Genomic DNA, 115,343 nt, shown 5'->3' on the forward strand with positions numbered 1-115,343 from the left:
GGCTCGCGCTCGTCACGATCGCGGGGACGCCGACGCGCGTGATCATGGGCTTCGTCGCGATGGTGCCCGCGGCGCTGGTGGCGGCCTATCTCTTCTACAGCACCGCGCGCGCGCGCATCGACGCCTTCCTCTTCCCCGGCGTGGAAGGCGAGGGCGCGGCGGACCATTTCCAGACCGACGCCGCGCATCGCACGCTCACCTCGGGCGGCTGGTTCGGCACCGGCCCGGGCGGCGGCACGGTCAAATACGGCCTGCCCGAGGCGCACACCGACTATATTTTCTCGGTGATCGGCGAGGAGTTCGGGCTGCTCGCCTGCATGGTGGTGGCGCTGGTCTTCCTCGCGCTCGTGGTGCGCGTGTTCGTCAAGCTGCTCGACGAGCAGGACCCGTTCAAATTGCTCGCCGCCTCGGGTCTGGCGGTGCAGTTCGGCGCGCAGGCGCTGATCTCGATGGCGGTCAATACGGGGCTGGCGCCCTCCAAAGGGATGACGCTGCCCTTCATCAGCTACGGCGGCTCGTCGATGGTGGCGCTGTCGCTCGGCATGGGGCTGCTGCTGGCGTTCACGCGGCGCAATCCGTTCCTGCTGCGCAGCCCCTATATCACCCGATGGAATGCCGAATGACGCCCGTGCAGGACTTCCGCCCGCGCCACTTCGTGCTCGCCGCGGGCGGCACCGGCGGCCACATGGTGCCCGCCGCCGCGCTCGCGACCGAGCTGACCAAGCGCGGCCACCGCGTCGCGCTGGTGAGCGACGCGCGCGGGGTGCGCTTTCCAGGGTTGTTCGAGGACGTGCAGACCCACGTCATCCCAGCTGGCCGCTTCGCCGGCGGACCACTCGGCTGGGCCAAGGCGGCGCGGCTGATGATGCAGGGCCGCGCCATGGCGGCCGAGCTGTACCGGACGTTCAAGCCCGCTGCGGTGATCGGCTTCGGCGGCTATCCCGCCTATCCCGCGCTGTCGGCGGCGTTCGCGGCGGGGATCCGCACCGCGGTGCACGAGCAGAACGCCGTGCTCGGCCGCGTCAACCGCTTGGTGGCGGGCAAGGTCGACGCGATCGCGACCAGCTACGCCGAGACCGAGCGGCTGCGCCCGCGCCACCGCGCCAAGGCGCATCACGTCGGCAATCCGGTGCGCGAGAGCGTGCTCGCGCTGCGCGCCAAGCCCTATCCTTTGCTCGACGAGGACAGCATCTTCCGCGTGCTCGTCACCGGCGGCAGCCAGGGCGCCTCGGTGCTGAGCCAGGTGGTGCCCGAGGGGCTGGCGATGCTGCCGGTCGCGTTCCGCCGCCGGCTCCAGGTGACTCATCAGGCGCGCATCGAGGACATCGACGCCGCGCGCGAGACCTACGCGCGGCTCGAGATCGCGGCCGATCTCGCCACCTATCTGCCCGACCTGCCCGAGCAGCTCGGCTGGGCGCATGTCGTGATCGCGCGCGCGGGCGCGTCGACCATCGCCGAGCTGACCGCGGCGGGCCGACCCGCCATCCTGGTGCCGCTGCCCAGTGCCACCGACGACCACCAGACCGCCAACGCGCGCGAGATCACCCGCGCCGGCGGCGCGCGCACGATCGCGCAGGCGGCGTTCACGCCCAGCGAGCTTGCCAAGCAGATGCAGAAACTCGGCCTCGATCCCGAGGCGCTCCAGAATGCCGCCGCGCGCGCGCGCGCCTGCGGTACCCCCGAGGCGGCGAGCGACCTTGCCGACCTGGTCGAGAGCCTCGACTCGCCCGCCTCGCGGCTGCCGGTCGGGCGCGTCCAGCAGCGGAAGGCGTTCGCGTGAGAGGGGTCGCCACCGACATCGGGACGATCCACTTCGTCGGCATCGGCGGGATCGGCATGTCCGGCATCGCCGAGGTGATGCACAATCTCGGCTACACGGTGCAGGGCTCGGACGTCGCCGAGGGCTATGTCGTCGAGGGCCTGCGCGCGCGCGGCATCACCGTGACGATCGGGCACGACGCCGCCAATGTCGCGGGCGCGGCGGTGGTGGTCACCTCCACCGCGGTGAAGCGCGGCAACCCCGAGGTGGAGGCGGCGCTCCAGAACCGCGTCCCCGTGGTGCGCCGTGCCGAGATGCTCGCCGAGCTGATGCGGCTGAAGTCGACCGTCGCGGTCGCGGGCACGCACGGCAAGACCACCACCACCTCGATGGTGGCGGCGCTGCTCGACGCCGGCGGGGTCGACCCGACCGTGATCAACGGCGGCATCATCAACAGCTACGGCTCGAACGCCCGGCTCGGTGCGAGCGACTGGATGGTCGTCGAGGCGGACGAGAGCGACGGCAGCTTCCTGCGGCTCGACGGCACGATCGCGGTGGTGACCAACATCGATCCCGAGCACCTCGACCATTACGGCAGCTTCGATCGCGCCAAGGACGCCTATGTCGAGTTCGTCGAGAACGTGCCCTTCTACGGCGCGGCGCTGTTGTGCCTCGACCATCCCGAGGTGCAGGCGCTGATCCCGCGCGTGCGCGACCGCCGCATCGTCACTTATGGTTTCGCGGCGTCGGCCGACGTGCGCGGGGTCAACGTCACGCCCTATCCCGGCGGCAACCGCTTCGAGGCGCAGGTGCGCGCGCGTGACGGCGCGGTGCGCTCGATCGAGGGGATCGACCTGCCGATGCCGGGGCGCCACAACGTCCAGAACGCGCTGGCGGCGATCGGCGTCGCGCTCGAGCTCGGCATCGATGACGCGACGATTCAGAAGGGCTTCGAGCGCTTCTCCGGCGTGAAGCGGCGCTTCACCAAGGTGGGCGAGGTCGCGCTCGACGGCGGCGCGGCGACGATCGTCGACGATTACGGCCACCATCCGGTCGAGATCCGCGCGGTGCTCGCCGCCGCGCGCGAGTCGGCGCAGGGTCGCGTGATCGCGGTGGTGCAGCCGCACCGTTACTCGCGGCTCGGCAACCTGATGGAGGAGTTCCGCGGCGCCTTCAACGACGCCGACCTCGTATACGTCACCCCGGTCTATGCCGCGGGCGAGGCGCCGGTGCCCGGCGTCGACTCGGCCGCGCTGGTGGCGGGGCTGCGCGACCGCGGCCATCGCCAGGCCGAGCTGGTCGAGGACGCCGCCGCGCTCGCCGCCGCGCTCGCGGGCGAGCTGCGCGCGGGCGACCAGGTGATCTGCCTCGGCGCGGGCGACATCACCAAATGGGCGGCGGGGCTCGCCGCCGCGATCACGGCACAGCGGCGGTGAACGTCGCGACGCTCCCTCCGGTGCGCGGGCGGCTCACCGCCGGGGCCGCGCTGGCGCCGCTGGTCTGGTTCAAGAGCGGCGGCGCGGCCGAGTGGCTGTTCGAGCCCGCCGACGCCGACGATCTCGCCGCCTTCCTCGCCGCGCTCGACGCGCGCGTGCCGGTGCTGCCGCTCGGGCTCGGCTCCAACCTGATCGTGCGCGACGGCGGCGTGCCGGGCGTGACGATCCGGCTGGGCAAGGCCTTCGCCAGGGTCGAGCCGATCGGCGACTCGCGGCTGCGCTGCGGCGGCGGGGCGAGCGGCATCCTGGTCTCGTCGACCGCGCGCGACGCCGGCGTCGCGGGGGTGGAGTTCCTGCGCTCGATTCCCGGTACGGTCGGCGGCTTCGTGCGGATGAACGGCGGCGCCTACGGCCGCGAGACCGCCGACGTGCTGGTCGAGGCCGAGGTAGTGCTGCGCGACGGCACGCGGCGGACGCTGTCGCGTAACGCGCTGGGCTACAGCTACCGCCACTCGGCGCTGCCCGACGGCGCGATGGTGGTGGGCGCGACCTTCCGCGGCGTGCCGGGCGAGCCCGCCGCGATCCAGGCCGAGATGGACCGCATCGCCGCCGCGCGCGAGGCGAGCCAGCCGCTGCGCTCGCGCACCGGCGGCTCCACCTTCAAGAATCCGCCGGGCGCCAAGGCATGGGAATTGGTCGACGCCGCGGGCTGCCGCGGGCTGCGCCGCGGCGACGCGCAGGTGAGCGAGAAGCACACCAACTTCCTGCTCAATCTCGGCGCCGCGAGCAGCGCCGAGATCGAGGCGCTGGGCGAGGACGTGCGCGCGCGGGTCAAGGCCGCGAGCGGCGTCGAACTGGAATGGGAGATACAGCGCGTGGGCGTTCAACTTGATCCTGTCCGGCATGGGGAGGAGTTTAGGCGTCTCCACGTGGCGGTCCTCATGGGCGGCTGGTCGGCCGAGCGCGAGGTGTCGCTCAACTCGGGCGCGGGCGTCGCCGAGGCGCTCGAGTCGCTCGGCCACCGCGTCACCCGCGTCGATCTCACCCCGAGCGTCGCCGCCGATCTCGCCGCGGCGGCGCCCGACCTCGTCTTCAACGCGCTCCACGGCACGCCGGGGGAGGACGGCAGCGTTCAGGGGCTGCTCGAGCTGATGGGGCTGCGCTATACCCACTCCGGGCTCGCCACCTCGGTGATCGCGATTGACAAGGTGCTGACCAAGCAGGTGCTCGTCCCCGCGGGCGTGCCGATGCCGGGCGGGCGCATCGTCCGCTCCGCGGACGTCTACGAGGCCGATCCGCTGCCGCGCCCCTATGTCCTCAAGCCGGTCAACGAGGGCTCCTCCGTGGGCGTCGCGATCGTCACCGCGGGCGGCAATTACGGCAGCCCGATCGGACGCGACACCGCTGGGCCTTGGCAGGAATTCGACGAGCTGCTCGCCGAGCCCTATGTCCGCGGGCGCGAGCTGACCACCGCGGTGCTCGACGGGGCCGACGGCGCGCGCGCGCTCGGCGTCACCGAGCTGCGGCCCAAGTCGGGCTGGTATGATTACAATGCCAAATACACCGACGGCATGACCGAGCATCTCTTCCCCGCGCCGGTACCCGACGAGATCGCCGAGGCGTGCCGCGACCTCGCGCTCCAGGCGCATCGCGTGCTCGGCTGCCGCGGCTGCAGCCGCTCCGACTTCCGCTGGGACGACGAGCGCGGCGTCGACGGACTGTTCCTGCTCGAGGTCAACACCCAGCCGGGGATGACCGCGCTGAGCCTCGTCCCCGAGCAGGCGCGCCACACCGGGATGAGCTACGCCGCGCTGGTGCAGGCGATCGTCGACGCCGCGATGCGCGCGCCGGCACCGAAGGCGGCGGCGCGCGCGAAGGACACGCCGCGGTGAGCCGCACCATCAAGCGCGGCGGACCCCCGCCGCGGCGCGCGGTCAACAACCGGCGGCGCGCGCCCAAGGCGTCGCTCGGCGACCGGCTGATTGCGCGCCTGCCGGTCAGCGAGGAGACGCTCCGCCGCGCGGTGACCTGGACCCTGCTCGGCGGCGTCGGCGCCGCGGCGCTGTCGCTCGCCACCGTGCTCGGCGTGCCGCAGGCGATCGGCGTCGGTATCGCCGAGGCGGCGGGGCGCGCCGGACTGGAGGTCGAGCAGGTCGACATCACCGGGCTCAAGCGGATGGACCGCGAGACCGTCTACGCGATCGCGCTGGAGGACCAGCCCAGCCGCGCGATGCTGCGGGTCGACCTGGAGCGCGTGCGCGAGCGGCTGCTCGCCTACGGCTGGATCGCCGACGCCTATGTCGCGCGTCGGCTGCCCGACCGGCTGCTGATCCACATCACCGAGCGCGAGCCCGCCGCGATCTGGCAGGACAACGGCCAGCTCACGCTGATCGACCCGACCGGCCAGCTGCTCGCCCCGGTTGATCCGGCGCATATGCCCGACCTGCCGCTGGTGATCGGGCCCGGGGCGGACCGGCAGGAGGCCGGCTATCAGGCGCTGCTCGCCGCCGCGCCCGCGCTCAAGCCGCGCATCCGCGCCGCCACCTGGATCGGCAACCGCCGCTGGGACCTCACCTTCGACACCGGCGAGACGCTGGCGCTGCCGCAGGACGGCGCGGCGCAGGCGCTGATCAAGTTCGCGCAGCTCGACGGCGCGCGATCGCTGCTCGGCAAGGGCTGGGTCCGCTTCGACCTGCGCGATCCGGCCAAGCTGGTCGCGCGCAAGCCGGGGCAGGATTTGCACCAGCGCCTGCAGGACGACGGCAGCGCCGACGCGGTGGCGGGCAACGCCACCGACGGCGGTACCGGCAACGAGACGACGGCGACGCGCGCGCGGGAAACGACGCGCGTCGGCGAGGCGTGACACAGGACATGAGGGGGACAGCATGGCCAAGGCAGCACCGGACGGGTTGATCACCGCGCTCGACATCGGCTCGTCCAAGGTGTCGGCGATGATCGCGCAGAAAGGCGACGGCGGCGAGCTGGTGGTGCTCGGCACCGGCCAGCGCGAGAGCCGCGGCGTCAAGCGCGGCTATATCGCCGACATGGACTCGACCGAGGTCGCGGTGCGCGAGGCGGTGGAGCAGGCCGAGCGGATCGCGGGCTTCAACATCGAGAACGTCTGGGCGGGTTTCTCCGCCGGCGGGCTGGTGAGCGACGAGGCCTTCATCGAGGCCGAACTGGGCGGCATGCGGATCGAGCAGGCCGATATCGACGCGTTGCTTCAGGAAGGGCGCCAGTCGATTGACCCCGCGGGCCGCATGGTGCTCCACGCCCAGCCCGCGCTCTACACGCTTGACGGCCTCACCGGGGTGAAGAAGCCGCTCGGGCTCCACGCCGACCGGCTCGGCGTCCACATCCACGTCATCGCCGCGGACGGCTCGCCCGTGCGCAACCTCGACCTGTGCGTGCGTTCGGCGCACCTCGAGGTGAAATCGATCATCGCCGCGCCCGTCGCCACCGGCCTGGCCTGCCTCAGCGCCGAGGAGCGCGACCTCGGCGTGGCGCTAGTCGAGATCGGCGCGGGGATCACCAACGTCTCGCTGTTCGCGGGCTCGATGTTGGTCGGGCTCAAGTCGATCCCCTACGGCAGCGCGGACATCACCGACGACATCGCCTCGGCATTCGGCACGACGCGGCTCCAGGCCGAGCGGATCAAATGCTTCCACGGCTCGGCCAACGCCTCGCCGCGCGACAACCATGAGATGGTGACGATCCGCGAGCGCACCGACGACGAGGGGTCGGAGGCGCTGCAGATCACCAAGGCGGCGCTGATCGCGGTGATCCGGCAGCGGCTCGAGCATCTCACCAGCGAGATCCAGGCGGCGCTCAAGGAGCTGAAGTTCGAGGGGCCGGTCGGGCGCCAGGTGGTGCTCACCGGCGGCGGGGCGGAGCTCAAGGGCATCGCCGATTACGCCCAGCAGGCGCTCGGCCGCTCGGTCCGCGTCGGCCGGCCCAAGGGGCTGACCGGACTGCCCGAGGCGCATTCGGGGCCGGGTTTCGCCACGCTGGCGGGGCTGGCCTTCTTCGCGGCGAGCGACCCGATCGACCTGCGCGGGCTCGTGCCGTCGCAGCAGATGGTCCACCGCCAGCGCGGCCTGCGCGGTTTCTGGAAGCTCGTGCAGGCGGCCAAGGCGAATTATTGACGCGGCTACAGGGCGTTTCGCGGTGTTTCCTCTTTCGCCCGGCGCCTCGTTGTTGCACATCGGTCAAAATTAACCGCGCGAGTGACGGCGGCGCGGAGCGGACGGAGTAAGCACGCGATGAGCATCGAATTCATCACCCCGGATCTCGACGATCTCACCCCGCGCATCACCGTCGTGGGGGTCGGCGGCGCCGGCGGCAACGCCATCGCCAACATGATGCGCGCCGACGTGCAGGGCGTGCAGTTCCTCGTCGCCAACACCGACGCGCAGGCTTTGAAACAGTCCGAGGCGGAGCAGAAGATCCAGCTCGGCGCCAAGATCACGCAGGGGCTCGGCGCGGGCAGCCGCCCCGAGATCGGCCGCGCCGCCGCGGAAGAGACGATCGACGAGCTGTCGCGCCTGCTCGAGGGCAGCCACATGTGCTTCATCGCCGCGGGCATGGGCGGCGGCACCGGTACCGGCGCCGCCCCGGTGATCGCCAAGGCCGCGCGCGACATGGGCATCCTGACCGTCGGCGTCGTCACCAAGCCCTTCAGCTTCGAGGGCAACCGCCGCGCCAAGTCGGCCGACGCGGGGATCGAGGAGCTGCAGAAGTTCGTCGACACGCTGATCGTGATCCCGAACCAGAACCTGTTCCTGGTCGCCAACGCCAACACCACGTTCAAACAGGCCTTCGAGATGGCCGACGAGGTGCTCCAGCAGGGCGTGCGCGGCATCACCGACCTGATGGTGATGCCCGGCCTCATCAACCTTGACTTCGCCGACGTCCGCTCGGTGATGCAGGAGATGGGCAAGGCGATGATGGGCACCGGCGAGGCCGAGGGTGACGATCGCGCGCTGATCGCGGCGCAGAAGGCGATCGCCAACCCGCTGCTCGACGGCGTCTCGATGCAGGGCGCCAAGGGCGTGATCGTCTCGATCACCGGCGGCGACGACATGCGCCTGCTCGAGGTCGACGAGGCCGCCAACCACATCCGCGAGCTGGTCGACCCCGACGCCAACATCATCTGGGGGTCGGCGTTCAACCCCGAGCTCGAGGGCAAGATCCGCGTCTCGGTGGTCGCGACGGGCATCGAGAACAGCGTCGGCACCGCCGCGCCGGCGAGCAGCACCCCGGCCGAGCCGGCGCGCACCTTCAGCTTCTCGGCGCCGCGCCGCAGCGACGCCGCGCCGAGCGCTGCGGCGCCGACCCCCGCACCGCAGCCTGCGCCGACTCCGACGCCCGCGCCGGTGCCGAGCGCCTATCAGCCGACCCCCGAGGTGCCGCCGCAGCAGCCGAGCGGCGCCGCCGCGGACGCGATGGCGCAGGGCGTGCCGCCGACCACGGGTCCGGTGGCCGAGCCGACGCCGGCCGCGCCCGCCGACGACGAGCTGCTGCTCGGTGCCGATTCGCTGGTGCCCGCGCCGCAGGCGCCGGCGGGCGACGCCGCGCGCCGCCGCTTTCTCGCGCCGGGCGGCGAGGGCGAGGAGGCGCCGCCGCAGCCGCGCGTCAAGCTGGGTGGCACGTTGTTCGAGCGGATGCAGAATGCGACGCGCAACGCCGGCGGCCGCAGCGACGAGGGCGAGGGCGGCGACCTGCCGCGCTTCCTGCACCGCCAGAACAACCAGTGAATCGGAGCGTCTACCTCGCGGAGGCGGGGTAGACGTGGCGCACTGGCGTGTGGACCAGCGGGTGCTGTCGCCGGCGCAGGAGGCGTTCGCCGGAGTAGGCGTCGACCCGAGTGAACCGTGCTCCTGCGGAAGCAGGAGCCCAGTGCCGCAGACATAACGCTCGTGACTCTGGGCTCCTGCGTTCGCAGGAGCACGGTTCGGCCGCGACGGATCAGTCTCTTAGGCCGGCGCGCGTCGCCGGCTCGACACAATTGGCGTCGGCGTTCCGCCGCGTCTTTCCGTGCGCCGGCGTCACGGCTGCCAGTTCGGCCGATAGCCGGGGTCGAGCCGACGATCGAGGAAATAGGCCGCGCTGATGAAGGCGAGGTGCGTCAGCGCCTGCGGGAAGTTCCCCAGCGCCACGCCGCGCCGGTCCTGCTCCTCGGCGAACAGGCCGAGATTGTTGCCATAAGCGATGCCCTTCTCGAGCATCAGCTGAGCCTCTTCCAGCCGCCCCGCCCGCGCGAGGCATTCGGCGTACCAGAAGGTGCAGGTGGTGAAGGCACCTTCGCCGCCCTCCAGCCCGTCGGCATTGCGGTAGCGATAGACCAGTCCGTCGTCGCGCAGCTCGCGCCCGATCGCGTCGAGCGTGCTCAGCCACACCGGGTCGGTCGAGGAGACGAAGCGCACCAGCGGCATCATCAGCAGCGCGGCGTCGAGCGCGGTGCCGCCGCGCTCCTGGACGAAATGGCCGTGGATCGGATGGCGGAAATGCGTCCACACGTCCTCGACGATCGCGTCACGCGCCTCCGACCAGGCGACCAGCGGGGCGGGCAGCGAGCGCTTCTTCGCCAGCCGGATCGCACGGTCGAGCGCGACCCAGCACATCACCCGCGAGTGGAGGAAGTGGCGCGGCGCCGATCGCATCTCCCAGATCCCGGCATCGGGCTCCTGCCAGTGCGCGATGACGAAATCGACGATACCGCGAACGTGCTGCCACCCCGCGTGGCTCATCGCGGCGCCGTATTTGTTCGATAGATAGGTGCTGTCGAGCAGCTCGCCGAAGATGTCGAGCTGGGTCTGCGCGTGCGCCGCATTGCCGATTCGTACCGGGCGGCTGCCGGCGTGGCCCTTGAGATGGTCCAGCTCCTGTTCGTCCGCCGCCTCGGAACCGTCGATCGCGTACATCACGCGGATCGGGTGGTCGCGGTCCGCCTGCATCACGCGCTCGCCCGCCCAGCGGCGGAAATGCTCGGCCTCGTCGACGAAGCCCAGCCGCATGAAGGCATAGACGGTGAAGGAGGCGTCGCGGATCCAGGTGGCGCGATAGTCCCAGTTGCGCCCCGCGCCGGTCGCCTCGGGCAAGGAGAAGGTCGCGGCCGCGGCGATCGACCCGTGGCGCGCCGAGGTCAGCAGCTTGAGCGCGAGCGCCGAGCGCATCATCTGCTCGCGCCACCGGCCCCTGTAGCTGGCATGGCCGAGCCAGCGCCGCCAGGCCGCGGCGGTGGCCGCGACGGCCGCTTGCACGGCGGCATCGTCGGGCGCGACGAGCGCGTCCTCGCCGAGCACGAACCAGGCGCTGTCGCCCGCGGCGAGCGTGAAGTCCGCGGTCGCGGCGGCGTCGCCCGCGCGCAGCGGCATCGAGGCGTGCAGCCGCAGCGCCAGGTCCGCGCCGACGAAACGGGCGCTGCGACCCTCGACGTCCACGCGCGGCCGCTCGCGCGCATAGTCGAAGCGCGGCGCGCAGCAGGCGTTGAACCCCACGGTGCCCTGAGTGACGGTGACGCGGCGGATCAGGCAGCGCGCGCCCAGCGTCGCCGCGGCGTCGGGATGCGGCATCAGGTCGACCACCTCGGCGCTGCCCTCCAGCGCCATCCAGCGCGTGATCAGCACGTTGGTGTCGGGGACGTAGAGCTGCATCCGCCGCGGATCGTCGAGCCGCGGCGAGAGCGTGAAGGCGCCGCCCGTGCCGGCGTCGAGCAGGTCGGCGAAGATCGTGGGGCTGTCGAGCGAGGGCCAGCAGAGATAGTCGATCGTGCCGTCGCGCGCGACCAGCGCGGCGGTCTCCATGTCACCGACGATGCCGCGGTCGCCGATCGTGCGCGCGGGCGCCTCAGCCATTGTCGCGGAACTCGGGGTAGAGCGTCATCCCGCCGTCGACGAACAAGGTCGTGCCGGTGACGTAATCGGCGTCGTCGGAGGCGAGCCACACCGCCGCGCGCGCGACGTCATCGGGCTCGCCGATGCGGCCGTAGGGGATCAGCCGGAGCAGTCGCTCCAGCGCCTCGGGCGTGTCCCAGGCATCCTCGTTGATCGGGGTGCGGATCGCGCCCGGCGCGATGGCGTTGACGCGGATCGCGTCGCCCGCCACCTCCTGCGCGAGCGAGCGCGTCAGCATACGCACGCCGCCCTTGGCCGCGGCATAATTGACATGGCCGGCCCAGGGGATGACTTCGTGGACCGAGCTCATCGCGATGATCGTGCCGGCGCTGCGCGCGGGGCGGCCCTCGCGCGGCTGCGCGCGGAAACGTCGCACCGCCTCCCGCGCGCAGAGGAAATGCCCGGTCAGATTGACCCCGATCACCGTGTTCCACTGGTCGAGCGTCAGATCGGCGATCGCGGCATCCTGCTGCACGCCCGAATTGGCGACGAGCACGTCGACGCGCCCGAAGGCGGCGACCGTCTCGTCGAACATCCGGCGCACCTCGTCCTCGCGCGAGACATCGGCCTCGACCGCGATCGCGCGGCCGCCCGCGGCTTCGATCCGCGCGACCAGCGCGTCGGCGGGCTCGCGCTGCGAGCGGTAATTGACCGCGACCGCGGCGCCGGCTCGTGCCAGCGCCTCGGCGACCGCGAGGCCGATCCCGGAGCTCGCCCCGGTGACGATCGCGGCATGGCCCGCGAGGCGGCGTTCTGCGTGGGGCATATGGCGCCGCTCAGTCGCGCGTGGGGGAGGAGGCGTTGACCGGCTCGGGCGTCGATACCGTTCGCAGCGTCTGCACCTGTGCGTCGGGGTCGATCCTTCGCGTCCGCTGCTTCACTTTGACCGGCTCGGCATGACCGCTGCGCAGTGCCGCGACGATTGCCTCGATCACCGCCAGGTCGGCCAAACCCTCCTCGCCGTCGGGTTCGGGGTCGCGGCCTTCCAGGATGCAGTCGGAGAAGTAGCGCAGCTCGCCGCCGAACTGGTCGGTGGCGGGGAAGGTCTCGTGCGAGTCGCGCCCGCCGATGCGGCGATACTGCGCGAGACCCTGGCCGAAGCCATAGGCGGGGTTCATCTCGATCGATCCCTTGGTGCCGACCAGGATCAGGCTGTCGACGGTATCGGCGGCGTAGCTGACGGTGAATTGCGCGAGCCGGTCGCCGGGCAGCCGCAGCGTCACCGCGACGGTGTCGTCGAGGTCGCCGAGCCCCGCCTCGGCGTGGCGCACCGCGGTCGCGGCGACGACCTCGACCGGCTCGGCGCCGAACAGATAGCGGATCGCGTTGATCGGATAAGGCCCCATGTCGAACAGCGGCCCGGCCTCGATGCCATGACGCGCGCGATGGTTGGCCGGGTCGAGCGGCTGGGTGAACAGCGAGGTGAAGGCGATCGGCGTGCCGATCTCGCCCGCGCGGATGCGGCGGATCGCATCGAGCGTCGCGGGCTCGAAGTGGAGGCGGTAGGCGGTCATCAGCCTGGCACCGCCGCGCCGCGCGGCGGCGGCGATCGCCTCGGCCTGCTCGGTCGAGACCTCGAGCGGCTTCTCGCACAGCACGTGGATCCCCGCTTCCAGCGCGGGCACGGCGAATTCGGCGTGGCGCCAGTTGGGCGTGGCGAGATAGATCGCGTCGATCGTGCCCGTGCCCAGCAGCGCGGCGAAGCTGTCATAGCCGTAAAGGTGCCGGACGCCGTATTTCTTGCCGAGCTGGGTGAGCTTGACGGGATCGCCCGAGACCAGGGCAGTGATCTCCGAATTGCCGGTATGCTTCACGCCGGGCATCAGCGCCTCCTGCGCGATGTCGCCGAGCCCGACGATGGCGTAGCGCACCTTCCTGCCGCCCAGCCCGAGTGCCGACGCGATGCTCATGCCTGTCTCCGCTGCCGTGACCGAGAAGGCGGCAACCGCGCGGGATGCGGCGAAGGTTCCGCTGGCGCCGGGCGAGTCATCAAACGCGACAATCGCGCAGTGACCCGGGCATGGACCTAATCCAGCGCCGCGGCCACCGCGGCGCGCAGCGCGGGCAGCGCCTCGGCCTCGAACCAGGGATGGCGCCGCATCCACAGCTGCGAGCGCCACGACGGGTGCGGCAGCGGGAAGACCGCGGGCAGGTACGCGCGATAATCCGCCACGCGCGGCGTCAGCGGCCCGGCGCCGAGCAGGTGCGCCTGCGCATAGCTGCCGACCAGCAGCGTCAGCCGGATCTGCGGCATCGCCGCCAGCAGCGACTCGCGCCACAGCGCGGCGCAGCGCCGCGGCGGCGGGCGATCGCCTCCGCTGGCGCGGCCGGGATAGCAGAAGGCCATCGGCAGCGTCGCCACCTGGCGCGCGTCGTAGAAGGTCGCGCGGCTCACTCCCATCCACGCGCGCAGCCGGTCGCCCGAGGCGTCGTCGAACGGCATACCGCTGGCGTGGACCTTGCTCCCCGGTGCCTGGCTCGCCACCAGCAGTCGCGCGCTCGCGGAGACCTGGATCACCGGGCGCGGGCCGAGCGGCAATTCCGCCGCGCAGGCGGTGCAGGCGCGGACGCGCGCGGCGAGATCCTCCAACGTCTCCACCCGACGCAGGTAGGGGCTCGCGCTGGTGTCGCAACCGGCCGCGCGGTGCGACCGGCCTCTTGGCCGCGACCGTGCGCGACGCCATGTTGTCGCGCGGAGGCAGCAGATGACCGACGATCGTCCCGCCGATAGCAAGCTCACCCGGACCAAGCGGCGCTGGGCGGAGGAGCGGCGCTTCATCGGCGCTACCCCGGCGACCGGCGCGCGCGAGCGGTTGCCGCCGGGCCAGCATGTCGTGACCGACTGGCCGGTGCTCGATCTCGGGCGCACGCCCGACGTGGCGACGGCACGCTGGCGGCTCGAGATCGGCGGGCTGGTCGAGCGGCCGGTCACGCTCGACTGGGCCGGCTTTACCGCGCTGGCGGAGACGCGATCACGCTCGGACATTCACTGTGTCACCAGTTGGTCACGCTACGACAATGACTGGACGGGGGTCAGCACGCGCGAACTGCTGGATCTGGCGGTGCCGCGTCCCGAGGCGCATGCGGTGATGCTCCATGGGCATGACGGCTATACCACCAACGTGCTGATCGAGGATTTCGCCGCGCCCGACGCGCTGGTGGCGCACGCCTGGCAGGGGCAACCGCTCAGCCGCGAGCATGGCGGGCCGGCGCGGTTGATCATCCCGCACCTGTATTTCTGGAAGAGCGCCAAGTGGATCGCGCGCATCGAGCTGCTCGGTGCCGACGCGCCCGGTTTCTGGGAGAGCAACGGCTACCATCTGCGCGGCGATCCGTGGAAGGCGGAGCGCTACGGGTGAGGGGACAGGCGGGCGGACCTCGTGTGGCGGGCAGAGTCTGATCCGCGCCGCAGGAGCCCCCCGTCGGATCACACCAGATGCATCACACGCTAGAGCAACGCCCCGGTGTCGGCGCAGAGGGTCAGCCGGTGGCCGCTGAAGGTCCGCACCGCGAGCGCGTCGCCATCGCGCTCGAGCGAGACGAAACAGTCGGGATGGTCGGACGGCGGCAGTTCCGCCTGCCAGACCAGCGCATCGCCCGCGTCGACGCAGACCAGGTTGCGGATCCGCGGTGCGGTCTCATGTCCCCAGAAGTATAGCAGCACCCGCCGGCCGTCCGCCACCGCCAGGCTCCGCTTGATGCGATGTCGTCCCGCCACCCTCTGCCTTCCCGCAATCCTGTGACAGATACGTCGCGGGCCGATCACGGATGCGTAAGTTGCCTCATATCAAAGAGTTTCTTGCCGGGCCGTGGCGGTGGGATCGGCCGTGACGCCGCGGCGGCTTTGCGGCATGATCGCGCCGCACCCGCGATCATGCCGCGCGACCAGCGCGGGGCGGGAGGCACGGGAGACGAGACATGATGCGCTACGCCATCCTTCCCGCTCTGCTCCTCGCCGCGCCGGTCGCGGCGCATCATGGCTGGAGCAGCTATGACGAGAGCAAGCCGCTCACCGTCAAGGGCCGCTTCTCCAAGGTGAATTGGAGCAACCCGCACGGCACCGCCGAGATGACCTGGAACAAGCAGCAGTGGACGATCGTGCTCGCCCCGACGCAGCGGATGGACGCGCGCGGCCTGACCCAGGCGATGATCGCGCCGGGCCAGCCGGTGACGCTGACCGGCTATGCGCGCCGCGACGGCACGCGCGAGATGCGGATCGAGCGCATCGCGGCGGGCGGGAAGACGATCGAGCTGCGTTGAGGTGGAGGCGTGGCTCGCCGGCGCGGCGGCTTGGCTCGACGCGGCGGGGGTGCGCGCCTGGGCCGGCGGTGACCGGTACGCCTGGGTCAACACGCTCCATCTGCTCGGGCTGGTGATGCTGGTGGGCGGGATCGGCGTGGTCGACCTCCGGCTGGCGGGCGCCTGGCCGCGACTGCCCGCGGCGGCCTTGTCGCGCGCGCTCACCCCGGTCGCGCTCGCCGGGCTGGCGCTGATGGCGGCGACGGGCGTGCTGTTGTTCGCGGCGGATGGCAGGACGCTGGCGGGGTCGGACATTTTTCGCGTCAAGCTGGTGCTGATCGGCGTCGCTCTCGCCAATGCGGCACTGTTCCGCCTGCTGTGGCGCGACCGCGACGATCCACCCGTCGCGGCGCGGCTGATGGCGGCGGGTTCGCTGCTGCTGTGGCTCGCGGTCGGCGCGTGCGGGCGAATGATCGCATATAGCTGAGCGCCGTCCGCGGCACGGGGCCGCAGGGCGGCTCAGTTCGCCATCTTGGTCGAGACCGTGTTGAAGGTGTTCGATAGCTGGCCGCCCAGCCCCTTCATCCCCCCGATGGCCGCCAGCGCGATCATCATCGCGATGAAGGCATATTCGATCGCCGTGGCGCCCTTGCTGTCTGTGAGGAGGCGACGGAGCATGACAGGGCCTATCGATGGGCTCGGCGGTCGAGCGGGTTGCGCCTGCATAGGACAAGAGCGTTAACGATCGTTTGCCAATGCGCCCGGGCCAGCGGCGGCGAAGGGGCGCGGTCGTGCACGCCGCGCCCCTTCCACGTCATGCGAGGCGAGGTTGCAGCGGCCGTCGGCGAAGCGCGCCGCCGACGATGCCGAACCCGGCGATCATCAGCGCCCATGTGGCGGGTTCCGGGACGGCCGGGGTCGAGATGGCGACATTGTCGATCGCGAACTCCGACCCGCCCCTGATGGTGAGCGAGGAGAGGTTCGCGAAGTCGGAGAAGGAGAGCGAGGAGAAACTCTCCGCCTGCTGCGCGCCCAGCGAGATCGTTCGCGTCACGATGCCCGCGGCTCCGGCGCCGATCAGCGTCACGTCCAGCGGTCGATCGGAGTCGAGCCAGGTCTGCGCGATGTCCAGCGCGGTGAAGGAGAACAATCCGCCATTCTCCAGATCGAAGGTGACGCTGCTGTCATTGAAGGCGTAGAGCGCGGTGGTGCCGTTGGACGTGCATCCGGGGCTGCACATGCCGAGATGCGCGGCGGGATCGTCGATCAGGTTGAAGCCGAAGATGCCCGAGTCATAGCTGACCCTGACGCCATCTTCGACGAAGCTCCGCGGGAAGCGATCGTGGGCGCCATGCTCGGCCTCGAAATCGATCACCGCGGCCTGTGCCGGAACGGCCAGCATGAAGAAGGCTGCTGCGAGTAAAGCACGCATCATTGTCGTCCTCCCTTTGGATCGAGGTGTAGGGCCTCTCCTCTTGCCCGCGTCGGCGATCTTCTGGTTCTCGTCCGCACCCGATCATGCGGGTACGCCGTGGCAGCGTGGCCCGGACAGCGACGAACAGGCGACGACAAGCTTTGCCAGCCGCTCTATTCTGTCAACGCGCAACGGATTACATCTGAAACTTCGGCGATCGTGCGGTGGTGTCGGGGCGGCGTCGCCTCTGGCCCGGCTCTCCCGCGCACCTTCGGTGGCACAGACAGGCGAGGGAGCGTCGGCCGGCGGACGGAACGACAGAGCCGCGACCACGATCGCCGGTGATGTGAGGCTGGCGCACCCGACAGGATTCGAACCTGTGGCCTCTGCCTTCGGAGGGCAGCGCTCTATCCAGCTGAGCTACGGGTGCCTGTCGGCTGCGACTAGCAGGGTGCGCGCCGCCGCGCTACCCGCTTTTCGCACGCCGGCGCGCGATCGTCACCGGCTGGAACGGCGCCAGCCCGCAGCTCGCACCGCGCATCCCGCCGGTCTGGTACAGCACGGTGATCAGGTCCTGCGCGCACAATTGCCCGATCGAGGTCGCGTAGGCGAAGCGACGCTCGAAGCCCAGCCCCGGGCAGGGCCGCGGCAGCGTCACGCGATAATAACGGTCGCCGCCGGTGTGGAAGTCGATCACCCGGTCGCTGCGCACCAGGCTCTCGCGCAGCGCCATGATCGGCACGCAACTGCGCGCCGCGCCGGCGGGCACCGCGTCGGGCACCGCAGGGCCATTGTCGCGCGCCACCGCCGCGCCCGACGCCAGGACCAGCATAAACGCCATCGTCGCGCGCATCGCCGCCTCCTCACGCCGCCGCGCGCGTCGCGGGCGCCGGGGTCTTGGGGCGGAACGCGCAGAGATCGTGCTCGATGCAGCGCCAGCATTCCGGCCGCCGCGCCTTGCAGACATAGCGCCCGTGCAGGATCAGCCAGTGGTGCGCATGGACCCGGAACGGCGCGGGGGTGATCGAATCGAGCTTCTTCTCCACCGCCAGCACGGTCTTGCCGCGCGCCAGCCCGGTGCGGTTGCCGACGCGGAAGATATGCGTGTCCACGGCGAAGGTCTCCTCGCCGAAGGCGACGTTGAGCACGACATTGGCGGTCTTGCGCCCCACCCCGGGCAGCGCCTCCAGCGCGGCGCGGTCGCGCGGCACCGCGCCGCCGTGGCGCGCGATCAGCGCCTCGCTCAGCGCGATCACGTTCTTGGCCTTGGTGTTGAACAGGCCGATCGTGCGGATGTGGCGCTTCAATCCTTCCTCGCCCAGCGCCACCATCGCGGCGGGCGTGTCGACCGCGGCGAACAGCGCGCGCGTGGCGCGGTTGACCCCGGCGTCGGTCGCCTGCGCCGACAGCACCACCGCGACGAGCAGGGTGTAGACGTTGACCGATTCCAGCTCGGTCTCGGGATGCGGGTTGGCCTCGGCGAGTCGCCGATAGAATTCGGCGGCCTCGCGCCGCGTCACAGCCCCAGCACCTCCGCCATGGCGTAGCGCCCCGGCGCGCGCGTGGCGAGCCACAGCGCGGCCTTGACCGCACCGCGCGCGAAGATCGTGCGATCCTCGCCGCGATGGCCGAGCTCGACGCGCTCGCCTTCGCCCGCGAAGACCACGACATGGTCCCCCACCACCGATCCGCCGCGCAGCGACGCGAAGCCGATCGTCCCCTCGGTGCGCGCGCCGACCAGCCCGGCGCGGCTGTCCACCCGCACCTCGGCGAGCCGCGTCGCGCGTCCCGCCGCCGCGGCCTCGCCCAGCAGCAGCGCGGTGCCCGAGGGCGCGTCGACCTTGTGGCGGTGGTGCATCTCGACGATCTCGATGTCCCATTCGGCGCCGAGCCGCGCCGCCGCCTCGCGCACCAGCGTCTGCAGCAAGGTGACGCCGAGCGAGGTGTTGCCGGTCTGGAGCACCGGGATCACGTCCGCGGCCTGTTCGATCAGCGCGTGATGCGTCGCGGCCAGCCCGGTGGTGCCGATCACGATCGGCGTGCGCGCCGCCACTGCCGCGGCGAGATGCGGCTCCAGCGCCGCGGGGGTGGAGAAATCAACCAGCACGTCGGCCGCCTGCGCCAGCGGCAGCGGATCGCCACCCGCGTCGACGCCGCCCGCGATCGCGCAGCCCTCCGCCTCGGCGATGGTGGCGATCGCGCGCCCCATCCGCCCGTTGCTGCCGTAGATGCCGATGGCGGTCATTGCATGTCACTCATGGGGCCGGGATGCCTGCCTTGGCACGCCGTGCGCGCGAACAACAGCGCCACGCGCGGCCGATCGTGCCGCCTGTCCCGGCGCGAGGCGAGGTTCCTTGCCTAGTCAGATACTTGCGTCTGCGAAGATTTCTCAGGCGCGGACGTAGAACAGATGCGTCCCGACCCGCGCCACCTTCACCAGCGAGTTGCGCCAATAGGGCACCATCCAGTCGGTATGATAATGGGTCGCGCCGCCGACCTCGGCGAAGACCTCGCCGGCGAGTGCGCGGCGCGCGGCGCGGCGCGCGCTGGCCCAGCCGCGATGCACCGGGCGGCGGAGGAACGAACCGTCGCAGGTGAAGGAGAATTGGCATCCGGTGTCGCGCGCCGACCCCTGATAGACCACGCCGCAGATCGTCTTGGGATAGCCGCGCGCGCGGACACGGTTGAGGATCACCTGGATCACCGCGCGCTGGCCGCGGCGATCGTCCCCCGCCTCGTACAGCGCGGCGGTGGCGAGGCACTCGATCGCCTGCGCGCGCTCGGCGTCGCCGCCGCGGAAGCGATAGCGCGCGGCGGCGCGGCGGCGCTCGCGGTGGAACGGCATCGCCTCGTTCGCGGCGCGCGCTGCCTCCGCGCTCAGCGGCAGTGCGACGGGGCGGGGCGCGCGCGGGCGCCAGGAGTCGAGCCAGCCCAGTCCCACCGCCGCCAGCGCGAAGGCGGCGACGATCAGCGGCCAGGCGAACAGCGCCGAGCGCCGGCGCGCGGCACGGCGCCGTGCCGGTCGGGCCCGCGCCCTGCTGGTCCTGCGCCGTTTTGCCACGTCCGCGCCTCTACCCGGCGGCGTGGTGCGGTGGAAGCATGCGCCGCATTTCGCCGCCGATGCGGGCCGGTCGGCGATTGCCCCGGTCGCCGCGCGCCCGCATGATGCCCCCGTCAGGATGAGGGGGTAGGATGAGATATTGGCTCGCGATCGCCGGCGTCGGGGCGCTGCCGGCGGCGGCGCAGACTCCGCCGGAGACGAACGTGCCGCCCGCCGCGTCGCCTGGCAGCGCGCAGGGGGAATTGGCGCTGACGATCTACAACGACGATCTCGCGCTGATCGAGGACGTGCGCCCGCTGACGCTCGCCGCCGGGCGCGTGCGGCAGACCTTTCCCGACGTCAGCGCGCGGATCCGGCCCGAGACGGTGTCGCTCGCGGTGCCCGACGCCACCGTGGTGGAGCAGAATTTCGACTATGATCTGCTCAGCCCGTCGAGCCTGATGGAGAAAGCGGTCGGCGAGACGATCACCCTGGTGCGTACCCATCCCGCCACCGGCGCGGAGACGCGCGAGCGCGCGCGCGTGCTGGCGGTCAATGGCGGGGTGGTGCTCGACATCGCCGGGCGTATCGAGGTGCTCCGCGACGACGGGCTGCCAGTGCGCGCGGTGTTCGACCGCGTCCCCGAATCGCTGCGCGCGCGCCCGACGCTGTCGGTCACGCTGGCGAGCACGCGCGCGGCGACCCGCCCGGCGCGGCTCTCCTATCTCAGCCGCGGGCTGGGGTGGGAGGCGGATTATGTCGCTGCGTTCGACGCCGACGCGGGCACGATCGACCTGCAGGGATGGGTGACCTTGCGCAACACCAGCGGCACCACCTTCCACGAGGCCAAGACCCTGCTGGTGGCGGGCAGCGTCGATGGCGCCGGCAATTCGTCGAACGACGACTTCCGCCCGCGCCCGCGACGCGTCACCCGCGTCAGCCCCGGCACGGAGCGCTCCTCGCGCGAGCAGATCGGCGATTTCTACGTCTATCCGCTCGCCGAGCGCACCACCATCGCCGACAAGCAGACCAAGCAGGTCAGCTTCCTCGACGCGCGCAAGGTCGCGGCGACCGCGGGCTATCGCTTCGAGAACGAATGGCTGGGCAATGCGACGGAGCCGCGCAGCGCGCAGAGCACGCTGCGCTTCGCCAATGCGGGCGCCGCCGGGCTGGGTGACGCGCTGCCCGCGGGGACGATGCGCGTCTATGCCCGCGATTCGCGCGGCCAGGCGCAGTTCATCGGCGAGAACCGGATCGATCACGTACCGCAGGGGTCGAAGATCGTGCTCGTCACGGGCGACGCGTTCGACGTCAAGGTGCAGCCGGTCATGCTGGCGCGAACGCGGCTGGGCGAGCGGCGCTGGCGCACCCAGATGCGCTACCGGCTGACCAACGCGCGTGCGCGCGCCGTGACGGTGGAGCTGGTCCAGTCGGGGCTCGACTGGAGCGACACGCGGGTGAGCGAGCAGAGCGCCGTCGGTGAGCGCCGCGACGCGGGCACGCTCGCCTGGCAGGTGCCCGTGCCCGCCAATGGGGAGGCGACCGTCACCGCCACCTTCGACACGCGCTACTGATGGCGATGCCACGGCTCGCGCGGTCGCTGGCGCTGTTGCCGCTCGCGGCGGTGGTGGCGACGGACGCGTCGGCGCAGGTCGTCTCGCCCGCGGCGGAGCAGGTGGCCGTGACGATCTATCGCGGGGCTAGCGGCGCCGCGCCGATCGACCCCGGCACGCCCGAGGGGTTCGCGCTCATCACCGAGCGGCGGCGGATCCGCGTGCCGCGCGGCACCGCGACGATCCGCTTCGAGGGGGTGGCGGAGGGGATCGTGCCCGTCAGCGCGGTCGTCGACGGGCTGCCGGGGGGCGTGATCGAGAAGAACCGCGACCTGCGGCTCCTCTCTCCGGCGGCGCTGGTGGACGGCTCGCTCGGTCGCGAGGTGACCCTGACCCGCACCGATCGCGCCACCGGGGCGACCCGCAGCGAGCGCGCCACCATCGTCGCGGGGCCGCGTCCCGGGGTGGTGCTGCGCACCGCGGCGGGGATCGAGACGCTGCGCTGCGCCGGCTTGCCCGAGACGCTGCGCTACGACGGCGTGCCCGGCGACCTGTCGGCGCGCCCGGTGCTGAGCGTCACGACCACCAGCCCGCGTGCGCGCACCGTGACGGTGCGGCTGTCCTATCTCGCCGCCGCCTTCGACTGGCGCGCCGATTATGTCGCGACGATCGCGCCCGATGGCGGATCGCTCGACCTGTTCGCCTGGCTGACGCTCGCCAACGGCAATGCCGAGCCCTTCGCCGACGCCGAGGTGAGCGCGGTCGCGGGAAGGCTCAACCGCGAACGGGTGCGAACGATCGCTCCCGCGGCGGGCGCGTTGCAGCTGCGCTGTTTTCCGCTCGGCACCACCAGCTCGGACCTGCCGTCGCACACCGCGCCGCGCGACGAGGACATCGTCGTCACCGGCTCGCGGCTGTTTCGCGGCGAGGCACTGGCGATGGCGGTACCGGCACCCCCGCCGCCACCGCCGCCACCACCGCCGCCGCCGCCCGAGGACGTCGGCGATCTGAAACTCTATCGCGTGCCGATGCGCACCGACGTGCGCGCGCGCGGGCAGAAGCAGGTGGCGTTGCTGGCGCGCGGCGGCGTCGCGTTCGAACGCGTTCACCGTCGCGGGGTGACGCCGGGCGAGACGGTGGAGCCGTCACCCACCGCGGTGCAGCTGGTCGCGGCCAATGCCGCGTCGAGCGGCCTGGGCATCGCGCTGCCCTCGGGCGGGGTCGCGGTCTATCAGGCGCAACCCGACGGGAGGCGGCGGTTGCTCGGCCTCGGCAGGCTGAGCGATCGCACGCTGGGCGAGACGATCCGGCTCGCGGCGGGGACGAGCGCGCTGGTCCAGGTGGCGCAACGCGCGGAGGCGCGCGGCGCGGCGGTGCTGAGCGCGACCAACGCGTCCGCGGTGCCGGTGCTGATCGAAGTGCCGATCGGTAGCGCGGGAGCGGGAGTCACCGCGCCGCTCGCGGCCGAGACGGCGGCGCTGATCACCGACGAGGGCGTCGCGACGTGGCGCGTGCGGCTCGCGCCGGGCGAGGCGGCGGCGCTCCATTACCGCTATGCGACCGACGATCGCCGGTCGCGCTGACGCGGGCGAGGTCGATCAGGCGCGAGCGCGGCGGGGCCGAGCCGCAGCGCTACCGAGACCTTCGTCCGATTTGATCGACATGGGTCGCGCGCCACGTCTTCTCGCGCGGCACCGATTGTTGGCCGCCGCAGTCGCGCGCCCACTCCGTCCGTTCGCCGGCCCGTCACGCGCGGGCCGGCGATGAGCGCGTCAGGCCTTGACGTGCTGCGAGATGTACTTGTTCATCTCGAACATCGTCACCTTGTCCCGGCCGAACACCTTCTTCAGCTTCTCGTCGGCGACGATCTCGCGCTTGTTCTCGGGGTTCTGCAGGTTGTTCGACTTGATATAGTCCCACACCTTGCTGATGACCTGGCTGCGCGGCAGCTTCTCGTTGCCGACGATCGCGCCGAGCTCGGCCGAGGGCTGGACGGGGGCGTGGATGCCGCCGGTCTTGGTCGTGGTAGCCATGTCTTTCCTTCCTGTTGCACGCCGGCCGACCGGGCCGGTCCTTCACTAGGTGACGCCGTAGAGGACGCGGCGGCGCTTGTGCGCCGACACGCGGCACTTGTCACGTGCCGGCGATGCGCGGGCGTAACGGTTTGCCGCGCACTGGATCGCTGTCGTCGCGGCGTCTAGGGGAATGGGATGAACGACGATGTGGGACGCGCGCCGGAAGACGGCGATCTGGTGGCGGCCGCGGGCAAGATCCCGGTTCCCGATGCGGTGGCGGAGGCGGTGCGCACGCTGTTGCGCTGGGCCGGCGACGATCCCGCCCGCGAGGGGCTGCGCGACACGCCGCAGCGCGTCGCGCGCGCCTGGAAGGAATATTGCGCCGGCTATGGCGAGGACCCCGGCGTGCATCTCGCCCGCGTCTTCGAGGAAGTCGGCGGCTATGACGAGATCGTGCTGCTCAGGGACATCCCGTTCCAGTCGCATTGCGAGCATCACATGGCGCCGATCATCGGCAAGGCGCACATCGCCTATCTGCCGCGCGACCATGTCGTCGGCATCTCGAAGCTGGCGCGCGTGCTCCATGGCTTCGCGCGGCGGCTGCAGGTGCAGGAGCGGCTCACCGCCGAGGTGGCGGATTGCATCTGGAACGGCCTCAAGCCGCAGGGGGTCGCGGTGGTGATCGAGGCGAGCCACGCCTGTATGACCGCGCGCGGCGTCCGCACCCCCGGGGTGAGCATGGTGACCAGCCGGATGATGGGCGTGTTCCGCGACGACGAGCGCAGCCGCAAGGAAGTGCTGGCGCTGATGGGCCTTAAATGACGCGGCGGCGCGTGCTGGTGACGGGCGGCGCGCGGCGGTTGGGCGCCGCGATCGCGCGCGCGGTCGCTGCCGCGGGCCATGTCCCCGTGATCCATTACGGCCGGTCGCGCGACGCGGCCGAGGCGCTCGCCGCCGAACTCGGCGGTGCGTCGGTGCAGGGCGACCTGGGCGATATTGCGGGGCTGCGCGCGCTGCTCGATCGCGCGGGCGAGGTCGACGGGCTCGTCAACAGCGCGTCGCAGTTCGACTATGACTCGCCCGCGGCGATCGACCCGACGCTGGCGGCGCGGCTCCACGCGGTGAATGCGGTGGCACCCGCGATCCTCACCGCCGCGCTGGCGGAGCGGGTGGGCTCGGGCGCCGTGGTGAACCTGCTGGACCAGAAGCTCGCCAACCCCAACCCGGATTTCTTCAGCTACACCCTCTCCAAGGCGGCCCTGGCGAGCGCGACCGAGCTGACGGCCCGCGCCTTCGCGCCGCGCCTGCGGGTCAATGCGGTGGCGCCCGGGCTGACCTTGCCCAGCGGCGACCAGAGCGAGGCCGAGTTCGACGCGGTGGCCCGCGACAATCTGCTGCGCCGCCCGGTCGGCGCCGAGAACGTCGCCGCCGCGGTGATGTACCTGCTCGAGGCCGAGAGCGTCACCGGGCAGACGCTGTACGTCGACGCCGGCCAGCGCTTCTGCGCGAGCCCGCGCGACGTGATGTTCGCCGGGCGGGAGCGGGGCGATGGCTGAGTTCACCACGCTGATCGAGGACCTGGCGGTGTCGATGCGGCTCGGCATCCACCCGCACGAGGCGGCGCCGCAGCGTGTGCTGCTGTCGGTGGCGCTGCTGGTCGATTATCCGGCGGCGCCCGCGGCCGACGCGATCGACGAGGTGCTCGATTATGACCGCGTGTACGGCGGCATCCGCGCGCTCGCCGAGGGCGAGGGCTTCGCGCTCCAGGAGACGCTGGTCGAGCGCGTCGCCGCGCTGTGCCTGGAGGACCCGCGCGTGCGCGAGGTGCGGGTGCGATCGATGAAGCCCGACGTCTATCCCGACGCGCGCGTCGGCTGCGCGATCACGCGGCGGCGGTGATCCGGATTCGCCCCGAAGCAACCGCTTCTTTACCTTAAACCGCTACCCGCCGCCGCGATCTTGCGGGAGCTGAGCGGGCGTGTCGATCTTCTACGATGCCAGTGGTCGGCGCGGCCGTCGCGTGCGCGCGACGCTGGCCGCCGCGACGCTGCTGCCGCTCGCCGCGCTGGCGCTGTTGGCGGCGCTGCTGCTCCACCCGCTCGACCGCGTCGCGCCGCGGCTGGTCGGCGATGCGCCGCGTCCCGAGGCGCTGACGCCGGTCGCGACGCATGCCGCCCCGGGCGGCTGGCTCCCGCGCGCGGCCGTCCCCGCGCGGGCGCACGATACGATGGGCTTCTACATGCCGTGGGATGCGCCCTCGCGTGCCGCGCTCGCGGCGCATGTCGACGCCCTCGACTGGCTCGTGCCCGGCATCGCGAGCGTCACGGGCGCGGACCATCGCCTGACGATCGAGGACGACGACACGCTGGCGCCGCTGCTCGCGCGCACCCCGCACCGGCCGCGGCTGCTGCCGATGGTGCAGAATGCGCGGGCCGATGGCCAGTGGGACGGCGCCGCCACCGCCGCGTTGCTCGCCGACCCGCGCGCGCGCCGCAGCTTCGCGAACCGGCTCGAGCGGCTGGTGGCCGAGCGGCAGGGGGCGGGGGTGATGCTCGACCTCGAGAGCCTGCCCGCCTCCGCGCACCGCGACTATCTCCGCTTCCTCGGCGAGATGCGCGCTCGCTTCGCACCGCGCGGCTGGGTGGTGATGCTCGCCGCCCCCGTCGCCGACCCCGACTGGGATCTGGCGGCCTATGCGCGCGCCGCCGATCGCGTCGTGCTGATGGCCTATGACGAGCATTGGATGGGCGGCGAGGCGGGGCCGATCGCGTCGCAGCCCTGGTTCGCCCGCGTCGTCGCGGACGCGGTCGCGCGCGTCGGCGCCGACAAGGCGACCGTGGCGATCGGCAGCTATGCCTATGACTGGACCGGACGGCGCACCGAGCCGCGCGCGGTGGCCGACGCCTGGGCGCTGGCGCGTCGCGCCGGCACGATGCCGGTCTTCGACGCGGCGAGCGGCAACAGCCATTTCTCCTACCGCCTCGGCGCCGAGCGCCACGACGTCTGGCTGCTCGACGCCGCCAGCGCCGCCAACCAGCTCGCCGCGATCCGTCGCACCGGCGCGGCGGGGGTGGCGCTGTGGCGGCTCGGCAGCGAGGACCCGGGGGTGTGGCCGCTGCTCGCGGGGCGGGGGCTGCCCGCGCGTGAGGCGCTGCCCGCGACCGACGCGGTGACGGTGGAGGGGCAGGGCGAGATCCTGCGCATCGCCGCGGCCGCGGCCAGCGGCGAACGCACTTATGCCATGCGCGACGGCTTGGTGCGCGACGAGCGCTGGCAGCGCCTGCCCGGGCCCGACGTGGTGGAGCGCGCCGGCGCGCGCCGCCGACTGGTCGCGCTCACCTTCGACGACGGCCCGGACCCGCGCTGGACCTCGCGATTGCTCGACGTGCTGCGGCGCGAGCGCGCGCCGGCGACCTTCTTCGTCACTGGTGCCAACGCGCTGGGGCAGGGGGCGCTGCTGCGCCGCATCGTCGCCGAGGGCAGCGAGTTGGGCAATCATTCCACCACCCACGCCGATCTCGGGCGCCGGTCGGAGGCGGACATCGCGCTGGAACTGCGCGCCACCGAGCGGCTGGTCGAGGCCTATACCGGGCGCGCGATGACATTGTTCCGGCCGCCCTTCCTCGGTGACGCCGATCCCGACCGCCGCGACGAGCTCCACGCCAGCCGCGCCGCCGCGCGCCTCGGCTATGTCACCGTCGGCCTCAACGTCGACCCGCTCGACTGGGAGCGGCCCGACGCCGCGACGATCGCGCGCCGCGTCATCGCCGGAGTGGAAGCAGGCACCGCGCAGAAGCCCGCGCAGATCGTGCTGCTCCACGATTCGGGGGGCGATCGCACCCAGACGCTCGCGGCATTGCCGGCGATCATCCGCGGGCTGCGCGCGCGCGGTTATGAGCTGGTCCCCGCCTCGGCGCTCGCGGGTCTGTCGCGCGACGCGGCGATGCCGCGGCTCGACGCGGCGGTGGGGGCGCAGGCGGCGGGGGCGCGGACGCTGTTCGACGCGGTCGCCTGGACGCGCGACACGCTCGGCTGGCTGTTCGCCGCAGCGATCGCGCTGGGGATCGCGCGCTCGCTGTCGCTCACCGCTCTGGCGCTATGGCGTCGCCGCGATGCCGCCCCCGCGGTGGCGCCGCATCTCGTCCCCGGCTTCGTGTCGGTCCTGATCCCGGCGTTCAACGAGGCGCGCGTGATCGAAACCTCGGTGCGCCGCATCCTCGCCAGCACCGGAGTGCGGATCGAGGTGATCGTGATCGACGACGGCTCGACCGACGGCACCTCCGACGTGGTGCGCGGGGCGTTCGCGATCGACCCGCGGGTGCGGCTGTTGACGCTGAGCAACGGCGGCAAGGCGCGCGCGCTCAACACCGCGCTGGCGCAGGCGCGCGGCGACGTGGTGATCGCGCTCGACGCCGACACCCAGTTCGAGGCGGACACGATCGCGAGGCTGACCCGCTGGTTCGGCGATCCGGCGATCGGCGCGGTCGCGGGCTGCGCGAAGGTGGGCAATCGCGTCAACCTCATCACGCGCTGGCAGGCGCTGGAATATGTCACCGCGCAGCAGCTCGAGCGCCGCGCGCTCGCCGCGCTGGGAGCGGTGACGGTGGTGCCCGGCGCGGTCGGTGCGTGGCGCCGCGTCGCGCTCGACCAGGTCGGCGGCTATCCCGAGGACACGCTGGCCGAGGATCAGGACCTCACCATCGCGGTGCAGCGCGCGGGCTGGCGCGTCGCCTGCGACAATGAGGCGGTCGCCTGGACCGAGGCGCCCGAGACGGTGCGCGCTCTGTTCAAGCAGCGCTTCCGCTGGGCCTATGGGACGTTGCAGTGCCTGTGGAAGCATCGCGCGCTGATCGGGCGCGGGCGGCCGCGCGGGCTCGCCTGGGTCGGCCTGCCGCAGGCGCTGCTGTTCCAGTTCGGCTTCACCTTGGTCGCGCCGCTGATCGACCTCGGGCTGATCGCTGGCGTCGGCGGGACGGCATGGCGCGTGTACGATCGCGGCTGGGATGCGGCGGGGGGCGATGCCGTGGCCGTGGCGGGGTTCTGGCTGGCGTTCACCGCGATCGATCTCGCCTGCGGCTGGATCGCCTTCCGGCTCGACCCGCGCGAGGCGCGCTTCCCCGCGCTGCGGCTGCTGTTCCAGCGCTTCGGGTACCGCCAGATCCTCTATGCGGTGGTGCTGCGCGCGGTCTATGCCGCGCTCACCGGGCCCAGGGTCGGCTGGGGCAAGCTGGAGCGAACCGGCAGCGTCGACGCGGGGCCGGGCGCGATCGTGCGCACGGGGGAGACGCCGCCGGCGCTGCCGAAGGCGGCCTGAGCGGCGCTCACATGATCGCGTGCGGCACGTAGCGGGCGAGGTCGCGCGTGATCGGGCCGTCGTCCTCGCGCATCGACAGCGCCACGGGCTCGTCGCCGACGATCCACGAGCCGACCACCGCGTGCTGGCCGTCGAACACGGGCAGCGGCTGATAGGCCTGGACGATATGGCCTTCCGCGCCATAGCCGCCTTCCAGCGGCGCGGCCGCGTCGCCGTCGCCGGCGCCGACCAGCTCGATGTCCCAGCCCTCGCGCGAGAACAGCGGCTTGCGCACGTGGCGCGGGCCGATCGCGGCGACGCCCGCGGCGTCGTCGGCGAAGGCGGCAGGGAGCAGGTTGGGGTGGCCGCGGTGGCGCTCCCACAGCAAGGGGAGGATGCCCTTGTTCGACAATAGCGCCTTCCACGCCGGTTCGAGGAACAAGGTCTTCGTCGTCGGCAGCTGCGCGGCATAGGGCTCGCGCAGCATGTCCTCCCACGGGTAGAGCTTGAACAAGGCGCCGATCAGCAGCGACTCCTCGTCGACGAAGGCGCCCTCGGCGTCGACCCCGATCCGGTCGATCGCGACGAACTGCGGGTCGAGCCCGGCCTGGCGCGCGACCTCCTCGAGGTAGCGCACCGTCTGCCGGTCCTCGATCGAGTCCGTCACGCTGCTGAAATGGACCAGGCTGCGCGGCGTGAACAGGGTCGCGAACCGTTCCAGCAGCGCGTCGTGCAGGCGATTATATTGGTCGGCGTCGGCCGGCAGCGTGCCGTCGGCGACGCGATCCTCCAGCCACTGCCATTGGAACAGCGCGGTCTCGTACAGGCTGGTCGGCGTGTCGGCGTTATATTCGAGCAGCTTGGCCGGGCCGCTGCCGTCATAGGCGAAGTCGAAGCGGCCGTAGAGCGACGGCGCCTTCGCGCGCCACGACGCTGCCACCATGTCGCGCATCTCGGCCGGGATGGCGAGCCGCTGCATCAGCGCGTCGCTCGCCACCACCTCCTCGACCAAAGCGAGGCAGAGCTGGTGCAACTCGCCCGAGGGCGCCTCGATCCGCTCCTCGATCTCGTCGAGCGAGAAACGGTAATAAGCACGCTCGTCCCAGTAACGCTGGCCGTCGAGATGGTGGAAGGTGAAGCCCATCGCGCGCGCGGTCTCCTCCCATCCGGGACGCTCGCCGCTGACGATCCGCTCCACCCGCCGCCGCCCGCTCAGTCGCGCGACGTGTCGCGGCTGCGGTCGTCGAGCCGCAGCGGTTCGCCGCTCTGCTTCGGCGCCGCGAGCCGCGCGAGGATGTCGTCCGCGCTGCTCGAGCCGGGCAGCAGCCCCGCGGCCTGGAGCTTGGCGTCGAGGTCGGCGCCGGTGCGCATGTCCTCCAGCTCGGCCGCGGCACGGAACTTCTCCTCGCGGACGGCCTGGCGCTCCTTGAGCCGCTTGAGGCTGTCCGCCGCCGAGCCGAGCTGCGACGAGGCGCCGCTGGTATTTGCGGCGATCGCCGCCTGCGCCTGCTGCACGCTCTCGTTGGCGCGCACCACGTCGACCTCGCGGCGGAGCGACTCGATCTTGCCGTCGCCCGACTTGATGATGCCGCGCATCCGGTCCTCTGCGGTGCGCATCTCCTCCACCTGCGGGCGCTTGCCGCCGAGCTCCTGCTCGATCGTCGCCAGCCGCTGCGCCACCTCGCGCGCCAGGTCCATGTCACCGCGCGCCATCGCCGCGCGCGCCGACGCCTCGTACTTCTCTTGCTGCGCGGCGAGCGCCTCGATGTCCTTCTCGATCAGGCGGCGCTTGGCGGTGAGCGTGGCGAGATCGTCGCGCGCCTTGGCCTGCGCCGCGCCGGCGTCGCGGATCTGCTGGTCCAGGATCGTCAGCGCGCGCGCGTCGACCACCGACTGCCCCGCCTCGTGCGCGGTGCCGCGTACCAGAGTGACGAACTGCTTCCACATCGACATGACGTATCGGTCCTTGAGGGAATGAGGGTCAGGCAGCGGCGAAGGCGTCGCGCAGGTCGGCCGCGGCGTCCAGCGCGTTCTGCGCCAGGACGCGCAGCTCGATCAGGATCTCGCGCTCGCTCGACTCGATCGAGAGCTCGCCGATCAGCTCGTAATATTCACGCCCGTCCAGCTCGGTGATGGCGAAGTTGGAGAGCGGCACCAGCTTCTGCGCCTTGAGCAGGAAGCGGTTGAACTTCTCCGCCTCGGGCTGCTCGTCGACCGGCCACAGCAGCGTGGAGACGACGATCTGCTCGCCCGCGCAGCTGACGAACACCGCGAGGTCGCCGTGCTCGTGCATCGTCACGCGCAGCACCGGCTCGGCCGACTCGATCCGCTCGACGCTCAGTTCCTCGCGGTGCGCGCCGAGCGCGTCCGCCAGCCGACCGATCGTCCATACCCGCGCCGTGTCGCTCACCGATCGCTGCTCCTGCCGTTCACGCCTGTTGACACCCCCCGCATTAGCCCGCACCCGGAGGCAAGGAAAGGCGCGACGGGTGACGGCATGATCTTCGGCAGCCTCTTCGGCGGCGGGCGCGACGAGGCGGCGCGACCCAGCGTGGCGGTGGTGCGCGACATTACGATCGGGCGGATGGTGCGGCTCGACCCACTGGCGTGGCGACGGCTGAGCGGCGGCGTGTTCACGCTCGACCGCGATACGCTCGAGATCACCGCGCAGGGGCTGATCAAGCTCGACGACGGCGGCTATGTGCACCGCTTCTACACCGACGACGAGCTGATGCTCCAGGCGGTGAGCCAGCAGGCGGACGGCAGCGATGCCGACGATTTCACGCTGTTCCGCCCGTGGTCGTCGACCTACGCGAGCGGCGGCTGGGACGACGCCGCCTTCCGCGAGCGCATGACCAGGCCCGAGTGGGTCGAGGGCGGGCTGCCGCCGTTCCGCCGCTACTGGTACGAGGGCGACGACCGCGTCCAGCCGCCGGTGCAATTGTGGGAGGCGCTCTATTACGAGCGCGCCGGCGCGCCGGTGAAGCACATCCGCCAGCAATGCATGCTCTACGCGCGCGACCTCGCACCCGAGGGGCAGGAGCTGCTGCTCGCGGTGGCGACCAGCCCAGAGGGCGGCGACACGACCCACGACCTGATGGTGGGGCTGCCGCTGTCGCCGGCGGAGTTCAGCGCGTGAGCGGCGTCGCTCTTTCCCTTTCCCATCCGGTCAGCCCCGCTACCCTTTCGTCATCCCCGCTCCTCTTCCGTCATCCCCGCGAAGGCGGGGATCCAGACGCGCTGACGTTCGCGCTGGAGCCGCATCGTCAGCGTCTATGGATCCCCGCCTTCGCGGGGATGACGTGGGTGGGAGAGTGCGGCGCTAGTCTCCGGCGTTTAAACAAGCCTTTCTCTCAACCATTCGCCCCGCCACTTAAACGGGAGACGCCATCGTGACGCTCGACCTTCCCGCCTATCTCGCCGGCGTGGGCCATTTCCTGCTCGCCTTCGGAATGGCCTGCGTACTGCTCGCGCTGTTCAAGGCGACCTACCAGAAATCCACCCCCTACGACGAGCGCGCGCTGGTGGCCGAAGGCAATGTCGCCGCCGCGCTCGCCTTCGGCGGCGCGATCGTCGGCTTCGCGCTGCCGCTCGCCTCGGCGCTGAGCGAGACCACCGACCCGGTCGAGTTCGTCGCCTGGGCGGTGCTCGCCGGCGCGATCCAGGTGCTCGCCAGCCTGGTGGTGCGCCGCGTGGTGGTCCGCGACATGGCGCGGCGGCTCGAGGAGGGTAATGTCGCCAGCGGCGTCTATGCCGCGGCGACGTCGATCTCGGTCGGGCTGCTCAACGCCGCCAGCATGACCTATTGAGGTCGCCATGACCGAGTCGACCGTTCCGCGCCGCCGCCTGCGCTCCGCCGCCGCGGGTCTTTCCGCCGCGAGCGCGCTGGCGATGCTCTCCGCCTGCGACCCGCAGCCCAGCGACGAGCAGGTCTCGCGCGAGCGCTACGGCGCGCCCACCGAGGTCGCCGCCTTCAACAATGTCGAGGAATGCAAGGCCAGCGGCGCCTTCGCGCAGGTGACGTGCGAGGAGGCCGCCCGCAACGCCGCCGCGGAAGACAGCAAGACCGCGCCGCGCTTCGCCGACCGCGACGTGTGCGAGGACCAGTTCGGCGCCGGTCAATGCCTCGTCCGCAACGAGGGCGGGCAGAGCTTCTTCGTGCCGCTGTTGACCGGATTCATGATCGGGCGGCTGCTCAACGGGCCGGGCTACCGCTACTCGGGCCTGTACCGCAGCGGCCGCGACGACCGCTATTACACGCCGGGCGGCGCGTGGCTGTACGGCGGCGGCTACGGTGGGCGGGGCTATGGCTATCAGGTCGGCTCGCGCGCGATCACCGCGCCGGTGACGACGCAGCGGATCCAGACGCGCAGCTCGGTGGTGTCGCGCGGCGGCTTCGGCGGGCGCGTCTCGGCGCGGTCGAGCGGCGGCTGGGGCGGGGGACGCTCGTTCGGGGGGTGACGCGGGCGGGGAGGTCGGCGCGGACGACCCACGCCGCTTCTTACTCCCCGCCGTCCCGTGACTCCCCGCCGTCCCGTTACTCCCCGTCATCCCGGACTTGTTCCGGGATCCACCCGTCCGCGAGCGCAGCGGCGTCGGCGTACGCGAAAGGCTGGATCCCGGAACAAGTCCGGGATGACGGACGAGGGGCGACACGGCGGCGTCCGACGACCGCTATCGGCGGCAAACGGGCTCACCTCCAAGGCCCCCCTTCATCCCCGCGCCTGCACCGCTTATGCCCCCGGCATGACCACCGTCACCGACATCGCGACGCGGACCTACAACCACAGCTTCCGGCTCGACCCGATCGTTCGCAGCCTGCTCGACACCGATTTCTACAAGCTGCTGATGCTGCAGATGATCCGCCGTCTTCACCCGGAGACGCGCGCGACCTTCGCGCTGATCAACCGCACCAAGACGGTGCGCCTCGCCGAGGTGATCGACGAGGCCGAGCTGCGCGCGCAGCTCGATCACGCGCGCACATTGCGCTTCGCCAAGAAGGAGCTGATCTGGCTGGCGGGCAACAGTTTCTACGGCGAGGCGCGGATGTTCGCGCCCGACTTCCTCGCCTGGCTCGCCGACTTCCGCCTGCCCGAGTACGCGCTGCGCCGCGTCGACGGCCAATATGAGCTGACCTTCGCGGGCAAATGGTGCGAGACGACGATGTGGGAGATCCCCGCGCTCGCCATCATCAACGAGCTGCGCTCGCGCGCCGCGACGCGCGACCACGACCGGTTCGCGCTCGACGTGCTCTACGCGCGGGCCAAGGCGAAATTGTGGGACAAGGTCGAGCGCCTGCGCCAGCTGCCCGATCTCGTCATCTCCGACTTCGGCACGCGCCGCCGCCACGGCTTCCTATGGCAGCGCTGGTGCGTCGAGGCGCTCAAGGAGGGGCTGGGCGAGCGCTTCATCGGCACCTCGAACGTGCTGCTGGCGATGGACGCCGACCTGGAGGCGATCGGCACCAACGCGCACGAGCTGCCGATGGTGGAGGCGGCGCTGTCGCGCGACGACGCGGATCTGGCGGGTGCGCCCTATCGCGTGCTCGAACAGTGGCGCCAGCATTACGGCGGCAACCTGCTGATCGCTTTGCCTGACGCTTATGGCACCGCGGCGTTTCTCCGCGCCGCGCCCGGCTGGGTGGCGGACTGGACCGGCTTCCGCCCCGACAGCGCGCCGCCGATCGAGGCGGGCGAGCAGATCATCCGCTGGTGGCAGCAGCACGGCCGCGACCCGCGTACCAAGCTGCTGATCTTCTCGGACGGGATGGACGTCGACTCGATCGAGCGCGTCTACCGCCACTTCCACGGCCGGGTGCGGATGAGCTTCGGCTGGGGCACCAACCTCACCAACGACTTCCGCGGCTGCGATCCGGACGGCGCGGGCGGACTCGAGCCGATCTCTTTGGTGTGCAAGGTGACCGAGGCGGACGGCCATCCCGCGGTGAAGCTCAGCGACAACCCCGCCAAGGCGACCGGCGCACCGGCCGAGATCGAGCGCTACCTGCGCGTGTTCGGCGCGGACGGACGCATCGCGCAGCCGGTGCAGGTGTGAGGCGCGGCGGAACCGGGCGCGCGCGCTCGCGTCCTATGCCTCTGACGAACAAGGGCGACGCATGACCAAGCTGTTTCACGTGAGCGACGTCCATTTCGGCGCGGAGGACCCGGAGGCGGTGGCGTGGTTCCGCGACCTCGTCGCCGCGGAGAAGCCCGACGCGGTGATCATGACCGGCGACCTGACGATGCGCGCCACGCCCAAGGAGTTCGAGGCCGGCGGCGCGTGGCTGCGCAGTCTCGGCGTGCCGGTGACGCTCGAGGTCGGCAACCACGACATACCCTATTATTGGGACCCGATCCGGCGGCTGTTCTCGCCTTACTCGCGCTACGCCGCGGTGGAGCGGATGATCGAGAAGCCGCTCGACGTGGCGGGGATCACCGTCGTCCCGCTCAAGACCACCGCGCGCGCGCAATGGCGCTGGAACTGGTCCAAGGGGCGGGTGAGCGGCGGCTCGCTGCGCCGCGCGCTGGCGCTGGTGCGGGAAGCGCCGCGCGGCAACCTCATCTTCGTGGCGGGGCATCACCCGCTGATCGAGGGCGGCACCAAGGGGACCGCGCGCACGCGCCGCGGCGACGTCGCGCTCGCCGCGCTCGCGGACGCCGGTGTCCATGCGGTGCTGTCGGGTCATGTCCATGACCCGTTCGACATTCCTTATGATCGCGGCGGCTGGACGGTGCGGATGATCGGCGCGGGCACGCTCTCCAAGCGCACGCGCGCGACTCCGCCCGCCTTCAACGAGATCCGCGTCACCGGCGACCGTTTCGAGACGATCGTGCGGACTCTCTCCGCCGAGCCGGAGCGGCCGATCAGCAGCACCGCCGCCTCGGGCGCGACCGGCTGAGCCGCGGGTAGGGGCCGCCCCACACGTCGCGCATGGCGTTCGCCGGTGCGAGCCCCTATCTCCGCCGCGTGCCAAAGAAACCGCCTCCCGGCCTGCCCACGCGCGAGCAGGTGCTCGACTTCATCGCCAGCTCGACGACGCCAGCGGGCAAGCGCGAGATCGCGCGCGCCTTCGGCCTCTCCGCGCAGCAGAAGATCGCGCTCAAGGCGTTGCTCAAGGACATGGCGGACGAGGGGCTGATCGACTCCGCGCCCGGCCGCGCCTTCCACAAGATGGGCGGGCTGCCCAAGGTGACCGTGCTGCGCGTCAGCGACGTCGACGAGGGCGGTAACGTCTGGGCGGTGCCCGAGAACTGGCAGTCCGACGCGCCCGTGCCGCGGATCCGCGTGCGCGAGCGCAAGCGCGGTGCGCTGGGCGTCGGCGAGCGGCTGCTCGCGCGGACGGAGGAGACCGGCCACGGCTGGACCGCGCACCCGATGAAGGTGCTCGCCCCCGCCGCCGAGCAATTGATCGGCGTGCTGCGGCGCGAGGGCGATAGGCTGTGGCTTCAGGGCGTCGAGAAGAAGGAGCGGCGCGAATATGCCGTGTCCGACGCGGGCGACGCCGCGGCGGGCGACCTGGTGCTGGCCGAGAAGGCCGGCCGCCCGCCGCGGATCACCGCGCGCGTGGTGCAGCGGCTGGGCGATCCCTTCGCGCCGCGCAGCTTCTCGCTGATCGCGATCCACCGGCTCGGCATCCCCGACGTGTTCGCGCAGGAGGCGCTCGACGAGGCGGCGCGGGTCGCGCGCCAGCCGCTTGGCGAGGGGCGCGAGGACCTCACCCATCTGCCGATCGTCGCGATCGACCCGGCCGACGCGCGCGACCACGACGACGCGGTCTGGGCCGCGCCCGACGACGATCCCGCCAACGCGGGCGGCTGGCAGGCGATCGTCGCGATCGCGGACGTGAGCTACTACGTCCGCCCGAAGAGCGCGCTCGACCGCGAGGCGCGTGCGCGCGGCAACTCGGTCTATTTCCCCGACCGCGTCGTGCCGATGCTGCCCGAGATCCTCTCCGCGGACGTGTGCTCGCTCAAGGCGGGCGAGGAGCGCGCCGCGCTGGCCTGCCACCTGCGCATCGGCAAGGACGGTGCGTTGAGGAGCTGGCGCTTCTCGCGCGCGCTGGTGCGGCTGGCGGCGAACATCGCGTACGAGGAGGCGCAGGCGGCGATCGACGCGCGGGCGGCACGCTGCAAATTCGTCACCCCGGCGAACGCCGGGGTCCATGGCGCCGCGAACGCATCGGCCGAGGCGCCTGCGGCGACATGGATGCCGGATCACGTCCGGCATGACGAAGGGGGAGGCGGGCAGGACGAGCCGGCGTCCTCCCCCTTCGCCTGGGACCCCGCCCTCGTCGACACCGCGCTCGCGCCGCTGTGGGACTGCTGGCGCGCGCTCGCCGCGGCGCGTGACCGGCGCGAGCCGCTCGAGCTCGACCTGCCCGAGCGCCGCGTCGTGCTCGACGAGAAGGGCCGGATCATGTCGGTGGCACCGCGCGAGCGGCTCGACGCGCACCGGCTGATCGAGGATTATATGATCGCCGCCAACGTCGCCGCCGCCAAGGCGCTGGAGGCGAAGAAGGCGCCGGTGATGTACCGCGTCCACGAGGCGCCCGCGCGCGAGAAACTGGTCGCGCTCAAGGACTATCTCGCCACCTTCGACGTTGCCTTCGCGCTCGGCCAGGTGATCCGCCCCGCCACGTTCAACCATATCATCGCACGCGTCGGCGACGCCGAGTTCCGCCCCGAGATCATGGAGCAGATCCTGCGCAGCCAGACCCAGGCCTATTACGCCCCGGCCAACCACGGACATTTCGGGCTGGCGCTGGGCAGCTACGCGCATTTCACCTCGCCGATCCGGCGCTACGCCGACCTGATGGTCCACCGCGCTCTGGTGAGCGCCTATGCGCTCGGTCCCGGCGGGCTGGCGGGCGACGAGGATTTCGAGCGCGCCGGCGAGACGATCAGCCAGCTCGAGCGCCGCGCGATGGAGGCCGAGCGCGAGACGATCGACCGCTATGTCGCGGCCTATCTGGCGGAGCGAGTCGGCGAGCTGGTCGAGGCGCGGATCACCGGCGTGACCAACTTCGGCTTCTTCGCCACGGTGGAGGGGGTCGGCGGCGACGGATTGATGCCGGTACGCGATCTGGGCGGCGAATATTTCCGCTATGATGAGGCGTCTCGCCGGCTGATCGGCGAGCATAGCGGCGAGGTATATGCGCAGGGGCAGCGGCTCGAGCTGCGGCTGGCGGAAGCGAATCCGGTGTCGGGCGCGCTGCGGTTCGAACTGCCCGAGGGCCGCTATGGCGGCGGTGGCGTGGCGCGCGCGCGGGAGAGCGAGCGCCGCCCGCCGCGCGTGCTCAAGCGGCGCGGCCGCCCCGCGAACATCCGTCACCAAGGGCGACGGTGATCCGCCTCGTCTTTCCGGGGGAAGAGGCTTCCCGCGGACAAAGGAGAACAGCAATGGCCGGCACCATCGCGGCGACGGTGATCATGAAGGCGCGCAAGAAGATCGCCTGGCATTTCGTCTCGGCGGGCGCGACCTCGGCGGAGACGGCGGTGTCGTACGAGCGCCCCGAGACGCGGCTCGGTGGAGAGGAGTTCGACCGGATGGTCGCCTTCGGCGCATTGGAGAAGACCGAGGACGGCCGCTACTGGCTCCATCGTCGCCGCTACGCCGACTATCGCAAGGAGTCGCTCGCGCGCGTGCTCGGCTATCTCGCGCTCGCGGGCTTCGCGGCGGCGGGCGCGCTCGCGCTGGGGTGAGGCGGCGGGTGGCTCAGGCCGCCGCGTCGAACTGCAGGCTCGCCAGCCGCGCGTAGAGGCCGCCGCGCGCGATCAGCGTGGCGTGCGTGCCCTCCTCGACGATGCGGCCGCCGTCCATCACCACGATCCGCGAAGCCGCGCGCACCGTCGCCAGCCGGTGCGCGATCACGATGGTGGTGCGCGTCGCCATCAGCCGCTCCAGCGCGTCCTGCACCAGCCGCTCGCTCTCGGCGTCGAGCGCGCTGGTCGCCTCGTCGAGCAGCAGGATCGGCGAGTCGCGCAGCAGCGCGCGCGCGATCGCGATCCGCTGGCGCTGCCCGCCCGACAGCCGCGCGCCGCCCTCGCCCAGGAAGGTGTCGAGCCCCTCCGGCAGCGCGCGCAGGAAGTCCGCGGCATTGGCCGCCTCGGCCGCGGCCCAGACCTGGTCGTCGCTCGCGTCCCAGCGACCGTAGCGCAGATTGTCGCGCGCACTGGTGGCGAAGATCACCGTCTCCTGTGGCACCATCGCGATGCGCGCGCGCACCTCCGCAGGGTCCGCGTCGCGCAGGTCAACCCCGTCGACCAGCACGCGCCCGGCGGCGGGCTCGTAGAAATGCTCGATCAGCTGGAACAAAGTCGACTTGCCCGCACCCGAGGGACCGACCACCGCCACCGTCTCGCCCGGCGCGACGCTCAGGCTGAAATCGTGCAGCGCGGCCATGTCCGGCCGCGTGGGGTAGCGGAACTCGACCGCCTCCAGCGCCACGCGCCCCTCCGCCGGCAGCGGCAGCGCGACCGGCTGCGCCGGCGCCGCGATGGCGGGGCGCTCGTCGAGCAGCTCGGCCAGCCGCCCCGCCGCGCCCGCGCCGCGCAGCAGGTCGCCGTAGACCTCGGTGAGCGCGCCGAACGCGCCCGCGACGATGCCGCCGGTCAGCACGAAAGCCGCGATCGCGCCGCCCGAGAGCCGCCCCGCCGCGACGTCGATCGCGCCCTCCCACAACACCAAAGTGATCGCGCCGAACACCAGCCCGATCACGATCGCGGTCATCGCCGCACGCAGCCCGATGCGGCGCTTGGCGGCGTCCATCGTCGCCTCCACCGCGCCGGCGAAGCGCGCGCTCTCGCGCCGCTCCTGGCCGAACGCCTGGACGATCTTCATCGCGCCCAGCACCTCGGTGACGATCGTGCCGACGTCGGCGACGCGGTCCTGCGAGGTGCGCGAATAGGCCCGAACCTTCCGCCCCAGCAGCGTGATCGGCAGGATCATCAGCGGGATGCCCAGCAGCAGCAGCGAGGCGAGCTTGGGCGAGATGGCGAAGAGGTAGATCAGCCCGCCCACCGCGGTGAAGCTGTTGCGCAGCGCCACCGAGATGGTCATGCCCACCACCGTCTCGATCTGGCCGGTGTCCGCGGTCAGCCGCGAGGCGATCTCGGACGGGCGGTTCTCCTCGTAGAAGGCGGGGCTGAGCGTCATCAGGTGGCGCACCACGCGCTCGCGGATGTCGGCGACGACGCGCTCGCCCAGCCACGCGACGAAATAGAAGCGCACCGCGGTGCCGAGCGCCAGCACCAGCACGATCATCAGCATATAATGGAACGACGACGCGACCGCCGCGGAAGAGCCGTCCCCGGCGGCGAAGCCGCGGTCGATCACGCGCTTGAAGCTGTACGGGATCGCGATCGTCGCCGCCGAGGTGATCGCCAGCGCGGTGAAGGCGGCCGCGATCTGCGCCGGATAGGCGCGCGCGTGCTGCCACACCATCGTGAGGTTACCGAGGCGCCGCGAGGATGCCGCGCGGGCGGGAGCGACGTCGGGAACGCTAGCCATGCCCGGCGCCTAGCAGTGCCCGGCAGGCGGCTCAACGTGTGGCGCGGCGGCCACCCCGGCGACACGATCGCCACCGCGGCGCGCTTCGTGCGTTACCTGTTGGTAGGTTTTGTATTACGACCGATCATTGCCCATATCACGGGCGGAAGGAAGCGGATGCTCTACGACGCGTATGAATGGCAGCGGTCGTGGCTCGCCTCGGCGAGCGCGATGGCGACGGTGGGGGCCAATTGGCTCAACAACCCGTCGAACCCGTTCGCCTATCTCGGCGGTGGGCCGGTGATGGCGAGCGCGCTCGAGGTGTTCGCGCACGCCTCCGCCTCGCGCGGCAAGCCCGCCTTCGCGCTCGACACGACGATCGTCGACGGGCGCGAGGTGGCGGTGACCGAGGAGATCGTGCTCCAGCGACCGTTCGGCCAGCTCAAGCGCTTCCGCCGCGAGGGCGTCGAGGGCGGCCCGCGGCTGCTGATCGCGGCGCCGATGTCGGGCCATTTCGCCACTTTGCTGCGCGGCACGGTGGAGCGGATGCTGCCCTTCGCCGACGTGTACATCACCGACTGGCGCGACGCGAAGCTGGTGCCGCTCACCGACGGGCAGTTCGATCTCGACGATTACATCGATTATCTGATCTCTTTCCTCGAGGCGATCGGCCCCGACGCCGGTGCGGGCGACGGCCCGCGTGGTGCGCACATGCTGGCGGTGTGCCAGCCCTCGGTGCCCTGCCTCGCCGCGACCGCGCTGATGAGCGCGGACGCCAACCCGTGCCGCCCGCGCACGCTGACGATGATGGGCGGCCCGATCGACACGCGCGAGGCGCCCACCGCGGTGAACACGCTCGCCACCGAGCGGCCCTTCGCCTGGTTCGAGCAGAACGTGATCGCCACCGTGCCGATGCTCTATCCCGGCGCGGGGCGGCGCGTGTACCCGGGCTTCCTCCAGCTCGGCGGTTTCATGACGATGAACCTCGGCAACCACATGATGAGCCATTACGAGCTGTTCAAACATCTGGTCACCGGCGACGGCGAGAGCGCCGACGCGACCAAGCGCTTCTACGACGAATATCGCTCGGTCTGCGACATGACCGCGGAATTCTACCTCCAGACGATCGACACCGTGTTCCAGACGCACGCGCTGCCGCGCGGCACGATGACGCACCGCGGCCGCCCGGTCGATCTCGGCGCGATCACCGACGTCGGGCTGCTCGCGATCGAGGGCGAGCGCGACGATATCTCGGGGCTGGGGCAGACCAAAGCGGCGCTGACCTGCGCCACGTCGCTGCCCGAGGAGCACAAGCGCTATTATATGGCCGAGGGCGTCGGCCATTACGGCATCTTCAACGGGTCGAAGTGGCGCGGGCGGATCGCGCCGGTGGTGGAGGAGTGGATCACCGCCCACGCCTGAGGCGGCGGATCGGCGACCGCCCGCCTCCTTACGCCACAGGGGAGAGGGCGGGCCGTCGCGACCCGCCCCTCTCGCGGTCAGAACTCCGCGCGCGCGCCGAACAGGATCGTGCGCCCGTAGTAATTCACCTCGCCGAAGCGCAGCTCCTTGTCGTTGTACGTGTTCTGCCGCGCGCCGGCGAGGTTGATCCCCTCCAGGCTGAGCGTCAGCTGCGGCGTCACCTTGATCGAGAAATTGCCGTCAAGCGAGCCGAACGGCGCGACATAGCTCGGCGCCTGCACCGTGCTGCCGGTGCCGTTGAGATAGCGGTCGCGCCACACGTAGGAGAGCCGCGTCGACACCGGCCCCATGTCGTAGAAGCCGACCAGGTTGAAGCTGTTCTTCGACAGGCCGATCAACTGGTCGCGGATCGCGCGGTCGCCCGCCTTATAGTCCGCCTGCACCGAGGTGTGCGTGTACGAGGCCTGCACGCCCAGCCCGTCTAGCGGCTTGGGCAGGAAGGTGAACACCTGGCTGTAGGCGAACTCGGCGCCATAGACCTTGGCGTCGCCGCCGTTGATCTGCGTGGACAGACGGACGTTGCCGCGGCCGGGGATCGTGATGTCGACGTTGTTCTGCGTGATGTAATCGTCCAGCGCCTTGTAGAAGACCGCGCCCGACAGCAGCCCCGAGGGCGCGAAATACCATTCGAGCGAGCCGTCGAACTGGGTCGCCAGGAAGGGTACCAGCTGCGGGTTGCCGCCGCTCGCGGTGGGCGCGTCGGTCGAGACGGTGATGCGCGGCGCGACGTCGGTGACGTTGGGGCGCGTCAGCACGCGGCTGGCGGCGAGGCGGCCGACCAGCTTGGTGGTGAGATCGGCGCGCAGGTTGAAGCTGGGCAGCCAGTTGTTGAACGTCTTCGGAAAGCTCGCCGGGGTCGCGACCGAGCCCGCGGTGAGCGTGCCGCTCGCCACCTGGTCGGTGTGGACGTAGCGCACGCCGACATTGCCGCTCACCGCCACCGCGCCGAGCGGGAACTGATAGTCGGCGCGGACATAGCCGCCCGCGATCCGCTCGGTGACGGTGAAGCTCGAGCGCCGGTCGGAGAGCGACAGCGGCGCGTTCGCCACCGATGGCGTGAAGAAGGCGTCGAGATAGGCGCTCGTCACCGGCACGAGGAAGCGGCGCGGCGTGTTGCCGGGGACGCCCTTGAGGAAGTCGTCGAACGGCAGCTGCTCATAGGCGCCGCTGCCGAGCACGCTCAGCGGCGTGCCGGCGGGCGGGTTGACCAGGAAGTCGCGGCGGAAATAGTCGCGGCGGCGCCGGTGATACTCGCCGCCGGCGGCCAGCTTGGAGACGAAGCCGTCGAGGTCGCGCGCGACGTCGGCGCGCGTGTAGAGATCCCAGTCCTTGCTGTCCTTGGGCGCGATGTTGAAGGTGTAGAGGCTGTATTTGGCCGGGTCGGTCACATCGACCGGCGTGGTGAGGCCGGGCAGCACCTTGTAGCCGCCGGTCGCGTCATAGCTGAGCGGCGCGATGACGATCGCGCGGCTGCGCACCGTGCCCTCGCGATAGTCGGGGTGATAGCTGTGCGCCGCCGACCAGTTGACGTCGGCCGAGAGATGCCAGCGATCGGGGTTCCAGCGCTGCTTGAGCCCCACCGTCAGCAGGTCGTGGCGGTTGAGGCTGTATTCGCGCGACGCCATGAAGCGGACGTTGTTGATCGTCGCCTTGGTGATCGTGTCGCCGTCGGTGACGACCGAGCCGGGGACGACCGACGACCCCGCAGGATTGTAGGTGCCCTTGCCATCGTCCGGATAGATGTCGAGGCCGAACTCGTCATAGGCGACGTCGAGCCGGGTCGCGACGACGTCGAGGATCGTCTCCAGGTCGCTCGTCGGGCGCCACTGCGCCGAGATCATCCCCGACACGCGCTCGCGATCCTCGGTCTCCACCGTCGGCCGCGTGCGTGTCGGCGAGTAGAGCCCCTTGGGCAGCCCTCCCGTCGCGGTGGTGGCATAGCGGTCGGCGATCCAGCCGAACCCCATGAAGCGGTCATTGCGCACCGACTTGGCCCAATATTGCGCCCCCGCGAGCAGGCCGAAGGTGCCGTCGTCGGTGGTCGCGCTGGTCAGCAGCGTCGCGTTGGGACGCACCTTGTCGGCCTGGGTCGTGTAGGTGCCGCGCAGGTTGAGCGTGGTCTTGTTGCCCACCTCGAGCGGGCGGAAGGTGGTGACATCGATATTGCCGCCCAGCGCGCCCTCGCTCATGTCGGCGGTGGGCGTCTTCACCACGTCGATGCGCGAGGTGAACTCGGCCGGCAGCATCTCGAAGCGGAACTGGCGGCCGTTGGCGCCGCCGTTCTCGATCAGGTCGTTGAGCGCGACGGTGCGCCCGTTCATCAGCGTATTCTGGAACTGCGGCCCGAGCCCGCGGACGCTGACGTACAGCCCCTCGCCGCGCGGGCGCGTGATCGCGACGCCGGGGATCAGCTGGAGCGCCTCGGCGACGTTCTGCGTCGGGAACTTGCCGATGTCGGTCGAGCTGATCGAGTCGACGCCATAGGCGGCGCGGCGCTTGGTCTCGACCGCGGCGTCGATGCTGCGCGCATAGGTGCCGTTGACGACGATGTCCTCGCCGGGCTGGTCGGCGGCGGAGTCGCTCGCCTGCGTGGCGGCAGCGGCTGGCGCAACGGTCTGTGCGCTCGCGGTCCCGGACAACGCGGCGATGGTGACGAGCGCGGCCGACGCCCGCAGCAGGCCGACATAGGATAGCATGATCGATTACCCCTAAAGCGGCATGAGTGCCGTCTCGGCGCGGGCCGCTAGGGGGGCTCGATGTAAACGCCGCGTCGTTTTCGCGACGTTTTCGTTACGGCGTCGCGATTTGGTCATGGAATCGCTGTTCCGGGTAGGTCCATCACCGGGGGCGGGCGGTAACGCGCCTCGTCGCGCGGTCCGTCGCTCTTCCAGCGCACCGGCCTCGTGCGCACGCGCAACTTCTGCGAGATTGCGAGAACGCCGTCATCCCGGCCTTGAGCCGGGATCCATCCCTCCGCGAGAGAAACATCCTCAGCTCTCGCGGCACCATGGATCCCGGCTCGAGGCCGGGATGACGAGGGTTTCGCAGAGCTTCCGCGCACGCCGGAGTGCGGCGAGCTTGGATCGACACCTTCAAGCAGAGGAAGACGGTCGTGCCGCCGTTCCGGCGCGAGCCTAACGCCGGTCGCGCCACCACACCCACAGAGCGATGGCCACCCCCAGCGCGAGGCCGGCGAGGAAGCCGATCGTCGGCTGGCCGGCGACCAGGCCGAGGATCGTGCCGCCGAGGATCAGCGCGGCGATCGGGAAACCGCCAGCGAGCGGGGAGCGGGAAGGAGGCATCGCGTCGCTCTGCCACGCCGGTGACGCCCGCGCCAGTCGCGACCGACCGTGCCGCAGGCGCGTCCCGGATCGGCGCTGTTAGGTTTTCCCCCCTTCTTCTCTCTCGATAGCGCCGCTAGACCGGCGCGATGAGGCCGGACGTGGGGCGGCGCGGCGCGCTGGTCTGCGCCGTGGTCGGCGTGATGACAGGAGCGGTGCCCGCGCGCGCGCAGCAGGCGCCCGCGGGGAGCGTCGCCGTGCCCGCCGATCCGACCGCCCCGCTCGACGAGGTCGATCCCACCGCACCGCTGGCGCCGCTGCCCGACATCGGGGTCGACTGGCCCGACCTGTCGGCCGCGCCGGCCGCGCCCGTCGCCGAGCGCGCGCAGATCGGTGCGACCACGCGCTACGCCTGGCGGATCGACGGGCTCGACGCCGCGGGCACCCCGCTGCTGCGCCAACGCTTCCAGGAGCTGTCGGTGCTCGCGGGCAATGACGGCAAGGAGGCCAATCCCGCGCAGCTCGACCGGCGCGCGCGTCAGGACGCCGAGCTGCTGCTCACCCTCCTCAAGGGCGAGGGATATTACGACGCCTCGGTGGCGACGCGGTTCGAGCGCGCCGAGAAGCGCCCGGTGGTGGTGCTCGTCGCCGCGCCGGGCAGCCTGTACCGCTTCGCCGGGGTGACACTCGCCGGGGTCGAGGCGGCGGGGACCAAGGCGCAGGCGCTGCGCGATGCCTTCGGCGTCCGTCCCGAAGATCCCGTTAACAGCGACGCGGTCGCCGCGGCGGAGGCGAACCTGCGCACCCGCGCGGGCGAGGAGGGCTTCGCCTTCGCGCGGATCGGCGACCCGCAGGTGGTGGTCGACCGCAGCGCGCAGACCGCGACGCTGGCGGTGGAGGTCGCGCCCGGCACCGCACGGCGCTTCGGCCGGATCACCGCCAACCCCGACAATCGCGTGTTCGACGCCGCGCACGTCGCCGACATCGCCCGGTTCAGGACCGGCGATTCCTACGAGGCGTCGCAGCTCGATGACCTGCGCCGCGCGCTGGTCCAGACCGGGCTGGTCTCCACCGCGGACGTGCGCGCGGTCCCGGGGGCGGACCCGTCGGTGGTCGATGTCGCGGTACGGCTCGAACCCGCGCCGCCGCGCACCGTCGCGGTCGAGCTGGGCTATGGCACGGGCGAGGGCGCGCGGTCGGAGATCAGCTGGACCCACCGCAACCTGCTGCCGCCCGAGGGGGCGGTGACGCTGCGCGGGGTCGCGGGCACGCGCGAGCAGCTCGGCCAGATCACCTATCGCCGCAACAACTTCCACGCACGCGACCGGGTGCTGACCGCGCAATTCTCGGCCGCGCACCTGCTGCGCGACGCGTTCGAGGCCAATACGCTGTCGCTGTCCGCCGCGCTCGAGCGCCAGACCAACATCTTCTTTCAGAAGACCTGGACCTGGTCGCTCGGCGCCGAGCTGGTCGCGTCGGACGAGCGCGACGTGATCCTTGCCACCGGCGAGCCGCGGCGGCGCACCTTCCTGATCGGCGCGCTGCCGACCAGCCTCGGCTATGACGGGTCGGACGATCTGCTCAACCCAACGCGCGGCTTCCGGCTGGCGGGGCGCGCCAGTCCCGAGCTGTCGCTCCAGGGGAGCGCGTTCGGCTATACGCGCGTCCAGCTCGACGCCAGCGCCTATCAGCCGGTGGCGCGCGGCACCGTCCTGGCAGGGCGGGTGCGCGCGGGCACGATCCTGGGCGCGCCGCGCGACCAGATCGCGCCGTCGCGGCGCTTCTACGCGGGCGGCGGCGCCTCGGTGCGCGGCTATGGCTTCCAGTCGATCGGCCCGCGCGATCCCAACAACGACCCGATCGGCGGCCGCAGCCTCGCCGAGTTCGCGGTCGAGGCGCGCATCAAGGCGTTCGGCAATTTCGGCGTGGTGCCCTTCTTCGACGGCGGCAACATCTACACCGGCGGGCTGCCCGACCTCACCGGCTTCCGCTACGGCGCCGGCATCGGCGTGCGCTATTACTCGAACTTCGGTCCGATCCGCGTCGACGTCGGCACCCCGATCAACCCGCAGCCGGGCGACAGCCGCCTCGCGGTCTATGTCTCGCTGGGGCAAGCGTTTTGAGGCGGGTGGCGCGGGTCGCGGGGCTCATCGTCGCGGCGCTGCTCGCGCTCGCGCTGCTGGTCGTGTTCGTGCTCGACACCGGGGTGGGACATCGCTTCGTCGCCGACCGGGTCAACGGCTTGCGCCCCGACAATGGCCTGCGCTTCCGTGTCGGGCGGATCGACGGCTCGCTGTACGGGCGCGCCGAGCTGATCGACGTGCGGCTCTACGACCCGCAGGGGCTGGTGCTGGCGGTGCCCCGCGCGCGGCTCGACTGGTCGCCGCTCGCCTGGTGGCACAACCGGCTCGACATCACCGCACTCGACATCCCCGTCGCCACCTTCGCCAAATTGCCGCAGCCGCGCGACACCGGGCGCAGCGGGCCGCTGCTGCCCAAGTTCGACATCGCGATCGGGCGCCTGTCGGTCGGGCGTCTGATCGTCGCGCCGCGCGTCACGGGGACGATCCGCTACGGCCGGATCGACGCGCGCGCGGACATCCGCGACGGTCACGCCCTGGTCGATCTCACCGCGCTGATCCAGGGGAGCGACTCGCTCGTCGTGCGGCTCGACTCGCGCCCCGACGCGGGTCGCTTCGATCTCGCCGCCCGCGCCCGCGGCAGCGCGCGCGGGGTGCTCGCGCGACTGACCGGGCTCAACCGCGCGGTCGCGCTCGATCTGGCGGGTGACGGCGACTGGCGCCGCTGGGACGGGCGCGCGGTGGCGCAGGTCGGCGCGACGCGCGTGATCGACCTCGCGCTCGCCAATCGTGCCGGCCAGTATCGGCTGATCGGCACGGTCGCGCCCAGCGCGGTGACCAAGGGCAAGCTCCAGTCGCTGACCGCGCCGCGCGTCGCGGTGGACGGCAGCGCCAGCTTCGCCCACCGCCGGCTCGACGGCGCCGTGTCGCTGCGCTCGCCCGCGCTGGCGGCGCACGCGGAGGGGATGGTCGACCTCGCGGCCAGCGCCTTCCGCAACGTTCGGGTGACCGCGCGGCTGCTCCGCCCCGCCGCCTTGTTCCGCAACATGACCGCGCGCGACATGCGGCTGCGCGCGATCCTCGACGGCAACTTCCGCACCGCCAGCTTCGACTATCGCCTCAGCGCGGAGCGCTTCGCGTTCGACGACACCGGGTTCGAACAGGCCCGAGCCGCCGGGCGCGGGCGCTGGTCGAACGCGCCCGTCGCGGTCCCGGTACGCTTCACCGCGGCACGCGTGACCGGGGTGGGGGACGTCGCGGGCGGGATCCTGCGCAACCTCGCGGTCGCCGGCGTGCTCAAGGTCACCGCAACCCAGGTGACCGGCGAGCGGCTGCGCCTGCGCTCGGACCAGCTCGCGGGCGAGATCGGGCTGCGGCTCGACCTGCGCACCGGGCGCTACGACGTCGCGCTGAGCGGCGGGCTCGGGCGCTATCTCATCCCGGGCATCGGCCTGGTGCAGGTCGATTCGCGCTTGCAGGCGGTGCCCGGCCCCAATGGCCGCGGGACGCGCGTGATCGGCCGCGGCACCGCGCGCGTGCTGCGGCTCGACAACGACTTCTTCCGGTCGCTCACCGGCGGGCTGCCGCGGATCGAGAGCGAGCTGGAGCGCACCCCCGACGGCATCCTCCATCTCACCCGCCTCGTGCTCACCGCGCCGACGCTGCGGCTGGCGGGCAACGGCTATCGGCGGCGCGACGGCACGTTCTTCTTCGAGGGCGCGGGGACGCAGGGCAGCTATGGCCCGGTGACGCTGCGGCTCGACGGGCGGATCGAGCGGCCGACGCTCGACCTCGTGTTCGCGCGCCCCAACGCGACGCTGGGGTTGGCGGCGGTGCGCGCGCATCTCGATCCCAGCGCGCAGGGCTTCGCCTTCACCGCGGCGGGCGAGTCGCGGCTGGGCGCGTTCGCGGGGGCGGGCCAGATCGTCCTGCCGCCCGGCGGGGGGCAGTCGCGCATCCTGGTCGATCGGCTCGACGTGAGCGGCACGCGCGCGACCGGCGCGCTCGACATCGTCGGCGGCGGCTTCCGCGGTCGCCTCGCGGTCAACGGCGGCGGGTGGAGCGGCGCGCTCGATCTGGCGCCGGTGGGGCAGGTGCAAAGTATCGCGGCGCAGCTCCAGGCGCGCAACGCGCGGATCGGCACCGTCGCGGCGGTGCGACAGGCGCAGCTCCAGTTCACGACCCTGCTCGATCCCGCCGGCACCAAGCTCGATGCCACCGCGCGTGGCGCGGGGCTGCGCCACGGCGCGCTGTCGGTGTCGCGCTTCGACGGCGGCGTGACACTGGCGGGCGAGCGCGGCGAGATCCGCGCCGCGATCGCGGGATCGCGCGGCGTCGGCTTCCGCGTCCAGACCGTCACCGCCATCGCGCCCGACGGCTATACGGTGCGCGCGAGCGGCAGCATCGGCCAGCGCCCGATCCGGCTCGACACGCCCGCGGTGCTGCGTCGCGAGGGCGATGGCTGGACGCTGGCGTCGACCAGGCTGAGCTTCGCCGGGGGCTCGGCCGAGGTGTCGGGGCACCTCGGCGACGACGATACGAGCGTCCGCGCCACGCTGGCCAACCTCCCCCTCGCGGTGCTCGACATCGGGTACAGCGGTCTCGGCCTGGGCGGCAGCGCGAGCGGCACGCTGCGGCTCGACGCGCGCGGGGGCGCGGCGCCGACCGGACGCGCCGACGTGACGGTACGCGGCCTGACGCGATCGGGGCTGGTGACCTCGTCGACCCCGGTCGACATGGGGCTGGCGGCGGTACTGACCGCGGATCACGCCGGCGCGCGCGTGGTGATGCAGTCGGGCGGGCGGATCGTCGGGCGGGCGCAGGCGCAGCTCCGGCCGCTCGGGACGGGCAGCCTGATGGAGCGGCTGTCGCGCGCCGGGCTGTTCGCGCAGCTGCGCTACAGCGGCCCGGCCGACACCTTGTGGCGACTGACCCGGATCGAGCTGTTCGACCTCACCGGCCCGGTCGCCTTCGCCGCCGACGTCACCGGCACCACCCAGGCGCCCCAGCTGCGCGGGGTGGTCCGTGCCGCGGGCGCGCGGATCCAGAGCGCCACCACCGGCACCTCGATCACCAACGTGGCCGCGAGCGGGCGGTTCGCGGGCACGCGGCTCCAGCTCGACCGCTTCACCGGCGATGCCGGGCGTGGCGGCAAGGTGGTGGGCAGCGGCTGGTTCGACCTGCGCCCGACCGGGGTCGCGCTCGACCTGCGCGTCGATGCCGATCACGCCGTGCTGATCGACCGCGACGATATCGGCGCCACCGTCACCGGCCCGATCACCTTCCGCTCCGACGGCGACGGCGGCGTGATCGGCGGCGACGTCCGGCTCGACAGCAGCCGTTACAAGTTCGGCCAGGCCGGCGCGGCGAGCGCGCTGCCGCAGGTGTCGGTGCGCGAGATCAACGTGCCCGGCGGCGACAATGCCGATGACGAGGCGCCGGCGCCGTGGCGGCTCGACGTCCACGCGCGCGCGCGCAACGGGCTGATGGTCACGGGGCTCGGCCTTTCGAGCGAGTGGACCGCGGACGTGCAGATCGCGGGCACGCCGACCAACCCCGCGCTGACCGGCCGCGCCGACCTGGTGCGCGGCGACTATGAGTTCGCCGGGCGCGAGTTCGAGCTGTCGCGCGGGATCATCCGCTTCGCCGGCGAGGTGCCCGCCAACCCCGCGCTCGACATCGAGGCGAGTGCTAACACCACCGGGCTCAACGCCTCGATCCGCGTCACCGGCGTCGCGCTCAAGCCCGAGATCAGCTTCACCAGCACCCCCGCGCTGCCGCAGGACGAGCTGCTGTCGCGGTTGCTGTTCGGCACCTCGATCACCAACCTGTCCGCGCCCGAGGCGCTCCAGCTCGCCGCCGCGGTGGCGGCGCTGCAGGACGGCGGGGGCGGGCTCAACCCGATCAACGCGGTGCGCCGCGCCGCCGGGCTCGACCGGCTGCGCATCCTGCCCGCCGACCCGCAGACGGGGCAGGGCACCTCGATCGCGGCGGGCAAGTACGTGACGCGCCGCGTCTATGCCGAGATCATCACCGATGGGGCGGGCTATTCGGCGACGCGCGTCGAATTTCAGGTCACCCGCTGGCTGTCGCTGCTCTCGTCGATCTCGACGCTCGGGCGACAAAGTGCCAACGTGCGCGTGTCGCGCGATTACTGACGTGGGTTGGGTTTAGCGCCCGGAACGGCGACAGCGTCGGACGGTTGAGCGCGGCGGCGAGTGTGAGCGTAGAGGGGGCATGGCATGAGGACGGGTTGGTGCGTGGCCGCGGTGGCCGCGCTCGCGCTGGGCGGCGGCGCGCGCGCGCAGACGCCGGCGGCGCTCAACGGATCCCCCCCGACCCCGCGCGCCGCGGCGGCGACCCCGCTGCCCGCGCTGGCCGACGACATGAAGTCGGTGCTCGATCAGCTCCCCCTGCTCGGCGCGCGCGCGATCGAGACCTTGACCCCGGTGGAGGCCCGGCTCGAGCCCGGGGCGACCGACGCTTATCATGCCGCGATTCGCAAAGCGGGCATGTCGGTCGCGCCCGACGCGACCGTGACGACGCAGGACCTCGCCTATGGCACCCACGCGATGCAATATGCGCGCGTCTACAAGCCCGGGGCCGCGGCGGGGACGGGGGCGCCGCTTCCCTTGGTGGTCTATTATCACGGCGGTGGCTGGGTGCTCGCCGACGTCAACGCCTATGACGCGACGCCGCGGCTGCTCGCCAAGCAGCTCAACGCGATCGTCGTGTCGGTGGAATATCGCCACGCGCCCGAGTTCCGCTTCCCGGCGCAGCACGACGATGCCGCCGCGGCCTATGGCTGGGCAGTGCAGAACGCCGCCGCCTGGGGGGCCGATCCCGCGCGCGTCGCGCTGGCGGGCGAGAGCGCGGGGGGCAATCTCGCCGTCGCCACCGCGATCTACGCGCGCGATCACGCGCTGCCGCGCCCGGTCCATGTCCTCGCCGTCTACCCGATCGCCAACCGCGACGCCGCGCTGGCGTCGCGGCGCGACTCGTTCACCGCGACGCCGCTGGGCAGCGCGGCGCTCGACTGGTTCGCGCATTTCTACCAGGCCAGCCCCGCCGACGCGGCCGACCCGCGGCTGGATCTCGTCCATGCCGACCTGCGCGGGCTGCCCCCGGTGACGGTCGTCAACGCCCAGATCGACCCGCTGCGCTCGGACGGCGAGACGCTGGCGCAGGCGATCCGCGCCGCGGGCGGCGCGGTGCAGCAGCGGACCTTCGCGGGAGTGACGCACGAGTTCTTCGCGATGGGCCGGCTGGTGCGCGGCGCCTATGACGCCGAGCTCTACGCGGTCGGGCGGCTCAAGTCGGCGTTCGGGCTGTGAGGGGGCGGGTGATGAGGACGCTGCTCGGCGCGGCCGTGCTGGTGGGCGCGACGCTGGCGTCGACCGCATCGGCCGAGGTGATGACTCCGGCGCGCTATCTGGAGGCGGCGGGGGCGGCCGACCTGTACGAGCGCGCCGCCAGCCAGATGGTGCTCGAATCGACCACCGACCCGAAGCTGCGCGCGTTCGCCACCGCGATCGTGGCGGACCACGCGCGCGGCAGCGCTGCGCTGCGCGCCGCGGCGGCGCGCGCCCGGGTGCGAGTCCCCCCGGCGGCGCTGACCCCGCTCCACACCGAATGGATCGCCGAACTGCGCGCGGAGACCGGCGCCGCCCGCGACGCCACCTATCTGGCGCAGCAGCGCGCCGCGCACGGTCGCGTGGTGGCGCTGCATCAGGCCTATGCCGCGGGTGGCACCGCCGCCGCGCTCAAGGCCGCGGCGGGGCGCCTCGCCGCCACGGTCGCGCGCCATGTCGAGATGCTCAAGACGATGTAAGCGCGCCACGCGCCGCGCCGATAATAAATCGTCACGAAACCACTGCCCGGCGATTGACGCTGCGCGCGCCGCAGCGCAGCATGTCGTCACATAGTCGCAACAATGGGGGCATTGTGGTGGTGAGCTACAAGCGTCGCATGCTGGTGCAGCTTCTCGCGTCGGCCGCGATCGCGTCTCCCGCGGTGGCACAGACCGGAACGCCGCCCGATCCCGTCGCCGCCGCGCCGTCCGGCACCGGCCAGACCGACGCGCCGCAGAACAGCAGCACGACCGACGGCGACATCATCGTCACCGCGCAGAAGCGCGACGAGAATATCCAGAACGTGCCGATCAGCATCCAGGCCATCGGCACGCGCCGGCTGGATCAGCTCAACGTCTCGAACTTCAACGAATATACCCAATTGCTGCCGTCGGTGGCGTTTCAGTCGACCCAGCCGGGCGTCACCACCGTCTACATGCGCGGCGTCGCTTCGGGCGGCGACGGCAACCATTCGGGGTCGCTGCCCTCGGTCGGCACCTATCTCGACGAGCAGCCCGTCACCACGATCGGCGGCACGCTCGACATCCACATCTACGACGTCGCCCGCATCGAGAGCCTCGCCGGGCCACAGGGCACGCTCTACGGCGCGTCGAGCGAGGCGGGCACGATCCGCATCATCACCAACAAGCCCGACACCGCGGCCTTCTACGGCCGTGTCGACGGCGAAGTGAACAGCGTCCATTCGGGCGGGATCGGCTATTCCACCGAAGGGATGCTCAACATCCCGATCAGCGAGCGGGCGGCGCTGCGCGTCGTCGGCTTCTACCAGCGCGACGCGGGCTTCATCGACAACGTGCCGGGCACGCGCAGCTTCCTGCCGCAGCCCGGCGGCATCACGGTCGACAACGACCAGTTCGTCGAGAAGGACTATAACGACACGGAGACCTATGGCGGGCGCGCCGCGCTGAAGATCGACCTGGATGACAATTGGACCGCGACGCCGACGCTGCTCTACCAGGAGCAGCGCAGCCACGGCAGCTACGCCTTCGATCCGAGAGTCGGCGACCTCCAGCTCCAGCATTTCTACCCGGAATATCGCAAGGACCGGTTCGCCCAGGCGGCGCTGACGATCGAGGGGCAGCTCGGCAATTGGGACGTCACCTACGCCGGCGCCTATCTCGACCGCCGCGCCGAGCAGTCGACCGACTACACCGATTATTCCGAGGCATATGACTCGCTCTATTCCTCGGTCGGCGGGCTGGCCGGCTATTTCTATTATCAGGACGCCGCCGGCAACACGATCGACCCGCGCCAGCGCGTGATCGGGCGTGACCATTTCAAGAAGACCAGTCAGGAGCTCCGCGTCGCCTCGCCCGCCGACCAGCCGTTCCGGATCGTCGCGGGCGGTTTCTACCAGCGGCAGAGCAACCTGATCTTCCAGGACTATCAGATTCCGAACCTGGGGCCGGACGTGTCGGTCAACGGCTATCCGGGAACCTTGTGGCTCACCCGCCAGCATCGCGTCGACAAGGATTATGCGGTGTTCGGCGAGGCGAGCTACGATCTCACCCCGACGCTGACGCTCACCGCGGGCGGGCGCGCCTTCATCTACGACAATTCGCTCGTCGGCTTCTTCGGCTTCGGGCGCAATCCCGGGATCGATCCCGACGACGGCCGGCCCTATTCGGCCACGCCGTTCAATGCCGCGGGCAGCTCGCAGACGGGCGTCGCGGGCTGTTATCTCGCCGGCGGGGGCACGCTGCGCGACGCCTATCGCAACGGCGGCGACACCACCGCCTTCCTGCCCAACGACGACGTCGGCGCTATCCCCTGCACCAACCTCGGCGTGGTCAAGGGCGGCAAGGTGGTGCCCAAGCGCGCCGACGGGCAGGGCGTCACCTATCGCTTCAACGCGACGTGGAAGCCGACCGACCTGCTGCTGCTCTACGCCACCTGGTCGAAGGGCTTCCGCCCCGGCGGGATCAACCGGCGCGGCGACGTCGGCGACTATGACGCGGACTTCCTCACCAATTACGAGCTGGGCTGGAAGACGACCTGGCTCGACGGCCGATTGCGCGTCAACGGCGCGGTGTATCAGCAGAATTGGGACCAGTTCCAATTCTCGTTCCTGGGCGAGAACAGCTTCACCGTGATCCAGAACGGTCCCGACGCGCGGATCCGCGGGATCGAGATGGACGCCAATCTCGGCGTCGGCCCGCTGTCGTTGACCGCTTCGGGCTCCTATACCGATGCCAAGACGCGCACCGACCTGTGCCGGTCGGTCACCTGTCTCAATACCGACGGCGAGGATGTCGTCACGCCGGCGGGAGAACGGCTGCCGATCACGCCGCGCTTCAAGCTGAGCGGCACCGTGCGCTACACGGTGCCGATCGGCGCGGCCAAGGCGTATCTGCAGGGGCTGGTCGCGCACCAGAGCTCGGCGGCGTCCGATATCCGGCAACGCGTGCTGGAAACGGGCACCGGTCGTCTCGCCAACCCGGCGGCGGAGATCGGACGCCTGCCCGCCTACACCACCGCCAACCTCGCGCTGGGCGCGGAATGGGGCAAGTACACGCTCGAACTGTTCGCGCGCAATCTGTGGGACGAGCGCGGCCAGATCGCGCGCTTCGTGCAATGCGGCTCCTGCTACCAGCGTCCCTATGCGGTGCCGATCACCCCCCGCACGATCGGGCTCAGGCTCGGCGCGAAATTCTGAGTCCGGCGCGACCGGGCGGGAGGATGGTGCCGCCTCCTCCCGCCCGGACGGGCGCGTCGTGTCCGGTGGGCGGACAGGTGCGATGTGCCAAGTCACTGGCGGCACGCGCTATCGGCCGGTAAGCCGCGGCGATGACGGGGGCGCCGCAGCACCAGCATGACGAGGCGGGAGCGCAGTGGCTCCACCGGGCCGCCGAGGCGGCGGGTCACGCCATCCTGATCACCGAGGCGGCGATCGAGCCGCCCGGCCCGGTGATCCGCTTCGCCAACGCGGCGATGACCGCGCTGAGCGGCTATGAGAAGCACGAGCTGCTCGGCGCGACGCCGCGGATCGTACAGGGGCCGGCGACCGACCGGGCGGTGCTGAACGACCTCAAGGCGGCGCTGCGCGCGGGCCGCGGCTTCGCCGGCGAGACGACCAACTATCGCAAGGACGGCAGCACCTATGTCGTCGACTGGACGATCGACCCGATCCGCGACCGCGACGGCGCGATCGAGGGCTGGGTCGGCGTCCTGCGCGACGTCACCGCCGCGCGCCGTCGCGATGCCGCGCGCGCCGCGACCGATGCACGGTGGCGCGCGATCTTCTCCGCCGCCTCGGTCGGCCTGTCCGAGGTCGACCAGCACGGCCGCTTCCTGCGCGTCAATCAGCAATTGTGCACGATGCTCGGCCGCGACGAGGCGAGCTTGCTCAGCCTCGGGGTCGCCGACGTCACCGCGCCCGCCGATCTCCCCGGCTCGGTCGCGGCGGTCTCGCAGGCCTTGGCGAGCGGCCGCACCACCTCGCTCGACAAATGCTATCACCGCCCCGACGGCGTCACCGTGTGGGCGAACAGCAGCATCACCCCACTCGCCGCGGCGACCGAGGGGGGCGCGCGGACGCTGCTGGTGGTCACCATCGATCTCACCGCGCGCAAGCGCGCCGAGGCGGCGTTGCGCGAGAGCGAGGCGCGCTTCCGGCAGTTCGGCGCCGCCTCGGCCGACGCGCTCTGGGTGCGTGACGCGCGCGACCTGCGCGTCGAATATGCCAGCCCCGCGTTCGAACGGCTATATGGCCTGCCCGTGATCGAGGGCGAGACGGGCGCGCTGCGTCGGCTGACGCGGCTGGTGCTGCCCGCCGACCGCCGCCACGCGCTCGATGCGGTGCGACAAGTCCGGGGCGGCGCGACCGTCGCCTGCGAATATCGCGTCCGCCGCGCCGACGATGGCGCCCTGCGCTGGGTGCGCGACACCGCCTTCCCGCTGCTCGACCTCGAAGGACGGGTGCATCGCATCGGCGGGATCAGCGAGGACGTCACCGAGGCCAAGGCGAGCTCGGACCGGCTGGAGGTGCTGATCGCCGAACTCCAGCACCGCACGCGCAACCTGCTCGGGGTGGTGCGGGGTCTGTCGAACCAGCTGATCGCGCGCAGCGTGTCGCTCGACGATTATGCCGCGCGCTTCGACGATCGCCTGAGTGCGCTGGGGCGGGTCAACGGCCTGCTCGCGCGGCTGGAGGAGGGCGATCGTGTCACCTTCGACGAACTCGCGCGCAGCGAGCTGGAGTCGCTCGGCGGCCGCGACTGGCTGGCGTCAGCGCATGTGACGATGACGGGGCCGCGCGGGGTGCGGCTGCGCTCCGCCACGGTGCAGACGTTTGCGCTCGCGCTCCACGAACTTGCCACCAATGCGCTCAAATACGGCGCTCTGTCGGCGCGCGGCGGGCGGCTCGACCTGGCGTGGCGGGTGGCGGACGAAGCGGGTGTGCCGATGCTCCACGTCACCTGGCACGAGACGGGGGTGGCGCTCGATCCCGAGGCGGGCAGGCCGGCGGCGGGGGGCGGCTATGGTCGCGAGCTGATCGAACAGGCGCTGCCGTATCAGCTTGGCGCGCGGACGCGCTTCGAGTTGCGTGACGACGGCATCTATTGCGCGATCACCTTGCCGATCCCGCACGCGGCGCCGGGCGGTGCCGAAAGCGCGAGCGCTGGTCCGCGCGCTGCGCTAGAGCCGGACACAGACCCCGGCCGCGCCGGGCACGATATCGGAGAGGATTGATCACCTTATGACCAAGATGGGCCGGTTCGACTGGGCAGACCCGTTCCTGCTCGACGATCAATTGAGCGATGACGAGCGGATGGTGCGCGACACCGCGCGCGCCTATGCCGAGGACAAGCTCGCGCCGCGCATCGTCGAGGCGTTCGCGCACGAGCACACCGATCCCGCGATCTTCCGCGAGATGGGGGAGCTGGGGCTGCTCGGCCCGACCATCCCGGAGGAATATGGCGGCGTTGGCGCCTCCTATGTCGCCTACGGGCTGGTGGCGCGCGAGGTGGAGCGGATCGACTCGGGCTATCGCTCGATGATGAGCGTGCAGTCGAGCCTCGTGATGTACCCGATCTACGCCTACGGCTCGGAGGAGCAGCGCCACCGCTGGCTGCCCGGGCTGGCGCGCGGCGAGCTGATCGGCTGTTTCGGACTGACCGAGCCCGACGCCGGCTCCGACCCCGGCGGCATGACCACGCGCGCGCGCAAGAGCGACGGCGGCTACGTCCTCTCGGGCGCCAAGACGTGGATCTCGAACAGCCCGATCGCCGACGTGTTCGTGATCTGGGCCAAGAGCGACGCGCACGACGGCGCGATCCGCGGCTTCGTGCTGGAGAAGGGCGCGAAGGGGCTCGCCGCGCCCAAGATCGAGGGCAAGCTCTCCTTGCGCGCCTCGATCACCGGCATGGTGATGATGGACGAGGTCGAGGTCGGCGAGGACGCTTTGCTGCCGAACGTGGCAGGGCTGAAGGGGCCGTTCGGCTGCCTCAACCGCGCGCGCTACGGGATCAGCTGGGGCGCGCTGGGGGCGGCGGAATATTGCTTCCACGCCGCGCGGCAATACGGGCTCGACCGCAAGCAGTTCGGCACGCCGCTCGCCGGGCGCCAGCTGTTCCAGAAGAAGCTGGCCGACATGGAGACCGAGATCGCGCTCGGGCTGCAGGCGAGCCTGCGCGTCGGGCGGCTGATGGACGAGGGGCGGTTCGCGCCCGAGATGGTCTCGCTGGTGAAGCGCAACAACGTCGGCAAGGCCCTCGACGTGGCGCGCGCGGCGCGCGACATGCACGGCGGCAACGGCATCTCGGGTGAGTATCAGGTGATGCGCCACCTGATGAACCTCGAGACGGTCAACACCTACGAGGGCGCGCACGACGTCCACGCGCTGATCCTCGGCCGCGCGATAACCGGCATCGCGGCGTTCTGAGGATCTTGGAACCGCCCGCCGCCCGCCCCGGTTCTCGCTCGCATCGCGTCAGGAGCGGGTGAGATGGCGAAGCAGAGCAAGGCGCAGCAGGAGACGGTCGAGCGCGTGATGCACGAGTTCGCGGAAGGCGAGCTGGAGACCAGCGCGGGACGCAAGGTCACCAGTCGCCGACAGGCGGTCGCGATCGGGCTGAGCGAGGCGGGCGCGTCGAACCAGCAGAGCCCCGCGCAGAACAAGCGCCGCAAGGGCGAGGCGGAGCGGCGCGCGCGCGGGCAGGGGCCGACCAAGGCCGAGCTCTACGAGCGCGCGAAGAAGGCGGACGTGCCGGGCCGCTCGACGATGAGCAAGGCCGAGCTGGAGAAGGCGCTGGGCTGAGAGGGCGCCGGGTTGGGGTGAGTCGTGCCACTTCCGCTCGCCCTACCGCCGTCATCCCGGACTTGTTCCGGGATCCACCGTTCCGCGCATCCTCCGGCGGCGGCTCTCGCGGTGGGGTGGATCCCGGAACAAGTCCGGGATGACGGAAGGAGAAGGGGAGCGGCGGCCACGAAAGCTCCCCTCCGCCACCTCCTCAATAAGCCGCGGTGAAGCGCGCGCGCGGGTGGCGGTGCTGTTCCAGCTCGTCGACCATCGCGATCGCATAGTCGGCGAAGCTGATCCGGCTCTGCCCCTCGCCGTCGACCACCAGCTCGTCTCCGCCGAGCCGGAAGCGGCCGGTGCGCGGCCCCTCCTCGATCAGCGCGGCGGGCGAGAAGAAGGTCCAGTCGACGTCCTCCGCCCCACGCAGCGCCTCCAGGAAGCGCACGCCGCCCATCGCCATGTCGCGCCACGCCGCCGGGAAATCGGGCGAGTCGATCAGCCGGCCGCCGTCGGCGGTGCGCAGGCTCGCCGCGCCACCGGTGACCAGCAGCCGTGCGACGCCGGCGGTGCGGAGCGCGCCCAGCAGCGTCTCCGCGGTGACGTCGAAGTGGAGCGCGCTGATCACCGCGTCGTGGCCGCGGATCAGCCCGGCGAGCGCGTCGGCGTCGTGCGCGTCGCCCGCCAGCGCGCTGACGCCGTCGGCCGCGGGGATCGCCTCCGAGTGGCGCGCGATCGCGGTGACCTCGTGACCGCGCCGCGCCAGCTCCCGCGTGATCTCCTTGCCCGCGCGACCGCTCGCGCCCAGCACCGCTACCTTCATCTCGCCCTCCGTGGGTGGTTTCCAACGGTGACCTACTTGGCTAGGGCGAGGCGCCATGCAAGACGGCACTTCCACCTCACCTGGTCACTCCGGCGGTACCGCGCGCGGTGACGCTTATGCCGCCGATTGCCCGACGCGGCGCCTGCTCGACCGCGTCGGCGACAAATGGAGCGTGCTGATCCTGCTGCTGCTCGGCGACTCGCCGCGGCGCTTCAGCGAGCTCAAGCGGCGCATCGCGGGCGTGTCGCAGAAGATGCTGAGCCAGACGCTGCGCTCGCTCGAGCGCGACGGGTTGGTGACCCGAGAGGTCGAGGCCAGCGTGCCGATCAAGGTGGTGTATCGCGTCACCCCGCTCGGGCGCGAGCTGCTCGGTGCGCTGCGCCAGATGATCGACTGGGCGGAGACGCGGATGGGCGCGGTCGCCGAGGCGCAGGCACGTCACGACGCGCGCGGCGATGCTGCGGCGGAGATGGTAGCGCTCCCCGGATGATGCTGTTAACCCTCTGATCCACGACGCCGAAAGCGTCGATAACCAAGGGAGAGGGACATGCGCGAGGCCGACCGTCGCACCATCATCACCGGACTGGGGATGGGGCTCGCCGTGGCCGCGAGCGGCGCCTGCGCCGCGCCGCCGCGCGACCGCAAGATCGGCTATGCCGTGGTCGGACTGGGCCGCTACGCCGAGCTGATCATGTCCAAGTTCGCCGAGTGTGACCATTCGCGCCTCGTCGCTTTGGTCAGCGGCACGCCCGAGAAGCTCGAGAAGTTCGGGACGCAATACAACATCCCCAAAACGCACCGCTACAGCTACGCCAACTTCGATACGATCCGCGACAATCCCGACATCGACGTGGTCTACGTGATCCTGCCCAATTCGATGCACGCCGAATATGTCGTGCGCGCCGCCAAGGCGGGCAAGCACGTGATGTGCGAGAAGCCGATGGCGGTCTCGGTGGCGGAATGCGAGACGATGATCGCGGCCTGCCGCGCCGCCAAGCGCAAGCTGATGATCGGCTATCGCTCGCGCTTCCAGCCGCACAACATGCTCGCGATCCAGCTGGCGCAGAGCGGCTTCGTCGGGCCGACGCGGATCATCACCTCGGAGCACGGCTTCGACGCCAAGCCCAACCAGTGGCGGCTCGACCGGCCGCTGTCGGGGGGCGGCTCGCTGATGGACATCGGCATCTACAGCCTCAACGCGGCGCGCTATCTCGCCGGCGAGGACCCGGTCGAGGTCAGCGCGATCGAGTCGACCGACCGCTCCGACCCGCGCTTCCGCACGGTGGAGGACCGTATCTCGTTCCTGCTGCGCTTCCCCTCGGGGATCGAGGCGACCTGCGTGTCGAGCTACAGCTCGAACCACAACGCCTATCGCGTGATCGGCACCAAGGGCTGGATCGAGCTCGAGCCCGCCACCTCCTACGAGGGCCAGAAGATGCGGATCAACCGCGACGGCCGCACCGAGCCGCGCGACCCGCCCGCGGGCAAGGCGCAGCATGCGGCGCAGCTCGACCATCTCGCCGAGTGCATCTTCGACGACAAGCAGCCGCTGGTCGCGGGCGAGGAGGGGCTGGCCGACATGCGCGTGATCGAGGCGATCTACCGCTCGGCGCGCGAGGGCCAGCGCGTGCGGCTGGTATGACCGCGCTCACCCGGCGCGCCGCGCTCGCCGGACTGGGGGCGGGGCTGGGCGCAGCGGCGCTGATCGCGGGCGCCGCGCGCGCGGCCGAGCCGTCGCCGATGGGGGTGCTGCGGCTCGACCCGCGGCTCGACTCGATCATCCCGCCCGGCGCCACGATCGAGACGCTCGCCACCGGCTATCGCTGGGCCGAGGGGCCGGTGTGGGTGGCGAAGGGCGAGTATCTGCTGTTCTCCGACGTGCCCGCCAACGTCGTCCATCGCTGGTCGCGCCGCGACGGCGCGCGGCCGTTCCTCGATCCCTCGGGCCTGCAGACGCCGATCCCGCCCGCGATCCGCGAGGCCGGCGCCAACGGGCTGGCGCTCGATCGCGCCGGGCGGCTGATCGTCGCGGACAGCGGAACGCGCGCGATCGTGCGCGTCGACCTTGCCACCAAGAAGCGGACGGTGCTGGCCGAGCATTACCGCGGCAAGCGCTTCAACAGCCCCAACGACGTGGTCGTGGCGCGCTCGGGGGCGATCTACTTCACCGACCCGACCTACGGCTTCGCCGCCGGCCCCGACTCGCCGCTGCGCGAGCTCGACGTGATGGGGCTCTACCGGCTCGATCCCGACGGTACGGTGACATTGCTCGACGGCGCGCGGCGGTTTCCCAACGGCGTCGGCCTCTCGCCCGACGAGCGGACCTTGTATCTGGCGTGCTCGGACGACGCCGCGCCCTTGGTCTGGGCCTATGCGCTCGACACGCGCGGCTCGCCGACGGGATCGCGCGTGTTCAGCGACATGCGCGCGGACAAGGCGAAGGGCTGGGCCGGCGCGCCCGATGGCATGGACGTCGCCGCGGCGGGCCATCTGTTCGTCAGCGGGCCGGGCGGCATGCACGTGCTCAGCCCTGCGGGCGAGCCGCTCGGCATCATCGGCAACGGCAAGCCGATCGCCAACGCCTGCGTCGGCGAGGGCGGGCGCAGCCTGTTCCTGACCGCGTCGGACCGGATCTGCCGCGTGGCGCTGGTGGGGTGAGGGGCCGGCGCGCCGCCTGCTAAGCTCCCCTCCCTTTCAGGGTGGGGCGTCACAGGGGCTCGCCGCCTGAGGAAGCGCCCTACGCCACTCCGTCGTCATCCCGGACTTGGTCCGGGATCCACCGTGCCGCATGCACGTGAAGCGTTGCTCTCGCGGAAGAGTGGATCCCGGAACAAGTCCGGGATGACGGCAGGGGAAGAGCGTTCCGGGAGGGTCGCTGAGGGCTCGTGCGAGGGAAGGGGCTCGGAGCCGCCCCACTGCGGCTGAGATGACGGCAGCGGAAGAGCGTTCCGGGAGGTTCGCTGAGGGCTCGTGCGAGGGAAGGGGCTCGGAGCCGCCCCACTGCGGCTGAGATGACGGCAGGGGAAGAGCGTTCCGGGAGGTCCGCTGAGGGCTCGTGCGAGGGACGGAACTCGGAGCCGCCCCACTGTGGCTCAGAAGCAACCCCGCCCTTGCAATGGCCTCCTGCCGGCCCGCCGCGTGTCGACACGAGTCCGCCCGCGACGTACATTCGTGGTTAACGGCGCCGCCCGAGCGCCGCACCAGAGGGAGAAGAAGCATGCGGTCCACCCACGCCACGCGGCTGCTCAGCGGCGCCGCCACCGTCGCGCTGACGCTGCTCGCCGCGCCCGCGCTCGCCCAGGCCGACACCGGCCAGACCACCGCGCAGGACACCGCGCAGCGCTCGCAGCCCGACACCGGCATCGTCGACACGACCGCGCCGACCGGCGACGACATCATCGTCGTCGGCACCGCGGGCGGCGGCACGCGGCGGCAGGACGCCGCCTTCGCGGTCACCACGCTCAGCGACGACGCGATCGAGCGCGCCGCGCCCAACAGCACCGCCGACCTGCTCCGCACCGTCCCCGGCGTGATGGCGGAGAGCTCGGGCGGGCAGAACGGCGCCAATATCTTCGTCCGCGGCTACCCCTCGGGCGGCGACGCGCAGTTCGTCACCTTCCAGCTCGGCGGCGTGCCGATCTTCCCGCCCTCGACGCTGTCGTTCCTCGAGAACTCGCAGCTGATCCGGCTCGACGAGACGGTGCAGCGGGTCGAGGCGGTGCGCGGCGGCACCGGCTCGCTCTTCTCCAACGGCCAGCCCGGCCTGACCGTCAACGTCGTGCCGCGCACCGGCGGCAGCGCGCTCCACGGCCTCGCGAAATTCTCGTACACCGACTTCGACGAGGCGCGCGGCGACGCCTGGGTGTCGGGCCCGCTCGGCGAGAACACCGGCTTCATGATCGGCGGCTTCTACGCGCAGGGCAACGGCATCCGCGACCCGGGCTTCCGCGCCGAGAAGGGCGGGCAGGTCACCGCCAACATCCACCACGATTTCGAGGGACGCGGCTCGGTCGAGGTCTATGCGCGCTACCTCAACGATCGCGGCCAGTGGCTGCTGCCGCTCCCGGTGATCCAGGACGGGCGCACGATCAGCGCCTATCCCGGCTTCGACGCGGGCACCGGCACCCTGCTCGGGCCCGAGACGCGGCTGACGCGCAACGTCAAGGGCAACACCGTCAACCTCGAGAACGGCCGCGGCGCGGACGTGATCAACACCGGCATCACCTTCGACTATGAGGTGGCCGACGGCCTGCGCGTGCGCGAGCGGATGAGCTACCTCGGCGGGCGCGCCGACACGGTCGGGCTCGTCCCCGACGGCCCGCCCACCGCCGCCTCGGCGATGGCGACCGCGCTCGGCGGCGCGGGCTCGACCGTCGCCTCGCTGAGCTACGTCAACGGCGGCGGCGCGGTCGCCTCGGGCGCGGACACGCAGGTGATGCGCGCGGGCATCTGGAGCGTGCAGAAGAAGATCACCTCCTTCGTCGCCGACACCGCGCTGGAGTGGAAGGCCGGCGGCAACAAGCTGACCGGCGGCTTCTACTACGCCGATTACACCACACGGGACCAATGGGCGCTGGGCAACCAGGTGCTGCTCACCGCCGAGCCGCGCGCGCGGCTGCTCAACATGACGCTCAACGGCGGGCGCACCGCGACGCAGAACGGCTTCACCAGCGGCGACGGCTTCCTCGTCGACGCTTACTACAAGGGATCGGACCTCGCCTTCTACGCGGTCGACGAGCTGCAGATCACGTCGCAGCTGCGCGTCGACGGCGGGCTGCGCTATCAGAAGCATATCGTCGACGGCAACCTGCGCACCCCGGCGGCGACCCAGGTCAACCTCGATGGCAACCCGAACACGCTCTACGACAATGCCGTCAACGTGTTCGGCGACCGGCGCGCGCTCGATCCGTTCCGCGAGGGACGCTGGTCATGGACCGCGGGCGCCAACTACGACTTCACCTCGCAGGTCGGCGTGTTCGCGCGCTACAGCCGCGGCCACAGCTTCCCGCAGTTCGACAACCTGCGCGAGGGGCTGACGATCGTTGCCAAGGTCGACACCTACGAGGGCGGGCTCAAGGTCTCGATGCCGTGGCTCAACCTCTACGCCACCGTGTTCCACAACACGTTCGACGGACTGGCGACGACGCAGCTGATCAACAACGTCGCGCTGAGCCAGGTCGGCGGTGCCAAGGCGACCGGCGTCGAGCTCGAGGGCGCGATCCGGCCGTTCGCGGGCTTCAGCCTCGCGGCGGCGGGGACCTTCCTCGACGGCACCTACCAGGACTTCTTCACCGGCGGCGGCGCGATCGACAACACGGGCAACCGCGTCCAGCGCCAGCCGCGCTGGATGTGGCGGGTGACGCCGTCCTACGAGCTGCCAGTAGGGAGCCTGCGACCGTCGCTGTTCGCGACGCTGCAATATACCGGCGACCGCTTCTCCGATCCCGAGAACCAGCAGCTGCTGCCGCGCTTCTACCAGCTCGACGCGGGCGTGTCGGTCGAGGTGGCGGAGCGGATCCGGCTCCAGGTGACGGGCAACAATCTCACCAACGAGATCGGGCTGACCGAGGGCAACCCGCGCATCATCGGCGCGCAGGGGACGGGGCCGGTGCTGGCGCGCCCGATCCTCGGCCGCTCGCTCCGCTTCAGCGCGGCGCTGAGCTTCTGAGGGGGAGGGACGTACCTCACCCCTCCCGTCATCCCGGACCTGTCCGAGGCGCACGCGACCCGCGCCGACGCCGTCATCCCGGCCTTGAGCCGGGATCCATGTTTCCGCGAGAACAACGGCTCGGGTGTTCGCGGCACGATGGATCCCGGGTCAAGCCCGGGATGACGGTAGAAGGGTCAAGGTCCACTTACGGGGAGGGCCGACCCGTCGCGTCGATCATACGGCAGCGACGCTAACGTATCGGCTTGCTCCGTCACCCGACGTGCCGCATACAATAAGATAATTGCTTTCGAATGGCGCGACTCCCGGTGCTTGGCCGGGAACGCGGCACGACGGCGGTGAGCGCGCAAGCCTCTGCAACGACGCACGCGAAGGAGAGACGATGACGATCAGCGAGGGGATCAGCCGCCGCACGTGGCTGGCCGGGGCGGCGGCCACGGCGATGGCAGGGGCGCTGCCGGGCGCCGCGCAGGCGGCGCGGCGCCGCAAGGCGGGCGACAAGATCAACATCGCGGTGATCGGCGCAGGTGGCATGGGCGCCGCCAACGCCTCGCGGCTGACCGGCGAGAACATCGTCGCCGCCTGTGACGTCGATTTCGACCATGTCGCCAAGTCGCTGCTCGGCCGTGACGGCAACACCAACCCCGAGCGGGTCGCGCTGCGCGCCGCCTATGACAAGGCCGAGCGCTTCAGCGATTACCGCCAGCTGTTCGACAAGCGGAAGGACATCGAGGCGGTGCTGATCGCCACGCCCGACCACCATCACGCGGTCGCGGCCAAGATGGCGATGGAGCGCGGGCTCCACGTCTATGTCCAGAAGCCGCTGACCTACACGGTGGCGGAGAGCCGCATGCTGGCCGAGCTGGCGCGCAAGAACCCCAAGCTCGTCACGCAGATGGGCAACCAGGGCCACTCGGGCGACGACGGCCGCCGCGTGGTGGAGCTGCTGCGCGGCGGCGCGATCGGCAACGTGCGCGAGGTCCACGCCTGGACCAACCGCCCGATCTGGCCGCAGGGCATCGCGCGCCCCGATCCGGTCGCCAAGCCCGCCAGCCTCGACTGGGACCTGTGGCTCGGGCCGGCCTCGGTCGACTGGGGCTACAACCCCGATTACGCCCACTTCAACTGGCGCGGCTGGACCCCGTTCGGCACCGGCGCGCTGGGCGACATGGGCGCGCATCTGCTCGACTTCCCGGTGTGGGCGCTCGAGCCCGGACTGCCGACCCGGGTCGAGACGCGTCACTCGCGCTGGGCGTCGCGCGACCAGCCGGCACAGCCGGGCAGCTGGCCGCTGGCGGGGCTGACCTTCTTCGAGTTCGGCAATGCCAAGGGCGGTCCGATCAAGCTCACCTGGTACGACGGCGGGCTGATGCCGCCGAGCCCGCGCGACCTGCCGGCGGAAGCGGTGATGTCGCCGGAGGGCGGCGTGCTCTACATCGGCGACCAGGGCATGCTGATGCACGAGACCTATGGCGAGAAGCCGGTGGTGTTCGGCGCCGGCGCGGCCGAGCGCGCCGCGGCGGTGCCGCGCTCGCTGCCGCGGATCGAGGGCGGGTTGCAGGGCCATGAGCGCAACTGGCTCGCCGCGATCCGCGGGGAGACGCAGGCGTCCTGCCCGTTCGCCTACGCGACGACGCTCAACGAGACGATGCTGCTCGGCATGGTCGCGCTGCGCGCGGGTCGGCCGATCACCTACGACGGCAACGCCGCGCGGATCACCGACGCGGCGGAAGCGAACACGCTGCTGACGCGCGACTATCGCGCCGGTTGGACGGTCTGACCGTCGCCTGGGCGCGGGCGCAGCGGCTCGCCGCCGCGCCCGCGCTCAGGCGTGCTGCTGCTTCTCTTCGGGCACCAGATACCACACGCCCTCGACCAGGATCACGCGCGAGCCACCGCTGCCCGCCGCCGCGGTGGTGGCAGCGGGGCTGCGTCGGCGCGGGGCGCGCTCGCTGAGCATGATGTCATAGGTCTTGATCAGCCGGTACAAGGTGGTGCGCCCGATCCGCAGCCGCTGTGCCGCATGCGTCAGGTTGTTGTCGGTCGCGAGCAGGGCCGCGACGATCGCGTCACGCTGCGCCGCCGCCATGGTGCCGCCGATCTGCCAGTCCGGAATACTCATTCAAGCACCTACATCGCGCTGGAAGGTCCCGGGTAGAACGACTTCCCCCGGGATGATGATAAACCGTGGCAGATGGCATATCAACGACCAATTAACCGGCACGTCAGCGCGGGTTCATCGCGCCGTCACCGGGCGGGAGACTTGTCCGGCACGTGCTTGTACGAAATTACCTCTGTTCAGCAGCAGCGACCATTGCCGCCGCGATAGCGCGCCGCCTCGCGGTCTCGGAAGAACTGCGCGCGGGTCATGACCGGGCGCTCGGGATGGTGGTCGGCGAGGTGGCGGCGATAGGCGTCGTAGTCGGGCTGGCCGACCATCAGCCGCGCGGTCTGCGCCAGGCGTCGCAGCAGCCCGCTCACGCCGCGATCCCGGCCGCGGGAATCTCCTGGACCGACGGTCGATCGATCCGACGCGCGGCGAGGCAGGTGCGTACCGCATAGACGAGGATCGCGATCACGACCGCGAGGAACAGCGCGCAGAGCGCCGCGTCGATCCGGTCGTTGAGCACGATCCGGCGCATTTCCGCGATCGACTTGGCGGGCTTGAGCACCTCGCCGCGCGCCGCGGCGTCGGCGAAGCGGCTGGCATGCGCGAGGAAGCCGATCGCGGGATCGGGATGCGCCAGCTTCATCACGCCCGCGGTGCCGGTACACAGCACCAGCCAGGCCGCGGGCAGCGCGGTCACCCAGGCGAAGCGCGCGCGCTTCATCCGGAACAGCACCACGGTGGCGAGCAGCAGCGCTACCGCGGCGAGCATCTGGTTGGAGATGCCGAACAGCGGCCACAAGGTATTCACCCCGCCGAGCGGGTCGGTCACCCCCTGGTAGAGGAAGAAGCCCCAGGCGCCGACGCAGAGCAATGTCGCGATCAGCCCGGGCACGAAGCCGCGCGTGTCCTTGAAGCGCGGTACCGCGAGCGCGAGCAGGTCCTGCAGCATGAAGCGCCCCGCGCGCGTCCCGGCATCGACCGCGGTGAGGATGAACAGCGCCTCGAACAGGATCGCGAAATGATACCAGAAGGCCTTCATCGCGGGGCCGCCGACCGCGTGCGAGAAGATCTCCGCCATCGCCACCGCCAGCGTCGGCGCACCGCCGGCGCGGCTGATGATGGTGGTCTCGCCGACCTGGCGCGCGGTGTCGGTCAGCGTCTCGGGCGCGATCGGAAAGCCCATCGCGGTCACCGCCGCGGCGGCGGTGGCGGGATCGCCCGCGGTGACCGCGGCGGGGGCGTTCATCGCGAAATAGATGCCGGGGTCGAGGATGCACGCCGCCACGAGCGCCATGATCGCCACGGCGCTCTCCATCAGCATCGCGCCATAGCCGATGAAGGCGGCGTCACCCTCGCTCGCGATCAGCTTGGGCGTGGTGCCGCTCGCGATCAGCGCGTGGAAGCCCGACACCGCACCGCAGGCGATGGTGATGAACAGGAAGGGGAACAGCGGCCCGGCCCAGACCGGCCCGCGGCCCGTGGCGGCGAAGTCGGTGAGCGCGGGCATGCGCAGCGGCGGCGCCAGCAGCACGATGCCGATCGCCAGCGCGGCGATCGCGCCGATCTTGAGGAAGGTCGAGAGATAGTCGCGCGGCGCCAGCAGCAGCCACACCGGCAGCAGCGACGCCACCGCGCCATAGGCGATCAGCCCGACGCACAGCGCCACCGGCGTGAGCGTGAACCACGGCGCCAGCGTCGCGCTCGCCGCGACCGACTGGCCGAGCAGGATCGCCGCGACCAGCCCGACGATCCCGATCAGCGACACCTCGCCGATCGCGCCGGGCCGCAGCCAGCGCGTATAGCCGCCCATCACCATCGCCAGCGGCACGGTGGCGACCACGGTGAACAGCCCCCACGGGCTCTCCGCCAGCGCGCGCACCACGATCAGCGCGAGCACCGCGAGGATGATCACCATGATCATGAAGGCACCGACCAGCGCGATCGTGCCGGGCACCGCGCCCATCTCCATCCGGATCAGCTCGCCGAGCGAGCGCCCGTCGCGCCGCATCGAGATGAACAGCACCATGAAATCCTGCACCGCCCCGGCGAGCACCACGCCGGCAAGGATCCACAGCGTGCCGGGCAGATACCCCATCTGCGCCGCGAGCACCGGCCCCACCAGCGGTCCCGCGCCGGCGATGGCGGCGAAATGGTGGCCGAACAGCACGCGCCGGTCGGTCGCGACATAGTCGAGCCCGTCGGCGCGGCGCACCGCGGGCGTCGGGCGTGCCGGATCAATCGCGACGACGACGCGCGCGATGTAGCGCGCGTAATAACGGTAGGCGACGAGATAGATCGAGAGGGCGGCGGTGACGATCCACAGCGCGTTGACCGGCTCGCCGCGCACCGACGCGACCACGCCGAGGCAGCCCGCGCCGACGAGCGCGAGCAGGATCCACGGAAGGTGCCTGGTCATGGTCGCGCGCTCCTCGTCCTCATCGCCCTGCTATGCCTTGTAGCGGCGGACGCGGGCAACGGGGTTGACGGTCGCGCGGCACCTTACGTCGCCCGCTATGGCCGGGCTGTTGCCCATGGCGGTGCGACGGGCGGCACGCGTCACGCACTGCCGCCCTCCCGGACGTGGCAAGCGTTGCAATCCTCCGGGAGATCGACGCGCGCGGCACCACGGATCCGGACTCGAGAGGTGGGTGGTCGCGCTGGCGGCTCGCCCCACGCGTCATCCCGGGCTCGACCCGGGATCCATGGTGCCGCGAGAGCGGCCGGCGTTGCTAATGCGGACGGATGGATCCCGGCTCGAAACCGGGATGACGGTGCCGAATTCACATGTAGCCCCGGTTGCCGCGAGCGGGGAGGCGTGCTGTCGCCTGCGCGCCTCTTCCCGCTCAGCCGCCCTGCACCGGCGGCCGCGCGCCCGAGAGCGTGCGCGCCTTGGCCTGCGCGGTCAGCACCAGCTCGGCGGCGAGCAGCGCCTGCGCCTGGTTCTGCGCCACCTCGCTGCGCTCCACCACGTCGGTGACGAACTGCGGCCCGAACGGCAGCGGCACCTTGCTGCAATCCATGTAGCGCGTGCCCTTCTTGTCCGCGAGGAACAGGTGGTTGCCGCCGGGCCGTCCCTCGATGTCGACATATTTGCGCAGCTCGATATAGCCCTCGGTGCCGAGGATGAAAACGCGCCCGTCGCCCCAGGTCGGCAAGCCGTCGGGGGTGTACCAATCGACCCGGACATAGCCGGTCCCACCATTGCCGGTCAGCATCATGTCGCCGAAGTCCTGGAACCGGGGATGCTGCGGCGTGGCGACATTGCCGACCTGCGACGCCACCACCGAGGCCTCGGTCGAGCCGGTGTAGAAGACGAACTGGTCGGCCTGGTGGCTGCCGATGTCGGTGAGGATGCCGCCATAATATTTGACGTCCCAGAACCACTCGGGGCGGCTCGGCGCGCTGACGCGGTGCGGCGCGATGTTGATCGTCTGCACCACGCGGCCGATCGCGCCGGCATGGACCAGCTCGCCCGCCTTGACCGCGGCGCGCACCTCGAGCCGCTCGGAATACATGATCGCGAACTTGCGCTTGGTCGCCGCGATCGTGCGGCGCACCTCGGCGAGCTGGTCCAGGCTGGTGATGCCGGGCTTGTCCGACAGGAAGTCCTTGCCCGCGCGCATCACGCGCACGCCGAGCGGCGCGCGGAGATTGGGGATCGAGGCGCTGGCGACGACCTGGATCGTCTTGTCGGCGAGGATCTCCTCCTCGGTGCGCGCCACCTTCACGTCGCCGTAGCGCCTGCGGAAGGGGACGAGCTGGTTCGGGTCGCCCGCGTGCACCGCCACCAAGGTGCCGCCGCCGCGGATCAGCGCGTCGGTGATCGCGTAGATGTGCGAGTGATCGAGGCCGATCACCGCGAAGCGCAGGCGATTCTTCGCGCTCGGGTCAGGGCCGGTCGGCGCACCCTCGGCGGAGACGCCGTTGCCCGCCGAGGTCGATTGCGCCGCGGCCGCGCCGGCGAGCCCGGCGCCGACGAGCCCGGCACCGGCGAGCAGGAGGCGGCGATCGATCATGTCCATGGCAGCAGGTCCTCAGGAGAAGGTAAGGTCAGACGGTGACGAGGTCGGTCGGCCAGTCGAGCGCGCGGCCGGTGTCGATCGCCTGCTCGCCGAGCAGCGAGGCGACGCTGGCGTAATAGGCCTGGGCGAGCAGCCCGGGCACCTCCTTGCCGCTGCGCACCGCCTCGCCGAAGCCCTCGAACTGGAGCATCGTCTCGTCATATTCGCCCCAGCCGAGCGAGTCGCCCGGCGTGGTGACGGGCAGCTCGGGGAACCAGGTGGCGCCGCCGATCGGCACTTTGCTCTTGCGCCCGGCCTGGACGTCCTTGCGCATCTTGGCCAGCGCGGGGACGGCGGCGGGCTGGACCTCCTGGTAGATGCGGCCGAGCTCGGGCTCGATCGTGCCCTTGCTGCCCTGGATCTGCTCCTCGCATCCGTAGCGCGCGTTGTTGAGCATCGAGGTGTAGATCACCTTCCGCCCCTCGGAATAATCGTAGATCAGCGCGACCTGGTCATAGACCTCGCGGCCGTCCTTCCAGAAGCAGATGCTGCCCGAGCCCATCACGCGCGTCGGCAGACCGTCCATGAACCAATTAGCGACCTGGAGCTGGTGCGTCGCCAGCTCGGTCATCAGCCCGGCCGAGCGCGCGCGGTACAGCCGCCAGTTGATCTCGCGCTCCTGCCCGCCGGGCGGCACGTCGCGGCGCCAGCTGCGGTTGCGGTGCCAGCTCGCGCGGATCTGCGTGATCGTGCCGATCTCGCCCGACTTGGCGCGCTGGAGCGCGTTGAGATAGGTCGGGTTGAACAGCCGCTGGTGACCGATCTGGAGCAATTTGCCGCGCTGGCGCGCGCGCGTGACCATCGCGCCGCAATCGGCGATCGTGCGCGCCATCGCCTTCTCGCAGAACACCGGATAGCCGGCGTCGAGCGCGTCGAACGTGTGGCGCGCGTGGAGGTCGAGCGGGGTGGCGATCACCACCGCGTCGATCCCCTTGGCATCGAGCAGCGCGCGGTGATCGGTGAAGACGGGCGTGTTGGCGGGCACCAGCGCGCGCGCCTTGGCCATGTGCGGCGCGAATGGGTCGCACAGAGCGGCGACGGTGCAGTTGCGCGTCTTGTTGATGTTCTGGATCAGCGCGCGGCCGCGGTCGCCGGTGCCGATCACGCCGAGCCGGACGCGCGGGCCACTCGCGGGCTCGGCCGCGGCGAGCGCGGTCCAGGGCGCGGCGACGCTCATCCCCACGCCGGCCGAGGCGACCAGCACGCGATCGAGGAAGGAGCGGCGCGAGAGCGCGAAATCGTCGTCGGTCATGCGGTGAGTTCCATCGGTCGGTCGGCGCGCGTCGGCGCGTCATGGGAGAACAGGAAGCGACGGTCGGGCGCCGCGGCGCGCAGGCGGGCGAGCGCGGGCGCGTCGGCGACGAGCAGCGCGGTGCTGAGCGCCTCGGCCTCGGCGCCGGTGGTCGCGACCGCGACGGCGGTGGCGGGGCGGGTGACGATCGCGCCGTCGGTGGGGCGTACCATCGCGGCGCGGCCGGGCTTGGCGGCACCGGCACCGACCGTGGACGAGACCGAGAGCGACGCGTCGCTTAGCTCGAGCTCGGTCAACCACACGCCGTCGATCTCCGGGTGCGGGATCGCGAGCGGCCACGCGCCGCCGAGCGGGTGTTCGCCGATCACCGCGATCGAGCTCTCGCCGGCGGAGAGGAACGCCGAGGTGACGCCCGCGGCACGCAGCACGGCGGCGGCGCGGTCGAGCGCATAGCCCTTGCCGAAGCCGCCGAAGTCGAGCGCGAGCGGGTGCGCGGCGGCGACGCGGCGGGCGGCGCGATCGATCGTGAGGGCGGACCAGTTGGGGAGGGGGGCGGTATCGTCTGCGCCACGCGCGCTTGTGCCCCGGCGGAGGCCGGGGCCCAGTAGGGAAGGTGGATGTGGTGACGACGCGACGCCGCCCACGTCGCCGCTGGAGGAACGCTGGCGGGAGATCGTCTCCTCCCCCTCACGTTCCACCCCGGCGGACGCCGGGGTCCAGTTGGGGGACGCCTCGCAAGAGTCACTGAAGCCTTCCCAACTGGGCCCCGGCGTTCGCCGGGGAACAGGCTTGTGGGAAGCAGGGATGACATCGCGCCATCGGCGAGCAGGCCCGCCACCCCCCACGCCCGGATCGAACAGCCCGCCCGTCGCGCGCCACATCGCATTCACCGCGAGCAGCGCCTCCCACAGCAGCGGGTCCGCCACCACCGCCGCGCCGCCCACCGCCAGCACCCGGTTAAGCACCACCGCGGGCGACTCGCGTCGCACCGTCAGTGCGTCCTCCACCGCCTCCACCGCAGCGCGCGCGGCGGCGAGCGCATCGGGAGCATCGCGGCCGAACAGGTGAAGCTCGACCCGCGTGCCCATCGCGGCGAACCGCGCGACGCTCGCCTCCACCTCGGTCACCTCAGGCGCGTACCTCCCAGCCGGGCTCATAGTCGACCGACCAGAGCTTCTGCGCCGCCGCCTCGCTGGGCTTGCCGGTCGCCGGGTCGACCGTGAGCGACCCGCCGGTGCGATAGGCCATGTTGCCGAGGTGGCACAATGTCGTGCTGATATGCCCTTCCTGGATCGGCGAGTGGAGCGCCTGCTCCTGCCCGCGCACCACCGCGAGGAAGTTGGCGGCGTGGAGCACGTCGAGCGCGCCCTCGCCGACCGTGCCGGTGGTCTCCGACTCCGCCGGCGCCTTGACCTCGCGCAGCTTCTTGCCGGCGAGATCGTACAGCTCGAAGCCGTTGCGATCGACCACCGCCGCGCCCTTGGTGCCGAGCAGCAACGTGCCGCGCCCGCGGCCGTAGCGCAGCATGCCGTTGCAGCTCTCGCCGTCCCAGCGGATCACGCGCCCGTCGTCATAGCCGAGCGTCAGCGCGAGCGTGTCGTACATCTCCCAGTCGTCGCCGCGGAAGAAGCGGCGATCGCCGCGCGCGGTCACGGTCTTGGGATAGGTCACGCCCATCAGCCAGCGCGCGACGTCCAGCTCGTGCATCGCGTTGTTGCAGATCTCGCCGGTGCCGTACTTCCAGAACCAGTGCCAATTGTAGTGGACCAGGTTGGAGCGATACGGCCCGCGCGGACGCGGCCCCTGCCACATGTTCCAGTCGAGGTTGGGCGGGGGCGCGATCTCCTCGCCCTTGCCGATCGACTTGCGGTTGTTGGCGTACCAGGTCTGCGCCTCGTAGACGTCGCCCAGCTCGCCGGCGCGGATCAGATCGAGCAGCTGGCGCGTCTCGATGCTGGAGCGCTGCTGGTTGCCGACCTGGAGCACGCGCCCGGTGCGCTGCTGCGTGGCGATCAGCGCCTCGCCCTCGGCGGGGGCGATGCCGATCGGCTTCTCGATATAGACGTTGCGCCCGGCGTCCATGCCGTCGATCGCGACCTTGGCGTGCCAGTGATCCGGCGTCGCGACGGTGACGACGTCGACGGTCTTGCGGTCGAGCAGCTTGCGATAGTCGCCGACGGTCTTGACCTTGGTGCCGCTCCGCTCGGCGAACTCGGCGGCGCGCTTGGCGAGCACGGTCGAGTCGACGTCGGCGAAGTGCGTCACCTGGACGTTGGGCTGTTTCGCGAAGGCGCTCATATGCGCCTGGCCGCGGCCGTTGACGCCGACGATGCCGACGCGGATGCGGTCGTTGGCGCCCTTGATCTGCGCGTAGCTCTTGGCGGTGAACGCCAGCGCGCCGATCGTCGCGGCGCCGCCCTTGATCATCGTTCGACGGTCGAACATCGTGGTGCCTCCCCTGGGGTGGGTTATCATCTTAACTTCTTCTGTTCCCCGGCGCAGGCCGGGGCCCAGATGGGAAAGCTGGCGTGAGACTCGCCCGCGTCCCCCGACTGGGCCCCGGCCTCCGCCGGGGCACGCTCTGGAGAACGGCCAATCTGCATCAGAACCTGCGCAGCTTGATCGAGCGGAAGTCGACCTTGTCGCCGTGGTCCTGCAGCAGGATGGCGCCGTCCGCGGTCTCGCCGAAGCCCGCCGCCTGCGCGAACTTGCTCTGCGCGATCAGCGCCTTCAGCTCGGCCGAGCCGCGCTCATACTCGACCACCTTGAAGCCGTTGAGCCAATGCTCGACGTGGTTGCCGCGCACCAGCACGGTGGCGCGGTTCCACTCGCCCGGCGGGTTGGCGCGCTTGCCCGGGCTGTCCGGGTCCGAGAGGTTGCGCGCCGGGATCAGGTCGTACAGCGAGGCGAGCGTGCGGTTGCCGTCGCGCCCCATCTTGGCGTCGGGATGGCGCGCGTCGTCGAGCAGCTGATACTCGAAGCCGACGCTCGACACGCCGCCGTTCGGCCCCGGCGGCAGCAGATATTTGATCCCGCTGTTCGCGCCCTCGGACAGGCGGAAGTCGACCGACAGCTCGAAATCCTTGTAGGTCGCGGCGGTGGCGATGTCGCCGCCGCGCGCGGCCTCGCTGGCGCTCTTCTCCACGGTCAGCATGCCGTTGGCCATGGTCCAGCCGTTCGCCGGGAAGCCGCCGCCCTTGGCCGCGCGCCAGCCCTTCGACGAGCGCCCGTCCCACAGCAGGGTCCAGCCGGCGCGGCGCTCGGCCGCGGTGAGCGCGTTCGACTGCCAGCCCTGCTGCTCGAGGCTGTTCTCGGGCATGGCGTAGCGTTTCGGGTCCTGCGTGATGATGCGCAGGCCCTTGAACCGCACCTCCGGCCCCTTGGCGGCGACGTCGTCGGGCAAGGCGTGGACTTGGAAGGCGAGGAAGCCGCGCGCGTCGGTGTCGTCGACGATGTCGGCGGCGGGCACGCCGTTGATGAAGGTGCGCAGCCGGTTGCCGATCGCCTCGACGCGATAATGGTTCCAGTCGCCCGAGCGGAAGGCCTTGCGCGCCGCCTCGTTGCGCCCGAGCGTGTAGAGCCACTGGCGGCGCTGCTCGTCGTACAGTCCGGCGCTCCACGCGCGCGACGAAGGGTCGATCTCGGCCTGATAGCCGAAGACGACGCCGTTGCGGTAATCGGAGCGGCTCTGGCCGCGGATCATCATGCCCGAGTTGAGCGTCGGATCGGTCTTGGCGTCGAACTCGACGATGAAGTCGCCGTAGAGCTGGTCCGAGACGAGCCAGCTGTTGCCCTTGCCGACCACCGCGCGGCCGACCAGTTCGTCGCCGACCACCTCATAGGTGGCGTTGCCGCCGGTGCGGTGCCAGCCGGCGAGGCCGGGCTTGGGCATCAGGTCGCGCCACGGCGCGGCGGCGTCGCGCGCCTGCGCAGGCGCGGCGGTCGCCGCGGCGGGGAGGATGCTCGACGGCAAGGCGGCGATCGCCAGCAATGCGAGTGTGCGGACCACTTTCTCTCCCCTCGTCCATGTCACGGGCGCTCGTTCCCGATCGCCTTATAGGCGATCGACGCGGCGTTCTCATGACCCATGGCCTAGATCGTGGTCGGACCACATGCAAGTCTGTTGTCAGGCATTTTGTTGCCGATGCGTCGACAGAGCTTGACGGGGCGCCCGGCCGGGAAGAGGACAGGGAGGCGGGGGCGGTAAGCCGCGGGCGCCGCGCCGGATTAAGGGGGAGGCGAGTCGCTTGGCCGAGCATGGCGGCAAATTGTACCGCAAGATCGTGCAGTCGATCGTCGCCGACATCGCCGCGGGGATCTATCCGGTGGGCGCGCGGCTGCCGGCCGAGCGCGACCTGACCGAGCGGTTCGGGGTGAGCCGCCCGACGATCCGCGAGGCGATGATCGCGCTGGAGATGCAGGGGCTGGTCGAGGCGCGCAAGGGCTCGGGCGTGTTCGTGCTCGCCGCCGCCACCCCGCACGTCGAGCAGGAGCTCGACATCGGCGCGTTCGAGATCACCGAGGCGCGGCGGCTGCTCGAGGGCGAGGTGGCGGCGGTGGCCGCGACCGAGATCGACGACGAGCAGCTCGCCGAGTTGCGCGCGCTGCTGGGCGACATGGCGCGCGACGAGGTGGCGGAGGAGGCCGACCGGCGCTTCCATATCGCCATCGCCGAGGCGACCGGCAACGCGGTGATCATCTCGGCGGTGACCGATTTCTGGGACATGCGCTTCCGCTCGCCGCTGGCGCGCGAGGTGCTGCTGAAGGCGGGGAGCCTCGGCACCGAGAGCCGGCTCGCCGAGCACGGCCGCATCCTGGCGGCGCTGGAGGCGCGCTCGCCGATCGACGCACGCAACGCCATGCGCGACCATCTCAGCCGCGTGATCGACTATCTGCTCGACGTCACCGAGACCGAGGCAGTGGAGCGCGCGCGCAAGGAGACCGACCTGCGCCGCCGGGCCTTGGCGCGGCGGACGGTATAGGGCGGTTCAAGATCCTTCCCGGCAAGGGAGGGGCGTCGGTAGAGGAGCTCTCCACCAGCGAGCCGTCTCGGATGAGTCTCTCTGCGATCCTCCCGAGTGGATCCTTGCGGCCTTCCCGGAGCGCTCTTCACCATCCGTCATCCCGGACTTGTTCCGGGATCCACCCGTCCGCGACAGCAACGCCTGACGAGTATGCGGCACGGTGGATCCCGGACCAAGTCCGGGATGACGGAAGAGTTTCGTCGGAGAATGTGACCCGCGTACCGCCGCTCCACCCGCTTGTGAGTGTTTCGCTACCTGCCAGAGCGAGCAGCGGTAGGGGAGCCACATTTTCCTACAATCTGGTCAGGCCAGTTGCCAGACAGGATCGCAGCTGGTAGCTCTCCCACATCAGCCGCACGCCGCAGAGACGGTGGCGGCGTCACCGGCGCGCAGCGAACTCCAGATGAGCGCGCGCGCATTGGAAGAGGGGATGTGGGCATGCACCGTCGCCACAAATGCGCTCTGTTCGTGTCGTCGAGCGCGCTCGCCGCGCTGATCGCGGGCGCCGCCGCCGCGCAGGCCGCGCCGCAGGACCAGCCGCCGCCCTCCGCCACCGGCGATGTCGTCTCCGCCGGCGCCCCCGCCGCGCCGCCCGCGACCGACGCGCAGGGCACGCAATCGCCCGTGCAGGAAGGCGGCGAGGCGCAGATCAACGACATCGTCGTCACCGGCTTCCGCGCCTCGCTCAACAGCGCGCTCAACCAGAAGCGCAGCGAGACCGCGGCGGTCGACAGCATCGTCGCCGAGGACATCGGCAAATTCCCCGATTCGAACCTCGCCGAGTCGATGCAGCGCATCCCCGGCGTGGCGCTGTCGCGCGGCGACGGCGGCGAGGGGCGCAACATCTCGGTGCGCGGCCTCGGCGCGCAGTTCACGCGCGTCCGCATCAACGGCATGGAGGGCGTGTCGCAGGTCAGCGGCAGCGATATCCGCGGCGGCGTCGCCACCGGCCGCTCGTTCGACTTCGTCACCTTCCCCACCGAGATCTTCTCGGCACTCTCGGTGCGCAAGACCACCTCGGCCGACGTCGAGGAGGGGTCGCTCGGCGCCACGGTCGACCTGCGCGCGCCCAAGCCGTTCGACCAGAAGAAGTCGTTCGTCTTCTCCGGCACCGCGCGCGGCATCTACAACGACATCAAGAAGGACGTCGATCCGCGCCTGTCCGCGCTCGTTTCCAAGCAGTTCGGCGACACGTTCGGCGTGCTCGCCAGCGTCGCCTATTCCAAGCGCCGCATCGACGAATATGCCTATTCGGCGGTCGATGTCGTGCCGACCACGGTCTACGGCCTCGCCCAGCCCAACGGCAGCGCCAATGCGGGCGTGATCTTCCCCTTCTGCACGCCCGTCGGCTACACCTACAAGGGCGGTGCGGTGAACAGTCCGGGGATCGGCTATACCCAGCCGAGCGGCGCCTCGATCGGCTCGGACGCCAACAATTGCAGCACCAACAACCCGCGTACCGGCACCCAGGCCGCTTATGACTATATCATGAGCCGCACCGGAGTGAACGGCCGGCCGGGCGGCGGTGTCTACCTCCCCCGCCTGCCACGGCCGGTGAAGAGCAGCCAGGATCAGCAGCGTCTCGCCGGATCGCTGACCTTCCAGTGGAAGCCGAGCGATAACACCGACATCTCGCTCGACGGGCTCTACTCGCGTTTCAAGGTCAACCGGCTCGACACCTATTTCGACGCGCGCTCCTTCGGTCGCGCGATCTCGAACAACGGCCAGCCGCTCACCTCCGTGCGCGATATCGAGGTGGACGACAACGGCTCGCTGATCCACGGCCTGTTCGACGGCGTCGACCTGCGCTCGGAGATGCAGAACGAGCGCTTCACCTCGGAATATAAGCAGGCCAACCTCAACTTCGATCATCGCTTCTCGGACAGCTTCAGACTGTTCGGCCTGGTCGGCATCAACCAGTCGAAGCTGGATACGAACCGGCTTCAGGTCGCGATCGACTCGAACGACACGCGCGACTGGTCGATCGATTTCCGCGACAATCCCGATATCCCCAAGATCGGCTATGGCATCGACACGACCAACCCGGCGCTGTTCCAATACGGCCCGCCGCTCGCCAACGGCGACCAGCGCGGCCAGCTCTCCAACTTCATCCGCCGCAACACGATCGTCAGCAAGACCTTCGAGCTCAACGGCGACTGGAAGCCGACGCAGGGCTTCACCGTCCAGTTCGGCGGCCAGTATCGCACCAACAAATATACCGCGCGTGAGCGTCAGCTCGCCACCAACACCCCGCTGACGCTGCCGAGCGGCGTGTCGATCGCCGATTTCAGCTTCGTCACCAGCGGTGTCGGCAAGAACCTCGACGGCCAGCTGCAGGACTTCGTCTCGATCGATCCGGACAAGTTCCGCGACGCGGTCGGGCTCGACAGCTACGTCTATTGCAGCATCGAGTGCGCCAAGGGCACCTACGGCGGCGTCGACGAGAAGTACAAGTCGGGCTACGCGATGGTGAAGTTCGACACGCAGGACATCCTGCCGTTCACGCTGCGCGGCGACGCCGGCGTGCGCTACGTCCACACCAGCCTCGACACCTACGGGCCGATCACCACCGCGGCGCCGGCAGGGTCGACCTATCCGTCGCAGTTCGTGATCTCCGAGGTGAGCCGCTCCTATGAGGACTGGCTGCCGTCGATGAACCTGGCGCTGGACGTCACGCCCAACCTGGTGGCGCGCCTCTCGGCGGCGCGCGTCATGTCGCGCCCGTCCTACGGCCAGCTGATCCCGGCCGGTTCGGCCAATCTGGTGATCCAGACCGCCTCGTTCAGCAACCCGTTCCTCGAGCCGATCCGCGCCAATACCTTCGACGCCGCGCTGGAATGGTATTTCCGCCCCGGCTCGCTGCTGTCGGTGGCGTATTTCTACAAGAACATCGAGACCTACATCCAGACGACCAGCACCAGCCTGGCCTTCCAGGACATCGGCCTGCCGCTGACGCTGCTCAACGGCACGCAGCTGCGCCCCACCGACCAGTTCACCGTCCAGCGCAGCAACAACACGCCGGGTGGCCCGCTGCGCGGCTTCGAGGCGAACGTGCAATTGCCCTTCACCTTCCTGCCGGGCTTCCTCAGGAACTTCGGTGCGTTGGGCAACTTCACGCGGGTGCGCTCGAACATCAACTACATCATCTCGCCGACGCTCTCGCGCACCGCGCCGCTGGTCGGCCTGTCGCCCGAGACCGCGAGCGGCACGCTCTATTATGAGGACAGCCGGTTCAGCATCCGCTCGACGGTGAACTATCGCTCGTCCTTCCTCACCGCGGTGCCGAGCGGCTCGGTCGACGCGGACTCCACCTCGAACGCCAGCTCGATCTTCGTCGACGCCTCGGCCTCGTACAACCTGACCGAGAACGTGAAACTGATCGCCGAGGTGCAGAACATCACCAACGAGACCAACCGGCTCACCGTCGACACGGTGCGCAAGGACCCGCTCTACACCGCCTATTTCGGCCGCACCTTTGCGCTGGCGGTGAATTTCGTGTTCTGAGCCGCGGATGATGTTTCGGGGCGACAGCGAGGACGGGCGGATGGCGCGACACGACGGGCGGATGCGATGGATGACGCAGACGATGCGGTGGTTCGGGCCGTCCGACCCGGTCGCGCTGCGCGACATCCGCCAGACCGGCGCGACCGAGGTCGTCACCGCGCTGCACGAGGTGCCCAACGGCGCCGTGTGGAGCGCGGCGGCGATCGCCGAGCGGCGCGCGACCATCGCCGCGGCGGGGCTCGGCTGGACCGTGGTGGAAAGCCTGCCGGTCCACGAGGAGATCAAGACGCGCGGGGCCCGCTGGGACGAGCTGGTCGACGCCTATCGCACCAGCCTGCGCCATCTCGCCGCCGCGGGCATCCGGGTCGTCACCTATAATTTCATGCCGGTGCTCGACTGGACCCGCACCGACCTCGGCTGGGAACTGCCCGACGGCGCGCGCGCCTTGCGCTACGACCATGAGGCGGCCGCCGCCTTCGACCTCTTCCTGCTGCGCCGCGACGGCGCCGAGCGCGACTATGCCGCCGACTTGATCGAGCGCGCCGAGCGCCGCCTCGCCGGCATGGACGAGGACGCGCGCCGCCGGCTGACGCGCAACATCATCGCCGGCCTGCCGGGCAGCGAGGAGAGCTTCTCGATCGAGGACTTCCGCGCCGCGCTCGCCAGCTATGATGGGGTGGATGCCGCCGCGCTGCACGCCCATCACGTCGCCTTCCTCGAGGCGGTCTGCCCGGTGGCGGAGGAACTCGGCCTGCATCTGGTGGTCCATCCCGACGACCCGCCCTTCGCGCTGTTCGGCCTGCCGCGCGTGGTGAGCACCGAGGCCGATGTCGCCGACCTGTTCGCGCGCGTGCCGAGCCGCGCCAACGGCCTGTGCTTCTGCGCCGGCTCGTTCGGGGCGCGACCCGACAACGATCTGCCCGGCATGGTCGACCGGCTCGGCGAGCGGATCGGCTTCCTCCATCTCCGCTCGGTCCAGCGCGAGAGCGGCGACGCTCGTGGGGGAACGTTCCACGAGGCGGCGCACCTCGAGGGGGATGCGGGGATGACCGCGATCGTCGCCGCGGTCCACCGCCTCCAGCAGCGCGAGGATCGCTCGATCCCGATGCGCCCCGACCACGGACACCAGATGCTCGACGACCTCTCGCGCGTGACCAATCCCGGCTACTCGCTGCTCGGCCGGATGCGAGGGCTCGCCGAACTGCGCGGCGTGGAGCGCGGCGTCGCGCACGCCACCGCCGACGCGCGCGCGGGGGCATTGGCATGACGCGCGCGCTCCGCCTCCACCCCGACCGGCTGTTCCCGAGCGACCCGACCCAGTGCGACATCGCGCGCGCGCTGTACGCCGAGATCGGCGCGCTGCCGATCGTCAGCCCGCACGGCCACACCGATCCGCGCTGGTTCGCCGAGGACTCGCGCTGGCAGAACGCGACCGAGCTGCTGCTCGCGCCCGATCACTATGTCTTCCGCATGCTCTACTCGCAGGGCGTCGCGCTCGACGATCTCGCCATCCCCTCGCGCGCCGGCACGCCCGCGACCGACCCGCGCTCGGCGTGGCGCGTCTTCGCGGACCATTATCACCTCTTCCGCGGCACGCCGTCGCGGCTGTGGCTCGACCATGTCTTCGCCGAGGTGTTCGGCTTCGAGGTCGCGCTGGAGGCTGGCACCGCCGACCTTTACTATGATCGCATCAACGAGCAGCTGGCCACGCCCGCCTTCCGCGCGCGCGCGCTGTTCGATCGGTTCGGGATCGAGTTCCTCGCCACCACCGAGGGCGCCGACGATCCGCTCGAGTCGCATCGTCAGATCCGCGACTCGGGCTGGGGCGGTCGCGTCGTCACGACCTATCGCCCCGATGGCGTGATCGACGTCGAGCACGAGCAGTTCCAGCCCGCGATGGCGCGCTTCGCCGAGCTGACCGGCGAGGACGTGTGGAGCTGGCCAGGCTATCTCGCCGCGCACCGCAAACGTCGCGCCGACTTCCGCGCGGCGGGCGCTACCGCGACCGACCACGGTCACCCGAGCGCGCGCACCGCCAACCTCTCCGCCGCCGAGGCCGAGGCGCTGTTCGGCCGCATCGCGAACGGCGAATGGGACGCGGCGGACGCCGAGCTGTTCCGCGCGCAGATGCTCACCGAGATGGCGAAGATGAGCGTCGAGGACGGCATGGTGATGCAGCTGCATCCCGGCTCCTTCCGCAACCACAACCGCCAGCTGTTCGCGAGCCACGGCCGCGACAAGGGCGCCGACATCCCGATGCGCGCCGATTTCGTCAGCGCGCTCCAGCCGCTGCTCGACGTCGTCGGGAACGACCCGCGCTTCACGCTGATCCTCTTCACGCTCGACGAGACCACCTACGCGCGCGAGCTGGCACCGCTCGCCGGCCATTACCCGTGCCTGCGGCTGGGGCCGGCGTGGTGGTTCCACGATTCGCCCGAGGGCATGCTGCGCTACCGCGAGATGACCACCGAGACCGCCGGCTTCTACAACACCGTCGGGTTCAACGACGACACGCGCGCCTTCCTCTCGATCCCGGCGCGGCACGACGTCGCGCGGCGGATCGACTGCCATTATCTCGCGCGGCTCGTCGCCGAGCATCGGCTCGAGGACTGGGAGGCGGCCGAGCTGGCGCGCGACCTCACCGTCGGGCTGGTGCGCAAGGCCTACAAGCTGTGAGTGGCGCGGAGCGGCTGTCGCCGGCCACCGCCGACCGGCTTCCCGACAGCATCGAGCGCCCCGGCTACGATCGCGCGGCGCAGCGGACCGGGATCGTCCATCTCGGGCTCGGCGCCTTCCACCGCGCGCACCAGGCGGTCTACACCGACGCGGCGATGTCGGCGGGCGACCGCGATTTCGCGATCACCGGCGTGTCGCTGCGCTCGCCCGCGGTGGCCGAGGCGCTGCTGCCGCAGGACGCGCTCTACACGGTGACGCAGCGCTCCGCCGCGGGCGAGCGGATCGCGCTGGTGGGCGCACTGCGCGAGATGCTGGTGGCGCCGCGCGACGGCGAGCGGCTGCGCGCGGTGCTCGCCGCGCCGGGTACCTCGATCGTCACGCTGACCGTGACCGAGAAAGGCTATCACCGCGGCCCCGACGGCGCGCTCGACCTCGCCTCGGTCGAGGCGGCGGGCGGCACGATCTACCATCATCTGGCGCGCGCGCTCGCGGATCGCCGCCAGTCCGGCGCCGGCGGCCTCACGCTGGTGAGCTGCGACAATCTCGCGCACAACGGCGCCGCGCTCGCGACTTCGCTCGGCGCCTGGCTCGATCGCACCGATCCCGGGCTGCGCGCGTGGTTCGAGGCGGAATGCGCCTGTCCGTCGACGATGGTCGACCGCATCGTCCCGGCCGCGCGCGACGCCGACCTGGAGCGCACCGCCGCCGCGATCGGCCTGTACGACGCCGCCGCGGTGACCACCGAGCCGTTCATGCAATGGGTGATCGAGGACCGGTTCGCGACCCGCCGCCCGCGCTGGGAACTGGCGGGCGCGCAACTGGTCGCCGACGTCGCGCCCTATGAGTTCGCCAAGCTGCGCATGCTCAACGGCGCCCATTCCGCGCTCGCCTATCTCGGGCTGGAGCGCGGGCACCAGTTCGTCCACCAGGCGGTGGGCGATCCCACGATCCGCGCCATCGTCGAGCCGCTGATGCGCGACGAGGCGGCCGCCAGCCTCACCCCGGCGCCGGAGCAGGACCTCGGCGCCTATGCCGACGCGCTGTTCGCGCGCTTCGCCAACCCGGCGCTGCCGCATTCGCTCATCCAGATCGCGATGGACGGTTCGCAGAAGATCCCGCAGCGCTGGCTCGCGACCCTGCGCGCCAATGCCGCTGAAGGGCGCCGCTGCCCGGCGATCCTGACCGCGCTGGCGACGTGGCTGCGTCACGTCCGCGGCGACGGTGCGCCGGTCAACGATCCGATGGCGGAGCGGCTCGCAGCGCTGTGGCGCGAGGTCGGCGAGGGCGGAGTCGTCTCGGCTTTCTTCGGCGAGCGCGGGCTGTTCGCCGATCACTGGCAGGCCGACGCGGAGGACCGCGCGGCGCTGGACGCGCGGTTGCGCGAGGGTTGAATCAAGCGGGCGGCGGGTGTCGCCCCGGGGAGGGTCGAGTGAGTTCAGCAGCTGAGATGAGTCCGCCGGCGGTGGCGCCGCGCGGGCGCGTGCGCTGGGTGATCTGCGCCCTGCTCTTCTTCGCCACCACGATCAATTACATCGACCGCCAGATCATCGGCATCCTCAAGCCGACCTTGCAGACCGAGCTGGGCTGGACCGAGGTCGATTATGGCATGATCGTCTTCTGGTTCCAGGCGGCCTATGGGATCGGGCTGCTGGTCTCGGGCGCGGTGATCGACCGGATCGGCTCCAAGATCGGCTATGCCGCGGCGATCACGGTGTGGAGCCTCGCCGCGCTGTTCCACGCGCTCGCACGCAGCCCGGGCGGCTTCGCGCTGGCGCGGTTCGCTTTGGGGCTGGGCGAGTCCGCCAACTTCCCCGCCGCGATCAAGTCGGTCGCCGAGTGGTTCCCGAAGAAGGAGCGCGCGCTCGCCGCGGGCATCCTCAACGCCGGCGCCAATGTCGGCGCGATCGCGACCCCGATCGTCGTGCCGATCATCGCCATCAGCTACGGCTGGCAGGCCGCCTTCATCATCACCGGGCTGCTGGGATTCGCCTGGCTGGCGGCGTGGCTCGCTTTCTATCGCGCCCCCGCGCAGCACCCGCGCGTCTCGCCCGAGGAACTGGCCTATATCACCTCGGACCAGCACGCCGACGAGCTCAACGCCGCGGCGCCGCGCCCGTCCTGGGCATCGCTGTTCCGCCACCGCGGCACCTGGGCCTTCGTCGTCGCCAAGTTCCTGACCGACCCGGTCTGGTATTTGTTCCTGTTCTGGCTGCCCGACTTCTTCGCCAAGCGCCACGGGCTCGACCTCAAGACCTTCGGCCCGCCGCTGATCGCGGTCTACCTGCTCGCCGACGTCGGCAGCATCGGCGGCGGGTGGCTGTCGTCCTGGCTGATCAAGCGCGGCTATAGCGTCAATGCCGGGCGCAAGCTGGCGCTGCTGGCGAGCGCGATCCTGGTGCTGCCGATCTTCTTCGCCTCGACCGTATCCAGCCTGTGGGCGGCGGTGGCGATCATCGGTGTCGCGGCGGCGGCGCACCAGGGCTGGTCAAGCAATCTCTACACGATGGTGTCGGATACCTTCCCGTCGCGCTCGGTCGCCTCGGTGATGGGCATCGGCGGCGCGGCGGGCGCGGTCGGCGGCATGATCATGGCGCGCTACGTCGGCGAGGTGCTGGAGACGGTCGGGACCTACGTGCCGGTCTTCGTGTGGGCGGGGAGCGCCTATCTGGTGGCGCTGCTGCTGGTGCACCTGCTCGTGCCGCGGCTCGAGACCACAAGCTGAGCCAGCCGGCGTGTGGCGCGCGCCGACGGGCGGCCGCGGCCCTCAGCCGCGCTCGCGCGTGATCCGGCGGACGGTCGAGACCAGCGCCGCGAGCGCCGGGTCGCGGATCGGCTCCGCCACCTGAAGCTCGCGGCTGCGACCGTCGATCGTCAGCCCGATCGTATAGGTGCGCGCGTCGGGGCGCGGGGCGGCGGGCTCGGGCGTGCAATCGAAGAAGGCCGCGGCGTCCGCCAACCGCGCCAACTCGGCACGCTCGGCGCCCGGCAGGCGCTCGAGCGGCACGCACCGGTCGCTCGCGCGGCCGGGCAGATGCGCGAAGCCGCCCTCCACCCGCATCCGCGCCTCGCCACCGCACCCCGCCTCGTCCGCCATCAGCTCACTCCGACGCCGCTCCATGCCTCGGCGACCGCGGTCGCCTCGGTGCCAGCCGGGCCGTACAATCGCCCGGCCACGTCCACCGTCACGCGCGCGAATCCGGCGAAATCGGTGTTGGGCCGGACATTGGGGTCCAGCAACGCATTGTACCAGATCGTGCCGGCGCGGTCCCATGCCTTGCCGCCGATCGCGGTGGCGGCGAGATAGAAGGCGCGATTGGGGATCCCCGAGTTGATATGGACGCCGCCATTGTCCTGGTTGGTGCGGACGAAATCGTCCATGTGCGCGGGCTGCGGGTCCTTGCCGAGCACGGGATCGTCATAGGCGGTGCCCGGCGCCTTCATCGATCGGAGCGCGCTGCCCGCGACCTGTGGCGTGAACAGGCCCTCGCCGATCAGCCAGTCGGCGGCGGCGGCGTCCTGGCCGAGCGCATGCTGTTTCACCAGCGCGCCGAACACGTCCGAGATGCTCTCGTTGAGCGCGCCCGACTGGTTGACATAGGCCAGCCCCGCCTCGCGCTCGGTCACGCCGTGCGTCAGCTCGTGCCCGATCACGTCGAGCGCGAGCGTGAAGCGGTTGAACAGCTCGCCGTCGCCGTCGCCGAACACCATCTGCGTGCCGTCCCAGAAGGCATTGTCGTAATCCTGATCGTAATGGACCGTGGCGTCGAGCGGCAGCCCGGCGTCGTCGATCGAGTTGCGGCGATAGGCCTCCCAGAACAGCGCGAAGGTGGCACCCAGCCCGTCATAGGCCTCGTCCACCGCGGGATCGCCCGTGGCGGCGTCACCCTCGCGCCGCACCACGGTGGCGCCGGGCGCCTCGGGCCGGTTCCCGGCGTCGCGGATGGTGCGACGCGGTCCGGGGGTGGGGACATTCCCCGCCGCGCTGCGCAGCCGCGCGACGCTGCCCAGCACCGGCCCCGCGGTGGCGGCACGCACGAGGCGGATCGACGGGTCGATCATCAGCGCGCGGATCGCTTTGCTGCGCAATTCGGGCGGGCCGTTCTCGGCGATGCGCGAGAGGATGTACGGCGGCAGGATACAGTGCAGCGAGTGGCGGTGCGCGAGCGTACACATCGGCGTGTCTCCCATGGTGATCAGCGGCGGGCGCGGCGCAGCGCGAGCGGCACGAGCGCGACCCAGATGATGGTGACGAAGGCGAGCAGCTGGCGCGTCTGCTCCGCGCCCCCCGGCAGATAGCCGAACCCGCCGAGCGCGGCGGCGTAGAGCAGGAACGACAGCAGCGACACCGCGATGGCAGCGACATCGGCTCGGCCGCCGGCATCTTGCGTACCGAACCAGCGCAGCGCGACGACGAACAGGCCGATCACCGCGATCAGGATCAGCCGCACCGCGCGATCGCTCCCCGCAATGCCGTCGGCGAGCGGGTAGAGCGCCACCGCCTCGACGGGGAACAGTTTGGCGAGGCTGGTGTAATAGGGCTCGGTGTCGGTCGGCGCCGCCGGCGTGACGGTGACCGTGCGCCGCTCCTCGCGCGCGACCGTCGAACCGAGGCGCAGCGCGCCGCGAAGCATCGGTACGGCGGGAGCGGGCGCCGCCGCGTCGGGACGATCGGCGCGCAGCGCCTCGGTCGCGCGTGCCACCGCGGCGGCGTAGCGCTCTACCGCGAGATCGGTCGGCATCAATCCCTCGCCCTCGCGGCGCGCCTCGGCCGCGCGATCGAGCACGCGCGCGAACACGGGAGCGTCGCCGGGAACCGTGACGAGCGTCGCGGCGAAGCGGTCGAGCGCGTCGCCCAGCCCGGTGCGCAGCCCGAACAGCCGGTCGAAATAGCGCGGCAGGAATCGCCCGTCGGCGACGTGCGCCTGGAGCTGGTCGGCCAGCGCGGTGGCGGCGGCGAGCGCCTCGGCGTAGCGGGTCATGGCATGTTCCTCACAGCGGGCGCGCGATCGCGGCGACCAGACCGAGCGCGCGCGCGACGCGATCGAGGTTGAGCCGCGCGATGGCGCGGCGCTGCGCGGCGCTGGGGTGGCGTGACAGCGCGGTGCGCAGGTCGGCCTGCGCGGTGGCAGCGAGCGCGATCGCGTCCGCCACCGCGGCGGCGCGCTCGGGTCCGGTGCGCGCCGCCTCGCGCGCGGCGAGGATCCGCGCGGCGAGCTGCTCGCGCTGCTCGGGCGTCAGATCGGTGCGGTGGCGCAGATAGGTGCGGAACAGCGCGTTGCCGTACAGATCGTCGGCGTTGCGCGCGGCGGTTCGCCCCCAGCCATCGACCTGGGCGCGGAGCTCGGCCAGCGCGCGATCCACCACCTCGCCGCGCTCGACCACCAGCGCGCGCACCGCGCCGGCCTGCCGCGCCTCGCGCGCCAGTTCGGCGGCGAAGGCGGCGAGCGCGATCAGCCCCCCGCCGCGCGGGGAGGCGGGATCGACCCCCGCGATCCCCGCCGCGGTGGCGACGCGGCCGACGCGTTCGGCGAACGCGGTCACTTCCGCCGACACATCGGTGTCGGGCGCGGCGACGATCGTCGCGAGCGCCTCGGTATAATCGCCGACCGCGGCGAGCAGCGCGACGCGCGGCTCCAGCACCGCGCGCGGGCTGGTGCCGAGGTCGATGGTGAGCGCGGCATAGCCGGGTGCGACCGCCTCGCCCTCGGGGCAGAGCGGGGCGGGAGGCGGCGCGGCGACCGTGGGCACCTGGATCCGCAGCGGGGTGGCGGGCAGGCAGCTCGCGTCGCTGGCGACCAGCGCGGCGGCGGCGTCGCGGCGGCGCTGCTCGACCGCGTCGAGATAGGCGGCGGTGGCGGCCACCGCCGCGCGCCCGCTGGAGGACACGGCCCGGGCGGCGTCGATCCGCACCGCATTGGCGGCGCATCCCGCGAGCAGCAGCGCCGCGGCGAGCGCCACGGGCGGGACGATGCGTGCGGCCGGGGGTGGGGCAGGGCGACGCATGGCGGCTGGCTTACCTCCCTTCTACGAACGAGATCACCGAATCGGGTCACGCCGTTCGCCGACCATGTTCCATGCCTGTTCCGTGTAGGACAGCGCAAAGCGCTGGACCGCGGGAGAAAAGCCGCGCGCCGCCGGCCGAGCGCGATCGGCGCGGCGCGGCGGGAACGTTGCCGGGGCCGCCGCGCTTGGGGGGAAGTCGCGCGCGGCGAGGAGAGAGCGCATGAAGATCGGGTTCATCGGGCTGGGGCAGATGGGGAGCGCGATGGCGCGCAACCTGATCGCGGCGGGGCATGAGGTCAGCGTGTGGAACCGCTCCGCCGACAGGGTCGCGCCGCTGGTCGCGGCAGGCGCGCACGCCGCGGCCTCGCCGGCCGAGGCGGCGGGGGGCGAGGTGGTGATGTCGATGCTCGCCGACGATCGCGCGGTGGAGGCGGTGGTATGGGGCGAACGGGGGATCGCCGCGGCGCCCGCGCTCCACGTCTCGCACAGCACGATCGGAGTGGCGCTCGCCGAACGGCTGGCGGCGGAGGCCGGACCCGGCGGCTATGTCTCCGCCCCGGTGTTCGGCCGCCCGCCCGCCGCCGAGGCGGGCAAGCTGTTCGTCGTGGCTGGGGGCGACACCGCCGCGCTCGACCGGGCACAGCCGTTGTTCGACGCGATCGGCCAGCGCACCTTCCGCGTCGGCGCGCGCGCGCCCGCCGCGAACCTGGTGAAGCTCAGCGGCAATTTCATGATCATGGCCGCGGTCGAGGCGATGGCGGAGGCGATGACCCTGGCCGAACGCGGCGGCGTCGAGCGCGGCGCCCTGCTCGAGATATTGACCGAGACCCTGTTCGGCGCGCCGATCTACCGCACCTATGGCGCCCTGCTGGTGGAGGATGCGTTCCGCCCCGCCGGCTTCACCGCGCCGCTCGGGCTCAAGGACATGACGCTGACCGACGCGGCCGCGACCGCCTATCGCGTGCCGATGCCGCTGCTGGGGATCGTGCGCGACCATCTGCGCAGCACGATCGCCACCGAGGGCGAGGACATCGACTGGGCGGGCATCGCGCTGACGCTCCGGCGCGGGGCGGGGCTGTGAGGCAATGATCGCAGCGCTGGTGTCGCACCGCGCCGCACCTATCGCGCGGGACGGCACGGCGGCGGTGGTCGACCCGCCCTAGGCGGCGACCCATTCGGCGCCGAACAGCCACGCCTCGGCCTGCTCGATCGTCTCGAAATAGCAGGCTTCGCGCTCGGCGGCGGCGCGGCGGATCTGCGAGCGTGCGAGCGAGCGCGCCACCACGAAGGCGAGCCGGCGCGAGGCGTGGCGCGGATCGGCCAGCACCGCACGGAATTGCGCGACGCTCTCCTGCGCCTGGATGTCCATCTCGCGGATATCGACCAGCGTGACGTGCGCATTGGCGTCACAGGTGAGCCGCGCGTGCGCCGCGTCGCGCGCGGCGACGAAGCGCGCGATCGCCGGTGCGTCGAAGAAGCCGGCCATGGTGATCCGCACGAACGCGCGCGGCACGTCGACGTCGATGAGGAAATCCGCGGTCATAGCGCGTGACGATAGGCGAGATCAGGTAAAGACCGGGTTAGCTCGGCGATCGAGGCGGCGCGGCGGCCCAAGTCAGCGCTCGCTCACCGCGCAGCCCTTCGGCCGCCGCACCGGGTTGCAGCGCGCCACGCCACCGCCGGGCAGCGCCACCTGATAGCCGCCGGGAAAGCGCGGGTCGGGCCAGAGATAGTCGGTCGACACAAAGTGCGCCCCGCTCGCCAGCGCGGTGTCGCGGCGGCGCGTGTCGTTGCTGCGCGCCTCGCGCGTCTCGGCGTCGGCGCGGGTGCGCACGAGATAGCCCGCGGCGACGTCGCGGCGGATGCGCGCGGCGTCCGCCATCGTCTCGTTGAGGGTGAGGTAGGCCGCCGCGGGCGAGTCCTCGTCGGTGTTAATGAAGAACACGCGCCCCTCGAGCGAGCGCCGCGCGCCGCGGTACAGCGCCACCTTCGCGGGCGTCTCGTCCAACGCGAACAGGATCTTGCCGCGCGCCTGCTCGAGCGTCGGCCAGTTGTTCGCCCGCACCGCGTCGCGGAGCGTCGGGTAGCGGCCCTGGACGTCGTCGGGGGTGATCAGCTTGGCCGGCGGCAGCACCGCGCGGATCTCGGCGTCGAGCGCGTCGTAACCGGCGGCGTCGGGCACGATCGAGTCGATCCCGCCGCGCGCCGCATTCTGCTCGTCCTTGACGTTGAACATCAGCATGATCGGCACGTGGCGCGGATGCGCGTCGGACCAGCGGCGGATGATCGTCAGGCAGTCGGTCAGCAGCACGCAGCTCGACGAATTGTCGATGCCGGGGATGTGGAGCACCTTGTAGCCCGGGCGGCGCAGCGCCGGGTCGTCCGACCCGCGCGCGTAATGGCCGCCCTGCGGATCATAGTTGACGTCGATCTCGAGCTGGCGCGCGCCCTTGTCGAGCTGCTCGTTCAGGTCGCGGTGCGCATAGTCGAGCGCCTCCGCCAGTTTCGGGTCGGCGGCGCGCAGCCGCGCCATCGTCGCGGCGGGCATCGCGCGCTTGTAGCTGTTGTGCGTGCCGATCACCTGCACGTCGTTGAGTCGCAGCGGCGCGGCGTCGCGTGCGGCGGCCGGGGCGGCGAGGAGGGTGGCGAGCGCGAGCGCGCGGGCGAGACGGATCATGCGCGCCGCCCTAGGAAGCGCGCGTGAAACTGGCGTGACACCCTCGGCCGGCGCCCGAGTCTCTGCCGTCGCTTAGCAATGGTTTGCGATCAACATCAGCGGTTTGCCCGAGATCGCTTGTGCCGGCGCCGCGTAGTATTATTGTCAGACAACAAGAGGGCGGCGACAGGCCGTCCTTAGGGGGAGGAAAGAGGGAATGCGCTCGTTGTTGCTCGCCGGCGTCGCCGCCGCGTCGCTGGTCATGCCGCTCGGATCGGGGGCGGTGGCGCAGGGCCTGCCGCAGGTGCAGCCGGTGCAGGTCGATCCGTCGCGGCCCGACTGGGAGAATCCTGCGGTCAACGCGCGCAACAAGATGCCCGCGCACGCCACCGGCTTCCCATACGAGACGCGCGCGCTCGCGCTGGCGGGCGAGGAGGCGCGCTCGTCGCGCTACGTCGCGCTCGACGGGACGTGGAAGTTCGCGCTGTCCCCCAGCTCGGACGACCTGCCCGCGGGGTTCGAGAAGCCCGACTTCGACGTCGCGGGCTGGAAGGACATCAAGGTTCCCGGCGACTGGCAGGCGCAGGGCTTCGACCAGCCGCGCTACAACAACGTTACTTATCCCTTCCCGGCCAACCGCCCGCTGATCCCGCACGCGACCAACCCGGTCGGCTCCTACCGCCGCGACGTCGACGTGCCCGCGGGCTGGCAGGGCAGCGACGTGATCCTCCACATCGGCGCGGCGGGCTCGGCCTATGAGGTCTGGGTCAACGGCGAGAAGGTCGGCTATTCCGAGGACTCGAAGCTGCCGAGCGAGTTCGACGTCACCCGCTTCGTCAAGCCGGGGCGCAATATTGTGGCGATCCAGATCCACCGCTGGTCTGATGGCAGCTACCTCGAGGATCAGGACTTCTGGCGCGTCTCGGGGATCGAGCGCTCGGTCTATCTGCTCGCCGCGCCCAGGACGCGCGTGCGCGACGTCTTCGTCCACGCCGGGCTCGACGACGCCTATCGCGACGGCAAGCTCGCGGTCGAGGTGGCGGTGGGCGGCACCGCCGCCGCGAGCGCGCGCTACGTGCTGATGGACGGCGATCGCGTGCTCCAGCAGACGCGCGCCGCGGTGGCGGCGGGGTCGGGCGAGCGCAAGGTGACGCTGAGTGGCACCGTGGCGAAGGTGCGGCCGTGGACCGCGGAGACGCCCGACCTCTATACGCTGCTGGTCGAGCTGTACGACGCCAAGGGCGCGCTGATCGAGTCGAGCGCGCGCCGGATCGGCTTCCGCACCGTCGCGATCATCGACGGGCGCGTGACGGTGAACGGCAAGCCGATCACGATCCGCGGCGTCAACCGCCACGAGCACGACCCGGAGACCTTCCACACCATCACGCGCGAGTCGATGGAACGCGACGTGCAGCTGATGAAGCGCAACAACATCAACGCGCTGCGTATGTCGCACTATCCCAACGACCCGTATATGTACGAGCTCGCCGACCGCTACGGCCTGTATGTGATGGACGAGGCCAATGTCGAGAGCCACGCCTATATGGAGGCGGGCAACAACCATCCCGACGATCGCGCCAAGCTCCAGATCGGCTTCGACCCGGCGTGGAAGGACGCGCATGTCAGCCGCGTCACCAACATGATCGAGCGCGACAAGAACCATGCCTCGATCATCTTCTGGTCGCTCGGCAACGAGGCGGGGATCGGGCCGAACTTCGAGGCGGGCGCGGCGGCCGCCAAGCAGCGCGACCCGTCGCGGCTGCTCAGCTATCTCGGCTGGGGCACGTGGGAGGGCGTCCACGACCATCGCCCCAATTACTTCGCCGATATCTACGCGCCGATGTACGACACGGTCGAGAAGATGCGCGACTATGCCGTCAACTGGCGCTTCAAGCAGCCGATGATCCAGTGCGAATACGCGCACATGATGGGCCAGACCGGCGGCAACCTGAAGGAATATTGGGACACGATCTACGCCCACCCCGACAAGCTGCAGGGCGGCTTCGTGTGGGACTGGGTCGACCAGTCGATGTACCGCTACACCAAGGACGGACGGCGCTACTGGGGCGACGGCGGCGAGTACGGCCCCAACCCAGGCGGCGACATCGAGTTCGGCGACGGGCTGCTCCAGTCCGATCGAACGCCCAACCCGCAGCTTTACGAGCTGCGCAAGGTCTATGCGCCGGCGCAGTTCGACGGCTTCGATCCCGCCACCGGGCGCGTGACGGTGCGCAATCGCCACGACTTCCGCGACCTGTCGGGCTTCAGCTTCGACTGGGAGCTGGAGGAGGACGGTGTCCCCGTCGCCAAGGGTGCGCTCGCGCCGCTCGCCACTCCCGCGCGCGGCGCGGAGACGATCGGCCTGCCGCTCACGGGCTATCAGCGCCGCGCGGGCGCCGAATATTTCGTCACAGTCAACGTCCGCGCCAAGGAGGGCGCGATCCCCGGCGTGGCAGGCGGTACCTTGCTCGGCTTCGAGCAGTTCCAGGTGCAGCCGGGCGCGACGACCGCGCCCGCCGCTGCTACGGCAGCGGTAGCGCTCAAGCAGGCGAGCGGCGCGGTGACCCTGTCGGCGAACGGCGCGACGCTCACGATCGATCGCGCCACCGGGCTGGTGCGCGACTATGCGCAGGGCGGGCGGACGCTCGCGAGTGGCGGCGCGCCGCATTTCTGGCGCGCGGTGACCGACAATGACATCGGCATCGGCACCGATCGCAAGCTGGCGATGTGGAAGGCGATGAGCGACGCGCGCCGGGTCACCGCGGTGCGCAGCGCGCGCACCGACGCCGGTGCCGAGGTCACGGTCGACTATGCGCTGGGCGACGGCGCCGCCACCTTCACCACGCGCTACGCCATGGCGGCGGACGGCAGCGTCGCGGTCGACGGCCAGTTCACGCCGGTGAAGACCGACCTGCCCGCGCCGTTCCGAGTCGGGCTCGCCTTCGCGATGCCGACCGACGTCACCGAGGTGGAATGGTACGGGCGCGGGCCGCACGAGAGCTACGTCGATCGGAAGACCTCGGCGCCGATCGGGCTGTGGCGCGGCAAGATCGCCGAGCAGAACCACGACTTCATCCGCCCGCAGGAGACGGGCAACAAGGTCGACGTGCGCTGGATGGAGCTCTCCGGCAGCGGGCGCGGCGTGCGCGTGCAGGGCGACCAGCCGCTGATGATGAACGCGCTGGCCTTCCCCTATGCCGATCTCGACCGTCACACGCCGGGCACGTGGAAGTCGACCGACGTGGTGCCGCACGGGCAGGTGACGCTGCTGGTCGACTCGGCGCAATGGGGCGTCGGCGGTGATACCGAGTGGAGCCAGGCAGGCCTGCCGATGCCGCAATACCGCACGCGGCTGGAGCCGACGCGCGTGACCTTCCGGCTCACCCCCTTCGCGGGCGAGGGCACCACGCCCGACCGCGCGCGCCCGGCGAGCGCGACCGGGGAGGATTGATCGCGCTCCGTCGCATCGCTTCGGCGCCACCGGCGTTGACCCGGTGGCGCCGCGAGCGACGGCGCGACGAGGAGAGCGATCATGGCAACCAGCGTGCGCGAGACGTGGCAGAAGGAGCTGCGCATCCTGCTCGACCGGGTCGAGCACCACCCGTCGGCCGACCTCAGCGAGGAGCGCCAACGGATCGTGGTGCTCCAGCAACTGATCCGCGGCGGCACGGGCGATCCGCCTCAACATCCATCTTGAGTAATGACGCGAAATGGCGAGACGTCGCGCGATCGTCGAGAAACTTAAGTCTATAGAATAGCTTGCGAGCAGATGCCGCGAGCGTTGCTGGTATGATACTGCAACGCAATCGTTAAACTTGCGCAACATAGAGGTGGCCCGTACAAAAAAGGGGTCGCCTAATGAAACTCGTTACTTTGCTGGTACTTGCATCGGCTGCGCCGGGAGCTCTCTGTGTTCCGGCGGCCAGCGCGCAACGCGCCGATGTGCCGGCCGACAATGCCGACGACAAGGACACGACCGCCGATCCCCGGCAGCCGCATCGCGACGTCGTCGTCACCGCGGTGGCGCGCGGGCGTGACCGGCTCGACACTGCGGTCTCGACCAGCCAGCTGCTCGCCAGCGACATCGATAAGATCGCCCCCCGCTCGGTCGCCGAGATCTTCCGCAACATCCCCGGCATCCGCTCGGAGAGCTCGGGCGGCGAGGGCAATGCCAATCTCTCGATCCGCGGGCTGCCGATGGCGACCGGCGGTGGCAAATACCTGCAACTGCAGGAGGACGGCTTGCCGGTCGTCGAATATGGCGACCTGGTCTTCGGCAATGCCGACGTGTTCCTGCGCGGCGACTTCAATCTCGCGGCAGTGGCCTCGATCCGCGGCGGGTCCGCGTCGACCTTCGCGTCCAACTCGCCCGGCGGGGTCATCAACCTGATCTCCAAGACCGGCGAGCAAGAGGGCGGCGCGGTGCAACTGCTCACCGGGCTGGATTATGGCGAGCATCGGCTCGACATGGACTATGGCGGGCGGCTGGGGCCCGACTGGCGCTTCCACGTCGGCGGCTTCCTTCGCCAGGGCGAGGGGCCGCGCCGCGTCGGCTATGACGGCAACCGCGGCGGTCAGATCAAGCTCAACCTGACGCGCGAGTTCGCGGGCGGCTATGTCCGGCTCTATGGCAAGACGCTGAACGACCGCGCGATCAGCTATATGCCCAATCCGGTGCGCGTGACCGGCAGCGACGCCGATCCGCACTATCACAGCCTGCCCGGCTTCGACATCGCGCATGACGCGCTCGCCTCGCGCTATGCGTTGCGCAACGTCACCCTGGACGGCGCCAACCGCCGCAGCGTCCACGACCTGCGCGACGGCATGCACCCCGTGGTCAACGCCGTCGGGCTGGAGGCACAGGCGACGCTGGCCGGCTGGACCGTGATCGACCGTTTCCGCTTCACCAGCATCACCGGCCGCTTCATCGCCAACTTCCCCGCCACGATCGCCGGCGCGGGCGACATCGCCACCGCCTTGGCGGGACCGGGGGCGACGCTGCGCTACGCCACGGGCGCGCAGGCCGGGCAGCCGGTCAGCGACCCGCGACGGCTCGGCGGCGGCAATGGCCTGCTCGCCGAGAACATCGTCTTCGACGCGAAGCTCAACAGCTTCGGGAACGTCTTCAACGATCTGCGCGGCAGCCGGGTCGACGCGATCGGGCGCGGCGAGCTGACCACCACCGTCGGCTTCTATCGCTCGCGCCAGCGGGTCGCGACCGACTGGTTGTGGACCGCCAACCTGCTGGAGGTGCGCGGTCGCGGTCAGGCGGCGCTGATCGACCTGTATGACGCGCAGGGTGTGGCCGAGACGCAGGACGGCTTCTACGGCTATGGCGCGAGCTTCTTCGGTGATTGCTGCCGGCGCCGCCACCGTGTCGACTACCGCACCAACGCGCCGTTCGGCTCGCTCAACTATCGCCTCGGGCGCGTCTCGATCGGCGCGAGCGTGCGCTACGACACGGGGGATGCGGCAGGGTTGATCTATGGCGCCGACCTCGGCGGTGACCGGGTCGGTCTGACCGCGCGCGACATGAACGGGGACGGCACGATCGCGCGCGCGGAGCGACGCGTCGCGGTATTGCCGCTCGGCAGCCCCGCGCCGGTCTTCTACCGCTGGCACTATCTGTCCTACTCGACCGGGATCAACTGGCGGGTCGCCGAGCCCTTCGCCATGTTCGCGCGCTACAGCCGCGGCGCGCGCACCAACTCGGACCGGCTGCTGTTCGGCCCCGGACTGGACGTCGCCACCGGCGCGCTGACCAACAGCCGCGCCGCGGTGGACCGCGTCGAACAGGTCGAGGGCGGCCTCAAATACCGCCATGACGCGACACGCCTCGACCTCACCGGCTTTTGGGCGCGCACCGGCGAGCAGAACGGGCAGATCACCACGCCGGGCTCGTTCATCGACCGCATCTATCGCGCGCATGGCATCGAGGCCGAGGGCGCGCTGACGCAGGGGGTGTTGAGCCTCACCGCTGGGGCGACCTTCACCGACTCGCGCATCGCGGTGGATCAGATCAATCCCGGCTATGTCGGCCATGTGCCCCGCCGCCAGGCGCGCTTCATCTTCCAGACGACGCCCGAACTGACACTGGGAACGATCGCGCTGGGGGCGAATGTGGTGGGCACCACCAGCAGCTTCGCGCAGGACGAGAACAAGCTGCGGATGCCGGGCTTCACCACGGTGAACGCCTTCGTGGACTGGCAGCTGAACCGGCGGGTACAGCTCTCGCTGAGCAGCAACAACGCCTTCGACACGTTGGGCTTCACCGAGTCCGAGAACGGCAGCATCCCGCCCGGCGGCATCGTGCGTGCGCGCTCGGTCAACGGGCGCACCACCTCGCTGGCGCTGCGGCTGCTGCTCTGAGCGGCGCGCTCCCGCGGTGACGGATCGTCGCGGCGCGCCCCGACGTTGAAGGGCGCGGCGTCGACGATCCGGCGCGCTGAAGGAGACAGGCATGCCGCCGCTCAACGGGGTGCTGGAGACGGCGCTCTACGTCGACGACAAATCGCGCTCGATCGCCTTCTTCCGCGACGTGATGGGGCTGGCGATCCTGCGCGACGAGGAGCGGCTGACCGCCTTCGACGCCGGCGGCGGCAGCGTGTTGCTGATCTTCGCCCGCGGTCAGTCGACCGCGGGTGAGGACATGCCGCAGGGCCATATCCCCGGCCATGACGGCGCGGGGCCGCTCCACGTGGCGTTCAAGGTCGCGGCCGCGGATTATGCGGCCTGGCGCGCGCATCTGCGCGCGGCGGGTGTATGCGAGCTGAGCGAGATCCACTGGCCCGCCGGCGGGCACAGCGTCTATTTCAACGATCCCGACGGCCATGTGCTGGAACTGGCGACGCCGGGCCTGTGGCCCACTTATTAGCGGGCGAGCCAGTCGGCGAGTGGCAGCGAGCTGCTCGGCGCGGTCTCGGCGCACATGCTGTGGCGCATCAGCTCGAGCGCCCAGCGCTGATGTTCCTGCGCCTCGCTCGCCACCGTATCCTGCGGCACCCACAGGTCATAGTCGCGCATGTGCGCGTCCGCCGCGGTGAACAGCACGCAGATGTCGGCGGCGATCCCGGTGAGGATCAGCCGGCTGACGCCGAGCTGCGGCAGCAGCACCGGCAGGTTGGTCGCGTAGAAGCCGGAGAATTGCGGCTTGACGATAAAATAATCCTCGTCGCGCGGCGCGAGCAACGCGATCAGCGCGCCGCCGCGACTGGCCTCGTCGCGGCAATGGTCGACGATCGCCGATCGTTCGGAGAGCCAGTGACCGAAATTGTCGTTGACGTAGATCACCGGCACGCCCGCCGCATCCGCGGCATCGCGCAACGCGCGGATGTGTCGCGCCGCCGCCTCCGCGGAGGCGGCGAGCAATTCGCCCCCGTCGAAGGCGAGATCGTTGATCATGTCGATGATGAGCAGCGCGGTGGCGCCCGGTGCGGGCGTGTCGCGATCAGCCATGCTGCTCGTGCCCTGCCGGCAACGGGGGCATCGGCGTGGCGAGCGGGACGGCGATGAGCTGGCGCACCGCCGCCACGACCTGATAGGCGGCGAAGGGCGCGAGGAGCATCGCGCGATCGCGCAGGAGCGGACTGGGCGCCATCCCCGCCTCGCCGATCAGCAGCAGCGGCACGTCGGCCTCGTCCAACGCCTCGATCAGCGGCAGCGCGCTGCCGTCCTCCAGACGGAGATTGACGATCGCGGCGACCGGTTGATCACGCAGATTGCCGAGCAGCGCCTGCCCCTCCGCCACGCTGCGCACCGGGCCGAGCAGATGGATCCCCGCCTCGTGGAGCGCATGCCGGAGATATTCGACGCGGAACGGCTCGGCCTCGGCCATGAGGACCAGCGCGCGTGCGTGCGGGATAGCGGCGGGAAACATAGCGGCAATGTGACACGGCACCACGACGATCGCGTTAATGTAGGATGGTAACCCACCACTTTCTCATCGCGCGATGACCCGATCGCCAGCGGCGTCGCCAATAATCTGATAATTTGCTTTTCCAACTCGTCTGCCTGTGCCATCCCGCTGACAAGACGCGCGAACGCGCCTGAGGGAGAGGAATGATGAGCAAGCTGGCCCTGATCGTCGCGGCGCTGGCGGGGACGGCGGTGGTGCCGCTCGCGGCGGCGCAGACCGCCCCCGCCACGCCGGCCGGCACGATCTACACCAGCGATCTCGTCACGCGCTGGGGCCGCGCCGTCACGCCGGCCAATGCCTGGCGCAGCTACCCGCGCCCGCAGATGAAGCGGACCAAGTGGCTCAACCTCAACGGCCAGTGGGACTATGCGGTGCGCCCCAAGGCGGCGCCGCAGCCCGCGGAAATGGATGGCAAGATCCTCGTCCCCTTCGCGGTGGAATCGCGCCTCTCGGGCGTGGCGCGCTCGGTCACGCCCGACGATCGGCTGTGGTACAAGCGCAGCTTCGCGGTGCCCGCCGACTGGCAGGGGCAGAGCGTGCTGCTCCACTTCGGCGCGGTCGACTATGAGGCAAGCATCATGGTCAACGGCAGCCTGGTCGGCACGCACCGCGGCGGGTCGGACGCGTTCAGCCTCGACGTCACCGACTATCTGAAATCCGGCGACAACGAGCTGGTGGTGCAGGTCACCGACCCGACCTCCACTGGCGCGCAGCCGCGCGGCAAGCAGGTGCTCAAGCCCAACAGCATCTGGTACACGCCCGTCACCGGCATCTGGCAGACGGTGTGGCTCGAGCCCGTCCCCGCGCTCCATGTCGAGGACATGAAGATCACGCCGGATATCGACCGCGGCACGCTCTCGGTCGACGTCGCGCTCAACCGCAGCGCGGCGGACGACGACGCGGTGCGGATCACCGCCTCGCAGAAGGGCCGCACCGTCGCGACCACGCTGGTGCGCGGCAACCGCCCCGCCACGCTGGCGATCCCCGACGCGCATCTGTGGTCGCCCGACGATCCCTTCCTCTACGATCTCAAGGTCGAGCTGGTGAAGGTGCGCAGCCCCTATACCGGGCCGGACAACAGCCCGCATCGCCAGCGCGGAGACTCGATCCTCACCGCGCAGGAGGCGGCGCTGTATCGCACCCCCGCGGTGCAGGGCGGCGCGCGCGACACGGTCGACGGCTATTTCGCGATGCGCAAGAGCTCGATCGGCGCGGGCAAGGTGCCCGGCCAGCCGGTGATGATGCTCAACAACAAGCCGCTCTTCCAGAACGGCACGCTTGATCAAGGCTGGTGGCCCGACGGGCTGCTCACCCCGCCGTCGGAGGAGGCGATCCGCTTCGAGATCGACTATCTCAAGTCTTCGGGCTTCAACATGTTGCGCAAGCACATCAAGGTCGAGCCGGCGCAATATTACTATGAGGCCGATCGGCTGGGCATCCTGATCTGGCAGGACATGCCCTCGGGCGAGGAGGACGAGAGCCTCGACCAGTTCGTCCGCCCCTCGTCGCAGGGCGAGGCGCTGATGCCGCAGGAGACCACCAACGAATTCGAATATGAGCTCACGCGGATGATCAGCGACCTGCGCAACCATCCCTCGATCGTGACCTGGGTCGTCAACAACGAGGGCTGGGGGCAATATGCCTCGACGCGGCTCGCCAAGATGGTCCACGAGCTCGATCCCAGCCGGCTGGTCAACAAGGTATCGGGCTGGCTCGACACCGGTGATGCCGGCTCCGACCTGTACGACATCCACACCTATGAGGATGTGCCCAAGGCGCCGACGCATCAGACGCATCGCGCGATCGTGATCGGCGAGTTCGGCGGGATCGGCCTGCCGGTGCCGGGCCATCTCTGGTTCCCCGCGCGCAACAACTGGGGCTATCAGACCGCCAAGGACAAGGCCGACTATCAGGCGCGTTACCAGCGCAAGTACGACGAGGTGATCCGCCAGGCGCGCGAGCTGGGGCTGAGCGCGGCGGTCTATACCCAGACCACCGATGTCGAGGGCGAGATCAACGGCCTGCTCACCTACGATCGCGCCGAGAGCAAGCTGCCGCCCGCCACCTTCGCGCGCATCCACGCGCCGCTCCACGCCGCCGAGCCGGGGGCGGGGAAATAGGCGAGGGCGGGATGGCGGCACATCGGGTCACCTCGACGCTTCGGTGGCGCCTGCGGCGTCGCCCAGGCTCTCCCCGTTATTCCGGCCTCCTCCCCGGTCATCCCGGCCTCCTCCCCCGTCATCCCGGACTTGTTCCGGGATCCACCCTGCCGCGCACTTTCAAGGCGTTGCTCTCGCGGAGCAGTGGATCCCGGAACAAGTCCGGGATGACGGGAGGTGAGGAGCGGTCCCGCAATTGCGCAGCGGAGTCCTTGAGGCGGAGACGCCCGCTCGCGTCGGCGCGACGCTCCCTGCTGTTAGATCCTCCCCCGCGAGGGCGCCTCTCGCTACCTGCGCGCCCCCTTGCGCAGCAGCGCGGTCCAGCGACGCCAGCCGGTCGGGCGGTGGAAGGTGTCGAGCCCGCGGTCGTCGAGCGCGCGGACCAGATCGCGCGTGAGCGAGCGCAGCTGGCGGTCGTTCACCACCAGGCTGACCCGCTCATAATCCTGCCGCCGTACGTCTTCCGCCGAGCGGGCCAGCTGCAGCGTCACCACGAAGCCGTGGCGCGTGCGGTCGCGCTTCCAGCCGACCAGGATCGCGGGCGCCTCGGTCATCACTCCACCCCCCGGTGACGTCGTGCGCGCGGCGTGACATCCGCGCCGCGCGATGCTGTGCGCGGCCTTGACGTAAAGCAAGAGCCGCTCGCCGCGCGTGCCGCACGCCTCCCCGTACTGGGCGGACTCTCCTTTTGGTTCCTCATACTTAGGTCGAAATCGCGGTTAGTGAAACGACGTCGCTAGGACCTGCTTAACCAGACCGACCGCTGATCGTCCTCGAACACTCGCATGGGGCGAGCGGCGGAGGGTTCGATGGCGGCCGGGCTTCGGTGGTCTGCACGGATGGCGGTGATCGCGGCGACGATGGTGTCGCTCGCTGGCGCCGCGCGTGCGGGGACGCCGGCGGGGACGCAGATCGTCAACACCGCGCGCATGACGGTCGCCGGCGACACGCCGCGCGCGATCGACAGCAACACCGTCACCGTCGCGGTCGACGCGGTGGTCGACGTGGCGCTCGTCGCCGAGGTGGCGAGCGTGGCGCTGAACGCCGCGGCGACGCTGCCCGTCGCCTTCACCGTCACCAATCGCGGCAACGCGCCCGCGACCTATGATCTGACCGCGGCGGTCGACGCGGCGGGCGCGACGGTCGGCGCGATCGTCCCCGACGTCGATGGCGACGGCCGCTACGATCCCGCGATCGATCGCGGCGACGCCGCGGTGACGCTGGCGCCGGGGGCCAGCGCGCGCGTCTTCGTGCTGGTCGCGGGCGCTACCGTCGCCGGCACCGTCACCGCCACCGCGACCGCCCGCGCGGGGACCGGCGCGCCGGGCACGCTTCTCCCCGCCGCTGGCCCCGCGGGCAGCGACGCGGTGGTCGGCACCACCAGCGCGCGCGCCAGCGCCACCAGCCGCCTCGTCGCCGAGACCGCGGCGGCGCGGCTCGACAAGGCGCAGTCGGTCGTCGCGCCCGACGGCAGCACGCGCGCGATGGTCGGCTCGGTGGTGACCTACACGCTCGTCGCGCGCTTCGCGCGCGATTGCCCCGCGGTCGAGGTCAGCGACGCGGTGCCCGAGGGCACGCGCTTCGTCGCGGGCAGCATCACGCTCGACGACCAGCCCGTCAGCGACGCGACCGACGCCGATCCCGGCCGGCTCGACGGCGCCGCGGTTCGCGTCGCGCTCGGCGACATGCCCGCGGGCGCGACCCGCACCATCCGCTTCAAGGCCATCATCCTGTGAGGAAAGCTATGATGATCCGTTCGCTCCTGCTGCTCGGCGCCGCGATCGCCGCGCCCGCCACCGCCGCCGGCCCGCTCGAGGTGAGCTCGAAGGTGCTCGTCGAGAGCAAGCAGCGCGCCGCCGACGGCACGACGCGCGTCGCGCTGGTTCCCGCGCGGCGCGCGGTGCCGGGCGACCGGGTCGTGTTCGTGCTGAGCTATCGCAACACCGGTGCGCAGCCGCTCAGCGATATCGTGTTCGACAATCCGGTGCCGCAGGGCGTCGCCTATCGCGCGCCGATGGCGGGGTCGCCCGCGCCCGACGTGTCGGTCGACGGGCGGCACTACGCCACGCTCGACCGGCTGACCGTCGCCGCGGCGGGGGGCACGCGCGCCGCCGCGGCGGATGACGTCACCCATGTGCGCTGGCGCCTCGCGCGGCCGCTCGCGCCGGGGGCGCGGGGCGAGTTCGCGTTCCAGGCCGCGCTCAAATGATCTCCCACCACCACGTTCGTAACAGGAAGGACAAGACATGTTCGTGAGACGGGCCATCGCCGTGCTGCTGGCCGGCACAGCCGGCGTCGGCATCGCCGGCGCGGCGCACGCGCAGACCTCGGCGGCGCAGCTGACCACCGCGGGCACGCGCATCGACAACACCGCGTCGGTGACCTATTCGGTCAACGGCACCAACCAGTCGACCACCTCGACGACCGCGTCGTTCGTGGTCGACAAGAAGGTGAACTTCACCGTCGTCACCGCGCAGACCGGGCCGACCGCGGTCAATCTCAACGACCAGAACGCGGTCACCACCTTCCGCGTCACCAACCTGACCAATGACGTGCAGGACTTCCTGCTCGATCCCGATCAGCAGAACATCTCGCTCGGCCTGTTCCCGGGGAGCGACAATTTCGACCTGACGAGCCTGCGCGCCTACGTCGATTCGAACGGCAACGGCCGCTACGACGCCGGCGTCGATACCCAGACCTATATCGACGAGCTGGCCCCCGACGCGTCGGTCACCGTCTTCATCGTCGGCAACGTGCCCAATCAGGCGGGTGCGCAATATGCCTATGACTCGCTCCACGTGATCGCGGCGGCGGGCGGCCAGGCGGGGACGCAGGGGTCGATCCTGCTCGCCACCGACCTCAACCTGATCGGCGCCGACAACACGGTCGACATCGTCTTCGCCGACGACGACAGCGACGGTGCGCTGCTCGGCGACATCGCGCGCAACGGCCAGGGCCGCGCTTACTCGGGCTATCACGTCGCGGTGAACAACGTCGCGCTGACGGTCGCCAAGTCGGCGCGCGTGCTGGCCGACGGGCTGGGCTCCGCCATCCCCAAGGCGATCCCCGGCGCGACCGTGGAATATTGCCTGCGCGTCAACAATGCGACGCTGACCGCGGGCGCGAGCGGCGTGTCGCTGAGCGACAACATCCCGGCGCACACCACCTATGTGCCCGGCTCGATCTCGATCGGTACCCCCGGCGCGCTCGGCATCGCCTGCGTCGTCAACGGATCGACCGAGGATGACGACGCCGACGACGCCACCGAGACCGACGGCCTCACCGCCTCGTTCGACGGAGTCGCCAAGAAGGTGATCGCCAATGTCGGCGACGTCAGCGGGGGTGGCTCGGTCGCCGCCTCGTTCAAGGTGACGATCGACTAGGCCGGGATCCTCCTGCCCCCATCACCGGCGCGCCGAGCGCGCCGGCCCCGCTCACCCCCCGGCGCGTCCCGCGCGCCGGGCAGGGACCCTGCATGCCCGGAACGTCCGCTCTCTCCCTCGTCACCCCGCTGCGCGCGTTCGCGGCGGCGACGCTGTGCGCGCTCGCCGCGCTGGCGTCGGGCGCGGGCGCGCAGGTGGCGCAGGTGAGCAACACCGCGCAGCTCAGTTTCGGCGCGGCCGGCGCGCGGCAGACGGTCAGCTCGAACACCGTGTCGCTGGCGGTGGACCGCACCAGGCGCCCCAGCTCGCTCAGCTTCCGCCTGCTGCCGATCGGCTATTCGCTCACCGGGATGCGCTGCGAGCCCGACTCGCAGGCGCCGTTCATGCCCGCGCCGATCGACGCCGCCGATCTGGCACGCGCCGCGCCGCTGCGCACGATCGACACCAAGCAGCCGATGATCATCGTGCTCGACGCCGCGGCCGACAACCATGATCCGGCCGTGCGCGAGACCGACTGGATCGACGTCACCACCGACGCGCGCACCGTCAAGCTGCCGCTGCTCGAGACCGGGCCGAACACGGGCGTGTTCGCGGGCGGCGTGCCGGGGGGCGGGACGCGTTCGGAGCTCGCCGCCTGCGACCCGACGCGCCGCCGCGGCGCCTTCATCCGCATGGCCTATGCGGGCAATGCGCTGAGCATGCCCTCCGAGGCCGCGGTGCTGGTCGATCCCGCAGGCTTCGTGTTCGATTCCGCCACCGGCGCGCTGATCGACGGCGCGGAGGTGACCCTGCTCGACGCCGACGGCCGGCCCGCGCAGGTGTTCGGCGACGACGGCGTCAGCAGCTATCCCGCCACCGTCGTCAGCGGCGGCTCGGCGCATGACGCGAGCGGGCGCGCCTATCAGTTCAGCACGGGCAATTACCGCTTCCCGCTGGTGGCGCCGGGTACCTACCACCTGCGCGTCGTCCCGCCCGGCGCCTATGTCGCGCCGTCGACGCGCGATCGCGCGCAACTCGCCGAGCTGCTCGACCCGGCGGGGCGCCCCTTCATGATCAACGACGCCTCGTTCGGCGCGGGCTTCACCATCTCCACCCCCGATCCCTTCTATTCCGACATCCCGCTCGATCGCACCGGCGACACCGTGCTGCTGTTGAGCAAGACCGCCTCGACGCGCGAGGCCTCGCCCGGCGATCCGGTGCAATATCGCATCGCCGTGACCAACCGCGGCGACACCGCGGCGCGGTCGATCAGCCTGACCGACCTGCTGCCCGCCGGCCTGCGCTACCAGCGCGGCTCGACCCGCGGCATCGCCGAGCCCGAGCTCGCGCCCGACGGCCGCCAGCTGCGCTTCGCGGTGCCCGAGCTCGCCGCGCACGCGACGGTGGAGCTGCGCTATACCGTCACGATCGCCGCGGGCGCCAAGCCCGGCGAGACGCTCAACCGTGTGCTCGCCAGCGCCAGCGCGGGGGTCACCGGCAACGAGGCGGCCGCGGCGGTGCGGATCCGCCCGCTGCTGTTCAGCGACGGCTTCACCGTGATCGGACGCGTCACCGAGGGCGATTGCGCCGACCCCGTCGCGGGGCGGCGCGGCGTGCCGGGGATCCGGCTGCTGCTGGAGGACGGTACCTATGTCGTTACCGACAAGGACGGCCTGTACCATTTCGAGGGCGTGCGCGCCGGCCGCCACGTCGTCGCGCTCGATCGCGATTCGGTGCCCGCCAGCCATGCCCCGGTCGCGTGCGACGCGGACACGCGCCAGGCCGGCAGCGCCGCGTCGCGCTTCGTCGAGAGCGACGGCGGCCTGGTCAAGCGCGTCGACTTCCAGCTTCGCCCCACCGGGGTCGTCGCCGCGGCCAGCGCCGCGCTGCCGGTGCCGGTGCTCGCCGACGGCGCGGCCGCGGGGGCGGGGCGCGACTGGTTCGCGGGGCAGCAGCCCGGCATCGCCTTTCTCTTCCCCGAGCCGGAGCATAACCCGCGCGCGCCCGCGGTTCGCGTCGTCATCAAGCATCGCCCCGGCCAGCGCGTCGCGCTGACGATCAACGGCCAGCCGAGCGACCCGATCGCCTATGACGGCACTGACACCGATCCCGCCGGGACGATCGCGATCGCGCGCTGGAGCGGCGTGCCGGTGGCGCCCGGCGACAACGATTTGGTCGCGCGCGTGCTCGACGCGTCGGGCGCGGTGGTGGGTACGCTGACCCGCCGCGTCCATGTCGCGGGCGCGCCCGCGCAGGTGGTCGCGGTGGCGGAGAAGAGCCGGCTGATCGCGGATGGCCTGACGCGGCCGCTGCTCGCGCTGCGCGCCACCGACGGGCAGGGCCGGCCGGTGCGCGCGGGCACGCTGCTGACGGTCCGGGTCGACGCGCCTTACGCGGTCGCGGAGGATGTCGCGCTCGCGCAGGAGCGGCGCCAGGTCGCCGACGGCGGCACGCACAGCGCGCAGGTGGTGGGCGACGACGGCTATGCCTTCGTCGCGCTGGAGCCGACGATGCAGGGCGGCGCGGTGCGCGCGCATGTCGAGCTGGCGGACCGGCAATCGCGGCGGACGATCGACCTGACCGGCTGGCTCGCCGCGCCGGCGCGCAACTGGACCGTCGTCGGCTTCGGCGCGGGCACCTTCGGCTATGACGTGTTGCGCCGGAACAGTGGCGTGCTGCCGCGCGGCGTGCGCGGCGGGGTGGTGCGCGACGGCCAGCTCGCGCTCTACGCCAAGGGGCGGGTGCGCGGATCCTGGCTCGCGACGATCGCCTATGACAGCGACCGCCGCCGCGACCGCAGCCGCGGCCTGCTCGGCACGATCGATCCCGATCGCTATTACACCGTCTACGGCGACGGCACGCGTCAGGGCTATGACGCGGCGACCGACCGTAAATTGTACCTGCGGCTGGAGCGGCGCGAATTCTACGCTCTGTTCGGCGACTATGAGACCGGGCTGACCGCGACCCGGCTGGGCCGCTACAGCCGCACGCTCAACGGGCTCAAGGCCGAATATGACGGCGAGCGGCTCCAGTTCAGCGCCTTCGCCGCGCACACCGACGAGCGCTACGCGCGCGACGAGATCCCCGGCAACGGGCTGAGCGGTCCCTATCGGCTGGCCGCGCGCGACATCGTGCCCAACAGCGACAAGCTGCGCATCGAGGTGCGCGACCGGTTCCGCCCCGAGCGGATCATCGCCACCACCCAGATGACGCGCCACCTCGACTATGACATCGACACCGCGGCGGGGACGATCCGCTTCCGCGAGCCGGTGCTGACGCGCGACGCCGCGCTCAACCCGGTGTTCGTGGTGGTCGATTACGAGACCTATGGCAGCGGCCGGAAGATGGTGGCGGGCGGACGTGCCGCGGTGAAGCTGGCGCGCGGCGCGGTCGAGCTCGGCGCCACCGCGCTCCACGACGAGACCACCGCCACCGCGGACGTGCTCGCGGTCGACGTGCGCGCGCGCGCCGGCGCGGCGACCGAAGTGCGCGCCGAGGCGGCCAGCGGCGGGCGCGGCGGGCTTCGGGTCGGCCAGGCCTTTCTCGCGGAGGCGGAGCATCACGGCGCCCGCGCCGATCTGCTCGTCTACGCCCGCCAGCAGGACCGCGCCTTCGGCGTGTCGCAGCAGAATGTGGTGGAGGCGGGGACGCGCCGCGTCGGGCTCGACGGGCGGCTGCAGCTCGACCCACGGCTCGCGCTCACCGCGACCGGCTGGTACCAGCAGCAGCTCGACGGCCCGGGGCGGCGCACCGCGATCGACACGCGGCTGGAATGGCGGCGCGAGCGCGGCACGCTCTATGCGGGTGCGCAGCTGGCGACCGATCGCGGCATCGACGGCGCCGAGCGCGACTCGCGGCTGCTCACGCTCGGCGGCACCCAGGCGGTGCTCGACGGCAAGCTGACGCTCGCGGGCCAGACCCAGGTCGCGCCCGGCGGCGACAAGGCCAGCGTCGACTTCCCGGTGCGCCACCAGCTCACCGCGGGCTATCGCATCGCGCCGACGGTGCGGCTGATCGGCGGCTATGAGATCGCCGAGGGCGCGACCTATAGCGCGCGCACCGCGCGGGTCGGCTTCGACGTCGCGCCCTGGTCGGGCGCCAAGCTGATGAGCACGGTCAACCAGCAGGCGGTCGGCGGCGAGGAGGCGGGGCGCGTCTATGCGCAATATGGGCTGAGCCAGTCGCTGCCGCTCGGCCGGCGCTGGATCGTCGACGCCACGCTCGACGCGAGCAGCACGCTGCGCGGCAGCGTTCCCGCGGGCGCCGCGGTCAACGCCTTCCAGTCGGGCGGGATCAGCGGCGCGTCGATCCAGGACGCGGCGGGCACCGATTATGCCGCGATGACGCTCGGGGCGACCTATCGCGCCGATCGCTGGTCGTGGAACGGGCGCGCGGAATATCGCGCGAGCGACGCGGGGGATCGCCTCGGCCTGACCAGCAACCTGCTGCGCTCGCTGGGAGAGGGGCGCACGATCGCGGCCGGGCTGCGCTGGTACACGATCGACCAGTCGCCCGCGCAGCGCGCCTCGTCGCTGTCCGGCGACATCGCGCTGGCGTGGCGTCCGCTCGACAGCCGCTGGTCGCTGCTGGAGCGGTTCCAGCTCCGCCGCGACCGCGCCGACGCGGGCGTGACCGATCGCAACGTCCTCGGCGTCGCCGCCGGCGCGGGCGCGTTCCAGGCGACGCTGCGCGCGGTCAACAATGCCGCGCTCAACTATCGCTCGGGCGCCGAGGGCGAGGGGCACGGGATCGAGTTGACGCTGTACCACGGCATCAAATGGGTGCGCGGCAGCTTCGGCGCGGACGATTACACCGGGCTGACCCAGGTGGTGGGCGCCGAGGTGCGGCGCGACCTGGGCGGGCGGTTCGACATCGGCGTCCAGGGATCGGCACAGCATGGCATCACCAGCCACACGCTGGCGTTCAGCGCAGGGCCGAGCCTGGGCGTGTCGCCGGCGCGTGACCTGTGGATCAGCGCGGGCTATAATGTCAGCGGCTATCGTGATCGTGACTTCGGGCAGGATCGGTATACGCGGCGCGGGCCGTATCTGACGCTGCGGATGAAGTTCGATCGCGACAGTGTCGGCGCGCTCTTGGGGACACGAGGATGATGACGCGAGCGGTCCGTGATGCGGCGAACGACGAGGCGGTCGGGATCCTGGTCCAGCCCCCCGCCGAGGCGGAGCAGCGCGCCGCGCCGCGACAGCGCACGCTCTACGCGCTCGGTCGCTTGCTGGTCGCGGGCGGGCAGCGCGTCTGTACGGTACGCAACCTTTCCCCCGGCGGCGTGGGGATCGAGCTGGACGCGCCGCCCCCGGTGGGCACGGCGGTGCAGATCGAGACGCGCGGCCTGCCGCTCCGCGCGGCGGAAGTGTGCTGGGTGAGCGACCGCGCGGTCGGGCTCACGTTCGTCGACACGCCGGCGGAGGAGCTGGTGCGCGCGGCGGAGGCGACCCCGCGCAGCCCGCGGTTCGGCTATGAAGGGCCGGTCGAGCTGGTGACCGGTGCGGGGCTGAGCGAGTGCCGCGCGATCGATCTCGGGCTGGGCGGGATCCGCGTCGCGGGCGCGCTGCCCGGCGCGCCGGGCGACGCGCTGGAGGTGGTGATCGACGCGATGCTCGCGGTGCGGGGCCGGCTCGCCTGGGACCGCGGCGACAGTTTCGCGATCGAGTTCGCCGCCCCGCTCAGCACGCGTCAGCTCGCCGGTGCGATCGCGCGCTGGGAGGCGACGCTCACCCGCTGAGCGGCGCCGTGCCGAGCAGCGCGCGCAGCTCGGCGGCGAGCGACAGCGGCTCGAACGGCTTGACGATCACTCCCGCGGCGCCGAGCGTGCGCAGCGCGGCGACCTCATGGTCGCGGCCGTGCGCGGTCATGAAGATCACCGGCAGCCGCGGCGCATAGGCGCGCAACGCGGTGAACAGCGCGGGTCCGTCCATGTCGGGCATCGTCACGTCGAGCAGCGCCGCGTCGAACCGGCTCGCCGCGGCGAGCGCCAGCGCCTCGCGCGCCGAGGCGGCGGCGTGGAGCGCGATCGTCGGGTCGAGCCCCAGCGCGAGTTCGACGATCGTGCGGATGTCGGGATCGTCGTCGACGAACAGCAGATGGAGCGGGGCGATCAAGCTTTAGGCCCGACGGTCGGCGGCGCGGTCGTCGCGCGCGTCGCGAGCAGCCGCCGCGCGGTGGCGGCGAGATCGGGGAGCGAGTGGCGCCCCTTGGTCAGCACCACATCGGCGCGCGCCGCGAGGGGGGCGGGGATCTGCTGCCCGGAGAAGATGATGACGGGGATCGGCGCGCCCTCCGCATCGATGAGGTCGGGGATCAGCTCCGGCCCGTGACCGTCGACCACCTGCATGTCGAGGATCGCGAGCGCGGGGGCGCGTTCGCGCAGCAGCGCACGCGCCCGGTCCAGGCTGGGAGCAGCGATCACACGCGCGGTCTCCGCGAGCGCGGCGGCGACCGTCTCGCGCACGTCGGGATCGTCGTCGACGTGGAGCACCAGCGGGCGATCGCCAGCCATCGCGGGCGCCGCCTCGACCGCGCTCGCCGCGGCGAGCGGCAGCTCGATCACGAAGCGCGTCCCGCCGCCGTCGCGATCCTCGAACCAGATCGCGCCGTCGTGGCGCCACACGATCTCGCGCGCGATGGCGAGGCCCAGCCCGGTGCCCACCGCCTGGCCGGGCGTCCGGTGTGACTGGAACCGCTCGAACAAACGCTCGCGCAGCGAGTCGGGGATGCCGCCACCGCGATCCTCGACGCACAGCCGCGCGCGCCCCTCCAGCGCGGCGGTGACGAGCCGGATCTCGCTGCCCGGGGGAGAGGCGTGGACCGCGTTGGAGAGCAGGTTGGTCACCACCTGGAGCAGCCGCCCCGCGTCGCCCGCCACGGTCAGCGGCACCGGACCGGGCGCCGGGACCAATGTGATGCCGCGGCTGCGCGCCAGCCCTTCGCCGTCGCGTACCGCGTCGGCAGCGACGGCGCGCAGGTCGAGCGGGACGCGCGCCATCGCGAGTTGGCCCGACTCGATGCGGTCGATGTCGAGCATGTCGTTGATGAGCCGGATCAGCCGTCGCGCGTTGCCGTCGGCGATGTCGACCAGTCGCGCCGCCTGCGGCGACAATTCCTCGACGGTGCCGCCGCGCAGCAGCGCCAGCGCGCCGACCACCGAGGTGAGCGGCGTGCGCAACTCGTGGCTGACGGTGGAGATCAGCTCGTCCTTGGCGCGTTCCACGCGGGCGCGCTCGGACACGTCGCGGAGCGACAGGACGAGATGGTCGCCGCTGGGCACGCGCATCACCCCGATCGCGACGTCGACCGACACCTCGCTGCCGTCGCGCCGCCGCACGCGCCGGCCGGGCAGGAAGCTGCGCGCGAGTCGACCGTCGCGCAGGCCGATGCGGCGGTGGAAGTCGCCGCTCCCCTCCGCCAGCTCGAGCACGGTGGCGACGTCGCGGCGCTCCAGCTCGGCCGCGGGGGCGCCGATCAGCTCGGCCGCGGCGGCGTTGACCTGCTCGATCGTGCCGCTGGGATTGAGGATCATCAGCGCGTCGCTGGTGCTGCGCAGCACCGCGGCGTTACGCTCGGCGCCCTCATAGGCCGCGAGCGCGCCGTCATAGGCGGCGCGGCGCGACTGCCACAGCGAGCGCAGCGTCACCGCCAGCGCGATCGTCAGCAACACACCGGAGGCTTGCAGCAGTCGGCGCAACTCCGCGCGCCGCTCGGCGAAGGCGATGCGCTGCGCGGTGACCTGCGCGCGGCTGGTGTGGCGCGCGCGCGCCACCGCCGCGCGCAGCCGGTCCATCAGCCGCCGTCCCTCCCCCGCCGCGACGGCCGCGCGCGCGGCGGTGCGGTCGCCGGCGCGTGCCAGCGCGAGCGTGCGATCCAGCTCGGCGAATTTGGCCTCCACCAGCGCCGCGATCTCCGCGGTGGCGACCCCCGGTATCCGCTGCAGCCGCGCCGCGGTGGCGCGCGCGGGGCTCAAGGGGCCGAGATAGGCCGCATCGCCGGTGAGCAGATAGCCGCGCTGCGCCGTCTCCGCGTCCTTGAGGGCAGACAGCAGCGACAGTTGGTCGCGCTCGCGATCGAACGAGCGCAGCGCCGCGGCGTAGAGCCGTTCCGAGCGGGCATATTCGGCGTCGGTCCACGCCATCAGCGCGACGATCGAGAGCGGCACCATCGCCGCGATCAGCAGGAAGCGCCGCGCCGAGGGAGGCGCCGGACGCTCCTCGGCGCTCACCGCGCCCCGCCCATCAGCGGCTGCACCGCGAGCAGCGCCTGCGCGCGGTTGCTGACCCCCAGCTTGCGGAAGATCGCGGTCAGATGCGCCTTGATCGTCGCCTCGGTGACGTCGAGATCGCGCGCGATCTGCTTGTTCGAGCGACCGTCCGCGAGCGCGATCAGCACCCCGCGCTGCGCCGGGGACAGCGCGTCGATCCGCGACTTCAGGTCGCCCACGTTGACGGCCGAGGGATCGATCGGCGGGAAGGCGACATGGCCGACATCGACCCGGCGCAGCCGCTCGGCCAGCGCGTCGAGGGGCAGGCTCTTGAACAGATAGCCCGCGGCGCCGAGCGCCCGTGCCGCCTCGACCAGATGCGAGTCCTCGCTGGCGCTGACCACCACCACGCGCGCGACCGGCGCGTGCATCTGCAAGGTCAGCAGGCCGGAGAAGCCGTGCGCGTCGGGGAGCTGGAGATCGAGCAGGATCATGCGCCAGCTGCCCCGCCGCGCGGCTTCCGCCGCCTCCCCGATCGATCCGGCGCCGACGACCGTCACGCCGGGCATCGCGGCGCGCGCCGCCAGCGCCAGCCCCTCGCGCGTGAGCGGATGGTCGTCGGCCACCAGGACGCGGCCGCCCAGCTGTCGCTCCTGCTCTTCGATCATTCTGAAATGCTTATCTTCTTATGGGTATATAGCGTCTCTTTCCAAGCCGGCTGAGTCGAGCGGTTTTTGGACCAAAGTGGCGGAGTTTCAATGCGTTCGGACAATTGTCCTCCCTTGGCCCTAATTCTCGCCCCCGCGACCGAGCGCGATCGGATCGCGGGCGCGCT

95 protein-coding genes, 1 tRNA gene and 1 pseudogene (2 of these 97 only partly in view) are annotated in these 115,343 nt (G+C 71.3%); 56 read left to right on the forward strand and 41 right to left on the reverse strand.

Translation table 11 applies throughout. The annotated features are described in order from the left end of the window. The 8 genes and pseudogenes from EV292_RS09515 to ftsZ form a co-directional block, all read left to right on the forward strand. Positions 1–623, forward strand: the 3' portion of a protein-coding gene (locus EV292_RS09515) for a putative peptidoglycan glycosyltransferase FtsW (protein ID WP_132908979.1). It extends 592 nt beyond the left edge of the window; only the last 623 of its 1,215 coding nucleotides appear in the window; its start codon lies beyond the left edge, outside the window; it ends in the stop codon at positions 621–623. Then, complete coding sequence (gene murG, locus EV292_RS09520) at positions 620–1,780, forward strand: undecaprenyldiphospho-muramoylpentapeptide beta-N-acetylglucosaminyltransferase (RefSeq protein WP_132908980.1); 1,161 nt, start codon at positions 620–622, stop codon at positions 1,778–1,780. The genes EV292_RS09515 and murG overlap by 4 nt, the downstream gene beginning before the upstream one ends. Beyond that, positions 1,777–3,195, forward strand: coding sequence for a UDP-N-acetylmuramate--L-alanine ligase (gene murC / locus EV292_RS09525; protein ID WP_132908981.1), 1,419 nt, complete (start codon positions 1,777–1,779; stop codon positions 3,193–3,195). The genes murG and murC overlap by 4 nt, the downstream gene beginning before the upstream one ends. Beyond that, positions 3,150–4,079, forward strand: a pseudogene (gene murB / locus EV292_RS09530) (UDP-N-acetylmuramate dehydrogenase); the annotation flags it as partial. The gene murC and the pseudogene murB, both read left to right, overlap by 46 nt. Before the next feature lie 45 nt (positions 4,080–4,124). Beyond that, on the forward strand, positions 4,125–5,087 hold the full coding sequence (locus EV292_RS09535; RefSeq protein ID WP_279432422.1) for a D-alanine--D-alanine ligase: 963 nt from the start codon (positions 4,125–4,127) through the stop codon (positions 5,085–5,087). Then, entirely contained in the window at positions 5,084–6,058 is a 975-nt protein-coding gene (locus EV292_RS09540; protein WP_132908982.1) for a cell division protein FtsQ/DivIB, read from the forward strand. Before EV292_RS09535 ends, EV292_RS09540 begins: the two co-directional genes overlap by 4 nt. Before the next feature lie 22 nt (positions 6,059–6,080). Continuing rightward, the gene (ftsA, locus tag EV292_RS09545; RefSeq protein ID WP_132908983.1) at positions 6,081–7,340 is read left to right on the forward strand and encodes a cell division protein FtsA; all 1,260 of its coding nucleotides are present in this window, start codon (positions 6,081–6,083) and stop codon (positions 7,338–7,340) included. Between the two features lie 117 nt (positions 7,341–7,457). Continuing rightward, on the forward strand, positions 7,458–8,951 hold the full coding sequence (ftsZ, locus tag EV292_RS09550) for a cell division protein FtsZ (RefSeq protein WP_132908984.1): 1,494 nt from the start codon (positions 7,458–7,460) through the stop codon (positions 8,949–8,951). Positions 8,952–9,242: 291 nt separating this feature from the next. Here ftsZ and EV292_RS09555 read toward each other — a convergent pair whose 3' ends face one another. The 4 genes from EV292_RS09555 to EV292_RS09570 form a co-directional block, all read right to left on the reverse strand. After that, complete coding sequence (locus EV292_RS09555; RefSeq protein ID WP_132908985.1) at positions 9,243–11,051, reverse strand: glycoside hydrolase family 15 protein; 1,809 nt, start codon at positions 11,049–11,051, stop codon at positions 9,243–9,245. Next, positions 11,044–11,856 (reverse strand): glucose 1-dehydrogenase, encoded by an 813-nt coding sequence (locus tag EV292_RS09560; RefSeq protein ID WP_132908986.1) that lies wholly within the window; start codon positions 11,854–11,856, stop codon positions 11,044–11,046. Before EV292_RS09560 ends, EV292_RS09555 begins: the two co-directional genes overlap by 8 nt. A gap of 10 nt (positions 11,857–11,866) precedes the next feature. Further along, complete coding sequence (locus tag EV292_RS09565; protein WP_132908987.1) at positions 11,867–13,000, reverse strand: Gfo/Idh/MocA family oxidoreductase; 1,134 nt, start codon at positions 12,998–13,000, stop codon at positions 11,867–11,869. 116 nt (positions 13,001–13,116) lie between these two features. Beyond that, positions 13,117–13,689, reverse strand: a complete 573-nt coding sequence (locus EV292_RS09570) for a uracil-DNA glycosylase family protein (RefSeq protein ID WP_243693697.1) — start codon at positions 13,687–13,689, stop codon at positions 13,117–13,119. A gap of 106 nt (positions 13,690–13,795) precedes the next feature. On the opposite strand from EV292_RS09570, the gene EV292_RS09575 reads away from it, so the two are divergent. Next, positions 13,796–14,449 carry a sulfite oxidase-like oxidoreductase gene (locus EV292_RS09575; RefSeq protein WP_132908989.1) on the forward strand — a complete coding sequence of 218 codons (654 nt, stop codon included), beginning with the start codon at positions 13,796–13,798 and terminating at the stop codon, positions 14,447–14,449. An 89-nt stretch (positions 14,450–14,538) separates the two neighbouring features. On the opposite strand, the gene EV292_RS09580 is transcribed toward EV292_RS09575, so the two are convergent. Next, a complete protein-coding gene (locus tag EV292_RS09580) occupies positions 14,539–14,808 on the reverse strand; it encodes a hypothetical protein (RefSeq protein WP_132908990.1) in 270 nt (89 codons plus the stop codon). A gap of 200 nt (positions 14,809–15,008) precedes the next feature. On the opposite strand from EV292_RS09580, the gene EV292_RS09585 reads away from it, so the two are divergent. Together EV292_RS09585 and EV292_RS09590 are read left to right on the forward strand one after the other, a co-directional pair. After that, positions 15,009–15,350, forward strand: coding sequence for a DUF6152 family protein (locus EV292_RS09585; RefSeq protein ID WP_207913392.1), 342 nt, complete (start codon positions 15,009–15,011; stop codon positions 15,348–15,350). 1 nt (position 15,351) lies between these two features. Continuing rightward, entirely contained in the window at positions 15,352–15,816 is a 465-nt protein-coding gene (locus EV292_RS09590; protein ID WP_207913393.1) for a DUF6644 family protein, read from the forward strand. 32 nt (positions 15,817–15,848) lie between these two features. Here the strand turns inward: EV292_RS09590 and EV292_RS09595 are convergent, their stop codons facing one another. The 7 genes from EV292_RS09595 to EV292_RS09625 form a co-directional block, all read right to left on the reverse strand. Then, positions 15,849–16,007: a Flp family type IVb pilin gene (locus EV292_RS09595; protein WP_132908991.1), complete on the reverse strand. Its 159-nt coding sequence runs from the start codon at positions 16,005–16,007 to the stop codon at positions 15,849–15,851. 136 nt (positions 16,008–16,143) lie between these two features. After that, positions 16,144–16,764: a PEPxxWA-CTERM sorting domain-containing protein gene (locus tag EV292_RS23095; protein ID WP_243693698.1), complete on the reverse strand. Its 621-nt coding sequence runs from the start codon at positions 16,762–16,764 to the stop codon at positions 16,144–16,146. A 332-nt stretch (positions 16,765–17,096) separates the two neighbouring features. Further along, positions 17,097–17,173 (reverse strand) — tRNA-Arg (locus EV292_RS09605). A gap of 36 nt (positions 17,174–17,209) precedes the next feature. Continuing rightward, positions 17,210–17,596 carry a hypothetical protein gene (locus EV292_RS09610; RefSeq protein WP_132908992.1) on the reverse strand — a complete coding sequence of 129 codons (387 nt, stop codon included), beginning with the start codon at positions 17,594–17,596 and terminating at the stop codon, positions 17,210–17,212. A 10-nt stretch (positions 17,597–17,606) separates the two neighbouring features. Continuing rightward, positions 17,607–18,263 (reverse strand): endonuclease III, encoded by a 657-nt coding sequence (nth, locus tag EV292_RS09615; protein ID WP_132908993.1) that lies wholly within the window; start codon positions 18,261–18,263, stop codon positions 17,607–17,609. Beyond that, on the reverse strand, positions 18,260–18,988 hold the full coding sequence (gene dapB, locus EV292_RS09620; protein ID WP_132908994.1) for a 4-hydroxy-tetrahydrodipicolinate reductase: 729 nt from the start codon (positions 18,986–18,988) through the stop codon (positions 18,260–18,262). The genes nth and dapB overlap by 4 nt, the downstream gene beginning before the upstream one ends. Before the next feature lie 144 nt (positions 18,989–19,132). Next, a complete protein-coding gene (locus tag EV292_RS09625; RefSeq protein ID WP_243693699.1) occupies positions 19,133–19,804 on the reverse strand; it encodes a cell wall hydrolase in 672 nt (223 codons plus the stop codon). Positions 19,805–19,935: 131 nt separating this feature from the next. Between EV292_RS09625 and EV292_RS09630 the strand changes: the two genes are divergently transcribed. Continuing rightward, positions 19,936–21,357, forward strand: a complete 1,422-nt coding sequence (locus EV292_RS09630) for a DUF4139 domain-containing protein (RefSeq protein WP_132908995.1) — start codon at positions 19,936–19,938, stop codon at positions 21,355–21,357. After that, complete coding sequence (locus EV292_RS09635) at positions 21,357–22,919, forward strand: hypothetical protein (protein WP_132908996.1); 1,563 nt, start codon at positions 21,357–21,359, stop codon at positions 22,917–22,919. Before EV292_RS09630 ends, EV292_RS09635 begins: the two co-directional genes overlap by 1 nt. 189 nt (positions 22,920–23,108) lie before the next feature. Here EV292_RS09635 and EV292_RS09640 read toward each other — a convergent pair whose 3' ends face one another. Continuing rightward, positions 23,109–23,369: an SWIB/MDM2 domain-containing protein gene (locus EV292_RS09640; protein WP_132908997.1), complete on the reverse strand. Its 261-nt coding sequence runs from the start codon at positions 23,367–23,369 to the stop codon at positions 23,109–23,111. Between the two features lie 177 nt (positions 23,370–23,546). On the opposite strand from EV292_RS09640, the gene folE reads away from it, so the two are divergent. The 4 genes from folE to EV292_RS09660 all read left to right on the forward strand — a co-directional run bounded on the left by folE (position 23,547) and on the right by EV292_RS09660 (position 28,665). Continuing rightward, on the forward strand, positions 23,547–24,173 hold the full coding sequence (gene folE, locus EV292_RS09645) for a GTP cyclohydrolase I FolE (RefSeq protein ID WP_132908998.1): 627 nt from the start codon (positions 23,547–23,549) through the stop codon (positions 24,171–24,173). After that, positions 24,170–24,907 (forward strand): SDR family oxidoreductase, encoded by a 738-nt coding sequence (locus EV292_RS09650; RefSeq protein WP_132908999.1) that lies wholly within the window; start codon positions 24,170–24,172, stop codon positions 24,905–24,907. Before folE ends, EV292_RS09650 begins: the two co-directional genes overlap by 4 nt. Beyond that, entirely contained in the window at positions 24,900–25,250 is a 351-nt protein-coding gene (locus tag EV292_RS09655) for a dihydroneopterin aldolase (RefSeq protein ID WP_132909000.1), read from the forward strand. Before EV292_RS09650 ends, EV292_RS09655 begins: the two co-directional genes overlap by 8 nt. A 79-nt stretch (positions 25,251–25,329) precedes the next feature. After that, entirely contained in the window at positions 25,330–28,665 is a 3,336-nt protein-coding gene (locus EV292_RS09660; RefSeq protein WP_132909001.1) for a glycosyltransferase, read from the forward strand. A 7-nt stretch (positions 28,666–28,672) separates the two neighbouring features. Here the strand turns inward: EV292_RS09660 and EV292_RS09665 are convergent, their stop codons facing one another. Genes EV292_RS09665 through EV292_RS09675 form a run of 3 tightly spaced genes read right to left on the reverse strand, consistent with a single transcriptional unit; the run spans position 28,673 to position 31,054 of the window. After that, positions 28,673–29,842, reverse strand: a complete 1,170-nt coding sequence (locus tag EV292_RS09665; RefSeq protein WP_132909002.1) for a glutathionylspermidine synthase family protein — start codon at positions 29,840–29,842, stop codon at positions 28,673–28,675. A 14-nt stretch (positions 29,843–29,856) separates the two neighbouring features. Further along, positions 29,857–30,597 carry a PspA/IM30 family protein gene (locus tag EV292_RS09670; RefSeq protein WP_132909003.1) on the reverse strand — a complete coding sequence of 247 codons (741 nt, stop codon included), beginning with the start codon at positions 30,595–30,597 and terminating at the stop codon, positions 29,857–29,859. A gap of 28 nt (positions 30,598–30,625) precedes the next feature. Then, positions 30,626–31,054, reverse strand: coding sequence for a YjfI family protein (locus EV292_RS09675; RefSeq protein WP_132909004.1), 429 nt, complete (start codon positions 31,052–31,054; stop codon positions 30,626–30,628). Positions 31,055–31,141: 87 nt separating this feature from the next. Between EV292_RS09675 and EV292_RS09680 the strand changes: the two genes are divergently transcribed. The 7 genes from EV292_RS09680 to EV292_RS09710 all read left to right on the forward strand — a co-directional run bounded on the left by EV292_RS09680 (position 31,142) and on the right by EV292_RS09710 (position 38,345). After that, positions 31,142–31,783 (forward strand): DUF2491 family protein, encoded by a 642-nt coding sequence (locus EV292_RS09680; protein ID WP_132909005.1) that lies wholly within the window; start codon positions 31,142–31,144, stop codon positions 31,781–31,783. A 253-nt stretch (positions 31,784–32,036) separates the two neighbouring features. Then, complete coding sequence (locus tag EV292_RS09685) at positions 32,037–32,453, forward strand: DUF350 domain-containing protein (RefSeq protein WP_243693700.1); 417 nt, start codon at positions 32,037–32,039, stop codon at positions 32,451–32,453. Positions 32,454–32,460: 7 nt separating this feature from the next. Then, positions 32,461–33,105, forward strand: coding sequence for a DUF1190 domain-containing protein (locus EV292_RS09690; RefSeq protein WP_132909006.1), 645 nt, complete (start codon positions 32,461–32,463; stop codon positions 33,103–33,105). 285 nt (positions 33,106–33,390) lie between these two features. Next, complete coding sequence (gene pncB, locus EV292_RS09695) at positions 33,391–34,698, forward strand: nicotinate phosphoribosyltransferase (protein WP_132909007.1); 1,308 nt, start codon at positions 33,391–33,393, stop codon at positions 34,696–34,698. Between the two features lie 61 nt (positions 34,699–34,759). Next, positions 34,760–35,542: a metallophosphoesterase gene (locus tag EV292_RS09700; RefSeq protein ID WP_132909008.1), complete on the forward strand. Its 783-nt coding sequence runs from the start codon at positions 34,760–34,762 to the stop codon at positions 35,540–35,542. Between the two features lie 32 nt (positions 35,543–35,574). After that, the gene (locus tag EV292_RS09705; protein ID WP_132909009.1) at positions 35,575–37,989 is read left to right on the forward strand and encodes an RNB domain-containing ribonuclease; all 2,415 of its coding nucleotides are present in this window, start codon (positions 35,575–35,577) and stop codon (positions 37,987–37,989) included. A gap of 53 nt (positions 37,990–38,042) precedes the next feature. Beyond that, complete coding sequence (locus EV292_RS09710; RefSeq protein WP_132909010.1) at positions 38,043–38,345, forward strand: hypothetical protein; 303 nt, start codon at positions 38,043–38,045, stop codon at positions 38,343–38,345. Between the two features lie 13 nt (positions 38,346–38,358). On the opposite strand, the gene EV292_RS09715 is transcribed toward EV292_RS09710, so the two are convergent. Continuing rightward, complete coding sequence (locus EV292_RS09715; RefSeq protein ID WP_132909011.1) at positions 38,359–40,152, reverse strand: ABC transporter transmembrane domain-containing protein; 1,794 nt, start codon at positions 40,150–40,152, stop codon at positions 38,359–38,361. Between the two features lie 156 nt (positions 40,153–40,308). On the opposite strand from EV292_RS09715, the gene phaZ reads away from it, so the two are divergent. Further along, positions 40,309–41,553 carry a polyhydroxyalkanoate depolymerase gene (gene phaZ, locus EV292_RS09720; protein WP_132909012.1) on the forward strand — a complete coding sequence of 415 codons (1,245 nt, stop codon included), beginning with the start codon at positions 40,309–40,311 and terminating at the stop codon, positions 41,551–41,553. Between the two features lie 77 nt (positions 41,554–41,630). Here phaZ and EV292_RS09725 read toward each other — a convergent pair whose 3' ends face one another. Both EV292_RS09725 and EV292_RS22605 read right to left on the reverse strand, forming a co-directional pair. Further along, positions 41,631–44,309, reverse strand: coding sequence for a TonB-dependent receptor (locus tag EV292_RS09725; protein ID WP_207913394.1), 2,679 nt, complete (start codon positions 44,307–44,309; stop codon positions 41,631–41,633). 438 nt (positions 44,310–44,747) lie between these two features. Continuing rightward, complete coding sequence (locus EV292_RS22605; protein WP_165927072.1) at positions 44,748–44,915, reverse strand: hypothetical protein; 168 nt, start codon at positions 44,913–44,915, stop codon at positions 44,748–44,750. Positions 44,916–45,043: 128 nt separating this feature from the next. Here EV292_RS22605 and EV292_RS09730 point away from each other — a divergent pair, with 128 nt between their 5' ends. The 8 genes from EV292_RS09730 (at position 45,044) to EV292_RS09765 (ending at position 59,104) form a co-directional block, all read left to right on the forward strand. Beyond that, positions 45,044–47,017 (forward strand): autotransporter assembly complex family protein, encoded by a 1,974-nt coding sequence (locus EV292_RS09730; protein ID WP_132909013.1) that lies wholly within the window; start codon positions 45,044–45,046, stop codon positions 47,015–47,017. A gap of 5 nt (positions 47,018–47,022) precedes the next feature. Further along, complete coding sequence (locus EV292_RS09735; protein WP_132909014.1) at positions 47,023–51,132, forward strand: translocation/assembly module TamB; 4,110 nt, start codon at positions 47,023–47,025, stop codon at positions 51,130–51,132. Positions 51,133–51,216: 84 nt separating this feature from the next. After that, on the forward strand, positions 51,217–52,308 hold the full coding sequence (locus EV292_RS09740; protein WP_132909015.1) for an alpha/beta hydrolase: 1,092 nt from the start codon (positions 51,217–51,219) through the stop codon (positions 52,306–52,308). 11 nt (positions 52,309–52,319) lie between these two features. After that, positions 52,320–52,805, forward strand: coding sequence for a DUF4142 domain-containing protein (locus EV292_RS09745; protein WP_132909016.1), 486 nt, complete (start codon positions 52,320–52,322; stop codon positions 52,803–52,805). An 80-nt stretch (positions 52,806–52,885) separates the two neighbouring features. Beyond that, positions 52,886–55,501, forward strand: coding sequence for a TonB-dependent receptor (locus EV292_RS09750; RefSeq protein WP_243693701.1), 2,616 nt, complete (start codon positions 52,886–52,888; stop codon positions 55,499–55,501). Between the two features lie 131 nt (positions 55,502–55,632). Beyond that, positions 55,633–57,537 (forward strand): sensor histidine kinase, encoded by a 1,905-nt coding sequence (locus tag EV292_RS09755; protein WP_132909017.1) that lies wholly within the window; start codon positions 55,633–55,635, stop codon positions 57,535–57,537. Positions 57,538–57,544: 7 nt separating this feature from the next. After that, positions 57,545–58,729 carry an acyl-CoA dehydrogenase gene (locus EV292_RS09760; RefSeq protein ID WP_132909018.1) on the forward strand — a complete coding sequence of 395 codons (1,185 nt, stop codon included), beginning with the start codon at positions 57,545–57,547 and terminating at the stop codon, positions 58,727–58,729. 63 nt (positions 58,730–58,792) lie between these two features. Then, positions 58,793–59,104 carry a DUF6496 domain-containing protein gene (locus EV292_RS09765; RefSeq protein ID WP_132909019.1) on the forward strand — a complete coding sequence of 104 codons (312 nt, stop codon included), beginning with the start codon at positions 58,793–58,795 and terminating at the stop codon, positions 59,102–59,104. 193 nt (positions 59,105–59,297) lie between these two features. On the opposite strand, the gene EV292_RS09770 is transcribed toward EV292_RS09765, so the two are convergent. Beyond that, positions 59,298–59,906 (reverse strand): NAD(P)-dependent oxidoreductase, encoded by a 609-nt coding sequence (locus tag EV292_RS09770; protein WP_132909020.1) that lies wholly within the window; start codon positions 59,904–59,906, stop codon positions 59,298–59,300. Positions 59,907–59,961: 55 nt separating this feature from the next. Here EV292_RS09770 and EV292_RS09775 point away from each other — a divergent pair, with 55 nt between their 5' ends. From EV292_RS09775 to EV292_RS09795, 5 genes are all read left to right on the forward strand, one after another. After that, positions 59,962–60,396: a helix-turn-helix domain-containing protein gene (locus tag EV292_RS09775; RefSeq protein ID WP_132909021.1), complete on the forward strand. Its 435-nt coding sequence runs from the start codon at positions 59,962–59,964 to the stop codon at positions 60,394–60,396. A 57-nt stretch (positions 60,397–60,453) separates the two neighbouring features. Next, positions 60,454–61,548 (forward strand): Gfo/Idh/MocA family oxidoreductase, encoded by a 1,095-nt coding sequence (locus EV292_RS09780; RefSeq protein ID WP_243693702.1) that lies wholly within the window; start codon positions 60,454–60,456, stop codon positions 61,546–61,548. After that, positions 61,545–62,564: an SMP-30/gluconolactonase/LRE family protein gene (locus tag EV292_RS09785; RefSeq protein ID WP_132909022.1), complete on the forward strand. Its 1,020-nt coding sequence runs from the start codon at positions 61,545–61,547 to the stop codon at positions 62,562–62,564. Before EV292_RS09780 ends, EV292_RS09785 begins: the two co-directional genes overlap by 4 nt. Positions 62,565–63,123: 559 nt before the next feature. Further along, positions 63,124–65,574, forward strand: coding sequence for a TonB-dependent receptor (locus EV292_RS09790; RefSeq protein WP_165927073.1), 2,451 nt, complete (start codon positions 63,124–63,126; stop codon positions 65,572–65,574). A gap of 382 nt (positions 65,575–65,956) precedes the next feature. After that, on the forward strand, positions 65,957–67,354 hold the full coding sequence (locus tag EV292_RS09795; RefSeq protein WP_132909024.1) for a Gfo/Idh/MocA family oxidoreductase: 1,398 nt from the start codon (positions 65,957–65,959) through the stop codon (positions 67,352–67,354). Between the two features lie 45 nt (positions 67,355–67,399). On the opposite strand, the gene EV292_RS09800 is transcribed toward EV292_RS09795, so the two are convergent. The 8 genes from EV292_RS09800 to EV292_RS09835 form a co-directional block, all read right to left on the reverse strand. Then, positions 67,400–67,696 (reverse strand): helix-turn-helix domain-containing protein, encoded by a 297-nt coding sequence (locus EV292_RS09800; protein ID WP_132909025.1) that lies wholly within the window; start codon positions 67,694–67,696, stop codon positions 67,400–67,402. A gap of 176 nt (positions 67,697–67,872) precedes the next feature. Then, on the reverse strand, positions 67,873–68,055 hold the full coding sequence (locus EV292_RS09805) for a YbdD/YjiX family protein (protein ID WP_132909026.1): 183 nt from the start codon (positions 68,053–68,055) through the stop codon (positions 67,873–67,875). Further along, the gene (locus EV292_RS09810) at positions 68,052–70,100 is read right to left on the reverse strand and encodes a carbon starvation CstA family protein (RefSeq protein ID WP_132909027.1); all 2,049 of its coding nucleotides are present in this window, start codon (positions 70,098–70,100) and stop codon (positions 68,052–68,054) included. The genes EV292_RS09805 and EV292_RS09810 overlap by 4 nt, the downstream gene beginning before the upstream one ends. A 427-nt stretch (positions 70,101–70,527) precedes the next feature. Beyond that, a complete protein-coding gene (locus EV292_RS09815) occupies positions 70,528–71,706 on the reverse strand; it encodes a Gfo/Idh/MocA family oxidoreductase (protein WP_132909028.1) in 1,179 nt (392 codons plus the stop codon). Positions 71,707–71,734: 28 nt separating this feature from the next. After that, positions 71,735–72,997: a Gfo/Idh/MocA family oxidoreductase gene (locus EV292_RS09820; protein WP_132909029.1), complete on the reverse strand. Its 1,263-nt coding sequence runs from the start codon at positions 72,995–72,997 to the stop codon at positions 71,735–71,737. Then, positions 72,994–74,124, reverse strand: a complete 1,131-nt coding sequence (locus EV292_RS09825; protein WP_165927074.1) for an FAD:protein FMN transferase — start codon at positions 74,122–74,124, stop codon at positions 72,994–72,996. The genes EV292_RS09820 and EV292_RS09825 overlap by 4 nt, the downstream gene beginning before the upstream one ends. Position 74,125: 1 nt before the next feature. After that, positions 74,126–75,442 (reverse strand): Gfo/Idh/MocA family oxidoreductase, encoded by a 1,317-nt coding sequence (locus EV292_RS09830; RefSeq protein ID WP_132909031.1) that lies wholly within the window; start codon positions 75,440–75,442, stop codon positions 74,126–74,128. 157 nt (positions 75,443–75,599) lie between these two features. Then, the gene (locus EV292_RS09835; protein ID WP_243693703.1) at positions 75,600–77,006 is read right to left on the reverse strand and encodes a DUF1080 domain-containing protein; all 1,407 of its coding nucleotides are present in this window, start codon (positions 77,004–77,006) and stop codon (positions 75,600–75,602) included. A gap of 238 nt (positions 77,007–77,244) precedes the next feature. Between EV292_RS09835 and EV292_RS09840 the strand changes: the two genes are divergently transcribed. The 6 genes from EV292_RS09840 to EV292_RS09865 all read left to right on the forward strand — a co-directional run bounded on the left by EV292_RS09840 (position 77,245) and on the right by EV292_RS09865 (position 86,923). Then, the gene (locus EV292_RS09840; RefSeq protein ID WP_132909032.1) at positions 77,245–77,979 is read left to right on the forward strand and encodes a FadR/GntR family transcriptional regulator; all 735 of its coding nucleotides are present in this window, start codon (positions 77,245–77,247) and stop codon (positions 77,977–77,979) included. 480 nt (positions 77,980–78,459) lie between these two features. Next, on the forward strand, positions 78,460–81,525 hold the full coding sequence (locus tag EV292_RS09845; protein ID WP_132909033.1) for a TonB-dependent receptor: 3,066 nt from the start codon (positions 78,460–78,462) through the stop codon (positions 81,523–81,525). A 40-nt stretch (positions 81,526–81,565) separates the two neighbouring features. Then, positions 81,566–82,792 (forward strand): mannonate dehydratase, encoded by a 1,227-nt coding sequence (gene uxuA, locus EV292_RS09850; RefSeq protein ID WP_243693704.1) that lies wholly within the window; start codon positions 81,566–81,568, stop codon positions 82,790–82,792. After that, complete coding sequence (gene uxaC / locus EV292_RS09855) at positions 82,789–84,201, forward strand: glucuronate isomerase (RefSeq protein ID WP_132909034.1); 1,413 nt, start codon at positions 82,789–82,791, stop codon at positions 84,199–84,201. The genes uxuA and uxaC overlap by 4 nt, the downstream gene beginning before the upstream one ends. Further along, the gene (locus EV292_RS09860; RefSeq protein ID WP_132909035.1) at positions 84,198–85,592 is read left to right on the forward strand and encodes a mannitol dehydrogenase family protein; all 1,395 of its coding nucleotides are present in this window, start codon (positions 84,198–84,200) and stop codon (positions 85,590–85,592) included. Before uxaC ends, EV292_RS09860 begins: the two co-directional genes overlap by 4 nt. 56 nt (positions 85,593–85,648) lie before the next feature. Beyond that, the gene (locus tag EV292_RS09865) at positions 85,649–86,923 is read left to right on the forward strand and encodes an MFS transporter (protein WP_132909416.1); all 1,275 of its coding nucleotides are present in this window, start codon (positions 85,649–85,651) and stop codon (positions 86,921–86,923) included. A 42-nt stretch (positions 86,924–86,965) separates the two neighbouring features. On the opposite strand, the gene EV292_RS09870 is transcribed toward EV292_RS09865, so the two are convergent. From EV292_RS09870 to EV292_RS09890, 5 genes are read right to left on the reverse strand one after another with little or no spacing between them, the layout of a single operon-like run. After that, the gene (locus EV292_RS09870) at positions 86,966–87,295 is read right to left on the reverse strand and encodes a protealysin inhibitor emfourin (protein WP_132909036.1); all 330 of its coding nucleotides are present in this window, start codon (positions 87,293–87,295) and stop codon (positions 86,966–86,968) included. Next, the gene (locus tag EV292_RS09875; protein ID WP_132909037.1) at positions 87,295–88,374 is read right to left on the reverse strand and encodes a M4 family metallopeptidase; all 1,080 of its coding nucleotides are present in this window, start codon (positions 88,372–88,374) and stop codon (positions 87,295–87,297) included. The genes EV292_RS09870 and EV292_RS09875 overlap by 1 nt, the downstream gene beginning before the upstream one ends. Before the next feature lie 20 nt (positions 88,375–88,394). Then, positions 88,395–89,180, reverse strand: coding sequence for a hypothetical protein (locus EV292_RS09880; protein WP_132909038.1), 786 nt, complete (start codon positions 89,178–89,180; stop codon positions 88,395–88,397). 10 nt (positions 89,181–89,190) lie between these two features. After that, positions 89,191–90,204 carry a hypothetical protein gene (locus EV292_RS09885; RefSeq protein ID WP_132909039.1) on the reverse strand — a complete coding sequence of 338 codons (1,014 nt, stop codon included), beginning with the start codon at positions 90,202–90,204 and terminating at the stop codon, positions 89,191–89,193. Between the two features lie 33 nt (positions 90,205–90,237). Next, positions 90,238–90,441, reverse strand: a complete 204-nt coding sequence (locus EV292_RS09890) for a hypothetical protein (protein WP_132909040.1) — start codon at positions 90,439–90,441, stop codon at positions 90,238–90,240. Between EV292_RS09890 and EV292_RS09895 the strand changes: the two genes are divergently transcribed. Beyond that, positions 90,425–91,285, forward strand: coding sequence for an NAD(P)-dependent oxidoreductase (locus EV292_RS09895; protein WP_132909041.1), 861 nt, complete (start codon positions 90,425–90,427; stop codon positions 91,283–91,285). The two genes, EV292_RS09890 and EV292_RS09895, sit on opposite strands and share 17 nt — an antisense overlap. 78 nt (positions 91,286–91,363) lie before the next feature. On the opposite strand, the gene EV292_RS09900 is transcribed toward EV292_RS09895, so the two are convergent. Beyond that, positions 91,364–91,747, reverse strand: a complete 384-nt coding sequence (locus EV292_RS09900; RefSeq protein WP_132909042.1) for a hypothetical protein — start codon at positions 91,745–91,747, stop codon at positions 91,364–91,366. A 72-nt stretch (positions 91,748–91,819) separates the two neighbouring features. Then, positions 91,820–92,881 (reverse strand): phosphatidylinositol-specific phospholipase C1-like protein, encoded by a 1,062-nt coding sequence (locus EV292_RS09905; protein ID WP_132909043.1) that lies wholly within the window; start codon positions 92,879–92,881, stop codon positions 91,820–91,822. A 196-nt stretch (positions 92,882–93,077) separates the two neighbouring features. On the opposite strand from EV292_RS09905, the gene EV292_RS09910 reads away from it, so the two are divergent. The 4 genes from EV292_RS09910 (at position 93,078) to EV292_RS09920 (ending at position 99,734) form a co-directional block, all read left to right on the forward strand. Beyond that, complete coding sequence (locus tag EV292_RS09910; protein ID WP_132909044.1) at positions 93,078–96,311, forward strand: glycoside hydrolase family 2 TIM barrel-domain containing protein; 3,234 nt, start codon at positions 93,078–93,080, stop codon at positions 96,309–96,311. An 81-nt stretch (positions 96,312–96,392) separates the two neighbouring features. Further along, a complete protein-coding gene (locus tag EV292_RS22610) occupies positions 96,393–96,557 on the forward strand; it encodes a hypothetical protein (RefSeq protein WP_165927075.1) in 165 nt (54 codons plus the stop codon). A 245-nt stretch (positions 96,558–96,802) separates the two neighbouring features. Then, entirely contained in the window at positions 96,803–99,229 is a 2,427-nt protein-coding gene (locus EV292_RS09915; protein WP_243693705.1) for a TonB-dependent receptor, read from the forward strand. 91 nt (positions 99,230–99,320) lie between these two features. Next, on the forward strand, positions 99,321–99,734 hold the full coding sequence (locus EV292_RS09920; protein WP_132909046.1) for a VOC family protein: 414 nt from the start codon (positions 99,321–99,323) through the stop codon (positions 99,732–99,734). Here EV292_RS09920 and EV292_RS09925 read toward each other — a convergent pair. Continuing rightward, the gene (locus EV292_RS09925) at positions 99,731–100,315 is read right to left on the reverse strand and encodes an isochorismatase family cysteine hydrolase (RefSeq protein ID WP_132909047.1); all 585 of its coding nucleotides are present in this window, start codon (positions 100,313–100,315) and stop codon (positions 99,731–99,733) included. The two genes, EV292_RS09920 and EV292_RS09925, sit on opposite strands and share 4 nt — an antisense overlap. Further along, positions 100,308–100,736: a hypothetical protein gene (locus EV292_RS09930; protein WP_132909048.1), complete on the reverse strand. Its 429-nt coding sequence runs from the start codon at positions 100,734–100,736 to the stop codon at positions 100,308–100,310. Before EV292_RS09930 ends, EV292_RS09925 begins: the two co-directional genes overlap by 8 nt. Positions 100,737–100,921: 185 nt before the next feature. Here EV292_RS09930 and EV292_RS09935 point away from each other — a divergent pair, with 185 nt between their 5' ends. Next, complete coding sequence (locus tag EV292_RS09935) at positions 100,922–102,895, forward strand: sugar-binding domain-containing protein (RefSeq protein ID WP_243693706.1); 1,974 nt, start codon at positions 100,922–100,924, stop codon at positions 102,893–102,895. A gap of 326 nt (positions 102,896–103,221) precedes the next feature. Here the strand turns inward: EV292_RS09935 and EV292_RS09940 are convergent, their stop codons facing one another. Continuing rightward, on the reverse strand, positions 103,222–103,488 hold the full coding sequence (locus EV292_RS09940) for a hypothetical protein (RefSeq protein WP_132909050.1): 267 nt from the start codon (positions 103,486–103,488) through the stop codon (positions 103,222–103,224). A gap of 255 nt (positions 103,489–103,743) precedes the next feature. On the opposite strand from EV292_RS09940, the gene EV292_RS09945 reads away from it, so the two are divergent. From EV292_RS09945 to EV292_RS09965, 5 genes are all read left to right on the forward strand, one after another. Next, on the forward strand, positions 103,744–104,670 hold the full coding sequence (locus EV292_RS09945; protein ID WP_132909051.1) for a hypothetical protein: 927 nt from the start codon (positions 103,744–103,746) through the stop codon (positions 104,668–104,670). Positions 104,671–104,681: 11 nt separating this feature from the next. Beyond that, positions 104,682–105,143: a hypothetical protein gene (locus tag EV292_RS09950; RefSeq protein WP_243693707.1), complete on the forward strand. Its 462-nt coding sequence runs from the start codon at positions 104,682–104,684 to the stop codon at positions 105,141–105,143. Between the two features lie 37 nt (positions 105,144–105,180). Beyond that, positions 105,181–106,317 (forward strand): hypothetical protein, encoded by a 1,137-nt coding sequence (locus tag EV292_RS09955; RefSeq protein ID WP_132909053.1) that lies wholly within the window; start codon positions 105,181–105,183, stop codon positions 106,315–106,317. Between the two features lie 92 nt (positions 106,318–106,409). After that, positions 106,410–111,407 (forward strand): hypothetical protein, encoded by a 4,998-nt coding sequence (locus EV292_RS09960; RefSeq protein ID WP_243693708.1) that lies wholly within the window; start codon positions 106,410–106,412, stop codon positions 111,405–111,407. Beyond that, on the forward strand, positions 111,404–112,039 hold the full coding sequence (locus EV292_RS09965) for a PilZ domain-containing protein (RefSeq protein WP_132909054.1): 636 nt from the start codon (positions 111,404–111,406) through the stop codon (positions 112,037–112,039). Before EV292_RS09960 ends, EV292_RS09965 begins: the two co-directional genes overlap by 4 nt. Here EV292_RS09965 and EV292_RS09970 read toward each other — a convergent pair. From EV292_RS09970 to EV292_RS09980, 3 genes are read right to left on the reverse strand one after another with little or no spacing between them, the layout of a single operon-like run. After that, entirely contained in the window at positions 112,029–112,415 is a 387-nt protein-coding gene (locus EV292_RS09970; RefSeq protein WP_132909055.1) for a response regulator, read from the reverse strand. The genes EV292_RS09965 and EV292_RS09970 overlap by 11 nt on opposite strands. Then, on the reverse strand, positions 112,412–114,529 hold the full coding sequence (locus EV292_RS09975; protein WP_132909056.1) for an ATP-binding protein: 2,118 nt from the start codon (positions 114,527–114,529) through the stop codon (positions 112,412–112,414). Before EV292_RS09975 ends, EV292_RS09970 begins: the two co-directional genes overlap by 4 nt. Beyond that, positions 114,526–115,176: a response regulator transcription factor gene (locus EV292_RS09980; RefSeq protein WP_132909057.1), complete on the reverse strand. Its 651-nt coding sequence runs from the start codon at positions 115,174–115,176 to the stop codon at positions 114,526–114,528. The genes EV292_RS09975 and EV292_RS09980 overlap by 4 nt, the downstream gene beginning before the upstream one ends. Positions 115,177–115,290: 114 nt before the next feature. Here EV292_RS09980 and EV292_RS09985 point away from each other — a divergent pair, with 114 nt between their 5' ends. Continuing rightward, positions 115,291–115,343 carry the start of a hypothetical protein gene (locus EV292_RS09985; protein ID WP_132909058.1) on the forward strand. It continues 550 nt past the right edge of the window, so the window shows 53 of its 603 coding nt (coding positions 1–53); it begins with the start codon at positions 115,291–115,293; the stop codon falls past the right edge of the window.

The organism is Sphingomonas sp. BK235, assembly GCF_004345855.1.
Lineage (GTDB): Bacteria > Pseudomonadota > Alphaproteobacteria > Sphingomonadales > Sphingomonadaceae > Sphingomonas.

Coding starts and splice junctions, on each gene's coding strand:
- murG (WP_132908980.1), top strand. CDS start 620: ATGACGCCCGTGCAGGACTTCCGCCCGCGCCACTTCGTGCTCGCCGCG.
- ftsA (WP_132908983.1), top strand. CDS start 6,081: ATGGCCAAGGCAGCACCGGACGGGTTGATCACCGCGCTCGACATCGGC.
- ftsZ (WP_132908984.1), top strand. CDS start 7,458: ATGAGCATCGAATTCATCACCCCGGATCTCGACGATCTCACCCCGCGC.
- EV292_RS09555 (WP_132908985.1), bottom strand. CDS start 11,051: ATGGCTGAGGCGCCCGCGCGCACGATCGGCGACCGCGGCATCGTCGGT.
- EV292_RS09560 (WP_132908986.1), bottom strand. CDS start 11,856: ATGCCCCACGCAGAACGCCGCCTCGCGGGCCATGCCGCGATCGTCACC.
- EV292_RS09565 (WP_132908987.1), bottom strand. CDS start 13,000: ATGAGCATCGCGTCGGCACTCGGGCTGGGCGGCAGGAAGGTGCGCTAC.
- EV292_RS09575 (WP_132908989.1), top strand. CDS start 13,796: ATGACCGACGATCGTCCCGCCGATAGCAAGCTCACCCGGACCAAGCGG.
- EV292_RS09585 (WP_207913392.1), top strand. CDS start 15,009: ATGATGCGCTACGCCATCCTTCCCGCTCTGCTCCTCGCCGCGCCGGTC.
- EV292_RS09595 (WP_132908991.1), bottom strand. CDS start 16,007: ATGCTCCGTCGCCTCCTCACAGACAGCAAGGGCGCCACGGCGATCGAA.
- EV292_RS23095 (WP_243693698.1), bottom strand. CDS start 16,764: ATGATGCGTGCTTTACTCGCAGCAGCCTTCTTCATGCTGGCCGTTCCG.
- EV292_RS09610 (WP_132908992.1), bottom strand. CDS start 17,596: ATGCGCGCGACGATGGCGTTTATGCTGGTCCTGGCGTCGGGCGCGGCG.
- dapB (WP_132908994.1), bottom strand. CDS start 18,988: ATGACCGCCATCGGCATCTACGGCAGCAACGGGCGGATGGGGCGCGCG.
- EV292_RS09630 (WP_132908995.1), top strand. CDS start 19,936: ATGAGATATTGGCTCGCGATCGCCGGCGTCGGGGCGCTGCCGGCGGCG.
- EV292_RS09635 (WP_132908996.1), top strand. CDS start 21,357: ATGGCGATGCCACGGCTCGCGCGGTCGCTGGCGCTGTTGCCGCTCGCG.
- EV292_RS09640 (WP_132908997.1), bottom strand. CDS start 23,369: ATGGCTACCACGACCAAGACCGGCGGCATCCACGCCCCCGTCCAGCCC.
- folE (WP_132908998.1), top strand. CDS start 23,547: ATGAACGACGATGTGGGACGCGCGCCGGAAGACGGCGATCTGGTGGCG.
- EV292_RS09650 (WP_132908999.1), top strand. CDS start 24,170: ATGACGCGGCGGCGCGTGCTGGTGACGGGCGGCGCGCGGCGGTTGGGC.
- EV292_RS09655 (WP_132909000.1), top strand. CDS start 24,900: ATGGCTGAGTTCACCACGCTGATCGAGGACCTGGCGGTGTCGATGCGG.
- EV292_RS09670 (WP_132909003.1), bottom strand. CDS start 30,597: ATGTCGATGTGGAAGCAGTTCGTCACTCTGGTACGCGGCACCGCGCAC.
- EV292_RS09680 (WP_132909005.1), top strand. CDS start 31,142: ATGATCTTCGGCAGCCTCTTCGGCGGCGGGCGCGACGAGGCGGCGCGA.
- EV292_RS09690 (WP_132909006.1), top strand. CDS start 32,461: ATGACCGAGTCGACCGTTCCGCGCCGCCGCCTGCGCTCCGCCGCCGCG.
- pncB (WP_132909007.1), top strand. CDS start 33,391: ATGACCACCGTCACCGACATCGCGACGCGGACCTACAACCACAGCTTC.
- EV292_RS09700 (WP_132909008.1), top strand. CDS start 34,760: ATGACCAAGCTGTTTCACGTGAGCGACGTCCATTTCGGCGCGGAGGAC.
- EV292_RS09705 (WP_132909009.1), top strand. CDS start 35,575: ATGGCGTTCGCCGGTGCGAGCCCCTATCTCCGCCGCGTGCCAAAGAAA.
- EV292_RS09710 (WP_132909010.1), top strand. CDS start 38,043: ATGGCCGGCACCATCGCGGCGACGGTGATCATGAAGGCGCGCAAGAAG.
- EV292_RS09715 (WP_132909011.1), bottom strand. CDS start 40,152: ATGGCTAGCGTTCCCGACGTCGCTCCCGCCCGCGCGGCATCCTCGCGG.
- phaZ (WP_132909012.1), top strand. CDS start 40,309: ATGCTCTACGACGCGTATGAATGGCAGCGGTCGTGGCTCGCCTCGGCG.
- EV292_RS09725 (WP_207913394.1), bottom strand. CDS start 44,309: ATGCTATCCTATGTCGGCCTGCTGCGGGCGTCGGCCGCGCTCGTCACC.
- EV292_RS22605 (WP_165927072.1), bottom strand. CDS start 44,915: ATGCCTCCTTCCCGCTCCCCGCTCGCTGGCGGTTTCCCGATCGCCGCG.
- EV292_RS09730 (WP_132909013.1), top strand. CDS start 45,044: ATGAGGCCGGACGTGGGGCGGCGCGGCGCGCTGGTCTGCGCCGTGGTC.
- EV292_RS09740 (WP_132909015.1), top strand. CDS start 51,217: ATGAGGACGGGTTGGTGCGTGGCCGCGGTGGCCGCGCTCGCGCTGGGC.
- EV292_RS09745 (WP_132909016.1), top strand. CDS start 52,320: ATGAGGACGCTGCTCGGCGCGGCCGTGCTGGTGGGCGCGACGCTGGCG.
- EV292_RS09750 (WP_243693701.1), top strand. CDS start 52,886: ATGTCGTCACATAGTCGCAACAATGGGGGCATTGTGGTGGTGAGCTAC.
- EV292_RS09755 (WP_132909017.1), top strand. CDS start 55,633: ATGACGGGGGCGCCGCAGCACCAGCATGACGAGGCGGGAGCGCAGTGG.
- EV292_RS09760 (WP_132909018.1), top strand. CDS start 57,545: ATGACCAAGATGGGCCGGTTCGACTGGGCAGACCCGTTCCTGCTCGAC.
- EV292_RS09765 (WP_132909019.1), top strand. CDS start 58,793: ATGGCGAAGCAGAGCAAGGCGCAGCAGGAGACGGTCGAGCGCGTGATG.
- EV292_RS09770 (WP_132909020.1), bottom strand. CDS start 59,906: ATGAAGGTAGCGGTGCTGGGCGCGAGCGGTCGCGCGGGCAAGGAGATC.
- EV292_RS09775 (WP_132909021.1), top strand. CDS start 59,962: ATGCAAGACGGCACTTCCACCTCACCTGGTCACTCCGGCGGTACCGCG.
- EV292_RS09780 (WP_243693702.1), top strand. CDS start 60,454: ATGCGCGAGGCCGACCGTCGCACCATCATCACCGGACTGGGGATGGGG.
- EV292_RS09785 (WP_132909022.1), top strand. CDS start 61,545: ATGACCGCGCTCACCCGGCGCGCCGCGCTCGCCGGACTGGGGGCGGGG.
- EV292_RS09790 (WP_165927073.1), top strand. CDS start 63,124: ATGCGGTCCACCCACGCCACGCGGCTGCTCAGCGGCGCCGCCACCGTC.
- EV292_RS09795 (WP_132909024.1), top strand. CDS start 65,957: ATGACGATCAGCGAGGGGATCAGCCGCCGCACGTGGCTGGCCGGGGCG.
- EV292_RS09800 (WP_132909025.1), bottom strand. CDS start 67,696: ATGAGTATTCCGGACTGGCAGATCGGCGGCACCATGGCGGCGGCGCAG.
- EV292_RS09810 (WP_132909027.1), bottom strand. CDS start 70,100: ATGACCAGGCACCTTCCGTGGATCCTGCTCGCGCTCGTCGGCGCGGGC.
- EV292_RS09815 (WP_132909028.1), bottom strand. CDS start 71,706: ATGGACATGATCGATCGCCGCCTCCTGCTCGCCGGTGCCGGGCTCGTC.
- EV292_RS09820 (WP_132909029.1), bottom strand. CDS start 72,997: ATGACCGACGACGATTTCGCGCTCTCGCGCCGCTCCTTCCTCGATCGC.
- EV292_RS09830 (WP_132909031.1), bottom strand. CDS start 75,442: ATGTTCGACCGTCGAACGATGATCAAGGGCGGCGCCGCGACGATCGGC.
- EV292_RS09845 (WP_132909033.1), top strand. CDS start 78,460: ATGCACCGTCGCCACAAATGCGCTCTGTTCGTGTCGTCGAGCGCGCTC.
- uxuA (WP_243693704.1), top strand. CDS start 81,566: ATGGCGCGACACGACGGGCGGATGCGATGGATGACGCAGACGATGCGG.
- uxaC (WP_132909034.1), top strand. CDS start 82,789: ATGACGCGCGCGCTCCGCCTCCACCCCGACCGGCTGTTCCCGAGCGAC.
- EV292_RS09865 (WP_132909416.1), top strand. CDS start 85,649: ATGAGTCCGCCGGCGGTGGCGCCGCGCGGGCGCGTGCGCTGGGTGATC.
- EV292_RS09870 (WP_132909036.1), bottom strand. CDS start 87,295: ATGGCGGACGAGGCGGGGTGCGGTGGCGAGGCGCGGATGCGGGTGGAG.
- EV292_RS09875 (WP_132909037.1), bottom strand. CDS start 88,374: ATGTGTACGCTCGCGCACCGCCACTCGCTGCACTGTATCCTGCCGCCG.
- EV292_RS09880 (WP_132909038.1), bottom strand. CDS start 89,180: ATGACCCGCTACGCCGAGGCGCTCGCCGCCGCCACCGCGCTGGCCGAC.
- EV292_RS09885 (WP_132909039.1), bottom strand. CDS start 90,204: ATGCGTCGCCCTGCCCCACCCCCGGCCGCACGCATCGTCCCGCCCGTG.
- EV292_RS09895 (WP_132909041.1), top strand. CDS start 90,425: ATGAAGATCGGGTTCATCGGGCTGGGGCAGATGGGGAGCGCGATGGCG.
- EV292_RS09890 (WP_132909040.1), bottom strand. CDS start 90,441: ATGAACCCGATCTTCATGCGCTCTCTCCTCGCCGCGCGCGACTTCCCC.
- EV292_RS09900 (WP_132909042.1), bottom strand. CDS start 91,747: ATGACCGCGGATTTCCTCATCGACGTCGACGTGCCGCGCGCGTTCGTG.
- EV292_RS09905 (WP_132909043.1), bottom strand. CDS start 92,881: ATGATCCGTCTCGCCCGCGCGCTCGCGCTCGCCACCCTCCTCGCCGCC.
- EV292_RS09910 (WP_132909044.1), top strand. CDS start 93,078: ATGCGCTCGTTGTTGCTCGCCGGCGTCGCCGCCGCGTCGCTGGTCATG.
- EV292_RS22610 (WP_165927075.1), top strand. CDS start 96,393: ATGGCAACCAGCGTGCGCGAGACGTGGCAGAAGGAGCTGCGCATCCTG.
- EV292_RS09920 (WP_132909046.1), top strand. CDS start 99,321: ATGCCGCCGCTCAACGGGGTGCTGGAGACGGCGCTCTACGTCGACGAC.
- EV292_RS09925 (WP_132909047.1), bottom strand. CDS start 100,315: ATGGCTGATCGCGACACGCCCGCACCGGGCGCCACCGCGCTGCTCATC.
- EV292_RS09930 (WP_132909048.1), bottom strand. CDS start 100,736: ATGTTTCCCGCCGCTATCCCGCACGCACGCGCGCTGGTCCTCATGGCC.
- EV292_RS09935 (WP_243693706.1), top strand. CDS start 100,922: ATGAGCAAGCTGGCCCTGATCGTCGCGGCGCTGGCGGGGACGGCGGTG.
- EV292_RS09940 (WP_132909050.1), bottom strand. CDS start 103,488: ATGACCGAGGCGCCCGCGATCCTGGTCGGCTGGAAGCGCGACCGCACG.
- EV292_RS09945 (WP_132909051.1), top strand. CDS start 103,744: ATGGCGGCCGGGCTTCGGTGGTCTGCACGGATGGCGGTGATCGCGGCG.
- EV292_RS09950 (WP_243693707.1), top strand. CDS start 104,682: ATGATCCGTTCGCTCCTGCTGCTCGGCGCCGCGATCGCCGCGCCCGCC.
- EV292_RS09955 (WP_132909053.1), top strand. CDS start 105,181: ATGTTCGTGAGACGGGCCATCGCCGTGCTGCTGGCCGGCACAGCCGGC.
- EV292_RS09960 (WP_243693708.1), top strand. CDS start 106,410: ATGCCCGGAACGTCCGCTCTCTCCCTCGTCACCCCGCTGCGCGCGTTC.
- EV292_RS09965 (WP_132909054.1), top strand. CDS start 111,404: ATGATGACGCGAGCGGTCCGTGATGCGGCGAACGACGAGGCGGTCGGG.
- EV292_RS09980 (WP_132909057.1), bottom strand. CDS start 115,176: ATGATCGAAGAGCAGGAGCGACAGCTGGGCGGCCGCGTCCTGGTGGCC.